This is a genomic window from Paenibacillus daejeonensis DSM 15491 (genome assembly GCF_000378385.1).
GTDB lineage: Bacteria > Bacillota > Bacilli > Paenibacillales > Paenibacillaceae > Paenibacillus_D > Paenibacillus_D daejeonensis.
This window is the reverse complement of the sequence record NZ_KB899676.1, coordinates 1-115343: the sequence shown is the minus strand read 5'-3', so window position 1 is coordinate 115343 and position 115343 is coordinate 1. Positions and strand designations below refer to the sequence as shown.

Annotated in this window: 86 protein-coding genes, 1 tRNA gene and 1 pseudogene (1 of these 88 running past the window's edge); 65 read left to right on the top strand and 23 right to left on the bottom strand. The window is 48.9% G+C overall.

Features of this window, described 5'->3' with window-relative positions:
* From F556_RS38175 to F556_RS0129480, 7 genes are all read left to right on the top strand, one after another.
* Positions 1-159, top strand: the 3' portion of a protein-coding gene (locus F556_RS38175) for a hypothetical protein (RefSeq protein ID WP_020620608.1). It extends 3 nt beyond the left edge of the window; the window shows 159 of its 162 coding nt (coding positions 4-162); its start codon lies off the left edge, out of view; its stop codon occupies positions 157-159.
* A gap of 79 nt (positions 160-238) precedes the next feature.
* On the top strand, positions 239-1432 hold the full coding sequence (locus tag F556_RS36755) for an EAL domain-containing protein (RefSeq protein ID WP_083938194.1): 1194 nt from the start codon (positions 239-241) through the stop codon (positions 1430-1432).
* A 140-nt stretch (positions 1433-1572) separates the two neighbouring features.
* Positions 1573-4233, top strand: coding sequence for a DNA polymerase I (gene polA, locus F556_RS0129500; protein ID WP_020620606.1), 2661 nt, complete (start codon positions 1573-1575; stop codon positions 4231-4233).
* A 39-nt stretch (positions 4234-4272) separates the two neighbouring features.
* Positions 4273-5184, top strand: coding sequence for a DNA-formamidopyrimidine glycosylase (mutM, locus tag F556_RS0129495; RefSeq protein ID WP_020620605.1), 912 nt, complete (start codon positions 4273-4275; stop codon positions 5182-5184).
* 88 nt (positions 5185-5272) lie between these two features.
* Positions 5273-5998: an MntP/YtaF family protein gene (locus F556_RS0129490; protein ID WP_020620604.1), complete on the top strand. Its 726-nt coding sequence runs from the start codon at positions 5273-5275 to the stop codon at positions 5996-5998.
* 28 nt (positions 5999-6026) lie between these two features.
* Positions 6027-6626 (top strand): dephospho-CoA kinase, encoded by a 600-nt coding sequence (coaE, locus tag F556_RS0129485; protein ID WP_020620603.1) that lies wholly within the window; start codon positions 6027-6029, stop codon positions 6624-6626.
* A complete protein-coding gene (locus tag F556_RS0129480; RefSeq protein ID WP_020620602.1) occupies positions 6623-7186 on the top strand; it encodes a lytic transglycosylase domain-containing protein in 564 nt (187 codons plus the stop codon). The genes coaE and F556_RS0129480 overlap by 4 nt, the downstream gene beginning before the upstream one ends.
* Positions 7187-7287: 101 nt before the next feature.
* On the opposite strand, the gene F556_RS0129475 is transcribed toward F556_RS0129480, so the two are convergent.
* On the bottom strand, positions 7288-7506 hold the full coding sequence (locus F556_RS0129475; RefSeq protein ID WP_020620601.1) for an alpha/beta-type small acid-soluble spore protein: 219 nt from the start codon (positions 7504-7506) through the stop codon (positions 7288-7290).
* 126 nt (positions 7507-7632) lie between these two features.
* Between F556_RS0129475 and nrdR the strand changes: the two genes are divergently transcribed.
* The 5 genes from nrdR (at position 7633) to F556_RS36750 (ending at position 13805) form a co-directional block, all read left to right on the top strand.
* Positions 7633-8112, top strand: a complete 480-nt coding sequence (nrdR, locus tag F556_RS0129470; protein ID WP_020620600.1) for a transcriptional regulator NrdR — start codon at positions 7633-7635, stop codon at positions 8110-8112.
* A 707-nt stretch (positions 8113-8819) separates the two neighbouring features.
* A complete protein-coding gene (locus tag F556_RS0129465; protein WP_020620599.1) occupies positions 8820-9971 on the top strand; it encodes an S-layer homology domain-containing protein in 1152 nt (383 codons plus the stop codon).
* Positions 9972-10309: 338 nt separating this feature from the next.
* On the top strand, positions 10310-10723 hold the full coding sequence (locus tag F556_RS0129460) for a hypothetical protein (RefSeq protein WP_211222654.1): 414 nt from the start codon (positions 10310-10312) through the stop codon (positions 10721-10723).
* Positions 10724-10829: 106 nt separating this feature from the next.
* Entirely contained in the window at positions 10830-11033 is a 204-nt protein-coding gene (locus tag F556_RS0129455) for a hypothetical protein (RefSeq protein ID WP_020620597.1), read from the top strand.
* 27 nt (positions 11034-11060) lie between these two features.
* Positions 11061-13805, top strand: coding sequence for an S-layer homology domain-containing protein (locus tag F556_RS36750; protein ID WP_020620596.1), 2745 nt, complete (start codon positions 11061-11063; stop codon positions 13803-13805).
* On the opposite strand, the gene F556_RS0129445 is transcribed toward F556_RS36750, so the two are convergent.
* From F556_RS0129445 to F556_RS0129435, 3 genes are all read right to left on the bottom strand, one after another.
* A complete protein-coding gene (locus F556_RS0129445; protein ID WP_020620595.1) occupies positions 13806-14342 on the bottom strand; it encodes a hypothetical protein in 537 nt (178 codons plus the stop codon). It abuts the gene before it with no gap.
* A 157-nt stretch (positions 14343-14499) separates the two neighbouring features.
* Positions 14500-15921 carry a M56 family metallopeptidase gene (locus tag F556_RS35585; RefSeq protein WP_020620594.1) on the bottom strand — a complete coding sequence of 474 codons (1422 nt, stop codon included), beginning with the start codon at positions 15919-15921 and terminating at the stop codon, positions 14500-14502.
* Positions 15922-15924: 3 nt separating this feature from the next.
* Positions 15925-16299 carry a BlaI/MecI/CopY family transcriptional regulator gene (locus F556_RS0129435; protein WP_020620593.1) on the bottom strand — a complete coding sequence of 125 codons (375 nt, stop codon included), beginning with the start codon at positions 16297-16299 and terminating at the stop codon, positions 15925-15927.
* A gap of 254 nt (positions 16300-16553) precedes the next feature.
* Between F556_RS0129435 and F556_RS0129425 the strand changes: the two genes are divergently transcribed.
* Positions 16554-16626: transfer RNA gene (locus F556_RS0129425), tRNA-Ala, on the top strand.
* 580 nt (positions 16627-17206) lie between these two features.
* On the opposite strand, the gene F556_RS0129420 is transcribed toward F556_RS0129425, so the two are convergent.
* Positions 17207-18031, bottom strand: coding sequence for an Rpn family recombination-promoting nuclease/putative transposase (locus tag F556_RS0129420; protein WP_020620591.1), 825 nt, complete (start codon positions 18029-18031; stop codon positions 17207-17209).
* A gap of 276 nt (positions 18032-18307) precedes the next feature.
* On the opposite strand from F556_RS0129420, the gene hsdR reads away from it, so the two are divergent.
* The 3 genes from hsdR to F556_RS0129405 are packed head-to-tail and all read left to right on the top strand — an operon-like array spanning position 18308 to position 24338.
* On the top strand, positions 18308-21571 hold the full coding sequence (hsdR, locus tag F556_RS0129415) for a type I restriction-modification system endonuclease (protein ID WP_020620590.1): 3264 nt from the start codon (positions 18308-18310) through the stop codon (positions 21569-21571).
* The gene (locus F556_RS0129410; RefSeq protein WP_020620589.1) at positions 21568-22986 is read left to right on the top strand and encodes a type I restriction-modification system subunit M; all 1419 of its coding nucleotides are present in this window, start codon (positions 21568-21570) and stop codon (positions 22984-22986) included. Before hsdR ends, F556_RS0129410 begins: the two co-directional genes overlap by 4 nt.
* Entirely contained in the window at positions 22986-24338 is a 1353-nt protein-coding gene (locus F556_RS0129405; protein WP_020620588.1) for a restriction endonuclease subunit S, read from the top strand. Before F556_RS0129410 ends, F556_RS0129405 begins: the two co-directional genes overlap by 1 nt.
* Positions 24339-26360: 2022 nt before the next feature.
* Here F556_RS0129405 and F556_RS37440 read toward each other — a convergent pair.
* From F556_RS37440 to F556_RS0129385, 3 genes are all read right to left on the bottom strand, one after another.
* Complete coding sequence (locus tag F556_RS37440; RefSeq protein ID WP_083938198.1) at positions 26361-26624, bottom strand: site-specific integrase; 264 nt, start codon at positions 26622-26624, stop codon at positions 26361-26363.
* 190 nt (positions 26625-26814) lie between these two features.
* Entirely contained in the window at positions 26815-27699 is an 885-nt protein-coding gene (locus tag F556_RS0129395) for a hypothetical protein (RefSeq protein WP_020620586.1), read from the bottom strand.
* 693 nt (positions 27700-28392) lie between these two features.
* On the bottom strand, positions 28393-28710 hold the full coding sequence (locus F556_RS0129385; protein ID WP_020620584.1) for a hypothetical protein: 318 nt from the start codon (positions 28708-28710) through the stop codon (positions 28393-28395).
* A gap of 361 nt (positions 28711-29071) precedes the next feature.
* Here F556_RS0129385 and F556_RS35580 point away from each other — a divergent pair, with 361 nt between their 5' ends.
* The 10 genes from F556_RS35580 (at position 29072) to F556_RS0129335 (ending at position 44073) form a co-directional block, all read left to right on the top strand.
* Complete coding sequence (locus tag F556_RS35580; protein WP_020620583.1) at positions 29072-30079, top strand: ParA family protein; 1008 nt, start codon at positions 29072-29074, stop codon at positions 30077-30079.
* A gap of 26 nt (positions 30080-30105) precedes the next feature.
* Positions 30106-30573, top strand: coding sequence for a hypothetical protein (locus tag F556_RS0129375; protein WP_020620582.1), 468 nt, complete (start codon positions 30106-30108; stop codon positions 30571-30573).
* Positions 30574-31281: 708 nt separating this feature from the next.
* Positions 31282-32595: an ABC transporter substrate-binding protein gene (locus tag F556_RS0129370; RefSeq protein ID WP_020620581.1), complete on the top strand. Its 1314-nt coding sequence runs from the start codon at positions 31282-31284 to the stop codon at positions 32593-32595.
* A gap of 74 nt (positions 32596-32669) precedes the next feature.
* Complete coding sequence (locus F556_RS0129365; protein ID WP_020620580.1) at positions 32670-33551, top strand: carbohydrate ABC transporter permease; 882 nt, start codon at positions 32670-32672, stop codon at positions 33549-33551.
* Between the two features lie 2 nt (positions 33552-33553).
* Positions 33554-34378, top strand: a complete 825-nt coding sequence (locus F556_RS0129360) for a carbohydrate ABC transporter permease (protein WP_157273010.1) — start codon at positions 33554-33556, stop codon at positions 34376-34378.
* A gap of 217 nt (positions 34379-34595) precedes the next feature.
* Positions 34596-36401, top strand: coding sequence for a cache domain-containing sensor histidine kinase (locus tag F556_RS0129355; RefSeq protein ID WP_020620578.1), 1806 nt, complete (start codon positions 34596-34598; stop codon positions 36399-36401).
* A gap of 22 nt (positions 36402-36423) precedes the next feature.
* On the top strand, positions 36424-37563 hold the full coding sequence (locus tag F556_RS0129350) for a helix-turn-helix domain-containing protein (protein ID WP_020620577.1): 1140 nt from the start codon (positions 36424-36426) through the stop codon (positions 37561-37563).
* A 139-nt stretch (positions 37564-37702) separates the two neighbouring features.
* A complete protein-coding gene (locus F556_RS0129345; protein WP_020620576.1) occupies positions 37703-40501 on the top strand; it encodes a cohesin domain-containing protein in 2799 nt (932 codons plus the stop codon).
* A 78-nt stretch (positions 40502-40579) separates the two neighbouring features.
* Complete coding sequence (locus tag F556_RS0129340; RefSeq protein ID WP_157273007.1) at positions 40580-41629, top strand: S-layer homology domain-containing protein; 1050 nt, start codon at positions 40580-40582, stop codon at positions 41627-41629.
* Between the two features lie 77 nt (positions 41630-41706).
* Entirely contained in the window at positions 41707-44073 is a 2367-nt protein-coding gene (locus F556_RS0129335; protein WP_245583157.1) for a dockerin type I domain-containing protein, read from the top strand.
* Between the two features lie 312 nt (positions 44074-44385).
* Here F556_RS0129335 and F556_RS0129330 read toward each other — a convergent pair whose 3' ends face one another.
* The 3 genes from F556_RS0129330 to F556_RS0129320 form a co-directional block, all read right to left on the bottom strand.
* Positions 44386-44988, bottom strand: coding sequence for a CPBP family intramembrane glutamic endopeptidase (locus tag F556_RS0129330; RefSeq protein WP_020620573.1), 603 nt, complete (start codon positions 44986-44988; stop codon positions 44386-44388).
* A 3-nt stretch (positions 44989-44991) separates the two neighbouring features.
* The gene (locus tag F556_RS0129325; protein ID WP_083938190.1) at positions 44992-45786 is read right to left on the bottom strand and encodes a MerR family transcriptional regulator; all 795 of its coding nucleotides are present in this window, start codon (positions 45784-45786) and stop codon (positions 44992-44994) included.
* 265 nt (positions 45787-46051) lie between these two features.
* Positions 46052-49633 (bottom strand): S-layer homology domain-containing protein, encoded by a 3582-nt coding sequence (locus tag F556_RS0129320; RefSeq protein WP_020620571.1) that lies wholly within the window; start codon positions 49631-49633, stop codon positions 46052-46054.
* 558 nt (positions 49634-50191) lie between these two features.
* Between F556_RS0129320 and F556_RS36745 the strand changes: the two genes are divergently transcribed.
* The 6 genes and pseudogenes from F556_RS36745 (at position 50192) to F556_RS39310 (ending at position 58419) form a co-directional block, all read left to right on the top strand.
* Positions 50192-53485 (top strand): endo-1,4-beta-xylanase, encoded by a 3294-nt coding sequence (locus F556_RS36745; RefSeq protein WP_020620570.1) that lies wholly within the window; start codon positions 50192-50194, stop codon positions 53483-53485.
* Between the two features lie 176 nt (positions 53486-53661).
* Complete coding sequence (locus tag F556_RS0129310; protein ID WP_020620569.1) at positions 53662-54468, top strand: alpha/beta fold hydrolase; 807 nt, start codon at positions 53662-53664, stop codon at positions 54466-54468.
* Positions 54469-54493: 25 nt separating this feature from the next.
* A complete protein-coding gene (locus F556_RS0129305; protein WP_020620568.1) occupies positions 54494-54829 on the top strand; it encodes a hypothetical protein in 336 nt (111 codons plus the stop codon).
* Between the two features lie 168 nt (positions 54830-54997).
* Positions 54998-56788 (top strand): sensor histidine kinase, encoded by a 1791-nt coding sequence (locus F556_RS0129300; protein WP_020620567.1) that lies wholly within the window; start codon positions 54998-55000, stop codon positions 56786-56788.
* A 17-nt stretch (positions 56789-56805) separates the two neighbouring features.
* Positions 56806-57669 (top strand): annotated as a pseudogene (locus F556_RS39315) (response regulator); the annotation flags it as partial.
* Positions 57670-57876: 207 nt separating this feature from the next.
* The gene (locus F556_RS39310) at positions 57877-58419 is read left to right on the top strand and encodes a helix-turn-helix transcriptional regulator (RefSeq protein WP_425414023.1); all 543 of its coding nucleotides are present in this window, start codon (positions 57877-57879) and stop codon (positions 58417-58419) included.
* Between the two features lie 189 nt (positions 58420-58608).
* Here F556_RS39310 and F556_RS38950 read toward each other — a convergent pair whose 3' ends face one another.
* Positions 58609-58830 carry a hypothetical protein gene (locus F556_RS38950; protein ID WP_020620565.1) on the bottom strand — a complete coding sequence of 74 codons (222 nt, stop codon included), beginning with the start codon at positions 58828-58830 and terminating at the stop codon, positions 58609-58611.
* Between F556_RS38950 and F556_RS0129290 the strand changes: the two genes are divergently transcribed.
* From F556_RS0129290 to F556_RS0129270, 5 genes are all read left to right on the top strand, one after another.
* Entirely contained in the window at positions 58829-60004 is a 1176-nt protein-coding gene (locus F556_RS0129290; protein ID WP_020620564.1) for an ABC transporter substrate-binding protein, read from the top strand. The two genes, F556_RS38950 and F556_RS0129290, sit on opposite strands and share 2 nt — an antisense overlap.
* Positions 60005-60103: 99 nt before the next feature.
* Positions 60104-60988 carry a carbohydrate ABC transporter permease gene (locus tag F556_RS0129285; protein ID WP_020620563.1) on the top strand — a complete coding sequence of 295 codons (885 nt, stop codon included), beginning with the start codon at positions 60104-60106 and terminating at the stop codon, positions 60986-60988.
* Between the two features lie 13 nt (positions 60989-61001).
* A complete protein-coding gene (locus F556_RS0129280) occupies positions 61002-61820 on the top strand; it encodes a carbohydrate ABC transporter permease (RefSeq protein ID WP_020620562.1) in 819 nt (272 codons plus the stop codon).
* Positions 61821-62142: 322 nt separating this feature from the next.
* A complete protein-coding gene (locus F556_RS0129275; protein ID WP_245583156.1) occupies positions 62143-67455 on the top strand; it encodes a cohesin domain-containing protein in 5313 nt (1770 codons plus the stop codon).
* Between the two features lie 71 nt (positions 67456-67526).
* The gene (locus F556_RS0129270) at positions 67527-68552 is read left to right on the top strand and encodes an S-layer homology domain-containing protein (RefSeq protein WP_020620560.1); all 1026 of its coding nucleotides are present in this window, start codon (positions 67527-67529) and stop codon (positions 68550-68552) included.
* A gap of 182 nt (positions 68553-68734) precedes the next feature.
* Here the strand turns inward: F556_RS0129270 and F556_RS0129265 are convergent, their stop codons facing one another.
* A complete protein-coding gene (locus F556_RS0129265; protein ID WP_020620559.1) occupies positions 68735-69961 on the bottom strand; it encodes an MFS transporter in 1227 nt (408 codons plus the stop codon).
* A 142-nt stretch (positions 69962-70103) separates the two neighbouring features.
* On the opposite strand from F556_RS0129265, the gene F556_RS0129260 reads away from it, so the two are divergent.
* From F556_RS0129260 to F556_RS0129245, 4 genes are all read left to right on the top strand, one after another.
* Positions 70104-70847, top strand: a complete 744-nt coding sequence (locus tag F556_RS0129260; protein ID WP_020620558.1) for a MerR family transcriptional regulator — start codon at positions 70104-70106, stop codon at positions 70845-70847.
* A 126-nt stretch (positions 70848-70973) separates the two neighbouring features.
* Complete coding sequence (locus F556_RS0129255; protein ID WP_020620557.1) at positions 70974-72137, top strand: DUF4317 domain-containing protein; 1164 nt, start codon at positions 70974-70976, stop codon at positions 72135-72137.
* A gap of 184 nt (positions 72138-72321) precedes the next feature.
* On the top strand, positions 72322-72948 hold the full coding sequence (locus F556_RS0129250) for a TetR/AcrR family transcriptional regulator (protein ID WP_020620556.1): 627 nt from the start codon (positions 72322-72324) through the stop codon (positions 72946-72948).
* Between the two features lie 82 nt (positions 72949-73030).
* Positions 73031-74251: a DUF418 domain-containing protein gene (locus F556_RS0129245; RefSeq protein WP_020620555.1), complete on the top strand. Its 1221-nt coding sequence runs from the start codon at positions 73031-73033 to the stop codon at positions 74249-74251.
* A gap of 11 nt (positions 74252-74262) precedes the next feature.
* Here the strand turns inward: F556_RS0129245 and F556_RS0129240 are convergent, their stop codons facing one another.
* Positions 74263-74742: a winged helix-turn-helix transcriptional regulator gene (locus F556_RS0129240; protein ID WP_020620554.1), complete on the bottom strand. Its 480-nt coding sequence runs from the start codon at positions 74740-74742 to the stop codon at positions 74263-74265.
* Positions 74743-74826: 84 nt separating this feature from the next.
* Here F556_RS0129240 and F556_RS35570 point away from each other — a divergent pair, with 84 nt between their 5' ends.
* Positions 74827-75126 carry a YciI family protein gene (locus F556_RS35570; protein ID WP_020620553.1) on the top strand — a complete coding sequence of 100 codons (300 nt, stop codon included), beginning with the start codon at positions 74827-74829 and terminating at the stop codon, positions 75124-75126.
* Between the two features lie 68 nt (positions 75127-75194).
* Here F556_RS35570 and F556_RS0129230 read toward each other — a convergent pair whose 3' ends face one another.
* Positions 75195-76043: an oxidoreductase gene (locus F556_RS0129230; RefSeq protein ID WP_026297565.1), complete on the bottom strand. Its 849-nt coding sequence runs from the start codon at positions 76041-76043 to the stop codon at positions 75195-75197.
* Between the two features lie 110 nt (positions 76044-76153).
* On the opposite strand from F556_RS0129230, the gene F556_RS0129225 reads away from it, so the two are divergent.
* Both F556_RS0129225 and F556_RS0129220 read left to right on the top strand, forming a co-directional pair.
* Positions 76154-76798 (top strand): TetR/AcrR family transcriptional regulator, encoded by a 645-nt coding sequence (locus tag F556_RS0129225; RefSeq protein ID WP_020620551.1) that lies wholly within the window; start codon positions 76154-76156, stop codon positions 76796-76798.
* Positions 76799-76996: 198 nt separating this feature from the next.
* Complete coding sequence (locus tag F556_RS0129220; protein WP_020620550.1) at positions 76997-79192, top strand: glycoside hydrolase family protein; 2196 nt, start codon at positions 76997-76999, stop codon at positions 79190-79192.
* Here the strand turns inward: F556_RS0129220 and F556_RS0129215 are convergent.
* Together F556_RS0129215 and F556_RS0129210 are read right to left on the bottom strand one after the other, a co-directional pair.
* Positions 79189-80175: an aldo/keto reductase gene (locus F556_RS0129215; protein WP_020620549.1), complete on the bottom strand. Its 987-nt coding sequence runs from the start codon at positions 80173-80175 to the stop codon at positions 79189-79191. The two genes, F556_RS0129220 and F556_RS0129215, sit on opposite strands and share 4 nt — an antisense overlap.
* Before the next feature lie 208 nt (positions 80176-80383).
* Positions 80384-81295 carry a helix-turn-helix transcriptional regulator gene (locus F556_RS0129210; protein WP_020620548.1) on the bottom strand — a complete coding sequence of 304 codons (912 nt, stop codon included), beginning with the start codon at positions 81293-81295 and terminating at the stop codon, positions 80384-80386.
* 120 nt (positions 81296-81415) lie between these two features.
* Here F556_RS0129210 and F556_RS0129205 point away from each other — a divergent pair, with 120 nt between their 5' ends.
* The 6 genes from F556_RS0129205 to F556_RS0129180 all read left to right on the top strand — a co-directional run bounded on the left by F556_RS0129205 (position 81416) and on the right by F556_RS0129180 (position 86281).
* Complete coding sequence (locus F556_RS0129205) at positions 81416-81883, top strand: VOC family protein (RefSeq protein WP_020620547.1); 468 nt, start codon at positions 81416-81418, stop codon at positions 81881-81883.
* A 263-nt stretch (positions 81884-82146) separates the two neighbouring features.
* A complete protein-coding gene (locus F556_RS0129200) occupies positions 82147-83703 on the top strand; it encodes an AAA family ATPase (RefSeq protein WP_020620546.1) in 1557 nt (518 codons plus the stop codon).
* A 17-nt stretch (positions 83704-83720) separates the two neighbouring features.
* The gene (locus F556_RS0129195) at positions 83721-83945 is read left to right on the top strand and encodes a DUF2997 domain-containing protein (RefSeq protein ID WP_020620545.1); all 225 of its coding nucleotides are present in this window, start codon (positions 83721-83723) and stop codon (positions 83943-83945) included.
* An 11-nt stretch (positions 83946-83956) separates the two neighbouring features.
* Positions 83957-84676, top strand: a complete 720-nt coding sequence (locus tag F556_RS0129190; RefSeq protein ID WP_020620544.1) for a hypothetical protein — start codon at positions 83957-83959, stop codon at positions 84674-84676.
* 7 nt (positions 84677-84683) lie between these two features.
* Complete coding sequence (locus F556_RS0129185) at positions 84684-85679, top strand: helix-hairpin-helix domain-containing protein (protein WP_020620543.1); 996 nt, start codon at positions 84684-84686, stop codon at positions 85677-85679.
* Entirely contained in the window at positions 85679-86281 is a 603-nt protein-coding gene (locus F556_RS0129180; protein ID WP_020620542.1) for a 4Fe-4S single cluster domain-containing protein, read from the top strand. The genes F556_RS0129185 and F556_RS0129180 overlap by 1 nt, the downstream gene beginning before the upstream one ends.
* 13 nt (positions 86282-86294) lie before the next feature.
* Here the strand turns inward: F556_RS0129180 and F556_RS0129175 are convergent, their stop codons facing one another.
* Complete coding sequence (locus tag F556_RS0129175) at positions 86295-87614, bottom strand: sensor histidine kinase (RefSeq protein ID WP_211222653.1); 1320 nt, start codon at positions 87612-87614, stop codon at positions 86295-86297.
* Between the two features lie 10 nt (positions 87615-87624).
* On the bottom strand, positions 87625-88317 hold the full coding sequence (locus tag F556_RS0129170) for a response regulator transcription factor (protein ID WP_020620540.1): 693 nt from the start codon (positions 88315-88317) through the stop codon (positions 87625-87627).
* A gap of 154 nt (positions 88318-88471) precedes the next feature.
* Here F556_RS0129170 and F556_RS0129165 point away from each other — a divergent pair, with 154 nt between their 5' ends.
* The 3 genes from F556_RS0129165 to F556_RS38945 all read left to right on the top strand — a co-directional run bounded on the left by F556_RS0129165 (position 88472) and on the right by F556_RS38945 (position 92087).
* Positions 88472-89224, top strand: coding sequence for an ABC transporter ATP-binding protein (locus tag F556_RS0129165; RefSeq protein ID WP_020620539.1), 753 nt, complete (start codon positions 88472-88474; stop codon positions 89222-89224).
* On the top strand, positions 89221-91782 hold the full coding sequence (locus tag F556_RS0129160) for an FtsX-like permease family protein (RefSeq protein ID WP_020620538.1): 2562 nt from the start codon (positions 89221-89223) through the stop codon (positions 91780-91782). Before F556_RS0129165 ends, F556_RS0129160 begins: the two co-directional genes overlap by 4 nt.
* An 89-nt stretch (positions 91783-91871) precedes the next feature.
* Complete coding sequence (locus tag F556_RS38945; protein WP_020620537.1) at positions 91872-92087, top strand: GyrI-like domain-containing protein; 216 nt, start codon at positions 91872-91874, stop codon at positions 92085-92087.
* Positions 92088-92558: 471 nt separating this feature from the next.
* Here F556_RS38945 and F556_RS0129150 read toward each other — a convergent pair whose 3' ends face one another.
* Positions 92559-93977 carry a family 43 glycosylhydrolase gene (locus F556_RS0129150; protein ID WP_020620536.1) on the bottom strand — a complete coding sequence of 473 codons (1419 nt, stop codon included), beginning with the start codon at positions 93975-93977 and terminating at the stop codon, positions 92559-92561.
* 111 nt (positions 93978-94088) lie between these two features.
* Positions 94089-95792, bottom strand: coding sequence for a sugar-binding protein (locus F556_RS0129145; RefSeq protein ID WP_020620535.1), 1704 nt, complete (start codon positions 95790-95792; stop codon positions 94089-94091).
* Between the two features lie 317 nt (positions 95793-96109).
* Here F556_RS0129145 and F556_RS0129140 point away from each other — a divergent pair, with 317 nt between their 5' ends.
* The 12 genes from F556_RS0129140 (at position 96110) to F556_RS0129085 (ending at position 112464) form a co-directional block, all read left to right on the top strand.
* A complete protein-coding gene (locus tag F556_RS0129140; RefSeq protein WP_020620534.1) occupies positions 96110-97852 on the top strand; it encodes an extracellular solute-binding protein in 1743 nt (580 codons plus the stop codon).
* An 85-nt stretch (positions 97853-97937) separates the two neighbouring features.
* Positions 97938-98837, top strand: coding sequence for an ABC transporter permease (locus F556_RS0129135; protein WP_026297562.1), 900 nt, complete (start codon positions 97938-97940; stop codon positions 98835-98837).
* A 12-nt stretch (positions 98838-98849) separates the two neighbouring features.
* Complete coding sequence (locus F556_RS0129130; RefSeq protein WP_020620532.1) at positions 98850-99755, top strand: carbohydrate ABC transporter permease; 906 nt, start codon at positions 98850-98852, stop codon at positions 99753-99755.
* A gap of 66 nt (positions 99756-99821) precedes the next feature.
* A complete protein-coding gene (locus tag F556_RS0129125; RefSeq protein ID WP_020620531.1) occupies positions 99822-101585 on the top strand; it encodes a sensor histidine kinase in 1764 nt (587 codons plus the stop codon).
* Positions 101563-103200, top strand: coding sequence for a response regulator (locus F556_RS0129120; protein ID WP_020620530.1), 1638 nt, complete (start codon positions 101563-101565; stop codon positions 103198-103200). Before F556_RS0129125 ends, F556_RS0129120 begins: the two co-directional genes overlap by 23 nt.
* Before the next feature lie 170 nt (positions 103201-103370).
* Positions 103371-104402 (top strand): LacI family DNA-binding transcriptional regulator, encoded by a 1032-nt coding sequence (locus tag F556_RS0129115; RefSeq protein ID WP_040718842.1) that lies wholly within the window; start codon positions 103371-103373, stop codon positions 104400-104402.
* Between the two features lie 303 nt (positions 104403-104705).
* A complete protein-coding gene (locus F556_RS0129110; protein ID WP_020620528.1) occupies positions 104706-106343 on the top strand; it encodes a response regulator transcription factor in 1638 nt (545 codons plus the stop codon).
* Positions 106343-106969 carry an SGNH/GDSL hydrolase family protein gene (locus tag F556_RS35565; RefSeq protein ID WP_020620527.1) on the top strand — a complete coding sequence of 209 codons (627 nt, stop codon included), beginning with the start codon at positions 106343-106345 and terminating at the stop codon, positions 106967-106969. The genes F556_RS0129110 and F556_RS35565 overlap by 1 nt, the downstream gene beginning before the upstream one ends.
* Before the next feature lie 24 nt (positions 106970-106993).
* Positions 106994-108799 (top strand): cache domain-containing sensor histidine kinase, encoded by a 1806-nt coding sequence (locus F556_RS0129100; RefSeq protein ID WP_020620526.1) that lies wholly within the window; start codon positions 106994-106996, stop codon positions 108797-108799.
* 207 nt (positions 108800-109006) lie between these two features.
* Positions 109007-109921: an ABC transporter permease gene (locus F556_RS0129095; RefSeq protein ID WP_020620525.1), complete on the top strand. Its 915-nt coding sequence runs from the start codon at positions 109007-109009 to the stop codon at positions 109919-109921.
* A gap of 29 nt (positions 109922-109950) precedes the next feature.
* On the top strand, positions 109951-110829 hold the full coding sequence (locus F556_RS0129090; protein WP_245583155.1) for a carbohydrate ABC transporter permease: 879 nt from the start codon (positions 109951-109953) through the stop codon (positions 110827-110829).
* A gap of 105 nt (positions 110830-110934) precedes the next feature.
* Positions 110935-112464, top strand: a complete 1530-nt coding sequence (locus tag F556_RS0129085; RefSeq protein ID WP_040718829.1) for an extracellular solute-binding protein — start codon at positions 110935-110937, stop codon at positions 112462-112464.
* Positions 112465-112803: 339 nt separating this feature from the next.
* Here the strand turns inward: F556_RS0129085 and F556_RS0129080 are convergent, their stop codons facing one another.
* Together F556_RS0129080 and F556_RS0129075 are read right to left on the bottom strand one after the other, a co-directional pair.
* Complete coding sequence (locus tag F556_RS0129080; protein ID WP_020620522.1) at positions 112804-114198, bottom strand: HAMP domain-containing sensor histidine kinase; 1395 nt, start codon at positions 114196-114198, stop codon at positions 112804-112806.
* Entirely contained in the window at positions 114199-114909 is a 711-nt protein-coding gene (locus F556_RS0129075) for a response regulator transcription factor (RefSeq protein ID WP_020620521.1), read from the bottom strand.
* Positions 114910-115343: the final 434 nt, after the last annotated feature.

Below are 115343 nucleotides of genomic sequence, written 5' to 3'. Positions count from 1 at the left end.
GAAGAGACAAAAACCGGACTTATCAATCGGATGCTGATCGATATGATCACTGGATGTCTAACGCAACGCGGGCAGCTTGTCTTGCTGTATGTGCAGCTGGACGAAGCAGGCGATGTCGCCACCCGGCTACAGAAGTCTCAGCCCTTGACGCTCGACTGAAGAAGCAAGCGAAGAAGCTGCCGGGAAGCATATGTGTCGCAGAGACGATCACAACTCCGCAGCTTAGAGAGGAAGTCAGATGATGCATCGTCAAGCGACAACATCTAGGTCCGCTAATGACGGAAGGGCCCCTTCCCATTATGGCATTGTCTATTTGTCCTGGCATGGAACGGACAGTGCGGCCAGCAAGCCCGAGCCTTCCTTTATCGCAGGGTGGCAGTCGTATATCGAACGCAGGCTGCATGAGGACCCACTGGGCGCTGAAGTGAAGGACAGACGTTGGGTGGTGGACGACCTGTACTTGTCTATACCGATCAAAGGAACTGTCGAGCCGGAAGAATGGTTTCAGGAAATACGCGGGCTGCAGCTCACGTTGGAGGCTGGTTACCTCGCAGAAGTGCCCACTGCCATAACTGCCAACTGGACGCTCCATGCAGGCATATCTCCACCCTACGACATGGAGACACTTGGGGACAATGAGCATTGGTACCGGGCAGCCAAACAAGCGGTCATTGAAGGCCAGGCCCGGGACAGTGTGGAACGGAGTATGCGACGGCGAGCCCTCCAGCGCATCCTGCATGACGGCCTTTTGTATCCCGTCTACCAGCCGATTTACAAGATGGGCGGCGACATCTTCGGCTTTGAGGCCTTATCCCGGTGCGAAGATGATCGGTGGTTTGCCGGCCCCTTGGCGTTATTTTCTTTTGCGGAGCGCGAAGGCGCCGTCTACAGTCTGGACCGATTGGCACGCGAAAAAGCCATCTCGGGCAGCAGCGGGCTGGGAGCACATCAGAAAATGTTCATTAATATCTCCGCAAATATTATGCATGACCCCCATTTTACACCCGGTCAGACGTTAAGCCTGCTGCACCAGCAGGGTCTTACCCCAAGACAGATCGTGTTCGAGGTGACAGAACGCAGCTCCATCGAGGATTTTGAGACGGCCAAGAAGGTGTTGTCCCATTATCGCTCCCAAGGCTATCAGATTGCGATTGATGATGCAGGGGCCGGCTACTCGTCACTGCAATCGATCGTAGAGCTGCAGCCGGACTACATCAAGGTCGACCGTTCGTTAATTAGCCAAATTCACCGGGACGAAATCAAAGAGCATATCCTCGAGACGTTTTTGACCTTTGCCCGCAAGATGGGAATACAGGTCATTGCCGAAGGCATTGAACTGCCAGAGGAGCTGTCCAAGCTCCAAGCCATGGGGGTGGATTATGGACAAGGCTACCTGCTCGGCAGACCGGCACGCGGAATCATCGGAGGTTGATTCCCCGGAATTTCCTCCGAACATGATGGAGTGGGTGCCAGCACAAGTTTTCCCAACAGGAGCCAGGGGCTGCGGAGTGGGAAAGCTTGTTTTTTTTGTGATATGATAGATGTAGATACGTTGATGAGTGAGGTGCCTTGATGGATAAATGGATGTTGATAGATGGCAACAGCATCGCCTACCGGGCGTTTTATGCGCTGCCCCCTCTAACGAATGCGGCGGGACAGCATACGAATGCGGTATTTGGCTTTACGACCATTCTGCTGAAGCTGCTTGAGGAAGAAAAGCCGACCCATATTATGGTGGCCTTCGACGCGGGAAAAATGACGTTCCGCCATGAAGGCTTTGCGGAATACAAAGCGGGTCGCGAGAAAACCCCATCCGAGCTATCGAGCCAATTCCCGCTGCTCAAGGATTTGCTCACTGCCTTTGGCGTGGCGCGCTTCGAGCTTGACGGCTTTGAGGCCGATGATATCATCGGCACCCTGACCCGGATGGCGGATGAGCAAGGCATTGAAACGCTTGTTGTGAGCGGAGACAAGGATATGCTGCAGCTGGCCTCCGACCAAGTAACCGTCGCCTTGACCCGCAAGGGTGTGAGCGAGGTGGAGCGCTATGATCCCGCAGCAATCAAGGAGCGCTATGGTCTGGAGCCGCTGCAGATCATTGATCTGAAAGGTCTGATGGGTGATACGTCAGATAATATTCCCGGCATCCCGGGCGTTGGCGAGAAGACCGCGCTTAAGCTGCTGCATGAGCATGGCTCCGTGGAAGCGGTACTGGAGGCAAGTGATTCCCTCAAGGGCAAGCTGAAGGAGCGGGTGGAGAACCACCAGGACGATGCGCGCAAGAGCAAGGAGCTGGCAACAATTTATCGCGAGGTTCCGCTGGAGCACGGACCCGAAGGAATGAAATATGACGGGTATGATGGGGCTGTGCTAGCGGGAGCGTTTCGTAAACTTGAGTTCCGTTCGCTATTGGAGCGTCTGGATCTTCCTTCTGGCGCAGCGACGGTCGATGAGGCTGCAGGCGAGCAGCCCGAGCTGGACGTGGTAACTGTCTCAGGTGCCGAAGAGCTGGAAGCACTGGCTGACAAACTAAGCGAGGTGCAGAGCTTGCTCGTAGAGGCGGTCGGCGAGAATCCGCATCACGCGGAGCTGCTGGCTCTGGCTTTTGCAATGGGAGAGCAAGTGCATGTGGTCTCCGCCGAGGTGTTGGCGAGCGAAGCGGCAGGGCCAATCCGGGATTGGCTGGCAGACCCCAAGCAGGAGAAGCGGGGATATGATATGCACAAATCCCAGCTCGCACTGAGCTGGCAAGGGCTTGAACTGCGCGGCATCAGCTTCGATGTGCAGCTGGCAGCGTACCTCCTGGATCCAACCGATCCCAACCACACGCTAAATGGCCTGACCCATCGGCATCAGCTGCCAATTGTGGCAGCAGACGAAGATGTGTACGGCAAGGGAGCCAAGTTCAAGGTGCCAGGGCAAGAAGTCTTGTATCCGCATCTTGCCAGCAAGGCGTACGCCCTCCAGGCGCTGCATGCCATTCAGCAGGAAGAGCTGGAGAAGAGTGGTATGCACAAGCTGTACTATGAGCTGGAGCTGCCGCTGTCGTCCATTCTGGCGGGAATGGAGAAGCAGGGCATTACGGTGCAATCAGAAGAGCTGAACAAGCTGGGCTCAGAGATCGAGAGCCGGATTGCCACCGCTATGCAAGACGTCTATGCGCATGCGGGCACAGAGTTCAATATCGGCTCCACCCGCCAGCTCGGAGAGATCCTCTTCGAGAAGCTGGGACTGCCCGTTGTGAAGAAGACCAAGACGGGGTACTCGACCGATGCGGACGTACTGGAAAAGCTGGAGCCGTATCATGGGATCATCCCATCGATTCTGCATTATCGCCAGCTGACCAAGCTGCAATCGACGTATATCGAAGGCTTGCTGAAGGAGATCCGCCAGGACACCGGCAAGGTGCATACGTATTTCCGGCAGACGATTGCGGCGACAGGCCGTCTGAGCAGTCAGTTTCCTAACCTTCAGAACATTCCAATCCGTCTGGAGGAAGGCCGCAAAATCCGCAAGGCCTTCGTGCCCTCGGAAGCGGGCTGGTCGATTCTGGCGGCGGACTACTCGCAGATTGAGCTGCGGGTATTGGCCCATATTTCAGGAGATCCAGGACTGAAGGAAGCGTTCATTCACAATATGGATATTCATACGAAGACGGCGATGGATGTGTTCGGCGTTAGTGAAGATCAGGTGGACGGCAATATGCGTCGCCAAGCCAAGGCCGTCAATTTCGGCATTGTCTATGGTATCAGTGATTTTGGACTGTCCCAGAACCTGAACATTACGCGTAAGGATGCAGCGCGGTTCATCGACCAGTATTTCGATGCCTTCCAGGGCGTTAGAGCTTATATGGATAACATCGTGAAGCAAGCCCGTGATGACGGATACGTGACTACATTGTTGGAACGGCGGCGCTACCTCCCGGAGATCAAAGCGTCCAACTTCAATGTCCGTTCGTTCGCGGAGCGCACAGCGATGAATACGCCGATTCAAGGAACAGCGGCGGATATTATCAAGCTGGCCATGGTCCGAATGGATGAAGAGCTGAGCGCACGCAAGCTGCGCAGCCGGATGCTGCTGCAGGTGCATGATGAATTGGTTTTTGAAGTGCCGCAGGACGAGCTGGAGACGATGCAAACGCTGGTGCCTGAGGTGATGGAATCGGCGATCGAGCTGGATGTTCCGCTTCGTGCGGATGTGAGCTACGGTGCCAATTGGTATGAGACGAAATAAGGTCGTCTCGGTTATAATGGGAATAGAGGAGTTGAGGATATGCCGGAGTTGCCGGAAGTAGAAACTGTGCGGCGCACACTGAGTGAGCTGGTCGCAGGCAAGACTATCGAGCGAGTGACGGTACATCTGCCGCGTATTATCCAGCGTCCTGCAGAGCCAGAAGCTTTTGCAGCTGCGCTGGCCGGACGGACTATCGAGAGCGTAGAGCGCAGGGGCAAGTTTTTGCGGTTGCTGCTCGACGGTCTGGTTCTGGTATCTCACCTTCGGATGGAAGGCCGTTATGGGCTGTTCCGTGAGGAGGAGCCGGTTGAGAAGCACACGCACGTGTTGTTTCATTTTACGGATGGAACGACGTTACGATACAAGGATGTTCGTCAGTTCGGAACCATGCATTTGTTTGAACCGGGTCAGGAATTCGCTCTGCCGCCTCTAAACCGGCTTGGCGTTGAACCGTTTTCTGAAGCTTTCACCTCAAGCGAGCTGCGCCGAATGCTCTCTCACAAGAGCACCAGGATCAAGCCGCTTCTGCTCAATCAGGAATATGTGGTTGGATTGGGGAATATTTATGTGGATGAGGCGTTGTTTCTGGCACGGATTCATCCGGAGCGGACAGCCGACAGCCTGACTCGGCCGGAGTGGCAGCGACTGCATGAAGCGATCCTGCTCACACTGGGCCAAGCTGTCGAAGCAGGCGGGTCGTCCATTAAATCGTATGTCAATGGTCAAGGCGAGATGGGCATGTTCCAGCATCAGCTCTCGGTCTATGGGAGACAGGATCAGCCTTGTCCGAGCTGCGGCGGGAATATTGTGAAATTCGCTGTTACCGGACGCGGTACGCATATCTGCGTTCGCTGTCAACGGGCCCCGCGCGGTACAGTTGCGCCCAGCAAGCGGCGTTCCGTCAAGCTGTCTCAGGACGGCTCGGCTCCAGGCAAAACAGCGGAGCGGTAGAAAAGCGATGCACCCAGATTAGCTCCTTGCATATGATGTGTAACAGATATGGGCGCGCCTAGATGCGCCTGTAAGGAGGGACACATCGATGCTGGCTCACATGGTTTCGCTCGTGATGCTTGCTTGCGCAGTCAGCCTGGACGGCTTCGGCGTGGGCGTCACGTACGGGCTGCGCAGAATTCGGATTCCACTGTTGTCGATTTTGATTATTGCCTGCTGCTCGGGATTTGTCATCGGGGTATCCATGGTCGCCGGCCAGTGGCTATCGAATTATCTGTCACCGGTAGCGGGACAGTGGATCGGGGCAATTATTCTGATTGGGATCGGATTGTTCGCGATTATTCAGTTTGTACGACGAGCGGGCAATGAGACGGAGGAACGCCAAGAGAACGGACAGCACAAGACAGACGAACCGGGCATAGGTTCATCAGACGGAGGCTTATCGCTCGAGGAACAGCAGACTTTATCGCCTACGATGGTGATGATTGTGGAGCTCAAGCGGCTTGGTATCGTCATCCATATTCTGCGCAAGCCGCAGGCGGCGGATATGGACCGCTCCGGAACCATCTCGGCTTCGGAGGCGCTCTTGCTTGGCTGCGCGTTATCGCTGGACGCTTTTGGCGCGGGGCTGGGCGCGGCTTTGCTCGGTTTTTCACCATTATGGACATCGCTGTTAATTGCGGTCGCCAGCGGCAGTTTCCTGCTGATCGGATTGCGCGTTGGGTTCCGGTTTGCCACGTCGAACCGCATGCGGGCTTTGTCGCTGCTGCCAGGACTGATTCTGGTCATGATGGGTATTCTAAAATTGATGTAGTCTGTGCCAGGAAGAAGAGGTGAGACCCATGAAAATCGGATTGACTGGCGGGATCGCCTGCGGCAAAAGTACCGTCGCGGCGATGCTCGTCGCCCGCGGCGCCGCCTTGGTGGATGCAGACCAGGTGGCCAGAGAAGTCGTGATGCCGGGCGAGCCAGCGCTGGCCGCCGTCATCCGGCAGTTCGGACAAGGCGTACGGGCTCCGGACGACACGCTGGACCGGCAAGCGCTGGGGAAGCTGGTTTTTGGCGACCGGGACAAGCTGAAGCAACTGGAAGCCATCTTGCATCCAGCCATCCGGGAACGGATGCAGGCGAGGCTTCAACACTACGAGGAAGAGAACCCCGCCAGGCTGGCCGTGGCTGATATTCCCCTGCTGTATGAGACGGGACAAGCCGGGCTGTACGAGGGCGTATTGGTCGTATACATACCCCAGAAGCTCCAGGTGGAGCGGCTGCTTGCCCGCACGCCAGGGATGACGGAGGAAGAGGCGCTCTCCCGAATCGGGCTGCAGATGGATATTGAGGAAAAACGCAAACGGGCCGATTGGTTAATTGACAACAGCGGATCGCTTGAAGAGACGGAGCGGCAAGTGGAAGCTTTTATGCGCGAGGCGGTGATACGATGAAACGGCTGGCACGCAGACTGTTGGTGTTGACGCTCGCCGTCGTTGCAGTTGTCCTGTTTATCAAATCAGATTGGATCGAGAAGCTGATGTATCCGATTCATTACCGGGAAGATATTCGCGCAAGCGCGAGCAACTATGAAGTGGATCCCCATTTGCTTGCTGCGATCATTCGGTCGGAGACCAATTTTCAGACGGGCCGCGAATCCTCCAAGGGGGCGCTCGGAATTATGCAGATCATGCCGGATACGGCAGATTGGATTATTGACCAAGCCAAGTTTACAGCGGTGTCGATGGACGATATTCATCATCGTGCGGATGTGAGCATAGAGATGGGGTCCTGGTACATGCAATCGCTGAACAAGCAATTTGATCAGAATCAGATCGCGGCGGTTGCTGCGTACAATGCCGGTCCAGGCAATGTGAAGCGCTGGATGACAGAGCATGTGTGGGATGGTACGCTGGAGCAATTAAGCGATGTGCCCTTTGGTGAGACCAGGCACTATGTCAAACGGGTCTTTTATTACTACGACAAATACAAGTCCTTGTATCCGCAGCTGTGAGCCTCCATCAGGGACGTTCCTATATAGCCATACAATTGAAAAAGAAAGCTTTGACCAACTGACTCTCGTCAGGGTCAAAGCTTCCGTATTAAGCCTCAGTATTATTTGTATTGACCGGCAAGAGATTCCTCAGCGATTTGTACCAGGCGGCGAGTAATATAACCCCCCAGGGAACCCGCATCGCGAGTAGCCATATTACCATAATATCCGTCTTGCGGAATTGCGATACCCAGCTCTTGCGCTACCTCGTATTTCATTTGGTCCAGCGCTGCTGTAGCTTGTGGTACGACCAGTTGGTTGCTGCTGCGGTTTTGGCTCATGTGTGTCACCTCCTTGCGGTTGGTAAAAGTATTATGTGCGTTTTTCGTCCAATCATAACTCTGAATACATGGTAAATTGTTCCGACCCCAAAAAAACGAAGCGAGAGAACGGAGGGAATAACGAATATGAAATGTCCCTATTGCGATTATGCGGGCACGAAGGTACTGGACTCCAGGCCTGCCAACGAGAATAAATCGATTCGCAGACGACGCGAGTGTGAACAGTGCAGCCGTCGCTTCACTACCTTCGAAATGATCGAAGAGACGCCGCTGATTGTCATTAAAAAAGGCGGCAGCCGCGAAGAATTCAGCCGGGACAAAATTTTGCGCGGTCTCATCCGGGCCTGCGAGAAACGACCGGTCTCCATCGACCAGCTGGAGGTTATCGTCTCCGAGGTGGAGAAGGAAATCCGGACCACGGCACAGGCCGAGGTCGAGAGCTTCCAGATCGGCGAGCTGGTGATGGAGCAGCTGTACCCGATTGATGAAGTCGCTTACGTGCGCTTCGCCTCGGTGTACCGACAGTTCAAGGATATCAACATGTTCATGAAAGAGCTGACCGGATTGCTGTCCAAGCACCCGATGTCTGACAAGGACGGGCGGTAGCACGGCGCGTTAATTCGTGTTGGTTTGTAGACGTCCGAAACGAACATAAGGATGGTCGTAAAAACAGTGGCAGCGATGCCGCTGTTTTTTTTCTCCCAAACCGGCCGTTCGTCGGCTGTAATACATGCTACAAAGAGAAGGGGGCCGGCCGCCGACCTACTGCTAGGCATCGCCTACCCCTGCGCGTCCTCGCTGCTGCCCTTCCGGCTAACGGCCATATATACGCTTATTTGCCCTGAAAAGGTAGCTCATCATCTCTAACGGCCATATATGCGCCTATTGTGGCCAAACAGACCGCTGGAGCCTCGAAAACCCTCCAATAACTGCGCTGGTGGCCGTTAGAATTCAAAGTGACTTGATTTTTGGCGAAATAGCGGCTGTGGTGGCCGTTACAACAAAAATATAAGCTGAGTGATAAGCGATAACCGATACCGCATGAATCGACACTCTCGCAGGAAGCACTTAGCGGCCTATTTTGGCCTACTCGTGGCTGTAATGCTTGACACGATTCCTTACAAGGCAAAAAACGGCCCATATCATCAAAGCTTGCCGCCAAGGTGAGCTGGCAAGCGTTAGAGCAGGGAAGGCTCGGAGGGATTAGCCAGTGTATGTAAAAAACAATTTGACAGCTGCTGGAAGGATGCGGTATGCTTTTATCAATTGAGTTAATGAGAATGATAATCAATTGAGAGTGGGAGGCTTTTATTTTGAATACGTACATAAAAACAACGGCTGCATCTGTAGCGCTCGTGGCTGTGCTGCTAACACCGGTGTCACCTGGGGCCGTGATTTCCGGTACAAATCAACAAGGACCTTCTATCGCATACGCGGCAGAGACAGGGCAGCAGCTGGCTGATGGTGTGTACAGCCTGGACTACACCTTCCTGAAGCACAATACGGACCAGGTCTCCGTCATGCAGGATTATGTCGTGACGCCGGCCAAGCTCATTGTGGAGAACGGTAAGCTGACGGTAGAAGTGACTCTCAAGCAGAGCAAGGAAATTATTGGGTTCAAAATCGACACTGGCAACGGGCTTGCGACACCGGAGACGGTAGTGGAGAACGAGCAAGCCAATACCCGAGTCGTCTCATTTGAGGTTGACGATCTGAGTGAGAAGCTGGAGGGCTGGGTGAAGATCTACTGGCAGGTCAGTCCGACCTTCCTGTATGATCACGAGTATGAGGTAGAGCTGCAGCTGGATAGCGACTCGATCGAGGAATGGCAAGGGGAGCAGGAGCCTACAGAACCAGTGGACCCTGAGCCTGAGCACCCCACCCAGCCGGAGCAGCCAGAGCCAGCACCTGAAGTACCGCCTGTCGCACCTTCTCCTGAATTTACAGATTTGACGAATCATTGGGCAAAATCCGCGATTGAACAAGCTGTGAGCAAGGGGATCGTCAATGGCTATGAGGATAACACCTTCCGTCCTAATGGTCAGGTGAGCAGGGCGGAATTCGTGGCCATGCTGGGACGTGCGCTGCCAGTAACTGAGGAGACGACTGCTCAAGCCAGCTTCTCGGACGAGCAGGACATTCCGGCTTGGGTAGAGCCTTATCTAGCGCCAATTGCAGGAGCGGGCATTATCGGCGGTTACGAGGATGGCACGTTCAGACCGGCGCAGCGCATTACCCGTGCTGAACTGGCAGTCATTATTGTCCGCGCGCACCAGCTCCAGACCACGCCTGACGCGACATTGACGTTTGCAGACGCGGCGGAGATTCCTGCCTGGGCCAGAGCCGAAGTAGCCGCAGCTCATGCTGCTGGACTGATGAATGGACGAGAGGGTAATGTGTTTGCGCCGCATGTCTTTGCCACGCGTGCGGAGGCTGTGAGTTTAATTCTATCCTTGTCTAATTAATTATTAATTGTAAACCATGCTACAGGTGTGAATGCTGCATTTACACCTGTTTGTCATGCGTTTTTTGTGGAATATTATAGAAAAATAAATTGAAAATAAGGTGTTGACAAACATAATACTGGAAATATATGATGGAGTCGTCGCTGAATGGTGCACACATTCACGATAGCTCATCTGTACTGCATGCATGTCAGACGTTGTCGATGCCGCAGATTTTTTTTCAGCCTAGATTGATAATGATTATCATTATCTTGTCATACATACTGTGGCCAAGTTCAAGCCAAATAACAAAACCAAGGAGTGTGTTAACGATGAGAATCCCTGCGAAAAGAACGGTTATGATGATGTTGATGGTGTGTGTATTTGCCCTGGCTCTGGCGGTCCCTGCTTCTGCTGCGGATCAGGATTATGTCCTGTGGAACCCGGCGACTAATGCGGTCTCCCATGCTAACGCTTCGGTTGATGGACCGGCTGTTGTAACTGGCACACCTGGCAATTATACGATCGTCATCACACTCAAAAACGAAGGTACCTACATGGGCATCACGCTTCCTGCAAGCTACGCCTATCTCAACGCTAATGACGACAGCAACCCAGATTATGAAATCAGCGCAGTCCGCTCGGTAGCCGGCGGCAAAACGACCTTCACAATCAGCGGGGTGACAAGCAATACGGCTGATCTGCCGATCCAACTGCAAACGACAGTTGCGGGCTTCCATAACGCCGTGCATGAGCTGGTCATCAAGTGGTAAGTAGCAGCTAATACAGGGGACGCGGAATACCCGTTCAGGGGATACCGCGTTCCTTCTCTCATGCCTGAGAGAAGCCATACATAACGATTCAAGGAGCGAATAGTCCATGAAAAGAAGTTCCCGATTCCGCCAGTTCTCCCTCTTGTGGCTGGCATTCCTCATTGCTGCGGCAGGTTTGCCGGCAGGACAGACCGCCGGTGCGGCAACAACGGTACCTGATGGTGTCTACACGGTCGACTACTTTTATTTGATCGACGGGCAAAACTCCGTTTCGGTGGCCAATAATTACTTAAAAGAGCAAGGTCAGTAAGGAAAGCTGACGATTACGGAAGGCCGGGTGTTATTTTCCCATGAGGCTTCGGCACTGACATATAGCTACTTTCCTTATCTGGGCTTCCGACTGGAGGGCAGTGAGAAGGCACGGATTACAACGGACCCTGTTACATCGGAGGAGGTTGCCGTCGGCATTGAAGGGTATCAGGTCGTCGAAGCCGTACCCCTCAACGAGCAGGCCAGCCGCTATGAATTACAGTATGAAATTGCCGATCTGACCGAGAAACAAGATATCCTGATGCATGTCAACATGCGGGATATTGGCTACAACCACTGGTACAATGTTCAGCTAAGGATCGATGTATCGGGACTGCCAGGTCAACCGGGCGGGGGAGACCCTGGAGAAGAACCGGGGGAAGGTCCGGTCACTAGCGCAACCTATGAGCAAGTCGCCGGGCTGATTGCGGATAGCCGTACGGCGTATGAAGCGGCAGTGGAAGGGACAGGATACGGGGAGTATACCGAGGGCAGCAAGTCCGTCATGCTGGCTGCAATCGAAGCTTCGGATGAAGCGCTGAACGAGGGAGATGACGAGGCAGCATACGCAGTCATCTATAATACGCTGCTTGAGGCGAGAGAAGCCTTTGCTGGGGCACAACGTCTGGCTGATCGGACGGAGCTGACAGCTGTGATGTCTGCCGTTCGTTCGTTTCTCAGCAAGGCCAAGCGGCATGGCGAAACAGAAGGCGCACCGGGCTCGGCGATCGCAGCTATCCACCCTGGCGAGTACTATGCCTCCAATGTAGATATGCTCGACAACGCGATGGCACAAGCACAGCGGGCATTGGATAACCCGGCGAGTACGCCCGAGATCATAAACCAGCGTATTAACGGGCTGAATAGCAACTACCAGCAGACATTGGAAACTCAGTATGTAGCGGGTCCAACACTGCGGATTTACCCGCTGGATAGTCTGGATGCTCCAGAGTCCTTGTCTGTACATGCAGCAGATTTCGACGAGACCGTGACGACTGTGATGCAGAGGGTGCATGCGGCGGATTTTATGGATTTCAACGTGAATTTGACCCTGCGTACGATTCCGGATGGCAAGCTCAATCAGTCCATTGCCATTCCAAACGGCATGCCCTTTACCGCCTTCATGCCAGAGGCCGGAGTCGTATCTACGCTATCCAATGATACACAGCTTGTGTTCCAGCTCCAGCCGGTAGGAGGTGGATTGACCTCTGCGAACGATGGCTGGCTCGGTCTGAGCGTGGTCAGATATGAGGTGGGGGGCGAGACGCGGACGGTTTATATTAGCTATAATGTGGACCTATTGGAGGCGCTTGGTGAATGGTTAGACGATGCCGAGGAGCTTAAACATCTTATAGCCAATGTGGATGTGGACGATGGGGAGTGGGAAGCGGTTAAGACGGAGTTGGAAGAGGCAATAGATGAGGCATCTGCCATCACTTCAAACCTAGCTTCACAACGTCCGGTCATTCGAGCAAGTACGACGAGACTAGCAGAGGCTTATGAAAATGTCTTGGACGTGATCGGTTATATGGTCTACTACTCGGTTGTTAAATCCGACGCTGCAGGTTTCTCGGAGCTTAGTCCGGCCTTATTAAATGTAGCGCATATTAAATCGGCTGCCGAAGGCTACGAGCTTACTTTATTAGTGGAAGAACACCAGAACGTAAGAAACCTTCAGCTGTCACAGAAGGGCGAGTATGTTGACCCGATTTTGTCGGAAGAGCTGCCAGAGGATGAAGGACGTCTAGATACATTCCTTGTTGAAGATTTGAGCGGACTGGTGGATGCCAGAGCTCACGTGTATAGTAAAGCAAATCCAAGTGGGAGCGTGCAGACCTTCCGTCTGAACTTCAACGATGTGGACAATGCAGCTCTTGCTGAAGCCGTCCATTCGGCGCATCTCTTGCTGCAAGGCGCATCGATTGGTGGAAGCCCTGGTCAATATCCGGTATCAGCAGCGGAGGCACTGACAGCAGCTATCGAGGCAGCCGACGCTGAGGCGGTTAATCTGGAGGGAACGGCTGAGCTATCGGCTGCTGCAGCGGATCAACTGAGTACGGGTGTTACTGCTTTCCGGAATGCTCAAGTACCATCCCAATCAGGTGGTAACGGCAATACGCCAATCACTCCAGTTGTGCCGACACTGCCGGAGACGCCGAAGCCGAACGAGCCAGAGGAGCCGGTCGTAGAAGAGAATGAACCAGAAACCGGAGAGCCTGGTGAGGAGGAACCGCCTACGGTGCCAGAGGTGTCGTTCACCGATGTGGAGCGTCACTGGGCATTCGGGGACATTCAGCGTGCGGTATCCTTGGGGCTCGTAAACGGCTATGAGGATGGTACCTTCCGTCCTGATCAACGCATCAGCCGCGCTGAGTTCGCTGTTCTGGTGAGCCGTGCCCTGCAGCTGGAGGAGGCCGCTGATATCCCGAGCTTCAAGGATTGGGGCAATGTCCCGGCATGGGCTCGCGCCGCAATCGCGAGTGCAGCGAGCACGGGCATCATTGGGGGCTATGAGGATGGCACCTTCCGCTCGGATCGCTTGATTACGCGTTCTGAACTGGTCGTCATGATCAGCCGAGTCTTGCAGCTGGAGACAGTTAATCTAAGCTCGACTGCTTTTGCAGATGATACGGAGATTCCACAATGGGCCAAGGCACATGTCGCAGCAGCCCATCAGCAAGGTCTGATCAGCGGCCGTGGCGATGGCCGATTTGATCCTCTTGCGCCTGCCACACGTGCTGAAGCAGTGAAGCTTATTCTGGCACTGATTTAATCAAGGAAAGTCCAGTTCCGAATCGACTACGCGAAATACTTTGCCTACTTGCTCACCGTACTCTGTCTCTAAACGGTCCCATACATAACGGGGAAGAATCAGAAATTCATGGGTATCTGAGAAGTAGGAGTGCTCAAACAAGCGTATTTCGTACTTGGCGCCTACAATCTGCTGGAAGCCGCGAATCGTAAGGTAACGATCATTAGGTGACATGCTGAGGGCAATGACATGCTCCACCCCGTTATAAGTGACCAGCAGTCCGTTGTCGCTTTCTTTGACATCAATTGTTTCTTCAGGAAGACGGGCTGCAAAGAGACGGACAATCTCATCATCATATTCCCGCCAGTCGACAACGACACTATGAACGGCAGCGAGCAAGAGCTGGATTTTCTCTTGAACCGTGCTGTTGGGATCCTCTGCTACATCGTCCATGCCGTAGGTTTTTAGCAATTCTTGATTCGCTAATGCATAGGCTTTCAGATCCGTCTCATTCCCGGTGAATAGTAACTGCCATTCCAGTTCTGTGGGGGGTTGCATCCAGCGTCACTCCTTCGTATCATTTTTTTCCAGTATAGCGAATGGGTTGTGGACAGGCATCGGGCTATTGACCCAGGACGAGCACTTTCTGCGGGGAGAGCGAAAAAACACTGCCCAAGGGCAGTGTTTGAAGGACGGGTATGGAATGGTTAGCTGCTTATTTCTCACTTGCGGGGACAGTTCTGACCTCATCGGTAGGTGGCGCCGCAGCAGGGATATTATCGGACTCCGAGACAAGTGGTTCAGAGATGGACACGTCTGGGACATCATCCATGCCTGTCTCTTCAGCAGGGACAAGTAACGGCTTCTCCTCCGCTGGGACAGTTTCCGATACATCTGGTGCAATCTCATATTGGTCCTGCGGCACGGGGCGGGCTTCCGTTACCTGAGCTTCTGGAGCAATTTGCTCATCCGGAACTGCGTAAAGTTCACTTGCGTTGTCACCAGCAACGGAGGACTCTGCAGGGTAGAGCTCGATTGGAATCGTATAGGCCTCAGGCTCATCCGAAGGTGCGGGAAGAGGCTCCACCTTGGAGGGCGCCGGTTCAGTTACAGGTGACAGTTCAGCTGGAGCGGGTTCGATCGCAGGGGCATTGTCGGATGCCCAAACCGCAGCAGATGTGCCCAAGGCAGCGACGAGCAGGCCGGATCCGGCCAATAGAATGAGTGTTTTCTTTTTCATTTGTTTCACAGTCAGCATAAGGGTTAATCTCCTTTTTAGATGTTGGCCTTCAGAGGACAAGGAAGCACAAAATTGCGTGGGAACGGATCGGGTATCTGTCATCACACTCAGAATCGTCTGACCGTAGCGTTTGCGCTCCTGATGGGACATGGTTTTGACCACTTGTTCATCGCACGCCAACTCGCTCCAGGTCTGGATTTCGCGGCGGAGCAGGTAGACCAGCGGGTTAAACCACTGCAGTGCAGTGACACACATTATCGATGCCTTGATCCATAGATCCTTGTGCTTCAAATGAATGAGTTCGTGATGGAGGACCATCCCCAGATCCATCTCCGCAGCCGCTTGTCGGGGGAGGTAGATCGTTGGACGCCATAATCCTACCAGCAAAGGCGTGCGAATCAACTCGCTATAGGCGAGTCTGACCGGGCGTTTGAGCGATAGATATCTTTTGTACTGGGCTAGTTCTAATGAAGCGTCGCTGCTAGGCGGCACGTCAGTATGCGAACGTTCGAGCAATTGGACGAATCTCCGATAGTGGTAGATCTGCCAACTGATAAAACTTAGCGCACCTACTGCCCACACGGTCAAAATAAGGGCAGCAGCCGATACGGGAATCGTAGTCGCGGACGAGCCCTCGGGTAGCAAAACCGCTCCAGGGTCACGAGCGTCCGATGTGCTCGGAGCCGCAGCGAACCAGGATGTCATAAAGGGAGACAACCACTGTACAACGACGGCTAGCGGCACAAGATAAAAGACGACAGCCAACTGATTGAGTTTGTAGCGCCATAAAGCAGGCATATCCTGAACAGGAAGCAAACGCAGCAGCAAGCTACAAGCCACGATGACGCTCCCGGCGACGGTTAGCGACACGAGCCATTCAAGAAGAAGAGTCATCATAGCCTACTTCTCCGAAAACCATTGCTTCAGCTCATTAATATCTTGCTTGGAAAGCTTGTCGCCGTCGTAGAGCGCTGAAATCAGGTTCTTCACAGAACCTTGGTATAAATCGTCCAGCACATTCTGGGTTTCCGCCAGTTTGTAAGCTTCTCTAGTGACGCGTGGGACGTACTTATTGGTACGTCCTTCTTTGGTCGTAGCCAGTGCACCTTTCTCCACTAACCGTGACAGGAACGTGGACATCGTCTGGGCTTTCCAGGCGCGGCCTTTCTCTGCAAATTGGGTTAGCAGCTCGGTAGACGTCACCGGCGGATCGCTCGCCCATATCGCCTCCATGAGCTCCATTTCTGTATCTGACAACTTATGAACCTGGTTCATTGCAGCACACCTCTTCATCACGTTATGCGTCCATAACGATGTTATTACTACACTACGTAGTATTAACAATCTACTACATCATGTAGTAATAAGTCAAGCGATGAAAAAGGAGATTAAGAGGGGCCAGGAAATGGCTGAAAAAGTTTATGAAAAGTGTTGACACGCAAATCGAATTCATGATATTATCTATTCTGTTGCCACATAAACTTATGAACACGGAACGTAAGCTCCAGTTACATAAGATGTAGGAATACGGGGCCTTAGCTCAGCTGGGAGAGCGCATCGCTGGCAGCGATGAGGTCAGGGGTTCGATCCCCCTAGGCTCCATACGAACAAGAACGCCATCACACAATGTGATGGCGTTTTTCGTATGGTATGCCTAGGGGGTGATGAACCCCGAAACGGGGGTTCGCCCGCGCGCAGGAAGTGGAAGAAAAGGCTACAGAGAAATAACCTCAAACGAACGAGCACGGCGTCTGAATCTACCGCTAAAAGTCCCCGTCGAATAGGCTTCGTCAGTCATATAATCAAAGATTCATACATCCCCCTAGGCTCCATACGAACAAGAACGCCATCACATTACGTGATGGCGTTTTTTCGTGTGGATTGCCTAGGGGGTGATGAACCCCGAGAAGGGGGTTCGCCCGCACGGACGGAGCGCAGCGGAGGAGTACGGCGTCTGAATCTACCGCTAAAAGTCCTCGTCGAATAGGCTTTGTCAGCCATATAATCAAAGATTCATACATCCCCCTAGGCTCCACCTTAAAACACCTGAGAAATAAGTTGTTTTCTTATTGCTCGTTAGAGCACAGACATCCGTTGCGGCTTCCATATGCTAGATAACGGCTCAATGAATAATAAATGAGATTTCATAACAGAGAAAGTGAAGTCTTATGAACTTCACTTTTTAATGTTCCCTTCTTAGCGTTTCCAAATGGTCGGCAGAAAGTCCAGTCAGCTCAGCTATGTCTCTTATTTCCATCCCTTTTGCCAACATGTTTTGAGCGACTTCTAATTTCCCTTCTTCTCTGGCTCCATCAAGCATAGAAGCTTCGTCATGAAGCGCCTTCTGCCTCATCTCATACAGTCGCCTTGCTTCCGCATCTTGACTTAAATATTCTAAAGCGGTCATTGCTTTGCCCAAAGCGGGTTCATTCACTTTCAACACCTCCCAGTTTGTTGTATCCTCGCTTTTCAGAAAGAGCAACCAGTTAAGTAAGCCGCCTTCATTCGGTATGTTTTGGGAGCCCAGCTTGGAAAGTTCCATAATGTGAATTTCGATATCGTCGATAAGTGTAATACTGCTATGATCTTCCCGCAGATGAAAAACACTGTGATAACGGTCGTTAGAAAGTATAGAAAAATTAAGAATGTTAATCGTGACGCACTTCCGAAGCCGTTTGTAAGACTGTCCTTCTGCAAGCTGCCCCGCATACTGCTTGCTCCAATAATAAAGGGTACGCTTTTCATTATCGTATTTGTTAAACAATTGCATTTCCACGTTAATAAGTTTTCCTTCTGTCGTTTTGGCCTGAATGTCGAAGATGGATTGCTTATCACGCGGAGAATCCTTATCCGTATATGGATTCATGAGAAGGATCTCAGTCAAAGGAGGCTCCCCAGCTTCCATAAAGGTTCTATTGAGGAAAGCAAGCAGGATATCCTTATTCTCTTCACTGCCAAAGATACGTTTAAAGACAAAATCGTTCTTGGGGTCCAGCAGGTCATGCATCCGAATCAACTCCAATCCTTATCAATATTATTATACCATGGTTTCCAATTAGGTTGCATAATGATGCGCCGCGCCTTACATGATATCGTTCTCTCGGCCGGTGGAGCCTTCCCCTAGATTAACGATGAGATTCCTGATTTCTCAAAAGGGGGAATTTCCGCATTCTAGGAGGTATTTGTACCTTGTTTGTCGAAATAGTAGGTCAAAAGTTTCAGTACACGATTGCGAAATTGACACCTAGGTCAGTCAGGCAAGATTACACAAGGAGAATTAAAAATGGAATCTAATTTTATATTCTTAGACAATACCTTTCCTGTACTGGCTCAAATCGGAGCAACCGCAGAGCAATATCTTTATTCAGATCCTAATTCTTGTTTAATCAAGTTAGGCCTGCTGGGCGAGACGATCGTCAATCTCATGATGCAGTACGATAGGATTGAACCGCCAAGCTATGACAATACGCATGCCAATCGAATCAAGCTCTTGAAGGGGCAAGGGTTACTGCCGCGTGAAATCGACGATATTCTATATAGCTTGCGCATGGCTCGAAATAAAGCGGTTCATGCCAACTACGATTCGCTTGAACAATGCAAAGTTCTGATGGGCATGGCGCATGAGCTAGGCATTTGGTTTATGCAAACGTACGGAGACTGGCAGTATCAGCCTGAAAGGTTTATATTGCCTCTCGAACAGTCTCAAGCCACTGTGGACTACGAAACAATTATTCGGGAACAAGAAGCCAAGATTGCAGAGCTGCAGAAGCTGGCTGCACAAGTCCAAGTAGGCCAAACGATGACGATAGAGGAACGCACGTCAAGAGGAAGTCGTGCCGTTCAACAGCTTCAGCTATCTGAGGAGCAAACGAGATATATTATCGATGAGCAGTTGCGGAAGGTTGGGTGGGAAGCGGATACGGTCAACTTGCGCCATTCGAAAGGGACACGTCCTCAAAAAGGTCTTAACCTTGCGATTGCGGAATGGCCGACTCGTAACGCTGTCGGAAGAACAGGTCATGCCGATTATGCTTTATTCGTTGGGCTTCAGATGGTCGGTATTATTGAAGCGAAACGGAAGTACACCGATATTCCATCTGTCATCGATAATCAGTGCAAAGAATATGCACAATCCGTAAGCGAGGCGCATGCTGAGTATCAGGTGGGTCAATGGAGTCGCTACAAGGTGCCGTTTGTATTTGCAACGAATGGTCGGAAGTATTTGAAACAACTCGAAACGAAGTCTGGGATATGGTTTCTCGATGTACGCAAGCAATCGAATATTTCCAAGGCGCTTCAAGGTTGGATGAGTCCCGAGGGTATGATGGAGTTATTGAGCAAAGATACAGAGGCAGCCGATCAAGCATTGGAGGCAACGCCTTATGATTTGCTGCGTGATCCTGATGCGTTAAATCTTCGCGAATACCAGATTGAAGCAATTGAAGAGGCAGAGAAGGTGATTATGGGTGGGCAGGACAAAGTACTGTTATCCATGGCTACGGGAACAGGTAAGACACGAACCATTCTGGGCATGTTGTATCGTTTCTTGAAATCTGGTCGTTTCCAGCGCATCTTGTTCCTTGTTGATCGTACGTCGCTCGGCGAGCAAGCGCAGGATGTGTTTGAAGAAGTCAAAATCGAAGAGCTCATGACATTGGACAATATCTATAACATCAAGAAGCTTGGTGACAAAGAATTCGATAAAGAGACCAAGCTGCATGTCGCCACCGTACAGAGCCTGGTAAAGCGTGTACTCTATAATGAAGGGGACACCATCCCTGCTGTTTCAGACTATGACCTCATTATTATCGATGAAGCACATCGCGGGTATATCCTGGACAAAGATCTGAGCGATGATGAGCTGTTGTACCGTAATCAGGAAGATTACATGAGTAAATACAACGCCGTCATTGACTACTTCCATGCGGTTAAAATTGGCTTAACGGCAACGCCAGCCATCCAAACGACCCAGATTTTCGGTCAGCCCGTGTTTAATTACACCTACCGTCGAGCAGTGGTCGAAGGATACCTCGTCGATCATGATGCACCGCATACGATTGTCACCAAGCTGAGCAAAGAAGGCATCACCTATCAGAAAGGTGAAGTCGTCCCGATCTACGATCCTGTTACGGGAGAAATTACAAATAGTGGCGAACTGGACGATGAGTTGAAATTCGATGTGGAGAAGTTTAATCGTCAAGTCATGACAGAGAACTTCAACCGTACCGTATTGACTGAGATAGCTCAGGACATTAATCCAGAAGGGGACGCGAAGACGCTAATTTTTGCCGTTGATGATAGTCATGCCGATGTCATCGTGAACCTGCTCAAAGAGATCTACGAGCCATACGGCGTAGACAACGATGCGGTCATGAAGATCACAGGCAGCATTGGCGGTGGTAATCCTAAGAAGGTTCAGGCGGCAATCAAACGCTTCAAGAATGAGCGTTTCCCAAACATAGTGGTCACGGTAGATCTGTTAACGACAGGGATTGATGTTCCTAAAATAACTACCCTTGTCTTTATGCGCAGGGTCAAGTCTCGTATCCTCTTTGAACAGATGATGGGACGTGCTACCCGTCTCTGTCCTGAGATCGGCAAGACGCATTTTGAAATCTACGACCCTGTTGGCGTATATGAATCGCTTGAGGATGTTAGTACGATGAAACAAGTAGTGGTTCAGCCTTCTGCATCGTTTGGGGATTTGCTGGATGGACTTGATGCGCTGCCGACCGAGAAGCAGCTGCAAAACCAAATTGATCTTATTGTGGCCAAGATGCAGCGCAAGAAGCGGAACATGACGACAGATGCTATGACTCATTTCCGTGACATCGCAGAAGGCGACACACCCGATCAATTTATCGAGAAGCTCCAACACATGCCTACTGAGCTAGCGAAAGCCTATATTCTTGACCATCGCAGGATATTTGATATTATGAATGAACGCGGCATGGGTAAGCCGAGGGCTGTAGTGATCTCAGATAAAGAGGATGAGCTTGTCTCTCATGAGCGTGGTTATGGTAAAGGCTTAAAGCCTAAGGACTACCTGGATGAGTTCAAGATCTTCATTACAAACAACATGAATAAAATCGCCGCGCTTCAAGTGGTATGTACCAGACCAAGCGATCTTACGCGTGACAGCTTGAAAAGCTTGCGCTTGGAGCTGGACCGCGAGGGGTTCACAGAACAGCAGCTGAACACCGCTTGGAAGCAGCTATCCAATGAAGACATCACAGCGGACATCATTGGCTTCATACGCAAGGAAGCGCTAGGATCAGCACTCGTCAGCCGTGAAGAACGTATGAAACGTGCGATCACCAAACTGAAGGAAAAGCATTCCTTTACCAAAATGGAGCAGGACTGGCTTGGGCGCATTGAAACGGTTCTGTTGCACGAGCCGATATTGGATAGGGATCTATTTAATACAGGCGCATTCAGGAACCAAGGCGGCTATAACCGCATCAACAAGATATTCCGCGAGCAGCTCGATACCATTATTACAGATTTGAATCAGTATCTATTTGAAGACGGGGGACAATCAGCGTGAACAACCAAGAGATCGTATCAAAACTATGGAACCTATGTAATGTTCTCCGAGATGACGGGATTACGTATCATCAGTATGTAACGGAGCTCACCTATATCCTGTTCTTGAAGATGGCCAAAGAAACCGACACTGAAAAAGAAATCCCTGAGCAGTATCGATGGGATCAATTGCTTAAGCCTAAAGGTACTGATCTTAAGAAGTTCTATAAGGATCTACTTGATCACCTAGGTGAAAATAGCACAGGGCGTGTTCGTGAAATCTACGCCAGGGCTTCTTCCAATATCGATGAACCGAAGAACCTGGAGAAGCTCATTACTTCGATAGATGCCCTCGATTGGTATTCTGCAAAAGAAGAAGGGCTCGGCAATCTCTACGAGGGCTTGCTTCAGAAGAATGCAAATGAGAAGAAATCAGGAGCGGGCCAGTACTTCACGCCTCGCGTCTTGATCGACGTGATGACGAAGCTTATGTCGCCGCAGCCAGGCGAGCGCTGCAATGACCCTGCATGCGGTACATTCGGTTTCATGATTGCAGCAGATCGCTATGTGAAGGACCAGACCGATGAGCTATTCGATCTATCGCCTGAGCTGCAGGAGTTCCAGCGCAAGCATGCCTTCTCAGGCTCTGAGCTCGTCCATGAAACCCATCGATTGGCCTTGATGAATGCGATGCTGCATGATATCGAAGGGCCGATTAAGCTGGGTGATACCTTGTCGAGTCAAGGGAAATCGATGAAGGACTATGACGTCGTCCTTACGAATCCGCCATTTGGAACGAAAAAGGGCGGCGAGCGTGCGACTCGTGATGACTTCACTTATCCTACGTCGAATAAGCAGTTGAACTTCTTGCAGCATATTTACCGCAGCCTGAAAGCGAACGATAAGGCACGTGCGGCGGTTGTCCTCCCCGACAACGTATTATTTGCAGACGGCGATGGTGCGTCTATCCGTAACGATTTGATGGACAAGTGCAACTTGCATACGATCCTGCGTCTGCCTACAGGAATCTTCTACGCACAAGGCGTTAAGACCAATGTGCTCTTCTTTACGCGCGGCGAGTCCGATAAGGACAATACAAAGGAAGTCTGGATTTATGATCTGCGCACCAACATGTCGTCGTTCGGCAAAACCAAACCGCTCAAGGAAGAGCATTTTGATGCTTTTGTCTCGGCTTATACGGTGGAAGATCGTCACACAGTACAGGATGAGCGATGGAATGTGTTTACTCGTGAGCAAATCAAAGTCAAGAACAATAGTCTTGATCTAGGGCTTATTCGAGATGATAGTGTAATGGACTATAATGATCTACCAGATCCAATTGAGAGCGGTGAGCAAGTCGTTGCGCAGCTTGAAGAAGCCGTTGACTTGATCCTGAGCGTTGTTAAGGAACTGAAGTCATTGGAGGTCCAGCGCTAATGGCAAGAGGAAAGAAGCAGAGTTTATCGGCAGAAGAAATGTTGGAACAGGCGCTGGTGCCTGAGGATGAGCAGCCGTATGAGGTGCCTGGGAATTGGGTGTGGACTAGACTAGGGAAACTAGGTCGAGTAAAAGGTGGAAAACGACTACCTCCTGGACATGTATTACAAGAGGAGGTAACTAGTCGCCCTTATATTCGTGTTACAGATATTGAACACAACTCAGTAAATTACGAAAAAGTAAAGTATGTATCGGAAGATACCTTTAATAAAATTAGGAACTATACAATATCCAAGAACGATCTATTTATTTCGATTGCTGGTACTATAGGTAGGGTAGGGATGATTCCTGAATCTCTGAATGGAGCTAACTTAACCGAGAATGCTGCAAAGATTACGGAGTTTAATTCTTTAGAACAAAAATATTTAATGTATCTATTGTTATCCAATGACTTGCAAAATCAAATAAAACAGTCAACTATCGCAACTACTCAAGCGAAACTAGCTCTGAATCGTATTGAGAATTTAGTACTGCCTCTCCCACCAATTGCCGAACAACAACGTATCGTTGACCGTATTGAAAGCCTGTTTGCTAAGCTTGATCAGGCAAAGGAACTGGCTCAGAATGCTTTAGATAGCTTTGATACACGTAAAGCTGCTATCCTGCACAAGGCTTTTACAGGGGAGCTCACCGCGAAGTGGCGTGAAGAGCATGGTGTGGGGATGGATAGTTGGGTAAAGAAGACATTCAATCAAGTAGCAGATATTAAAAGCAACTTAGTTGATCCAAGTTCATACATGGATAATCCGCATATTGCACCAGATAATATCGAGCGTCGAACAGGTAGACTTTTAGAGTACCGAACCATAAGGGAAGATGGAGTAACTAGTGGTAAGCATAAATTCTCTAAAGGCCAGATTCTTTATTCAAAGATACGGCCGTATTTATCGAAGGTAGTCCTTGTAGATTTTAATGGATTGTGTAGTGCGGATATGTACCCGATAGAAGCAAAAGAGGATACCAAATATTTATGGTACTATATGTTATCGGATGAGTTTCTAGAGCAAGCGTCATCAGCTGGTTCACGGTCAGTCTTGCCTAAGATAAATCAAAAAGAGCTTTCAGCAGTAAAGGTAATGATTCCTTCGTGGAATGAACAACGAGAAGTAGTTCGTATTCTTGATAATTTGCTTGCAAGAGAAATAGAAACAAAAGATCTTGCTAACGTTATCGATCATATCGAAGTAATGAAAAAATCAATTCTCGCTCGCGCTTTCCGTGGCGTGTTAGGAACGAACGATACAAGTGAGGAAAGTGCATTGGAACTGCTAAAAGAAACAGTCCTGCAGTAACTGATGTTTCGATGCTGTTACAGATCCCTGTGATCACATCCATGATCACGAACTCTAGATTATCATCGGAAATCCAAGGATACAGCAAAGAAGACCGAAGTCCGAAAACCCGCACTACAGCAGGCTTTCGGAGATATCGGTATATAACAGGACACTATGCTAACCACACTGGCAGCGATGAGGTCAGGGGTTCGATCCCCCTAGGCTCCATACGAACGAAACGCCATCACATAAATGTGATGGCGTTTTTCGTGTGGATTGCCTAGGGGTGATGAACCCAGAGAAGGGGGTTCGCCCGCGCGCAGGAAGTGGAAGAAAAGACTACAGAGAAATAACTTCAAACGTACGAGCACGGCGTCTGAATCTACCGCTAAAAGTCCCCGTTGAGTAAGCTTCGTCAGCCATATAATCAAAGATTCATACATCCCCCTGGGCTCCACCAAACTTAAAATGATGAAAACCCTTATGTAGCAAAGTTTTTTTATATTCATTTATCAATATAAATTCGTGCATCTGACTGATTTGTCGATCTTGGGGACGAGAATGGGGACGAAATTACTGACAATTATGTTACAGTCAAATGCTTATATTATTAGCAAGATTCCATCAGAGGATATAGGGCTTTGCTAAATCTTGATTTTTTCAATCAATAATTTAATCTAGAAAAGCTAAAATGGCAGACCTACAGTAAGAAGGTTAATATGAGCTATGACTCAAAAGCTTGTCGTGTCGTGATAAGTCACGCTTATTGCGAATTTGTCGTATTACAGGCTCACCTGTATGACAACCTCGACCCTTAAACTGGCCATGTAACGGTGCAAAAATTCGGAAAAAACTATACGGAGAAATGAATGCCCATTCTGTTACTTAGGATTGGATTCAGACATACGATCATCACCTACACCATGAAAATGGCCGTCCTTCAAATTTCGAGATAGGGGTGTTCGAATCTGTAATGGTGAACCGTATGGCATCAGGTGTTTTTTAATTTCTAAGTGTAGTTTTAGAAGTCCTATCCGTAAGGTGAAATTGTGATGCTCATGGATAACGGCCTGATTCATAGTGCGAACTCTTCTACATTTGTTTTCCTGATGAAGTACTCTCCAGATCTCAACTAAGTTGAAGGACTATTGAAATGGCTTAAGAAGTTTTATTGCTGTCAAAAACACTTGAATTCTCCTCATTGTCAACAATTGTGCTTAGTTGACGCTTACTGCGGGCACTCGCTCGTCGATGCCAAGTGTGAGAGGCTCGAACGGTGCCAATAGTTTGACTTTCCTTTCCCGCACCTCGGACGGACCATAGAAATCCGAGCAGAGAAGGGGGGAGATCGCAGTGGGCGAAAGTAGTTCGCTACTTTTCGTCACACCTGCAAGCTCCTGCACAATAAGTGAGACCTCCGCATGATTAAGGTGAAGCAAAAGGATTCAGGTGCATTTCGGCACAGAATCTGCTGCGAAGTCTTTGCTGACTGCGCAGCGTGAGATACACACTTATTAAACAACGCCTTCCTGTCCTTTCCTCGATAACCCACGCTTTTCGCGATACTCACATTATTCCTGGTACTAAAATAGTAACTAATTTTCGTTCTAATCTGAATGAAGCAGCTCCATTTCCTACGCAAGAAACCTGTCTAATAAGGCGTATACGCAATATTTAGCGTATTTGGGTCAAAGTACTTACGGATCTTTTTCAATCTCTCTTGTATTATCATGACGTCAACGACGGACGGAATCATGGATGGTATAAAAGGCCAAGGGGAATTGAGTACTGTTGTGAACTCCTTGGCTACGAGGTACTGGGGAAAAAGGTAGCTGACTAATGTTTCTTTTCATCAGCTAGGCATACTGACAGAAATACATGAATATAGCCAGAGTTCTTGTCGCCAGGAGAGGAATACACACCGTGTATATGTTTTACTACGAGTTACAAACTAGTGTTGGACAGATATGCGTGATGAAACGGCAATTTAATAGCCATAAATTACTGAGAAATATTGGTTTTATTTAATTTTAAGTTTTGTTAAGCAACTGTATCCGCAGCAGCTTGATCAGCACTTTTTAGAGCATGACCATAGATATCCATGGTCGTACGAATGTCAGCATGCCCTAGCCGGCTTGCAATGATCTTAGCGTGTACGCCTTGGTTAATTAGTAAAGTAGCTAAAGTATGGCGTAAATCGTGAAATCTAATGGGTTTTAGTTCATGTCGTTTTATAAAGCGTGTTAACCACTTGCCTGGTGCAGTATAATAGAATGGTTTACCTGACTCAGAAAAAAGACAAATAGTTTATCGCTCCCTTTCCACATATCTCCAAGTGATTTATTATGCCTCACACATCTTTCATGATAATAATCCATACAAGAACTCCATATTATACGGTCGATGAGCTAAAAAGTTTAATACTGTATAACAGTTAACACTTTTGTCCACTCATCTAGGTTTGCATCAAGTGCCTGCTTGATGAGATATTCTATTATATAGTGTCCCCAGGATTTTTTTGTGCAAGGTAATAAAACTCATTTAATAAGGCAATCTCATCTTCAGCAAAAATACTAATATCTATATGAAAAAGTTTTACATAGTCATTGACCAAGATTGCGGTAAATTCGTACAACTGAATAAGCATTGATTCTCTATTGAACTCATCCAAATTCTGATAGTGTTTATCTAATAAAATCAAACTTGTGTAAGCATTATGACTATGTTGTGAAAGTCTATTATACATATTTTTAGAATTCCATGTACTTAACTCTGTCTTGTCGGCTATCCTATTCCAAGAGGGTTTCCAGGCATTTAAAATATCTTTTTTTTGTGCATCGTTAAAGTTATTAAAAATATCATTATCCAGTATTTTTACTCTACATTCTTCAGAACGCTTCTTGTTTTTCTCTGTCTCTTCCGGTATTGCCGAAAAGCCTGAAATAGATTGTTTATATCCCTCAAATTTGTATAATAATATTTTCAACTGCAAACTTTCGAAATATGAGCCCTTACTCAACTTAAACTCATTAATTTTGTGATTACCGATTTCTTCGGGTTGCATATAGATGTATTGATATGTTAAAAAGGTTTCATAACATGTTCTGGTTATTGAATAGATAGAAGCTATATCTAGATATTCAAACTGATTTAACGGATTTTGAGTACATCTATAAGTCAAAGAAATCACACTATAAAATTGAATTTTAAACTTATCAAACATTGCTAATGATATATACATCCCCTCTTGTCCTAAAATTAGATAGTCACCAGAGTTATATTTGTTTCTGATGTTTACAGAAACTTTTTGCAACACCTTATCATAATAGTATGGAACTTTATCATTATCAATTTGCTCCGTAGAGACTACTTTAGCCATAGATAATTCCACCTCAATAAGAAAATTCAATATATTTATACATTTACTTATAACATGACCGTTAACATTTTACCCTAATCCTATATGGAACAGTGGAGTTACTCACTCATATCTAAGAAATCCGACGAGCTTAGTTATTCCATATGATTTTAACATGGTTTGTTTTGATATTAAGTCTGCATTCGAACTTTCGATAGAAGTGAGCCGACCGATCAAACTGACCCCAGTCTACCCCTGCCTGTGATACATTGGATTTGCAATTGATAAACAAGTTTTATGATTGCAGACATTAAGATTGAGCCGCACCCGCGGTTCACTCGTTCAATAATAATTTTGATGTCCGAAATTTGCATGTGCTTGGTCTTATGGTTAACGAACAGGAAAGCTTTTGAGTCGGACGTTTTCAACTCTTTAGGGTTAATGATCTTGATTTGTAAGTGAATAAATTGAATATCTTCATTGTTCTGATCCCGATCGAGTTGTCATAGATCATGACAGTTTTATTATGCCGAGTTTGATCAATATGAATGATTTGGCTACCAACCTTTTCGATTTTAACGATGTACCGTTGAACTATGTAATTAATGTCACCTTTACGCTTTAACGGTAGTGGTTTATGCTCACGTTTAGGATCGGCAAAGGGATCTCCAATTCTAAATAAGTTCTTGAAAACTACCAAAACTCTCCTTTGGCTTATAATGCATTTACTGTAACCTCTACTCGAAATGCTGAATAAGTCAAAACATCAGAGGTCTGCAATTGAATAGGACGACCTGATCTTACATCTATCAATTCAATGAGAGAGCCATTCGCCGTAGCATTAATATCGTCACAAATTGCCTCAATATTCCCCATAAAAGAGTTAATATCCATCGTGCTCGTCAGTGGAGCTTTAAACAAGCGCGGCGTTCTTTGAAAGTCTTTCAATTCATAGATCTCAATTGTCCACTTTAGACTCGAACCCCCGTAGATGTTCGAAAAATGAGCAAGTGTTTCGTTTATAGGCAACATTGTAAATCTCCTCTCTTAGAGTGAAAATGAAGTTCCACGTCTCACAAAGTTATCATTTTGAGCCTAGTTATTTGTCGACTGAGATTACCTAAATCTTATATGCGTGTTAATTTATGCATGACTTTGGTCTCATCTATTGTAGCATATTCTGGAAGTGTGACACATGAAAAACTGCTTGGAAGAAACTTATGGGGAAGAAGTTTCGCTTCTTACATGAGTGGGATATGTGGGAAGACTAGATACGTGGAATAACTTACTAATACTTCTTGTTGGAAATTTAAGTTGTTACAAAGGAGTTTTCCTTCCTTTGTCGAAATAACAATATATGTAGATAATTTTATTGAGTTGAGGGGATGCTTTGGTGGCAGCTTTAAAAATCTTTTTTGGAAATTACAAGGGTGGGGTAGGAAAGACCACCAGCACCTTTCAAATCGGAGCTTGGTTGGCTAAAAAGGGTAAAAAAATTCTAATGATAGATCTTGATCCACAGAGTTCTCTCAGTCACATATGTGCAAATAATGTAGGCGGTTATCAAAAGTTAGGTGAATATCCATACAATGCTACACTAAATTATGCTCTTGAACTCTATATGAGATATATTAAAAACAAGGCAAACGACTATCAACTTTTGACAGGAGAAATTGATGATCTTGGTCAGTATATAGAAGATAATATCATCTTTTCAATTAAAGAAAGTGAGTATCAGGGGAACTTGAACTTTATACCTTCGAGTATGGTGTTTAAGAATGCGAGATTAAACGATTTAGCTCAAAGAATGTCCCAGAATGTGCTTAACGTGTTTATTATGCCATTGATTCTTAAACAGCTTAATTGTGATGAGAAATTTGATTATATATTTTTCGACTGCCCTCCAACAAGTAATATCCTAACCCAAAGTGTATTTATGGTTTCTGACTATTACATTATTCCGACAATTGGCGATGAAGTGAGTATGCAGGGAGTTCCAGATTACATTTCTGAAATTGAGAGTGTTTATGTAAAGTATGCAATGCACGATGATATAGGCGGAATCTTATTAAATGCACACTTCGGTGATAAGCCGAGCTTGATAGGGGTGTTTGAAACTATTTATAAGAGCAACGCTAGCAACCTTGATTTTATTGGTGTACTTGATAGTAACATTGATCAACTCAGTGTCGATTCTGTATTAAGTAAGGAAAAGTATAGCCACTTCCGGTACAATAATGATTTTAAAACGCGACATGTATTTAGAGATTTTATTCCACATCGATCTGGGATAGTTTCTGAAACTAGCATGTCTCTACATTTACAAAATGCTAAAAGGCATGAGGCGTATAAGGTAATATCGAACAAAATTTTGGAAATACTTGAAACAGAAACAGTTTAAATAACCATGAAATTGGTGATATACATATGAAAGAGCAAAGAAAAAATTACGATCAGATAATTGTTGATGTATTTCGCTACTGTAAAGAGCTTTTACAAGCTAGAAATACTCAAAATCAACATTTCCCAGTATTTAATTATTCTGTGGAACAGTTGGATGAAGTTATAAATAAACACTCTAAGAAAATTCGTAAGCCAGTTGGAGAACGTAAAAAGGACGAGGTATCTAAAATCAGTGAGGCAATCGAACTCATTAAAGACCAGGATGCTTTAAGGGATTATTATAATAACTCTCTGAGACTTTACTTTGATGCAAACTCAACAGCCGAGACTCAAAACGAGATTCTTAAATCCATATCATTAACTGACTTAAGGTATATGTATTCACTTATCTCGCCCTTACCGCTGCCAGCAAGTCGGAAGAAGGCTGAGATTCTCCAATTGTTGCGGATGTATTTTGAAAATGAGTCTCGAACCAGATCACTGAAGATTTAGTCAGCTCAATTTATCAGATTATGTATTGACTTATGCAAAGGAACCTGACGACTATGCTGTCACAGGTTGCCTCAACGCACGTGTTTAACTTGCAGGCTTTTGTTTCTCATCTGCCATCAATTCCTCAATGACCTCTGTAGTTGTTAACCCATAGTTCCTAATGGTAAAGTCAGTTACTAACATGACTGGACTGGTTTTATTTCTAGTAAACTGTCCAACACACAGTACTCAACACATATGGTATGCGGAGACATGAACATTATTTTATGGGGACGAATTGGGGACGAACTTCGTCCCCAACCATCCTAAGCTGTCTTAACAGATCGGAAAGCAATCGGCAAAAACCTAGTCAAGACAAGGCTTCCGCTGTTTTAATCGGACTGCAGCGGACAGCCATTCCATCGCTGGCAGCGATGAGGTCAGGGGGGGCGATCTGCCCCAGGCTCCAAAAGAACAAGAAAGGCTATCCCCAAAGTCATCGTCAGATGACTTTGGGGATAGCCTTTTCGCTGATTATTGGCCGCATCAGCTTCGGAATGCTTCTGCAACGGATTAGAATTTATTCGAACATAAGCCCGTGCAAGATTTGACAACAAATGATGCAATGATATGAATTCAAATTTGAGCGAGCAAGCAGTATACTCAACGTGTAAGTGCTTTCAGCCAGTGCTTATTACAAACACAATGATGCTATAGGGGGTTTACGAAATGAAGAAAACGTCTTCGCTGCTATTAACCACTGTTCTTTGTTTTTCCGTCGTGCTCGGTGCCTGCAGTAGTAATACTAATACCAATACGACTAATACGGGCACTCCGGGCAATCAAAATACGAGCAGCACCAATACGACAGGTGAAGAAGCACAGACACCGGTCAAGCTGAGTATCCTTGCTTGGAACAATGAAAAAGAGATGAAGCCCGTCCTGGACGGTTTCCAAGCGAAATATCCACATATCTCCTTCGATTTTCAATTTGCCCCACCGGTAACAGATTACATAGCCAAACTGCAGACGATGCTGTTGTCTGACACGGCCCCTGACCTATTCATCATCGCTGCGGAAAATCGCAATGAGATTATCGATGGCGACTTCGCGCTAGATTTGACCGATGAGCCGTTCATGTCCGTGATGTTGGACAGCAACAAACCTATGGTGAGCAAAGATGGAAGAATCTACGCGTTTTCACAAGCAGGTTGGGCAGGGGGCTTGTTTTATAATAAGAAATTATTTGAACAGGCTGGCATAACTGAACTGCCGCAAACATGGGATGAATTCGTTCAAATGTCCTTGCAATTAAAGGAGGCTGGCATTCTTCCGCTGTATGACAGAATGCATGATATTACAATTATTCACTCCGCAATGTTTGGTGCGAATGTACTGTCGAATGACCCAACGTTTGACGAAAAGCTCTTTAATGGAGAGGCGACATTCTCCGAGGGCTGGACCGAAGTGTTGACGATGTGGAAAGAAGGGTTGATTGACAATGGCATTCTGTCACCTGACATGATCGGTCTGACGAGTGAGCAAGTCATGAATGAGTTCGCTCTTGAGAACGTAGCCATGGTCCCTGGCGGCCCTTGGAATATCCCGACGATTGAGGAAATTAACCCAGATATCGATTTCGAAATTATGGGGATTCCGGGTAAGGAGCCTGGCAACACGTATTACAACGGAGCTCCTGGTGTAGGCTTTGCCGTCAATAAGAAGACGCAACACAAAGAAGAGGCTTTGCTATTCCTTGACTACTTGACAACGACTGAAGGGTTAAAGGAGTTCGAAGAAGGTACGGGCGGCATCATAACGGTTCATGGCTATGATACTGAAGTACATCCAGCGTACGAACCAGCTTATAGAGATGGACTCATGGAAGGGCGAATTTACTTGCCGATGGTATCGTGGAATCGACACCAAGAAGCCCTGCGACTTCAGTTTCTAGTATCGTTCCAGGATCTCGCGACCAACAAAATAACGCCGGAAGAAGCTACCGCATCCCTTGACAATAAATTAAAGGAAATGGATGAATAATCAGCAATAGAGGCTTGAGGGGGAGGGGGCAGCCTGCTCCCTCTCTTTCACTATCCGAACTTGGAGGCAAAACCATGATCAAATTTAAACGACAGCTACAGTTCCAGTCCTTTTTGCTTCCCATTCTCATTGTATATACCTTGTTTACCATCTATCCATTATTGCAATCTCTCTTTTTAAGCTTTACCAATTTCGGTGGCTATTCGAATGTCTATGATTTTGTAGGTTTTAGAAACTATGAACGATTGTTTGTTGATGATGCTATCCGTGCTTCCATATCCTATACGCTGTTATTCACGTTTGGCAAGGCTTTGCTGGTTACTGTTTTTGCCATACCGCTTGCTATGATATTGGATCAAAATTTTTTAACAAGGAATTTGCATCGCGCCATTTTTTTCTTCCCTTCCATTCCAAGTGGATTGCTAATTGCCTACATATGGGGATTTATTCTGGCACCAATTGGGTCTGGCGTATTAAATAAGATCCTCAATCAGCTGTTTAACATCGGAGCACAGCCTTGGCTGTCAGACCCGCTTCTTGCGAAGCTGTCTACCATTTTCGTTGCGACTTGGGCCATCACAGGCTGGCATGCCGTGTTGTACTTAGCCTTCTTGCAATCGATTCCTAAGGATTATTACGAGGCAGCCTCCATCGATGGGGCGAATCGCTTTCAGCAATTCCGATATGTTACCTTGCCATTACTCGCTCCTGCGATGACCGTTAGCGTGATGTTACTCCTTACAGGTGGACTAAAAGTGTTCGAAATTCCATTTGCCTTGACGAAGGGCGGGCCTGGTTTCGAGACGTTGACCGTCACCCAGGTTATCGTGCAAAAGGGAATCACGGAGGCACAATACGGTCTTGCATCGGCGATGTCGGTCGTATTTTTCCTCATTGTATTAGTGATCGCAATCTTCCAGGTTACAATGATGCAACGAAGGGAGCAGGACTTGTAATGATGATGACTTCTCAAAAGCGCAATTGGATTCTCGATCTAGTCATGCTCCCTATAGGATTAGCTGTTTTCTTTCCGTTTTATTTAATTATTATTAATACCTTCAAAACGTTGCAAGATGCTACGAGGAACCCGATAGGTCTCCCTAAAGAGTGGATCCTAACGAATTACGTGCAAGTTTTCGAAGAAACGGCACTCTTGCGCAGCTTTGGAAATAGCTTGACCATCACCTTCTTCTCAGTCACCCTGGTTGTGATCATCGGCGCGATGGGGGCCTATCCGGTCGTGTTCAATGCGAATCGTGTAACTAAATTTGCTATGCTCTATTTGTTAGCAGGATTCATGATTCCATTCCAGGCGACACTGATTCCATTGTTCCAACTGATGACTGGTTTGAATCTAATCGATAAGCTCTACGGTCTCATTGCGCTATACTTGAATGGCTCCGTTTTTGTATTCTTCCTCATGATGGGGTATATGCGAACGATTCCGCGGGAGCTATCGGAAGCGGCTGTTATCGACGGTTGCACCGTGTGGGGCATCTTTTGGAGAATTATATTCCCACTCCTGAAACCAATCTCGACAACGGCTGTTATTTTTCAGACGATGTGGATATGGAACGACTTTTTGGCACCCATGCTGTTTCTTAACTCGTCCTCGAACTCCACGCTTGTTCTGCAAATCTATCGCGCCAAAGGTGAGTTTACCGTTCATTGGCCGATGTTTATGACACTTACGGTCGTTACCTTGGTGCCGATATTCCTTTTCTTTATTTTCATGCAAAAGCACATCGTGAAGGGAATCGCTGCGGGGGCTGTTAAAGGCTGAGCCAAACAAAACAAAAAAACATGTTAACCGCCCAACTCCTTGTACGCTTGAGGTTGAGGCGGTTTCTGTCACATTAAACGGTCAATGCCGAAATCAACGATCCATAAAAATTTACATAGACATCTGTAGTCTCATTTGCTATTATGTGGCCATACATAATAAGAAACGATGTATTACATTATAAAACTAATTTGAAAGCGCTTAAAGGAAGTGCAGAATGAAGAACACGGGAATCAAATTTTTAATTCGTTCTTTACTCGGAAAAACGATCATTCGAACGATCTTATTCTCCTATTTGGTTGTAAATATCCTGCTGTTATTATTGCTCGGATTGTTATCGGTTCGCGATTCAACAGAAAGTCTGATCCGGGAAGTGACGCAGTCCAGCTATAAAGTGATGGAGCAAGCGGCACGTGGTCTGAGCTTTAATCTAGAAGAGGCTACTCGCTCACTTGTCCTTCTGGCTGGCGATCATTCCGTTCGCAGGATGATGATACCAGGCAGGGGAATAGATATTGGAGGACGAATCCAGCATGAAAGGAATATCGCTGACGTAGCTTTCGGTGTTTCTTCTTTGCAGTCTATGGTTAGCGATATTTTAATCTTAGGCAAGAATGATTATATAAACAATCTGGATGGAAGAAAATCTCTGCAATGGGACTATTCATTCACTAATCAGCCTTGGTTTAGGCAGGCCATTTCGGAAACAGGAAGCAAAGGCTTCATAGCGCTTGGACTTCATATGCAGGACTACTATTTCAGAACTAATATATCAAAATATAATCTGCCTACGTTATCTATCGCGCTTCCCGTAAAGGATTATACGCTCAAGACGATCGGTGCTGTTGTCGCTAACTTGGATATTGCCAAAATCAATGCGCTGTTTGAATTAAGCTCCTATAACAATGAAAGCATTTTTATGATCGATAATGAGCATAACATCATCGCACACCGAGAGATTGCTGCAATCGGCACCAAGCTGAGCTTTACAGGCATCGAACGTATTTATCCCGGATTTTCTGGAAGTTTCATGGCAGAGCTTGATGGAGATCAAACACTTGTTATTTTTCACCCTACGGCTGTAGAAGGCTGGAGTATCATCTCAACGATTCCCAAGTCGGTCATTAACGAACAAGCAGACTCGTTAAAATCTAATTTGATCGACTTTATTTGGTTGTGTTTGTTGCTTAACATTTTGATTTCAGTCTTGATCACCGCAAAAATCTCTCTCCCATTCGGAAGCTTGCTTTCCAATTTAGATAAGATAGGAAAAGATGATATTTACATTATCAAAAATAAGTACAAATATCGCGAACTGGACGTCATAGGCAATAAGTTTAGAGAGTTGGTCGTGCGAATCGAATCTCTGGTCAAGCAAAACTATCAAGCAGATATTGCCTTAAAAGAAGTCGAGCTTAAAACGCTGCAGTCTCAAATCAATCCGCATTTTCTTTTTAATACGCTGCAACTGCTGCAAACCGAAATTGTTTGCGGGAATACGGAAGATTCCAACCATTTGGTGCTGTCCTTGAGCGGGCTGCTGCGATACTCTATGAAACAATCAGAAGAGATGGTGGAGCTAAAACAGGAGATTCAAAACGTCAAAGATTATTTGTATATCGTGAACAAAAAATATGACAATCGAATTGATATAAAGTTTCACATCCCAGATGAGGACGTTTTGAAAAATAGAGTGCTTAAATTGCTCCTCCAGCCACTTGTGGAAAATGTAGTGCTTCACGGATTTGGGGAAAATCCGCAATCAGCAAAAATGAAGATTCGTGTGGTGACCGTCAAAACGGGGATTCTAATCGTGATTCATGATAACGGAAGAGGAATAGAGAAGAATCGATACCGTCAACTTGCAAGCCAATTGAACAATCAGGACATGAAGCCGGATAGCATAGGTCTATTCAACGTCAATCAACGGATTCGTTTAAAATTCGGACCTCAGTATGGATTGAAGCTCCGAAGTAAGGAAGGCGTATTCACAACGGTGTACATTGTGTTGCCTAGAAATTAATATCTTCAAGGGGGGGATCGAGTTGAAGCTGCTTATAGTAGACGATCAACTATCATTGCATCGATATTTAGACAAAGTGATGGATTGGGAGGAGCTTGGACTAACGAATGTTGAGCATGCTTATGATGGGGAGGAAGCGGCAACCATGGTCGAACAATTTCTCCCGGATCTCATGATCATGGACATTCATATGCCGCTATTAAACGGTATTCAATCGTTGGAGCGAATGCAAGGGTTAAAAAAAATACCACAGACCATTATCTTAAGCGCTTATGATGAATTCGAATACGCGAGGGATGCGCTTCGACTCAAAGCTTCCCAGTATTTGTTGAAACCAGTGGATGCACAATTGCTTAAAAAATCGTTAAGCGATTTAATTGAAACGTCCATATTGGCTGCCCGACAAGCGATTCTCAGCGAAATGAATCAAACGGTGTACTCCGGACAGATTGATGCAGAGTCAATCCTGAACGTGCAGAAGGCATTCGAAATTCTGGACATCGATCGTTATGCGATTGTGACATTCGAGGACAGTCTGCACTCGGAGATTGATTATTCATGCTTAATGCAGGGACAAACAGAGATCAACAACCACTGTATCATGTGCACGAGACACCGCAACGGGCAAATCGTCTTCGTGGGTGGGGGTGAAGATTTAACTGATGATCGATTGCGTCAAATCAGTGAAACGGTGATGGACAATATCGCGACATCAACAGACACCTTGTCCGTCGGAATTAGCTCGATTGCCCAAGATACCGCATACCTGCCACAATTAATTACGGAGAGTACGCAAGCCCTTCGCTCGCTCGCTTCGGGAACCAGATTCAAGCTGAGAGATGCTGTCCGCCGAATTAAAACGTATGTAGAAAACGAATATCAAGAGGATTTAACTTTACAAACGGTTGCAGACCGATTCGATATTGATAAGTACCAATTAAGTCGTGCATTTAAACAGGAATTCGGTATTAATTATTGGGCGTATGTCACGCAAGTAAGGATGAATAAAGCCGCGGAGCTACTCATTGGCACGAGTTTGAGGAACATACAGATCGCAGAGCATACCGGGTTTTTGGGCGAAAGTCACTTTAGCCGCGTGTTCAAAAAATACTATGGAGCTACGCCTAAGGAGTATCGCGAAGCGTATGCTCGTCCGATCTAATCGGATTGAGACTTGTGCAAGATTTGGCAACAACTGATGCAATGATATGAATTTAAATTTGAGTGAGCACAGACTATACTTTCCTTGTAAGCACTTACAAAAGGGCTTATCACAAAAAAGGAAAAGGAGTTGTGGCTCAATGCGCAGAATGATGGCTCTCTTGGTTTGCTTTGCAATGCTAGCCGGTTTAGTCGTTACCAACCATGCGGAGGCAGCGCAAGAACCTAATGACACGTGGAGGCAGGTCGACCCTGCGAATGTCCAGGTTGGCAAAAGCTACCTCGTCGTGTCCGAGCACGGCGCGCTATCTAACGCTCAAGCGACAATCAAGACACCTGGCGACGTCACCGGCGATACTCAGGTTGGCATGGCTTCCAAGCCTGTCACCATCGAAGGGGACCTCATTACATCCGAAGTAACCGACGACATGATCTGGCAGTTTGGCCGCGGCGCCAACACGGCGGCGACATCCGGCGGTCTGGGTGAAGGCCCGGGTTACTATCTACTAAATAACGCCCCTGGCGCAGGCGCAGGCAAGGAACCGCTGAGAAGGGAATCGAGCTTCAACGCTCAGCATGCGCCGCTCAACACGACTGGCGCAGCCATCAATGGCAACCAGCAGAGCATGCTGCTGCATGTGCTGGATGAACAAGAAGGCACAGTGTCCCTGTACATATGGGGTGGGAATAACCAGTGGAACTTTGCTCTGACGAGTACGGAAGACGGCTTTACCTCGAAGAGCAGGACAGCGAACACGACGAGTGCTGCGCAGCTGCTGGAGCAGATTAATGAGACACCGGCCTTGCGACTGTATGAACCAAACGTGACCGCTGGCGTTCAGCACTACGTCATGGCATCCACTGGCGCGAATGGCAGTATCAGCCCATCCTCCCTGGCCGGCCATGTCTGGGTCAACGATGGGGAAGACGTGACCTTCACCTTCAACCCTGCGTTCGGGTTCGAAGTGGATACCGTGACAGTGAACGACGAAGAAGTGACGGTGACAGACAACACGTACACCATTGAGAAGGTTGCCGCCAGCGGCACCACGATCCACGCGACCTTCAAGGCGGCTGCAAACGCAGGAGAGCTGCCGTTCACGGTGTATAATGACATCTTCTCCGTCGGCAACGTGACGACAGCAGCGATCATCGATCTTGGGGAAGGCAACGCGGCCAACCTGGCTGACCTGAGCGCCGACATGTTTACGGCAGCTGGCAAAAGCACAAGACTCGACGGTACGACCAACATTTTCGACGGCTTCCGTAATATTACCAGAGTCTATGTCAACGACGCTCCCGAGCCGCTCGGCTACATCTCGCCCGCACCGGGCTCGGATAACCTCGTCAAGGATACGCCTGCAAGCGGACGCTACATTATCGTAGAGTTTGAGTTCTGGAATGCCAACGGCTACACCTCCGGCGCGATGGTGTCGGGCAACCTGCAAAACGCCTTCTCGGCGATCCTTAATTATCGCATCAACGTGGATCGTGAGATCAAGCTGACAGACGGCTCGACGATCACACCAAGATTCACGCAGGCAGCGGTCGTCAACCCGGCACTCGACAAGTTTGTTCCTGACAAGACGAACCCGGGCGGAACTGGGAGCATGGACATCCTGATATCGGTCGACGAGTCTTGGGAAGAGCAAGGTCCGCTTCCATTGTTCATCTACAACCATGGCGGCGGCCGTGGCGGCCCTTCGGGGGACTTCTTCGCACCGATGCAAACGGCAAATGGCGCAGCTGTACTTTCCAAACGCCAACTGGAGAACCCTGGCAAGTACAACGCGCACATTATAGCTACGCAGAACCACGCGAACAATCAGGACAATAACGCGGCTCTTATCGCTTACGTGGAGAAACTGGCTGCTGAGGGCAAGGTGGATCTGAACCGCGTCTACATGTCCGGCTTCTCGATGGGCAGCATGTACACCCTTGGTTTCTATAGCCGCAATCCAGAGTTCCTCTCTGCCATCGTTCCACTTGCAGGAGGCAGCTTGCCAACCGAGGCACAGCTTAAGGAGAACCCCGAGCTTGCAAATACGGCCATATGGGCGCATACGCACAAAAATGACGGGGCTGGTAATAGCTGGACACAATATTTCTCAACAGGCGCTGGCGTCAGCGGTTTGTATGCAAATGCCAACGTGAACGTTCTGGAAACCAACCAAGCTTTTAATTTCCCGTATTTTGGATATGACTGGACACCGCATGAAACCGAAGCTCAAGTCTACAGCAACCTTCTTGGCCAATCCAACGCCAGCTTCCGATATGGCCCAAGCCAAGAAGCGTTCGCAGAAAAGAACATTTTTGATTGGATGTTCGCGCAGTCCAGAAACCAGGCGACTAGCTCAGCCGAATTGTCAGGTCCAGCTCAAGTGCAGTCTGGCGCTACATTCGAGGTGACCTACAGTCTTGAAGGCTTGGAAGAGGAAGTATATGCCCAAGACATTACAATCGAATATGACGCTGATAAGCTAGAGCTTGTTGGCCAGCCCGTAACCGTGGATGCCGATAAGTTCGTCATTGTAGGCACAGACCACAGCCAAGTAGGCAGCATTCGAATTCTGGGCATTCATTTGGATGACAGCGTACAAAATCCAAACCAGAATCTCTTTAAGCTCAGCTTCAAGGCCAAGAACACAGCGGGAATTGCAGATATCGCAGTAACGCTTGTCATGCTGGCAGATGGCGAGGGAATCGAGGCGGAAATTAATGGCGGTACGCATTCCGTTGAGATTGTGAAACCTGTCATCCCAGGCGACGTGAACAATGACGACAGAGTAAGCGTGGGTGACCTGGCGCTCGTTGCCAAAGCGTATGGCAAAACGTCAAGCAGCCCAGATTGGGATGAAGTGAAGATCTACGACATGAATAAGGATGGAAAAATCGACATTGAAGACCTTGTCGCATTGGCTCGTTTCATTCTGCAGTAAGCTCTATACCACGGGGGCCGGCGGGATGCCGACCTCCGTTTCTCCACTCCTTTAAATTCACAGAAAAGGATCGATCCCATGATGAGACGTAAAGTACTATGCCTATATTTAGCTCTGATGCTATCGATAGCTGTTATTCCTTTCACCGCTTTTGCCCAGGATGCTTCCTTTACCTTGACCGTAGACAATGAACGCCCAGCAGTCGGTCAGACGATCCAGGTTACTGTAACTGGAGACCACTTGACCGATGTGTACGGCTATGAGATAAACCTTACCTTCGATCCAAGTCGCTTGCGTTATGTAAAAGCGGAAAGCTCCTTGCAGGGCTTCTCCGTTCCACTGGCCCCTAAGGGTGGGGAGCTTGTATTTGCCCATACGAAGGTTGGCAGGGTTGCTGGTGAAAACGGAACGGTGGTTCTGGCTACGCTTTCGTTTGAGACCATCGGTACGAGCAATGACCCGACAGCGATCGAGCTTAAGCAGGTGAAGCTTGTGAAGAGCGACCTGTCCGCTGCGACTCAAGTAGCCAATGTAAATCTGAGCGTGATACCTGCCGATGCCGATATTACTCCACCGCCAGCGGTAAGCTTCACGGACCTTGATAATCACTGGGCTAAACAGGAGATTGAGAGAGCAGCGGGACTTGGTTTCGTGAACGGTTATCCCGACGGCACGTTCCGTCCGCAGAATCATGTAACCCGAGCAGAGTTTATCGTGATGATCGCCCGGGCGATGGAGCTTACATCCAAAGGCGGGGAAGCCTTTGATTTTACCGATCTGGACGCGATTCCGGGTTGGGCCAGGCCGTCTGTTACGGAGGCCCAATTGGCGGGTGTGATTACGGGGTACGAAGACGGAACCTTCCGTCCCAACCAGCTGATCAACCGCACCGAAATGGCCGCCATGGTGATGCGGGCATTGAATGTTGTGCCTGACCAAGGATTGAAGCCGACATTTACGGATACCGACCGCATTGCAGCGTGGGCTCATCCTGTCGTTGCTGCGGCAGCCGATGCGGGACTGATCAATGGTAGAGGCAATAATCAATTTGTGCCTGCGGCTAATGCGACCCGCGCGGAGGCAGTGGTCTTGATCTTGAGAATGATGGACTTCGAATCGACGGATTAATACGGAGGCCACAAAAAAGGGGAAAAAGGAGTTGTAGCTACATGCGCAGAATGGTGGCTCTCTTAGTTTGCTTTGCAATGTTAGCAGTTTTAGTTGTTTCCAATCATGCGGAGGCAGCGCAAGAACCAAACGACACGTGGAGGCAGGTTGACCCTGCGAATGTCCAGGTTGGCAAAAGCTATCTCGTCGTGTCCGAGCACGGCGCGCTATCTAACGCTCAAGCGACAATTAAAACACCCGGCGACGTGACCGGTGACACGCAGGTTGGCATGGCTTCCAAGCCTGTGACCATCGAAGGTGACCTCATTACCTCCGAAGTGACCGACGACATGATCTGGCAGTTTGGACTCGGCGCCAACACGGCGGCGGCATCCGGCGGTCTGGGTGAAGGCCCGGGCTACTATTTATTAAACAACGCTCCCGAACCAGGCGCGGGCAAGGAACCGCTGAGAAGAGAATCGAGCTTCAACGCCCAGCATGCGCCGCTCAACACCACGGGCGCAGCCATCAGTGGTAACCAGCAGAGTCTATTGCTGCATGTTCTGGATGAACAAGAAGGCACGGTGTCCCTGTACCTTTGGAGTGGGAATAACCAGTGGAACTTTGCTCTGACGAGCACGGAAGACGGCTTCACCTCGAAGAGCAGAGGGGCGAACACGACGAGCGCCGCTCAACTGCTGGAGCAGATCAATCAGACACCGGCACTACGGCTCTATGAACCGAATGTGACTGCCGGCGTTCAGCATTACGTCATGGCTTCATCCGGCGCGAATGGCAGTATCAGTCCATCCTCCCTGGCTGGCCATGTCTGGGTGAACGATGGTGAAGATGTGACCTTCACGTTCAACCCGGCGTTCGGGTTCGAAGTGGATACCGTTACAGTGAACGGCGATGAAGTGACTGTGACAGACAACACGTACACCATTACGAATGTTACCGCCAGCGGCACCACGATCCACGCGACATTCAAGGCGGCTGCAAATGCAGGGGAGTTACCGTTCAGCGTGTATAACGACATCTTCTCCGTCGGCAACGTGACGACAGCGGTTGTCATTGATCTTGGGGAAGGCAACGCGGCCAACCTGGCTGACCTAAGCACAGACATGTTCACGGCAGCCGCCCGGAACACCAGGCTGGATGGCTCGACACTCATTTTCGATGGCTATCGTAATATTACGAGAGTGTATGTCAACAACGATCCTGAGCCGCTTGGCTACCTGTCACCCGCACCTGGATCCGATGATCTCGTAACCGAAACACCCGCTAGCGGACGCTACATTATCCTCGAATTGGAGTTTTGGGATGCTTACGGCTATACATCGGGGGCCATGGTGTCGGGCAACCTGCAAAACGCCTTCTCGGCGATCCTCAATTACCGCATCAACGTGGATCGTGAGATTAAGCTGACAGACGGCACGACCGTAACCCCGAGATTCACGCAGCAAGCGGTAGTCAACCCGGCGCTCGACAAGTTTGTTCCTGACCAGACGAACCCGGGCGGAACAGGGAGTATGGACATCCTGATTGCGATCGACGAGTCTTGGGAAGAGCAAGGTCCGCTTCCATTGTTCATCTACAACCATGGCGGCGGCCGCGGCGGCCCTGCGGGAGACGCCTATGCACCCATGGCAACCGCGAATGGCGCAGCGGTGCTCTCCAAACGCCAACTGGAGAACCCTGGCAAGTATGACGCGCACATTATAGCTGCGCAGAACCATGCGAACAATCAGGACAATAACGAGGCTCTTATTGCTTACGTGGAGAAACTGGCTGCTGAGGGCAAAGTGGATCTGAACCGTGTCTATATGTCCGGCTTCTCAGCGGGTAGCGGGTATACAGTGGGCTTTTATAAGCGCAATCCTGAGTTCCTCGCAGCAATCATTCCGATTACAGGACAAACGGTTGTTTGGCCGACTTCAGCAGAGGTTAACGCGAACCCGGAGCTTACAAAAACGGCGATATGGGCGCATGCTCATATCAATGACACCACGACCGGTAATCTCTGGAGAGAATACTTCACAACAGGCGCTGGTTTGGATTTAAATGCGAATGCGAATATTTTGGAAACCAACAAGGCCTTTAATTTCCCATACTACGGTTATGACTGGACGCCACATGAATCTGAAGCTCAAGTGTTCAGTAACCTGCTTGGCCAATCCGATACCATCTTCAGGTATGGCGCAAGCCAGGAGGCGTTTGCAGAAAAGAACATTTTTGATTGGATGTTTGCACAGTCCAGAAACCAGGGAACTGGCCCTGTACTACCAGGTGACGTGAACAATGACAATAGAGTAAGCGTGGGTGACCTGGCGCTCGTTTCGAAAGCGTATGGCAAAACCTCAGACAGCCCAGACTGGGATGAAGTGAAGATCTACGACATCAATAAGGATGAAAAAATCGACATTGAAGACCTTATCGCATTGGCTCGTCTGATACTGCAATAGTGTATAGCACGGAGGCCGGCATCATGCCGGCCTCCGTTTCTATGTTCGAGGCGAACGAAGAGTACGGCTTCTGAAGCCACCACTAAAGCTCCCCGTCGTATATGCTTCGTCAGCCATATTTTCAAACCAATTTATATGAAATTTCAACCTTATTCCAACGTAAATCGAGTAAATCTCTAAATAAGCTTGATATTTCAAGCTTATCTGGACTCTATGCTTCCTATGTGGTCAAATAAGTATGAAATATCAAGCTAAATGGCATGGCTCAATCCAATCGTTGGCGCTAGGCTGAGTATGACTATTTCGTGCAACCTACTTTCTCCTAAAGTAAATCCCTATACCTAGATTATAAATAGCATGCGCAAGGATGGAAGGAATCAGTGATTCCGTGAAATAGAACAATAAAGCAAAGATTAATCCGTTGAAAAATACTAGTCCGTAGGCTAAATAGATTCCCTTATACTGCGGAATATGAATCAGCCAAAATAACAGAGTGCTTAGGATAACTACAATTCCATCTACAACAGGGGTATAACCAACAAATAATCCGATGAGTACGCCCCGAAAGAAGAACTCTTCAAAAAATCCGCCCCCCAGTGAACTTACGGCAATCCCGCTGGGCGTCTTCATTAGGTGAAGGATCATTTCCCCACCCTCTGATTGAGGAAGTTCGATCTTTGTTTTTACGATAAGAGCCACAGAAACAGCGACCACAATTGTACCCACGATTAAACCTAGTAAGGTAACCTCAAGAAAAGACATGTCGTTTGGAACAAACAATGAGAGGATATAGGGTATGATCGAACCCCATTGAAAAATGGCGATAAGAACGACTCCTAAAATTAGAAACGGCATTAAGCCTAACATAATTTGAATCAACAATTTATTATGCTGTCGAGCGCTTAATTCACTCATATTTTAGTCCTCCTTCTCTTCGTACGGGGAGTTATACAACACCTGAAGCGCTTCAGCGAAAAATTCTACCATATCCGTAGGCAACAAAGCTTTGAACATCTCCGATTGTTTTTCCGAGCCCATTTCTGAATTGAAAAGCTCATTTATAGATGCTGGAACCATGGCTAACAGTTCCTTTAATTCTCGTTGTACTTCTTGACTATCAGGGCCTAGTTCATTGTGGATTGCTTCTTGAAAAAATAACAATAACCTTCTGTTTAATCGGTCGAATGCAATTTGTTGTTGTTTGGTTTTGGGCATGATTTGTTCTACTGTGTTTGAAGAGAAGTAATGCTTTAATATCGTTCTTTGATCTTCCTCTAAACGAATGGCATTCATGAGCAGCATCATATCTTCGTTCGTTAAATCACCCGTTTCATGGATGACCTTCTTTATTCGAGTCATCATCGCCAAGGACGAGTTAATTTTATTTCTTTGATCGAGTAGTACAGCCTCTTGCATGTCTACCATTTCTCTAAAAGAATAAGCAGTCTCTTCAAGCATTTGTTTAATTTCGTTTAATGGCCAGCCCATACTCTTGAGCAATTGGATGTTATAAAATTTCTTTAACTCATCTCTAGCATAGATTTTCTGATTGGAATCGTTTTTCTTTTCAGGAACAAGCAGCCCAATTTTCTCATAATATCTTAATGTCCTTATCGTCGTATTGACAGCTGTGGCGAATTTCCCCACTGTAAGTTCCATATCGTCACTCCACATCCAGTTCCAATTTTGTTTTACAAGTACCGTGTTTTTCATTATAAACGGTGACGTAACGTTCTACTCAATACCTATATTTAATTAGCGAAAAAGAAAGGGATGATCTTGATTTTGTTGAATATCAAAACTAAGAATAAAGGGGGATGGGCGGGGACAGAGTGGTGGGATGAATATTTTTACGCGATTTTAGCAGAAGAGTGGAGTTAGTCTCAAAATAAAAGGCTGGGCGCGAAAACGCAAGGTTTTCCGTCCAGCCTTTTGTAGGCAATGAACGTCTTACTTTTGAGAATACTCTGTCCAGCTATTATTTAGCCAGATATTCGACGAACCTTACAAAGATTGTGGCTACTTCGGCGCGGGTAGCTGTGGCTTTGGGAGCAAAAAGATTGTCCGGGTTGCCTACTACAATGCCGCTGCCATGTAGCGCCTGAACGGCCTCCGTCGCCCATAAGCTGATCTTACGCTCATCTGCGAAGGGGATAGCGTCGCGTTCAGAGAGCTCATAGCCCTTGTACTTCATGTAGTTGTACAGGATCACCAGCATCTGCTCGCGTGTCATCGGTGAGTTCGGGTCAAACTTGTCGGTGCTGGTACCCTTGACGATGCCTTTTTCGGCCGCCCACTCGACTGCCGCTGTGTACCACTGTCCATCTGCCACGTCGCTAAAGCGGGAACTCGTGTAGTCGGAGTGGTCTGTGTTTTCAAGATTAGCCAATACTTGCACGAACATGGCGCGCGTCATTGCGGTGCCTGGTGAGAAGGTCGTGGACGTCGTGCCGTTGAACAGATCGTAGATGTAGGCGGAATTCACATAGCCATAGAACCAGTCGTTCCTGTTGACATCCCCTAAAGGATTACTCGATATCACGATGAAACCCAGTGGATTGGCGCCATCGAACGCAAGCTCGGTAGCTTCACGGATGTTCAGCACCAGGCCGTTTTCTAAGCCGAAGCTCGCGCCGGCCGGTCCTGCCACAACCGTGCCGCCGCTCCGTATCTTCGATCCTTCATGGATATTCATCTGATGACCGTTTGGCAGCTTCGCCTGCGCGTTTCCGCCGAGGACTGTGACTGTACCGTCGTCAGCTATCGTCGATCCGCCAGGAAGTGTCACGGTAATATTGCCGCCGGGCAGTGTCGCTTCAGCGCTCTTATCCGTTGGGATGGTCACCTTGCCGCTCACGTCGATCGTTGTCCCTTCGGGTACCTTGATTGTTGTCCCGCCCTCGGTCGCAAGCTCTCCACCGCCGGGCAACGTGGTGTTACCGTCCTTGTCTGTGAGCGCGGGCTTATCCTGCGGTGTATTCAAGGTGTAGGTCGCCTTCGACGGACCGCTGTCTGTTCCGCTGCCCGTATTGCCGCTGCTGTCGACAGGAGGGTAGTAAATAGGATACGTCGGCGTTGGTCGCGTCGGCGTAGCTGTCGCAATAATCTCCGCGCTCTCGCCCTTTTCGTTCACTGCGACGATCTTGAAGGTATAGGCTTGGCTGTTGGTCAGGCCTGTGAAGGTATGCTGGGTCGCCTCCGCGCCCAGTGCGACCGGCGTCATCTCGCCATGCCAGACCTTGTAGCCCGTGATCGCGCTGCCGCCGTCGTCAGCCGGAGCTGTCCAGCTCAATACGACCTGTCCGTCACCAGCCGTCGCCTTGAAGCTGCGCGGCGCATCTGGCGAACCTGGTTTTCTCTGTGCGAACATCCAGTCAAAGACGTCGGTGTAATCATTGTTCCAGGCTGGCAGGTTAGCGGACTGCGCCGTTGGAGCCATGCTCCAGGTTCCCATCGTGAACTGGTTGTACAGCACTGCCGCTTCAACCTCGTGCGCGATATAATCCGGCAGAACAGGATCGTTCGCAGGATTCGGCCTCAGATTCGGTTGGTCGAATTGGTTGTACGGCCAGGTCAGCGCCTCGTTGCTCTCGAAGAGCGAAGCACGTGCATTGGTCATTTTCGGCATATTGGTCGTGATGTAGGTATTCAGGTTCGTCTGGTACGTTCCCGTGTTATGGGCATTTAAAAACATCCAATAGGCCAGGTTGGCATGAAGCTCGTTGGTGCTTGCCGCTGGCGAGCCGCTGACCGGTGCCATAGGCGCGGCAGCCGCGAAGAAGCCAGGGAAGCTGTTGACCAAGTTGTTCGTATACTGGCCGCCCCACGAGAAGCCCGCCGCATAGATACGATTTGGGTTTACTTCGCCGCTGGCAACAAGCGCATCTATAACCTTTTTGACGTTTTCTGTGGAGGGGGTGGAGATGCCGTTATAGGAAATATTGAGAATATGACTGGCGTATTTGCCCGGGTTTTGTTCGATTTTTTTCATCAGAGCGACCGAGCCGTTAGCGGATTTCATGGCCGCTTTTTGGTCTGTCGCCGAGTTGGTGCCGCCGCGCGACATGCCGTGGGTATAGACATACAGCGGCAATCCTTTGACCACTTGACCGTCTGCATCCTTGTGCAGGTAGAGTGAGTGATTGACGGAGTTGTCCGTGTGTGTCGTAAACTTGTCGAGAATCGGATTGACCACCTTCTCCTGCTCAAATACGACGTTGCGAAGCGGACTTCCTTCGGTCAGTACGATCTCGCCGGTTTGAACGATGGTGTACACCTGCTTGGTCGAGTTGCTGCTGCCATCGAGCGTGGTCTTCCCGCCGGTCGACGTATAGAACTCCGCCTCGACGACGATGTAACGGCCGCTCGCCAGTCCCTCCCGATAGTCGGGCGAGTTGCTGATCGGGCCTTTATAACCGCGAACCTTCGGCTCGTCGTTGGCGTATACCCTTGTAATCTTGCGCGGGCCTTGGGTAATCACCGCATCGCCGTTTAAGGTCGTGTCCTTGCCGTACAGAGTAAACAAGTCCGGGTTAAGCGCGGAGCCTAACGCTGCTTTTCCCTCGCCTAAGTCAATAATGACAGCCGTCGTATATTCGCCGCTGGCAAAATTGTCATTCCACACAATAAAGGGCAATACCCTTGCGTCCGGATCGTTTTTGAAGGTTGCGTGAATGGTATGGTTAGCCTGAATATTCGTCAACGTATACTTGCCTTCCGATATTGCGACGGTTTGGTCGTCGACCGTAACGGTATCGACAACTTTGCCGTAATCGGGGGTGAAGGTAAAGGTTTTGTCTGAGCCCTTGGCTACTCTCAGTACATCGCCGGGTGGGACCCAATCCAGCTTGCCGCCCGGTCCCGCCGTGGCGAGAATCGAGAATCTGGCGTCCTCTTCAATGGCTGGAACGAGCTGCAGGCTGTCTGTAAAAGAGGCTGAGCTGGAGTACCCCGCATCCGGAGTTCCGAAAGCAGAGACGACTTCATAGCGATCGCCGCCCTGTGCCGTCGAGTTGTTGATATACACATCGAAGGTCAGGTTGCCCTCCTGCAGGACCAAGGTTCGCTTCGGTATCCTCATCTCCACGATATATCCGGTTTCCGTGATCTGGGTCCATGCAGCTCTGCCTGCAGCGGACTGTCCCGAGAACACGCCGGTCGAGCTGACGCGCCATTGGTTGGAGCCGTTGGAGCCGCTGCCTACATAAAACTCGAGACTGTCGTACGTATGATCTCCGCCAGCGCCTTGATAGAGATTGCTGTCATTCACCACTACGCGGGCATACAGGTAGTCGTGATCCCACAGAATCTTGGCTGTGCCCGTAGCATGGGGTCTAGGGTCGGCGGGTACTGTGCTTTTGTCAATAGGGTGCTCCATGGTTTGGTCCCAGAGCGGATCGCCTGCTCCGAGTTCGGGAGTTCCAAAGATGGCGGTAGGTGTTTCATTCGTTGCTGCGTTCTCAAGGTTGTTAATCTCGGAGGCATAGCTGGTAGGCATTAGCGACGCCAACATTACCAAGCTACAGAGGAACGCAATAATTCGGCTATAACGTTTTAGCATAAATCAAAAAACCTCCTTATTTTTTTTAGATCCTGTACGCCCAGGGCATACCAGCATCCTGTTCAGATCCGTTATGCAAACGGTTCCATTATTATGATATATTAGATCATATTGGTTTTCAATACTCCCGTTTAAAGTGGCCTATTGATTAAGGAACATATGCACCATCATTAATTGAACAGGAATCTCGATATAGCACGATTCTTAAAGCATTGGTATCCGCTGGATACTAGGCTTTTTTTGTGCTGCGGAGAAAGTGTAAAGCGCCGGAAAGATGTTAATTGACGCGAATCCAGGACGAAAATTGCATGTTTTGCGGCCGGATTATTGATCGTTTTTTTCCTGGTCCGGTGATGTTAAGCTAACGGTGTCATAGAGCGCAGCCAGCTAATGGAACCCAATATTAACGCATAGGAGGGATGTATCCAAGCTTCTGACCACCATTAATGGAAGCGCAAACAATTTCTTCATCCAAGAGAATTCCAACACACGAAAGTGGCTTACTTTGTCTTGCGAGTTCACTCATCACAAAAACGCAAAAGAAAAGGAGCAAAACTAGTGCTAAAAGGTAAAACGCTATTCATCACCATTTCCCGTATCCTCGTTGTCATCATGCTGCTCTCCTCATTCGCGTTTGCCCCGGGCCCGGCTGCTGCCGCGGAGGGTGAACAGACACTGGAACGGAACAAGCTCATTGCACAAGCCGAAGCTTTAAAAGCCGGCAACAAGGAATTCCCGCTCCAGACTAGCCGTACTAATGACGGATCCGATGTGAACAAGGCCTTTCCTTGGGTGTACGCTGACGAGCTCCAAGCGTTCGATAACGCGCTAGCCTTCGCACGTCATGCATCCACTCCCGCCGGCGAGGCCATCACCAGCTTGAAGGACGCCATTGCGACTTTCACTGGAAAGATCAAGGCTGACGGTTCAGATCCGTACTTCCGTCTGGATCCTGGCCCGGGTAAAGTTCCTGTAAAAGTGACTGCGCCCACCCATGCCTGGACGACCAGAGCGCCGCTTGATAACCGTGTGCCGGCTGACTTTGCGGGCAGTACCCACAAGGTGATTCCGTATCCTTTTGCAGATTCCCAAGGCAAATCGGATGTGCTTCAAATCAATTACGTCCATAACGGATTAAGTACGTTCGGCGGCATCAGCCTGGCCGCTCCGTTGTCCCCGGCTGTCAATGTCCCTGCAGGCGCAACGATTGAGTTTGATGTGTACTATCCGAAGAGTGCACAGGGCAAGTTCATGCGATGGAGAGTCCGCAATACCAACGCTGACCTGGATTCCTACCTCAGAGGTTACGAGTACAATAACCTCAACCCTGACTGGGTTGGCAGCTACAACGGTGAAACGTGGTTGAAGGCTCACCACAGCATCAACGCCTCCACAGGGAATTCATCGAATTTCATTCTTGAGCTCCATGGCGAGAACGGCCGCACAGCAGAAACCGGCATGCTGCTGGTCGCCAACATTATCATAACGGAGCCTGATCCCAACGGTGTTGCGCTTCCGTCCGTAGTCAACAAGGAGAATCAGAGTGTCGTTGCGCCCCTTAAGAGTATTTATAACAGGGAAAATGACCTCTTCATGGTCGGAGCGATCGGAACCGGAGCTGTTACCGGAACGAGAGCCCGGCATTATGAAATCTTTGTTAACGGCAACAATCTCAAGGCGGATGCTACACATCCCCGGGGCCCGAGCTGGCTGAAAAGTGTGACGGGTGATACCCTGAGTGGCGCAACAACTACTCCTGGCCTGGGGGAATACAATTTCCCAACTAGCTCTTATCAAGCGATCAGGGATTCCGGTAATCCTGGAGAGTACAAATCTCACGGCCATGTCTTGGCATGGTACAACCAGGCCCCTACCTGGATGAGACAGATTATTCCTGCAAACCTGCCTTCCGGATATACCGGGACAGCCCAGTTCTACGGATTAGGTAATGGCGTTACGAGCACGGTGAAGGTTGACAAAGAAAATGCCAGACGAGTGCAGTTCAACCACACCATGTATGTGATGCGGCACTTCCTGACCACAGATACGAAGTATGGCTCAAGCGAATCCCGCGGCATCATCCCCTTCAATTCATGGGATGTCCTGAACGAGGAGGTCCACGAGAGCCGTCACAGTGAGAATATCCCGGCCGATCCGAACAGCTGGAGAGCGAGCCTCAAGCACACCAACTGGCTGGTTGCACTAACGGACGATCTCATTGATGGCGATATCCGCGAGCATTATGTGTACCAGCTCTTCAAATACGCGCACATCGCGGCTCCCAACGCTAAGATGGCGGCGGCATACAAGGCCAACTATGCTGACCTGCCGGAGTTCATGAAGCTTGACGGACACGACACAGGTGGCAGCATTGACGCCTACATCACGGACAGTCCTCCGAAACTGACGTACAACGACTACGACATTGCTAGCCGGACCAAGGCGAGAACAGCATACAACATGATTCGGGCACTGAACACGGCATGGCTCACCGATCCGCTGTATGACGGCAGACCTCTTATTGAAGACATGGGAATTCAGGGCCATGATGCGGTAAAAGAGACCCTGGCCAGCGATAATCAATATGCCATGGCACTCTATGCTTCTCTTGTAGATGAGGGTCTGCTCTCTGGGATTGCTTTCTCCGAGTTTGATCTTAAGCTGCCAACTAGCTCCCCTGGTGGCGGCGCGATTGCTCCGGCAGAGCTCAATGTCAGACAGTCGGATGCTCTGGGCTATCAATACGCACTAATGTATAAACTGTTCACGCAATTCGCCCCATACATCGATCACATTATCAGCTGGGGTGTATCCGGATCTGGATGGCAGGGCAGTTATGTGCTGTTTGACGGGCAGAGCAATGCCAATGCCGGCTACTATGGTGCCATGAATCCGGACCGATTCATTCTCGGCCATTCTTACCTGGATGATTTCTTTGCTGGCGAATATGAGAAACTCCAGGATGGTTATGTAGTTGACCTTGGCGATCTTGGAACCTATACGGTCGGTGGACCCAAATCACCTGCACCTGTAACGTTAACCGGTTCAGATCGTGTATCGGCTGGAGGTTCGTTCGACCTGGTCTACGGTTTGAGCAAGATACAGGGCAGCGTATTGGCACAAGATGTGACGGTCACGTACGATACCGATAAACTGGAACTTGCCGCACCGCCAGTATCGACTGACGAATCGAAATTCATTGTAGTCGATTACAAGACAGAACCTGCTGGAACCCTCCGTATTCTGGGCGTCCATCTTGGTGAGGGACAAAGCAATCCGAATACGAACCTGATCAAATTGTCGTTCCGGGCGAAAGAGCATGCACCAGCGGGCCCCACTCATGTTGAGGTCACCCAATTGGTGACGGCAGATAGCACAGGCACGGAAACGAGTCATGCCGGCACAGTACACACCGTTCAGATCGGTGTAGTGGATAGAGCGGCATTGATCGACATGATTGCAACGGCCCAAGCTGATTATAATGCAGCAGTAGAAGGTCATCTGCCAGGCCAATACACGGCCAGCGCCAAACAAGCGTTGCTGGCAGCCATTCAATTGGCGCAGCAAGTCGCTGACAATACGGAAGCTACTGCAACACAAATTTCCGAGGCGACAGCTAAGTTGAGTCAAGCCTTGCAAGTCTTCAAAGCAGCGGTCAACGTCACAGATCGGGGCGACCTGAACAACGACGGCCGTTATACGGTCGGCGATCTTGCCTTGATTGCGAAACACTATGGCAAGACAAATACAGATCCAGCGTGGGATAGCTTCAAAGCGGTGGACGTGAACGGGGATGGCACCATAGATCTGCTTGACCTCGTTACGGTCGCTAAACTCATTCTGAACAGCTGAAACTTTCGGGATAGGATGAGTGCGGGCTTTTAATCGTAGGACGCAATATGCGAGCCTCCTATCCGTTAACCGGAAAGGGAGGCTTTTTTTGTTCCCCCATGCGCTTCGGAAAACAAGTCATGTTGTGTTAGAATAATACAATACATGAACGTTGACTGACCTATAAGGAGGCTGCCATGAACGGGAGTATTATGGCCCGCAATAACGTCAAGATATCGGGTAACGGGAAGAAGACCATTATTTTTGCCCATGGTTTCGGCTGTGATCAACTGATGTGGCGTTATGTAATACCGGCCTTTGAAGAGAACTATCGCGTAGTAGTATTCGATTATGTCGGTTCGGGGAAATCTGACATTCAAGCCTACGACGCCAATCGATACGGAAATTTAAACGGTTATGCGCAAGACATCATCGACATCTGCCATGAGCTTGAATTGAAAAACGCAATCTTTGTCGGTCATTCCGTCAGTGCCATGATTGGTATTCTTGCTTCAATTAGAGAAGTGGACTTGTTCGAGAAGTTGGTGCTGATTGGACCTTCCCCTCGCTATCTGAACGATTTTCCTGACTATATCGGAGGATTCGATGAGGAAGTGATGGAGGAATTACTGACTTTGATGGAAACCAACTATGCGGGCTGGGCGAATTACCTTGCCCCCGCAATTATGGGGAATTCGGATCAACCCCAGCTCGCCCATGAATTGGAACAAAGCTTCTGCGCGATGAACCCGCAGATCGCTCGGCAGTTTGCCAGGACGACGTTTTTGGCAGATAACCGACAAGACTTGACAGAGGTCTCAATCCCAGCCCTTATTCTACAATGCTCTCAGGACATTATTGCCCCGCTCGAAGTAGGCACCTTTGTCCATTACCAGATTCCTCATAGCACCCTGCGATTTATGGAGGCTACAGGGCATTGCCCACATATCAGTCATCCAGAGGAAACGATACAACTAATCAAAGAATACCTAGATACGGCGTGAATTCTGGCACCGGAAGGAATGTTACATGACAAATAATGAACAAATGGACGTTGAGTTCAACGCCTTATTGTATCTTACAGAAGACCATATCATTTTGGATGCCGATGACACGCTTCTAAGCTTGCTGGGCTATGATCATAAAGGCTTGTGTGGTTGTCAGTTTGAATCGATTCTGACCCCTGCCAGCTCGCTTTTTATTGTTTTGCATTTTCAACCTTTAATGAAGATGCAAGGCAGCGTTAGACAGATGAGTCTGATTTTAAAAACGGCAAACGGGCAAGATATTCCTGTTTTTCTGCACGCAGATCGCCAGGTGCGGGAGGGGCAGGTCATGTATTTGTGCCGAATTAAACGTAGGTAGTTTATCATTGGAGAGTATTAAAGCGCGATACAGCGCTTTTTTTATTTGCCTATAGAAGCAACTTCAGAAGGAATAATAGCCTATCATGTCGAATGTTCATTTTAAAAAAATGAAAGCGGTTTAATTTTTGGTGAACTTTTTGCAATAAGGGGAGGAGAGGGCTCGGAATTGAGATATTCATTTGATCTCAAAAGCATCTCAATTAAAAATAAAATCTTTGCGACCATCATTATTATTGTGGGGATTCTCATCACCGTCATTGCTTACGTCTCGAATAGCTTTTCTCAAAAAGCAATCATTGATAAAGCGATGAATAATTCGTTGCGAGAGCTCGTTCTCATTAACAATAACATCGAAACCTTAATTACGTATGTCGAGGATTACTCCAAAATGCTGGCGACAGATTTTCGGTTACAGGAGGTGTTATACAATGACATGGCCATGGAGAAGTCGGAGGGTGGACTGGAGAGCTTAATGATGAGCAAGAGAATCTCGGAGATCATCAGCAACTTTGTGGAGCCGAATACGATTGTTAAAGCTGCCAGTGTCTTATCCTCCCGGATGCAGTGGGCAGATGTCGGATACGGGGATAATCAGTATGCGACACAATTATTCGGCCCTCAACCGACGGCCATGGAACTCGCAAATAACAATCAAACGATCTGGACGGGACTGGTTCCCTTCAGATTTCGGTATGATACAACAGAGAGCAATGTCTTTGCAGTGTCAAAAGCAGTGGTGCACAAAGAATTGGGTCAAACCATTGGGATGGTCGCACTGTATATTAAAGAATCGGTCATTGCAGCCATTTATGAAAACAGCTTAAACTACCAGGGAGGGGAATTCTATGTCTTGGATGATACAAATCGTATCATTTCATCCCGAAACAAGTCGCTACTGTATCAAAATTTCACGAAGATGACCTCGATTTCGCTTCCCAATCCGGATGAGGGGGAATTGGGATTCATCCTCGGCAAGGGGCAGAACAAGCTGCTTGTATCTACGCAGCGGTTTGAACCGCTCAGTTGGACGATCATCAGTGTGATCCCACTTGAAGTCATCACGGCAGAGAACAAGGAAATTAATCGCTTTATTATCCGTACCGGGATTTTGTGTCTCATTGTTGCACTGGGGATTTCGTTCTTTCTGTCCCGTTCGATTACGAAGCCGTTGCTCATCCTGGCCAGCACCATGAGAAAAATAAGAAACGGTCAAATGAATGTGCGAAGCGCATATAAATCTACGGATGAAATCGGACATTTAAGTGACGGCTTCAATAGCTTGATGGATCGCATCGAAGCGCTTGTGGCCAAGATTGCCGAGGAGGAACGCACAAAGGGCGAAATCGAGTTCAAGCTCCTTCAATCGCAGGTCAAACCTCATTTTTTATACAACACGGTCGAAACCATCATATCGTTAATTAAGCTGAATATGAAAACAGAAGCTATTGCAGTAGCAAAGTATATGGCCGATTTTTACAATATTTCATTAAGCAGAGGAAATGATGTGATTTCCATACGGGAGGAAATTAAATTAACCGAAAGCTATCTGGAAATTCAGAAGCTTCGCTATGTGGAGTATATGGACTATAGCATGACTATCGATGAAGAGATTATGCGCTATGCTACTCCGAAGCTGATGCTCCAGCCACTGGTCGAGAACGCCATTTATCACGGACTCAAGTGGAAAAAGGAAAAAGGCTTTTTGCAAATCGTTGGTTACCTGCAGAACAATCAGATCATCATTGAGGTGCTGGATAACGGGGTAGGGATGAACAGCCAGCAAATTGAGCAACTACTGGAACCTACGGTTGAAGATAAGAAAAATGCAAGCTTCGGTGCCCGGAGTGTGAACCGTCGCATTAAGATGCTGTATGGGGACCTCTATGGACTGGAGGTCGAGAGCGTCTCCGGTTCCTACACCAAAGTCATCATTCGTCTTCCGCTCATCGAGCTATAGAAGAAAGGGGCAGGGTCATGTATACCGTGTTGATTGTCGATGATGAATATTACTTCAGACAGGCTCTCAAAGTTTCATTGCCTTGGGCGGAGTTGGGGCTTCAACTCATCGGGGAAGCGAAAAATGGCGAGGATGCCTTGGAGCTCATGAGAAATCTGCATCCGGATATTATCATGGTCGACATTAATATGCCGATCATGGACGGGTTAACGTTTATTGCGAAGGCAAGGTCAGAGGGCTTTCATAGCAAATTTATTGTGCTGACGGGTCATAGCGAGTTCACTTATGCGAAGCATGCGATTCAACTTGGTGTCTCCAATTATGTGTTGAAGCCGATTGATGCAGAAGAAATTCAAAGCTCTTTAAATGAAATGAAGCAGCTCATCAACCATGAGAGACATGCAAAATTAGAGCTCGATGATTTAAAAAAGCAGGCGGTGGAAAAAGCATCCTTGCAGAGAACGCAGGCCTTGAATGATTGGCTGCTGGGTAACCTGGACCCTGAGCATCAGGATGAGCTTCTGCTCAGCTTGGGAATTGATACGCAATCCACGAGCTATCGGACAGCGGTTATTGAATTAGCGGGGAGTGAAAGAGACTCGCCATCGGGCTTACAGGATAAAGCAGCGATGAGGAGAAGTCTTCCTTCTCTAGTACACCAGCTCATAGATCCTACACTTGCGTACGAAGGCTTCTTTAATGAAAAGGGCCAATTTGCCCTCATCTTTGGTGTGAAGGACAAGAACATGGACGACATTGGCGGGCTATGTCAATCCATTGGTGCAAGGATGGCAGAAGACAATGGATGGGCTTATACGATTGGACTGGGGAATGGACATGATGGCATGGAAGCCGTCTCAGACTCATACAAGGAGGCGCTCTATGCCCTGAAGCATCGCTATCTGCTGGGGGGCAATCGCGTGATTGAGTATTCCCATATTACGCGTTCCGTCATGAGGGTGAATTTGTATTCTATGGATAAGCGAAGCAGCTTGTTGAAGAGTATGCGGACAGGTAATGCCCTGGAGGTAGAGGCATGGCTGAGTGAGTTTTTTGATCATGCCCGTTTACAGCATGCCTCTTTAGACATGCTGCTTGTGGCCGGCTTTGAAATTTATTCTACTTGTTTGGAATTCTTGGAGGAGACCTCTCAGGATATCCATGAGATCGTCCAGAGTCAGTCAGAGCCTGATCTGTTCGGGCTTATCGAACGAATGGATTCCTTGGGTGAGTTTGAAGATTGGATACGGAGTCTGATCAGCAAAATGATAGTCCATGTTCATGCAAAAAAAACCAGTCGTTCCGCGGTCATTGTGGAGGAGGTCAAGTCCTACATTACCACCCATTATCGCAATGAAGAATTGAAGATTGAGGACATTGCCAGAGGCGTCCATATGAACTATACCCATCTGTGCTATGTGTTCAAGAAAGAAACCTCCACCACCATCAACGATTATCTAACGCAAATTAGAATGCAAAAGGCGAAGGAGCTTTTCGATCAGGGCTATATTATCGTTCAGGACGTCGCGAGCAGGGTGGGGTATTCCGATGCCAATTATTTTGGGAAGTGTTATAAAAAGTACTCGGGGATTACGCCCAGTAAGTATATCAGCAACATCAATAAAGGATGAGATTCTTCAATCATAGTGGACGGAAGCCATCCTCTTCGTCTGTTAGAGCTGGCCGTGTTGGAGCCTCTAGCAGACGTTTTTTGTTGCTCGTACCTAACTGCCGACAATATTCCTTCTCCCCCTAGAATCGTCTCTGTTAAAGGCCATGGCGGCTCGCTACAATAAATCTTGTAGATGGTAACGCTTTCTTCAGATGGCAATCATCCTACAAAAATAACGGGAGGTCAGAACCTTGAAATCAAACACGAGACTGTTTTTAACGGCTTTTCTTGCCTGCACCATGATGACAGCAGCAGCTTGTTCATCGACCAATGCACCTTCACCTTCACCATCGCCGTCTCCTTCGACAGGCACGACAGAGCAGACGAATAGCGGGAACACGAAGGAAGAGAAAATTAAACTTCGTGTCATGACCCTCACGACAGATGAAAACCGCAATAACATTATGGATCAGTTTATTAAGCCCAATCTGGCCGAGGCGTTTCCTAACCTGGAGGTTGAATTCGAGCCAGGCGGCGGTGGCGAGGATATGGCCAATAAGATCAAAACCTATAATGCCTCCGGCGATATGCCCGATGTCTTCTGGAATGATGCAGGCTTTTTTACTTCCTTGAATCAGGCAGGCAATATTATGGATTTGAAGCCTCATATTACCGAAAGCGGTTTTCTCAATAAATACAAAGTACCTGAAGCCTTGGAACATTTCGACGGAAAGATTTATAGCATTGCCTCTGGCGCGGATACGTATTTCACACCGGTTATTTTCTATCACAAAGATCTGTTCGAGCAAGCAGGCGCGGAAGTGCCCCAGACCTTCGATGAGCTGATCGAGGTGTCGAAGAAACTGAAGGACAATGGAATTGTTCCGGTCGCTACCCCGGGCAAGGATGGTTGGGCACCGAAGCTGTTCATGCTTCAGCAGATGGTTCAGATCGAAGATCCCGAGGCCATGAGCAAGCTGGTCACCAATGAGACAGACTTTAATGATCCAGCTGTTGTGGCAGGGGTTGAACGGATGGAACGACTGGTCAAGGAAGGCGTCTTCGCAGACGGCATTGCCAATCTGGATTATGGCCCGGCGATGGAAATGTTTACGTCCAAGCGTTCCGCCATGCTGTGGATGTTCACCTGGGAATTGCCGAATATGGCAAAAATCGAAGGGGTGGATTTCTTCCCATTCCCTAGTGCAGGTCCAGCCTATGATCAGAACAAAGTCGTACAATTCTGGGGTTCGCCATTGAACGGCTATGCCGTCAGTGCCAAGACAGCTCATCCGGATGAGGCGGTCCAACTGGCCGAGTTCCTGGCGATGCAGGATGCGTTATATTTTGAATCGGTAGGTTCGGCCATTGCGTTGGAGACTGGCAACACGGCATCGGATCTGGATCCGTTAATGGAGAAGTTCTTGACATGGTACAACGGGGCGGAAGTGATGATTCCTTCGATGGCTCTCAATTCTCTCGATGCCCGGATGTCCTCCGAGATGTCCACGCAAGGTGCTAGATTGCTGACAGGCGAATATCCGGCTGCTGATTTCATCAAAGTGATGAATCAGGAGTGGGAAGCCAATACATGGTTTGATTAAGAAATCATTTGTTATGCAATAGAGAAAAGGTCATCCCGCCGGACGGACGTCTGGCGGGCCCATGGCTGCGATTGAACTACGGATAGTGGAGCGTGAATTATGAACAAGTATTTCAGCACCAGACTGTCGATAACCGTCTTTGCTGCTCCCGCTTTAATTTTATTTACCCTATTCTGTGTCTACCCGCTGCTGCCGCAATTATGGATGAGCTTCCACAACCATAATGGCTTTCAGAACCTGGGGTTTGTGGGTCTTAATAATTATTGGAGCGTGATGCAGCAATCCTCGTTCTGGGTTGCGCACAAGAATACGTACTTAATCGTCGGGATGTCTCTCTTGATCGGGCTGCCGCTTTCCATGATACTGGCCCTGTTCATCGATTCCCAGACCCCGAGATTACGGAGGTTTTTCAAGACGGCTGCGATGTTTCCGGCGATTCTCTCCGTCATTGTCATCTCCCAAATCTGGGTGGCCTTCTACGAGCCCAACTGGGGCTTGTTCAATACCATATTGAGGGCGGTAGGATTAGATAATCTGACCCGTTCCTGGCTCACCAACTCGAATACGGTCATGGTGAGCATCGGTTTAACCTTCCTGTGGCAGTACATCGGCTTGAACGCCATCTTGTTGTATACAGGCATCAAAACAATTCCCAAAAACTATTATGAAGCGGCTTTGATCGATGGCGCCACGCCCTTTCAAGTCAGTACACGCATAACGATTCCCTTGCTGCAGGACGTCATCAAATATGTCCTCATTCTCTCGACTTTAGGCTCAATGGCCTTCTACGCCCATGTGCGGGTTATGACGGCCGGGGGTCCGGGTGATTTATCAAGAACCGTGATTTATCAGATGTATTACACGGCTTTTGATACCTCGCAATTTGGTAAGGGAACAGCCATTGCGGTCATTTTTGTTGTGCAATGTCTGCTCATTTCCTTCCTGATTCAACGCTTCGTCGCCCGAGAAAAAGTAGAGTTTTAGGAGGCATGAGATCGTGAAAGCAAGCTATGTGTTACGCGTCTTTTGGATTGTCATGGGCTGCACCTTTCTTTTCCCGTTTTACTGGATGATCTCGACCTCCTTGAAGTCCAGGTCGGAAGCCTATGAGAACCAGTTCGGCTTGCCCAGCACCTGGGAATGGCAGAACTACTCCGAGGTGTTATCCAAATATGATTTTCTGCTGTATTTCAAGAACAGCCTAATCTATACAGGCGGGACCATCGCTATTACCCTGCTCGTGGGGACGATGCTTGCTTACTGCCTGAGCCGTATGTCCTGGAAATGGAACGGGATGATGCTGTTCTACGTCTCGTTGGGACTGATTGTACCGATTGAAGTCGTCGTTATTCCGTTGTTTCAATTGGTGAAGTCGCTCCACATCAATGACACGCACTTTGCGCTGATTCTGCCGTATACGGGCTTCTCTCTGGCAGCTTGCGTGCTTATGCTCTATGCCTTCCTACGTTCACTGCCCAAGGAGCTGGAGGAGGCGGCCTGTATCGATGGCACGAACGTGTATCAGGCGTTCTTCCGCATCATCTTGCCGATCGTCATGCCGGCGCTCATGACCCAGACCGTCCTCATCTTCATGCGGGTCTGGAACGAATTCCCGTTAGCGTTTATTCTCGGCGCGCGCGACCAATTCCGTCCGCTGACCGTAGGCTTGCACAGCTTCTTCGTCAGTGTCGGCGTGTCCCACTGGGGGCTGATCGGAGCCGCCATGCTCATGACAAGCCTGCCGACAATGATGATCTATATGATCGGCAACGAGAAGATCGAGAACGCCCTGACAGCCGGCGCCATTCTCAAATAACGCGAGATGACACTCGATTGTGGAGGTGATTGAGTATGTAAAGCAGCGCGCTTGTGAAAGCGCTTAAAATTTGAAATTTGATTCATTGAAGAAAAATGGCCGAAGAGGCACGGAATCGAATCTGGTCAACGCTTTCTGAAAGAAAGCGACTTCGGGAGCAAACGCTGCGGAGCGTTCGCCTTTGTCCTCGGATTTCATCCGCTAAAGCGGTTAGAAAATCAAGAAATCTGAGGACAACAGCGATCGTAAGATCGATCCGGGACTTTAGGCTACCTTTTCAACAGTTTAAGATTTTCACCTTATCTAGGGAGGTTATTAGAACGTGAGGAAAAGAGCATTTATCTGGATGATGAGTTTGATGCTGGTCTTCTCCATGCTACCCTTGTCCGCAGCAGCAGCTTCTGCAGATAGTTCGCCTAGTCATACGACGACCAGCAACACGGTAAGTAAAACCATTTATGTGGCGACAACGGGCAATGATGCCACAGGCGACGGAACACAAGCCAAGCCTTACAAAACAATAGCCAAAGCAAAAGAAGTTGTGAGAACGCTACCAAAAACGGGCGGAGATATCGTCGTGCAAATAGCGGACGGCTTTTATTCGCTTGATGAAACGCTGGTTTTCACCAAGGAGGATTCCGGCAGCGCCAGCAGCACGATTCGCTATGAAGCTGCTCCGGGAGCGAAGCCTGTCATCAGCGCCGGAGAGATGCTGGAAAAGGGCGTCTGGACCGAGGCGGAGGGACTTACCCAGACGGGTGGCTTAAAGGCGTATAAAACGACCCTGAACCGGAACGACAAGCTGCGCTCGATCTATGTGAACGACAAGATCGCCAACATGACGCTGAGTGCCCCGGTCGTTGCGGCCAACCGAACAGTCAATGGAACGCCTACCGTCAGCTTCACTGCTGCGGATAACGAGTGGGCCTGGCGGGACGGCAACAATATCCGGGCAGGAATCGTATTCGATGCCAGCGTAGGACTGAAGGCAGACACGAAGAACCCCCAGAATATCGAAGCCGAAAGCGTGGGCGGCTCTACCGCCAGATGGGCAAGGCCGTTTGTCACGTTTGCGTCGATTGAACAGGCGCCTGAAGCCAGCGGTAAGCCCGGTGGCGTCATGCTCCGCTTCCAAATGCCATATGGAGCCATCTCGCAATCGTTGAGCAATAATACGCAATACAATCCAGGCAACAACCAAGTCATCCGTAACGCATTCGAGTTCTTCAATAAACGCGGAGACTTCTATTTTGACCAGAAAGAGAGCACGCTGTACTACATTCCGCTGGAAGGCGAAGACATCAATAAAGCGGACGTCGTCATTCCGAAGCTGGAGACGGTTCTCGACCTGAGAGGAATTCCGGTAGGGGATCGCCTAGCCCCAATTGCTGGCTCGGACGATGGACGTGTGAAGCACATTACGTTCAAAGGGCTGAAGCTGGCTCATACCGATTACAAATTGTTCGAGCTGACAGGTACCTATACCCTCAGCGACGGATCAGGAAAAGTAACGACCAGCTCCCGTGGTTACGCGTCCGTTCAGGGCTCGATCGTGAACACGGTCTATTTTCCAAGCAGCATCAACTGGCATGAGACGTTCTACCGGGGCTATGATATCCCGCCAGCAGCGGTCATGATCAACGGGGCAAGGAACATCAAGGTGCTGGACGGCGAGATCATGCTGACCGGATTCAATGGGATTCATATCGAAAATGATGTCAAGGACATTGAAGTGACAGGCAACTATATCGCCGACACGCTCGCATCGGGTATTGTCATTGGTCATCCGCATCATATCTATGAGAATGATAAACCGGAGGTCCATGAATCCAGGGTTTCCTCAGGCGGCACGCCAATCCGGAACTGGGCAGGCGTGGACAAGGAGAAGTTCAAGTCGGGTACAGAAGCTGTGCCAGAGAACATCTATATTACAAACAACTTCTTGTTCAGGAACTGTTACGGATTCCCGGGTGCCAACTCGCTTGCATCATTCTACACCACGAATATGCAGGTGCTGCACAACTACTTCTATGACTCCACTTATGGTGCGATGAGCATCGGCTGGGGCTGGGATGAGTACGACGGGTTCGGCTTTACGGCCCAGGGCACCAACAAGACGGGTGGTCCTTACCATGGTACGCATGAGACGAGTCTGGCCAGATCCCCGGAGATTACAACCACGTCCCGGAATAACAAAATCAGCTACAATCGTGTAGAGGAAATCTGTACGGTCGTCAATGATTCCGGCGCCATTTATTCGCTGGGACGGCAGGGCGATCCCGGTACACTGCCGAATGGCGGCACCTGGGACACCATTAATACTCTGACCAACAATCCTGTTACCGACAAGAGCAGCAACTGGCATCCAGACAACTGGACGAACTACACCGAGATGAACTACAACTTTCTGGATCCGAATCCAACAGGCAAGCCGACAACCTCCAATAACTGGACCAACGGATTCCATCCGGACGAAGGCAGTACGTTCATTAAAATGATCGGAAATGTTGTGCAGTCCAAGCTGTCGCATGCGCCAGGACAAAGCCGTCTGTATGAGTTCAATAACTGGAAGCGCAAAAGTGATATGATTGCCACCCACGGCTACGTGGACGGCAACAACAACCAGAATGGCGCGCCAAGAATTACATTTGACAATTATAAGAGCGAAGCCCGCATCTGGCCTCTTAAAGGCAATGAAATTGTCTTGAATTCCGGTCTGAACAATGAATATACCCATATGATTCCAAGAACCCTGATTGCCGATACCGAGTTCGAGCTGGCGTCCAATGTCATCATGGGTACCGGTGAATTACTGCAGCGCAGAGGTCTGTTGAAAGCACAAGACACGGTTTGGCTCGCCCCGGCGAACACAACATCCTTTGCTGAAAGCAATCGTATGACGAAAGCAGCCGGCAATGCAAAAACCATCAAAGCTCCAACTGCCGCAGGGGAATACAAGCTCTATATCGTCTATGCCGACGGTAGAGCAACAGCAACATCCAAGCATACGGCATACGTCGACCAGAGCGCGTCTGCCATCAACGTAGAAGACGGGCAGAGCTACGAGGTTTCATCGGTGCGCCCTCTTGAACTGACCTTGAGCGGAGACTACACGTATACGCTTAATGGCAATCGCGTGGTGAGCGGGCACAAGATTGCCACCGAAGGCAACTGGACATTGGTCGTCAGCACACCAGCCAATTCGAACGAAATGACCATCAACTTCACCACTACTGTATCAGTAGCAAACAAGCTGCTTCCGGCTGATGTGAATGTAGCACCGGGCGGGAAAGTGAGATTTGCTATGGATCTGGATGATGCTACGAAAAAAATATGGATTTCCTCGTCGAGCGGTGGACATTTCGATGGCGGCGATGATGAGTCGGTGGCCTCGGGTGACGCAATCGGGATGAATGCGCCGATGGTGCCAGGTCCTTACGTTATCTATGTCCTGGCTGAGGACGGCGAAGTCTTGAGTCAATCGCATACTCGAGTTGTCGTAAGTGATACGAAACTTGCTGATATTCCTAGGAATGGTCTTGATTTATGGTTGAAGGCCGACGAGGGCGTGGAGCGAGACGGCGGTGGTAACGTGACCGGCTGGACCAATATGGGCAGCGTCCCAGCCAAGCTCGCCCCGGCCAACGTTCCGGGCAGCGGCGGAGATGGTCTGGGAACACCAACAGGCAACCCGACCGTGAAGAAGGATGGTTACGATTATGTGGAGTTTGCTGCAAACTCCAGACCGCTCAAAGCGGCAGACTTTAAAAACTATAACGGCAGTACACAGATGACAATCTACACGCTGGTTAGACCTACAACTACAGCCAACAACTCCAGTGACCAAAATGGTCTCGTGTATTTTGGCATGAATGAAGCTTACCAAACCTGGGCCGCCAACGACGGCTGGAGCGGGATCAACCTCGGGGTAGGTACAAACCGGGTGAACATCCGTTTTGGTAACGCGGATGGCAGTGTATCGGGCGGTGGGCAACAAATTACAACCACAGCCACGGACGGTCTGGTTAGCGTTCGCGCGCAGCTGGACGGAGCTAATCGGGCTGTTTACGTCAATAACAACGTGATCGGCACCCCTGGTACCAACGCCAAAGCGCTTGCGGGGAACCGATCTGATCTTGCGGTAGGTTATACGATGTCTTCAGGGACCCCCTTCCGTTTCCTTGGAAGAGTCTCGCAAATTCTTATCTACGACAGGGTTTTGTCAGCAGACGAAATTACAAAAGTAGAAGCTTACTTCAATGAGGTTAAAGCCGGCCGTGGCGGATCGGCAAACCCTGTTGGACCTGTGGCGACGGACAAAACACTTCTGAACGATTTGATCGAGGCCGTCAGTAACCTGGACAACACATTGTATACACCTGATTCCTGGAACACATTTGCAGGTGCCTTAAGTGATGCGAAGACGGCCGCCTCGAATGCGGAGATCGGTCAAGACGCAGCGGACCAATCCTATTATGCGCTGCGTGGCGCGTTCAGCGCGCTGCAACTCAAGCAAGACCAAGACCAAGAGAACGCAGAGCTGAGTGGACCGTCGACTGTTATCGCAGGACATCCTGTTCATCTGTCCGTTGGTATCGATAATCTGGTATCGGGCATCGATGCCTTCTCCGTCGAAGTCAATTACGATCCGGCAAAAATCATGTACCAGACCGTAACCGATGACAGTGGCATCATTAGTCTGGCGGAAGGCGCCATAACCAATGTTCAAAAAGATCTGAACATCCTTGCAACAGCTGTTAAGCCACAAGCAGGGAAGATCCTAATCATCGCTTCAACCAAAGGCAGTCTGTATCAAGACAGTGGCGAACTGTTCGTGCTGAACGGCAGCGCAGTGAGCAGTGCAGCAGGCAGTACGCGTGTGTCCCTGTCGGACTTCGTGGTAACTGCTCAAGCAGATGCCCGCAACCTGAATACGGAGTATGCGATTGTAGATATGCAGGTCAGATTGTCCGATGGCTCCGCGCTTAATGCCGTTATTGAACAGGCACAGGGATTGCTGAGTACATCGACAGAAGGAACGCAGCCTGGACAATATCCGGCGGGCTCCAAAGCCGTGTTGCAAGCTGCTGTTCAATCAGCAATCCATGTCCGCGATAACCTGAATGCTACAGAGGCTGACATCGCACAGGCGATTACAGCACTGAATCAAGCGATCTCGGTATTCCGGAGCGGTGTCATAGCTGATCCGTCTATCGATAAATCGGAATTGATCAAGGCCATTGAAGCCGCCAAATCGAAGCTGGACAGTGTAGTGGAGGGCAACAAAGTGGGGCAGTATTCCACCACTTCGGTTCAGGCGCTGAGAGCAGCAGTCCAGCGGGCCGAGGCTGTGAGGAATGATGGCTCTGCTTCACAGGCTACAGTAAATCAAGCGATTACGTCGCTCAATGAAGCCGTCAAAGCTTTTGCTTCCGGCATCATTACTCTGGTACCTGGTCAAACTGCTGTAACCATCCTTGACCTGTCGTACCTGGCCAAATACTATGGAACGAAATCAACGGATCCGAATTGGGTCCATGTGGAGAAGGCCGATCTCTTCGGCAGTGGAGAAATCACCATTCGTGAATTGTCAGCAGTTGCCCGAATGATTGTTGAAAACTGGTTGGCAGAGTAAGAGGGACCAGACGGAGGCCGGCGTGATGCCGACCTCCGTTTCTCCAACTATACTAAAAAAGGATGGATCCGATGATGAGACGCAACATTGTACTTCTATGTCTGGCTTTGATGTTATCGATAACTACCTTGCCTTATACGACGTTTGCTCAGGATGTCTCCTTTTCCTTGACCGTTGACAATGACCGCCCTGCCATTGGAGAGACGATCCAGGTTACCGTGACTGGCGATCACTTGACCGATGTGTACGGCTATGAGATAAATCTGGCGTTTGATACGAGCCGTCTGCGCTATGTGACAGCGGTAAGCTCCTTGCAGGGCTTCTCCGTGCCCCTTGCACCCAAAGGGGGATCACTCATCTTTGCCCATACCAAAGTTGGCAAGGTAGCCGGTGAAAACGGAAAGGTCATTCTGGCGACCCTTACGTTTGAAGCGATTGGGACGAGCAAGGAGCCGACAACCATCGGACTTACTAGTGTGAAGCTCGTGAAGAGCGATTTGACCGCAGCCAATCTTGTGACGAATGTGAACCTGAACGTGATGCTGGCCGGGGAGTCCCTGGTCACATTTAATGATCTGGAGGGGCACTGGGCACAACAAGACATCGAGCGGGCCACCGGACTTGGCTTCGTGAACGGCTATCCCGACGGTTCCTTCCGCCCGCAAAGTAATGTAACGAGAGCGGAGTTTGCCGTCATGATTGCCCGGGCAATGGAGCTTACACCCAACGGCGGTGCAGCGGTTGAATTTGCGGATCGGGATGTCATTCCAGATTGGGCCAGTCCGTCGATTGCGGAAGCTCAATTGGTAGGTGTCATTACGGGGTACGAGGACGGCACCTTCCGTCCGCACAGTCTGATTAACCGGACGGAAATGGTCGCCATGGTGATGCGGGCACTTGGCCATACGCCGGACGCTGGATTGAAGCCAGCATTTGCCGATACGGACAGCATTCCAGCCTGGGCTCAGCCATACGTGGCGCTAGCAGCCGAAGCAGGTCTGGTCAACGGAAGAGGCAACAATCAATTCGTGCCTGCGGCGAACACGACCCGCGCAGAAGCGGTTGTGTTGATTTTGAGAATGGTTGAATCGCAATAAATATGTTGCCGGTCAGTCACTGAAGTAGGAGTGGAGGGAAGAGGGAGGCTGGAGAAGCAGAGCGTTCGCCTTTGCACCCGGATTTCATCCGCTAAAAGCGGTATGAACAAGAAATCTGGGTACAACAGCGATCGGAAGCCCCCTTTTCCCGCAGCGGCCACGCCATAGTTGACTGTAGCTACTCAATAATTGGACGTATAATTCCGATACGTTTTTCCTCTCCACAAAGTCACTAGAGCAATGAGCAAGCCAATAATTGAGAAGTACAAAATGATCGACTGAATATCGAAGCCTCGGGATACGAGCAACGTGACACCGGCGTAGGCCAGCGGATCGAAGCCGTTCATGGCCAAGAAGACAATACTCATGACTCTGCCCATAATGCGCGGGTCTGTATCTTCCTGGGCGGAGGTGAAGAACGGGATGGAGACAAAGGTCATGGTAAATCCAATTAGGAACGCCAACGAGGTCAGAATATACAGATTCGGAATCTGACTGAAGGCTATCGCTACCAGTAAGGTAGCAATTAAGCCTACAATCGAGGTTAATCCCCTGCGGCGTATTTTGACGATCCCGATAATTGCCGTGCTCACTAGCATTCCAACTCCTAAGGCTGCATCAATGTAGCTGAGGTTAATCGGGGTTCCTCCGTAGGTTTCCACCAGAATCGGGATGGCTATGGAAATCGCCCCGAAGGCAAAGAAGTTTAAGGTGATGAGAATGAGAATGCCTGTCATTAAGAATTTGCTTGCCTTTACATAAGAGAAGCCTTCCACGAAATCTCTAAGCGGGGTTTGTTTGATGGTATTGTCCACGGGACCTTCTTTTAAGAAGGGCGGGAACATGAAAAAAGCAGATAATAGCACAATAATGGCTGCGATCATGTAACCTGACGTAACGCCACCGAATTCCATCACACTGCCTGCGATCATGGGTCCAATCACAAAACCAATCTGTCCCAGGCCCTGAATGACGGCATTGGCTTGTTTGATTTGTTCTTTGGGTACCATCTTAGGGATGAGCGAGGTCCCGGCAGGTCCTGAGAAAGCATCCAATGTCCCGAAACAAAATCCCAAGACGATCAGATAACCAAAGGTGAGTTGGTCATTGCTGTTCAACAAAAAAATGATGACGAGCAAGATGCCTTGAATGGAGCTTGTACTAAACATAATGGTTGTTTTTTTGAATTTATCTGCAAGCACGCCGCCAAATGCCATCATGAGAATACGGGGAACAGTGATAGCAATGAGGATGATCCCCAGTGAACGAGCAGAGCCCAGATCCGAAATGACAAACCAGGTCGTAGTCATAAAAAACATGGTGAACCCGATAATGGCCAGGAAACTACCTAGAAATAGAAAGAGAAACGGGCGATTTTTAAATAAGGATACGTGTGTTGGTTGATCCATATACAGCTTCCTCCCAGATGTAGTATAGAACTCATGATAGATTGTGACGTAACGTCGTAAGCAAGCCGTTTTTTATCTTCCGTCAATCACTTGCTTGTGACGTTACGTCACAGGTTATAATCAGAGCGGGGAGGTCTTAACGATGGAAATCACAATTGGTCAGTTTGCCAAATTAGTCGGCTCAACGGTCAGAACCGTACGATACTATGACAAAATCGGGTTGCTGACACCTACAAAGATCAACAAAAGTGGCCGCAAAGTGTATACAAGGTCAGATATAGACTTATTCCAGCAGATTATGATCTTAAAACATTTTGGTCTTTCTTTAGATGAGATAACAGAGCAGATGACGAACGAGGCATTAAAAAACCGGGAATTAATGCAAATCCAAAAGCAACTCATCGAAGAGAAGCAAGCGGAATTAAATGATATGTTAGAAGTAATTACAAGGATGGACAGGCTATATCGTGTAGAAGGAATTAATGAGGAAGAGTTGGATGAATATGCTTTTATCATGCTTGATCTATTCCGTCGGGAAAAAAAGCAAATTCAAGCCTTTAAAAAATACTTTCATGCGGACGAGCAGTTGATGGAGGAATTAGAGCGGCTGCATGATCCGGTCTACAAAGAAAAAATGGATCTTCACGTATGGCATCTGCTGCAAGCCATCAGACATGCGATACAGCATGACGATCCTGCCAGCCGAGATAAAGTGCGGCAAATTATTGATGACATGAATCAGATGTTTCCGGCGAGCCGAAACTTTTTAGAGCTTGTGGAGAATGAGCAGTTTTTAGAAACGTACACGGATGAATTCAACAATTATTTTCCGGAAGATATCGCAAGTTACCTATTGAAAGAAATCAAAATGTATTACCAGGATTAGGAATGACGGCTCTTCTTTGAGCTTTTCTTTTTCCTGATGGGGCGTTACAATTAAGTGGAACGCGTATTCGTATGTATTTATGGATATGAGACAACAGGAGTAAAGTTAGGAGATGGCTCTGCAACGATGATCAAAAAAGAAGTCGCTCATATTCGCAAGCAATTCAAGCTGGACCATGAAATGCTCACGATTCACGATATTTTAAATGCCTACATTATGAAAGATAGCGAAGAAATTTATCATTATGAGTGTCAGCCGTTCGCGATGGTTGAGCGGGAGAAGCAGGAGCTGTATATGCTCAATTTCAAAAAACTGCTGACTGGCGAGCTGGATCAAAAGCTGTACGAGCTCAAGTTCATGGAGGAAGCGGAGGATCCTACCCGTGTGCTGCTGCACCAGGGCATGGTGACAGGTGATACCGAAGAGTGGATGAACCTGATGCTGCATCTGGTCGAGAAGATGCTGAAGGATAACAGGTATGAACGCGACACGGTAGTCACGTTCGTCCGTGGGCAATACTACCGGCCTACCAAGGGCCGTAACGATGAAGCCGAAGAAACCGGCAAGGATGAGATGTTCTCGCATCTGTTCATTCTGTGCAGTGTGAACTCTACAGAGCAGCAGCGCAAGTCGCTTCTATTCGACTATACCGAGCGGGAGTTTAAATACAATGTGAATGTTGATCCGATCGTCAAGCTCAGTACGCCGGAACAGGGCTTTCTCTATCCTAGCGTGACGGACAATGTCTCGGATGTGAACCGGGTACTGTATTGTGCCGGGAAGAATCATGAGCCTAATCTGAAATTCATCGAGGACGTATTGAATGCTGAACGTACGGTGACTGCGCTGGAGGAGCGCAGCTTTTTCGAAGAGATCGTAAGAGAGGTAGCGGGCGATCAGCTAGATGCGTCCACGATTTCTCAGGTGTATGAAGAAATCCACCGGGTCATTGAGGACAATGAAGAGGAAGAACCGCCGAAGCTGGATTACCGGGACATGGAGCAGCTGCTGACGGTCAGCGGCGTGCCGGATGTAACGGCGGAGAAGATGGAGCAAGCGTTCCAGAACGTCGTAGATGACAGGAATTATGAGCTCAAAGCAAGCAGTGTGATTCCCAAGTTCAATTCCAAATCCATCAAGATTCAGACCAAGGTGGCCTCCATCTCGGTCAGTCCGCAAGACTTGAGATACGTGAAGCAGGTTAATTATCAAGGCAAACGGTGCATTCTCATCGAGGTGGATGAAGATGTCGTGATCGAAGGCTTTACGTTAAACACGGAGACGCTTTAAAGGAGTTTGCAAAGTGAAGTATCTCCCGCAAGAGGTAGAGTGGTGAGGTTTTAGAAGGACATGCAAGAGGACACCATGGCGTTGGTGTCCTTTTTCGCATGCCTTTTTTTATGAAAAAAATTAGTTGAACAATCGTTCAATTAATGGTATCTTTAATTCAAGCCTTTAGTGGAGGAGGAATCATATGGCTAGACCAGCTGGTCAAGGGAACAAAACCAAACTGAAAATCATTCAAAGTGCGACAGAGCTTTTTAGACAGAAAGGCTATGGTGCATCCATTGAGGATCTGCGTTTGAAAACAGGGATTAGCAAAGGATTAATGTATTATCACTTTAAAAATAAAGAAGAGCTCTTCATTGCCTGCTTGAAAAATGAAACCATGAACTTGATATCGAATTGGACACAGGATCAGTCAAATGCTCGCTTAACAGCAACTGAAAAACTTTATCTCGTCACAGATTATTTTATTGAAGGGAACCAAAACTCGTTGATCTACAACATTCCCCAGTTTGTGGCGCAAAGCGAGCTGGATGAAACAAATAAAAACCTGAATCTGGAACAATTGACGCATCAAATCATTGCACCAGAAATCAACTTGATCCATGAAATTCTGGAAGAAGGGGTTCAAAAGGGGGAATTCTCACCCGCCTTAAATAAATTCGAGGTGAGTATGATTATGTACAGCTGCATATCCAGTTTCTTGCTCATGAGGGAGGTTGGGTTATACTCGGATCTCACGGCTTCATTACACCGGTCTTTTTTGGATCTGATTTTACCAGGTCTCGCCAATAAACCACAAGGAGGGTCCTAATTTTTTTTATTCATTAATTGAACGATTGGTCAGTTAATTGATTGCAGGTTGCAAATGGGATGACAGAGAGGAGATGCAGGACATGAAAAACAAACAAGGCAGGGGATTAGCGTCTATCGGTGGTGAGCGGATTGCGGAGTTGGATATCATCCGGGGGGTCGCGCTGCTTGGTATATTACTGGCCAACATGCCGCTTTTTTCATCCCCCTATCCGTATCATCAAGTTTTGAATGTGTCCCTATGGAACGACGGCTTGAATCAATTCGTGATGTCGTTTCTGCAAATTGTTGTAGAATACAAATTCATTTCGATTTTTTCGTTTCTGTTCGGATTAGGGTTTATTATCTTCATGGAGCGGCTGCAGCAGCGAGGGGAAAAGCCTGTGGCTTTATATGTCAGGCGACTGCTGTTTCTCATGCTGCTAGGCTTTCTACACGGCCACTTTGTGTGGTACGGGGACATTTTGCTGATTTATAGCCTGTTTGGATTTATTTTGTTACTATTTCGGAATCTATCTCCCAAAGCGCTGCTTGTCACTGGAATGGGCACATTGCTCGTTATGGCTTCATTGCTTGCCTGGCAAACCTTTGGCTTCGACAATAAGTTATCTACCGCATTGGCTCCACCACCGGAGCAAATGGAACAATTAGCCGAGCAGTCGATTACGGTGTATCAAACGCGTAGTTTTTCGGAAATGAATAGCCAGCGTTCAGAGGATGCGAATATGATTCGAGTCGGCATGTTTTATAATGTGTTCCTATCGCTTGGGATGTTCTTCCTCGGCGCTTATGCAGGCAAGCGCGGCTTCTTCCGTGACCTTGATAAGCACCGGCTTACCGTCAAGCGGGTCTGGATCTGGAGCGCCGTAGTCGGCTTCCCGTTTCTCGCACTCCAGTTTGTGCTCAAGGAGGCATTCGATGTTAACCATCCCGGTCTGAATCTGGCCCAGGTTCCTGCCCTGCTCATCGCGAGTCCGGCATTGGCCATCTTCTATATTACTTCGCTGCTGCTGTTGCTGAGGACGGCCATAGGTCGGCAATGGATCGCCCCTCTGGCCGTAGTTGGCCGTACAGCCCTGACTAATTACTTGTTACAATCCATCATTTGCACAACGATATTTTACAGCTTCGGTTTTGGCTTGTTCGCTCAGGTAAGTCCTTGGTTAGGTGTACTCTTGTCGTTCGTTATCTATGCGATTCTTGCTGTCTTGAGTCACCTATGGCTACAACGCTATAAGTTCGGACCGATGGAATGGGTATGGCGCATGGTGACCTATGGCAAGATTGGGGCGATTCGAAAATAATCCATCCAGGTTCATTGGGGTTGCTCCTGATCTAATTGGCTAATTACACTCCCAGGCCCAGCAAAAACCGATCCGCCGCTTTTAACCGTGTCCCTTATGAGTTGAATTAAATGGTCTTTGTTCATTTGAACATCGGCCAACCATGCCAGGGTTTCAGCAGTTGCAGGCTCATGCTTCGCTCCCCAAGCTGATAATTCCCACAGGACTGGTAATAAATCTAACCCTCCCTCTGTCAATTGATAGAGGTCTTTTCTTCGATCATCGGGATGGGGGCTCTTCGTAATCACCCCCATCGATTCAAGACGGGACAAACGATTCGTTAGTATATTTCTAGCAATCCCTTCATCCGAGGCAAGGAATTCCCCAAACGTTTTCTTTCCTGCAAAAATAATATCCCTGATGATGAGTAGGGACCAGGAGTCGCCTAACAGCTCAAGAGAAAATGAAATCGGACAATTTGATCTTCTATTGTGGGGGTTGGAATGTTGCATAAAGCCTCCCTTGACTTCTTTGGTTAATTATTACTATAATCATATCAGTTTCAAATTGCAACTGAAAATGAGGAGGGAATAGTAATGAAATTTATGCTCACGTATAGGGGCGGTGTCGTTCCAGACGATCAGCTTGATCAGAATGTTCCAGAGCTTTGGAGATGGCTGGACAATCTCAGGGAGAATGGATATGAGAAGGTGCGCTTTGCCGGAAGTGGCCGAAAAACGATAACACAAGAATCAGTTGGCGAATATGCTGGAGACCTATTCGGGATTTCCATTATTGAAGCGGATTCTCTGGAGGAGGTCATTTCGTTAACTTCCGATTGGCCGGAATTGCAGTATGGAGGCAAGATTGAAATACTAGAGGCATTAGGTGATTAATATGTCCGTTGCAAATTAAGCAAGGGTAATGGAAATCAGGGGCCTGCTCAGGAGGCCCCCTGCAATAATCAAATTTGCTGAGGATTAACCTTGAACATACGATAAAGAATGCGGTCGAACATCCGGTCTGACATCAGCTTGCGCATGAGTAATACAGGCTTGGCGTTGCCGGCCACATATCTTGTTTTTGGTTTTTTGGCAAGAATGGCTTTGGAAACCAAGTGGGCAATTCGCTCAGGAGAATAAACGGAGCTCGATTTTTCAAACGTTTTAAAGGTTTCCGTAAACGCTTGGGCCAATTTGCTGTATGCAGTTTTCCCCGATGTCTTTCCTACATGCTCGATGACGACTTCTGCCCATTCACTTTCCGTTGCCCCGGGCTCAATGACAATCACATCTATACCAAAGGGTTTAACTTCTACCCTCAGGCAATCGGAATACCCTTCAAGCGCATGCTTGGCGGCATGATACCAGGCACCGAGCAGGGTATATACTTTGCCGCCTGCTGAGGAGGTATTAATAATCTTTCCTGAGCGTTGATGTCTCATATAGGGAAGAACGAGTTGCGTGAGACGGCTCAGTCCAAAAAGGTTCACTTCAAACTGACGTCTTGCTTCTGCGATAGGGACATCTTCGACAGCGCCGTAGGAGCCATATCCGGCATTATTGAATAAGACATCAATTCTGCCTTCCTGCTGGATGATTCGTGTAATTGCGTTAGTCATCGATTCATCATCGGTAAGATCCATTTCGATAATCCGGGCGCCCTTGGATTCAATATCTTTCATCTGTTCGATCCGTCTGGCAGCCCCGTACACAATATAGCCTTCTTGCAAGAGCTGGTTTGCTGTAGCTTTGCCAATCCCCGCCGATGCTCCGGTAATCAATACAACCTTTGGCTGATTCACAATGTTCATCTCCCCATTTATAATTAACGTGACGTAACGTTACTTAAGCTCATTATAGAGCTAACTTTAGGATACCGCAAGCGAATATGTTATAATTTTGCCGAAAGGAGACGTGCACCATGGAATTTGACCGCGTTCGAAACGAGGAGCAGCGCAAGATTCGCGTCGAGCAAATCAAGAATGCTGCGATTAAACTATTTGATACAGAGCAATTTCATGAGATTGATTTGGCTAAGATCGCCAAAGAAACGACCTTTACACGAGGGAACTTATATAAATACATCTCATCCAAAGAAGAGATCTATCTTCTGGTGGCACTGGATGAATTGCAGGGATGGGTCGCTGACCTCAAGCAGACATTTGATCAGGACCTGTCAGATGATATCGATGCGTTCTCACAGCAATGGGCGGAAGCAGCTGATCGACACCCCCGGTTTTTAAAGTTGATCTCCATGCTCTTTACCATAATCGAACGTAATGTCACGCTGGAGAAGCTGGTGGAATTTAAGAAGCAATATATTGTAGCGATTGCTGAGTTAGGCGAAGTCATGCAAGCTGTTTTCCCTGCCTGGGACGATAAAACCATCCAAAAATTTTTCGATTTGCAGTCCCATTACGTGATCGGACTCTTTCCCTATACTTCACCCGCACCCATTCAGAGAGAAGCTATGGAGCGAGCAGGATTTCATGTTGAGCCAATTCAATTTGTTGATAAAGTGGCTGAATTTGTGGCCTATACGGTGCGTTATTTGAACAAGTCATAGACGGAAGATCCAAAAAAAGCGGGGGCTCAACAGATAGAGCGCCTGCTTTTTTATGAACCATTGAAGCGATTTGGAAAAACAACAGGAATGGATGGGCGTGTGTCGAAGTGTTTCCATAGTGAAGAATACTCATTCATCAATGTAACCGCTAACATGTGGCGATGGCTCTATTCAATCTACCGTATAGGAGGATTTACATTGAAACTGGAAAACGATCAGTATACCCTTTCATTCACAGATGGAGGCGTAGAGGTACTTAAGGGCGGGAAGCCGCTGTATTATAACAAGCGTCCCATGTTTGTTACGGTGAAAACCGTATTCGCCTTAAACGAGTTTTACGACAAGCCCTATAGTGACGTGCGATTATCCGGTAACGGTAATCGCATCGTTGCCCAGGGCACGCTTGCTGTCCCGGCCGGATCCGAATTTGCATTTGTCGACACCTATGAAACCGCGGGTCCGGGATTTAAAGTTACTCGAAAAGTGAAGGTTTTGAAGGCAGGTGAAGATCTTGGATTTTCCACCAAGCTTTCTTTTGTGATGGCCGAGTCGCAAGAACCCCGGGATTACAACTATTTCGCTCCAGGGGTCTGGTACAAACAAAATGAGTTTGCCCGCGACACGGACTTTGGCAAAAACCTGGATGGGGAATACTTCTGGCGTATGGAGACCGGTTCCGCCTTGCCGTTGTTCGCCATGCACCATATTGCCTCTGGCGAGATGGCTGCGTTATCCCGTTGGACCTCTGACGTCACGATGCGATCACTCGACATCAAAATGGCCGGCAACTATGTGGATCCCAAGTTTACCATCGGCGCTCTTGGCATGAGTAAGCCACAGAGTCAAACGATGAATTACCTGTATTACGGTTTTCCTGTTCGAAAGGCATTCGAATCCTCGGTTGACGGCTTATCGATTGACTACGTATACCCAGGCTGTAATGGACAAATGGCGGCTGCAAGGCGATATGCCGGTTTGGATTACAAGGGGGAATCCATAAGCTTTAATCGCGTCAACCACCCGGTTGAAGTTGGATTCGAACAGCACTACTCCGTAGCGCTCCAATTCGGTCACTATCCGGACTATCAGCACATGATGCGCGAGATTTGGAGGAGCACCTACGACCGGATGCGGGATAAGCTGTTTGAGGTGGATAATGAACGTCATTTCCATGATTGTATGAACATGCTTACCCATTATACACAGCAATATGGTGACGCTTACGGTTTGCCGTTTTCGTGCCAGTTCCCTCATATGGATGTATCCAGTGTGTCGTTCCAATTTGGTTTTGTTGGGCAACAGCCTGGAATTGGCTATCAGCTGCTTCGCTATGGAGACAAGGAGAACCATGCCGAGGCTTATGAGAAAGGTGTGAACATCGTTGATTTTTGGGTGAGAACGGCGATGACGGAGTCTGGGTTGCCCCAGATGTGTTATCATCCGGGAATTGGCGCATTTGAGCCTTATCCGCACTATATTCGGATGCTGGCCGACGGCATCGAGAACATTCTGGATGCCTGGCTCTACATGCACAAGAAGGGGGAAGAGAAGCCGGAATGGTTGGCATTTTGCAGAAAAACAGCCGATTGGATTGTGAACATTCAGAATGATGACGGAAGCTTCTACCGTGCTTACAATACAGACAGCTCAATTCGTATGGACTCCAAAGCCAATACCCCAAGTGTCATTCGGTTCCTGGTCCAGTTTTATTTGGTGACCGGTGATGAGAGGTATAAAACCGCAGCCATCAAAGCAGGGGACTGGTCTTACGATAACGCTTATCTGAACCTGGAATACCGCGGCGGGACTTGTGACAATGTGGACGTACAGGATAATGAAGCCGGCATTTATGCGATGTGGGGATTCTTGGCGCTCTATGATCTGACGGGTGAGGACAAGTGGCTGGAGGGCACAATCGGAGCGGCAGATTACACGGAAACGTGGACCTATGCCTGGACCTTCCCGGTGACGACACCATGGCCCATTCATCCCTTCAATGACTATTCCATCAGCGGACAAAGTATTATTACCATTGGCGGGGGAGCGGATGTCTATATGGCGGCTTGTTCCTATACGTATTACCGCCTGTATATCATCACGGGGGATGAGCATTATCTGGATTTTGCCGAGTTTATTCATCAGAACACAAGGCAGTCCAATGACGTGGAGGGCCGAACAGGCTATGCCATGCCCGGCCTGGGACACGAAGCGGGCAATTTCATTAACCAAGTGTTAGAGAGCCACTATCATTGGCTGCCTTGGTGCACCTATGTGGAAGTCGACCCCTCATCCAGGCTGTATGATACCTTTGGTGCCTATGAGATTGCAGACGCGCAGAAGCTCAGCCCGCAAGAGCAGGCTGAGCGCAACCGGATTTATGATGATTATATCTAGGCGTTCGGCAGAGGCGCATCCGAAGAGATAAGGTTCTCTTCGAGCAGCTCCTCCCAAAACGCAGCAGGGATCGGTTCGCGAAGTGCCTGCAAATAAGCTGCTATACGCTCGGGGCGGCTAGCCCCGGGAATGACTGCAGCCACTGCCGGATGAGCAGAGGAGAATTGCAGAGCCGCCGCTTGCAGGCTGACCTGATGACGTTGGGCGATCCCCTTCAACTGTTCCACACGGGAATTGATCTGTGCAGGTGCCTCTTCATAATCATAATGAGCGCCCCCAACTGTGACACCAGAATTATAAGGGGCACCTACCACAATCTGAACCTTGTTGTCCAGAGCGTCGGGCATTAAGCGCTGTAAGGCATGCTCATGGTCCAACAGCGTATACTTGGTTGCTTGGAGTACGATGTCCGGCTTTGTTTCTTCCAGGGCTATGGCTAGTTCAATCGGCTCTGTCGTATTCACGCCAAGTCCCCACGAGGCAATAACTCCCTCTTTGCGAAGCTTCGTTAACTCCCGAAAAGCTCCGGTTCTAGCTTCCTCAAATTTGGCAAGCCACTCATCTCCGTGAAAGTCCGGCGAGACGTCATGCACATAAACAATATCGAGTCGGTCGGTTTGCAGGCGTTCCAGGCTCTGCCGGATGGATGTCCGCGTGCCTTCAGCGGTGTAATCATCGATTACCTTATTCTTCCGTCCGTATTCGAATATCCCTCCCTGATTCTCGGTCTCCTCATCGGAGATGACCCGCCCTACCTTGGTACTGAGCACATATTCATCACGATTATACGAAGACAAGACTTGTCCAAGGCGGATCTCGGCAAGGCCTGCACCATAGAACGGAGCCGTATCAAAATAGCGTATGCCTTGGTCCCAGGCAGCTTTAATAGTGGCAAGGGCTTCCTCCTCCGGAATGTCCCGGAACATATTGCCCAGTGGGGCAGTGCCCAAGCCGATTTTGTGCGTTTCTTTCAAAATGGTCATGTTCTCCTACCTCCTTTTCCCCTCATTAACCGCCCCGTTCCGGCTCAAACAGGGTAACCTACAAACCAAGCTTACTCGTCGCCAAGAATTATGGGAAGACGCATGCCGATTCGAACAGGAATGCCATTCAATCGACTTAGTCCCTACCATCCCTTTTTCTATAAATTAACATAAAAGTAAATTTATAAAAACCTGTTAAAGTATTGGTCTAGCCATAGACCTCCACCATTCCCATTAAAAACGCTTTGAACTGTTCTTGATAAGACAGAGGGGTTATGATTTTTAGGTCCTTGCCAAAACCGGCTAAAAAGCGAAAGCCGTCCTCGTTTTGAGGAACATGAATCGTGGCGATCAAGCTTTCTGGATTCGAGTCATCAATGCATTTTCGACCGTAGCGTTCAATAAATTGTTCTTTTATGCGAGGAGTGATCCTCGCTTTGACTTCAACGAGCCTGCTGCTGTAATCGGCTTCTGCCATCTGCTCAGAGCTATCCTCCCGAGGAACAAAGCGAGTCACCTCAAGCTTGCAATGGTCTGTCCTGGACAACTTGAACGTACGATAGGCTTTGCGTTCCAGGCAGAATCCTCTTAGATACCAGCTTCTCTCGCTAAAATGCAGACGATAAGGCTCCACCTTTCTGTTCGTAGCAACACCATTGCGATCCAGATAGTCAAAGGAGACCAGTCGGCTTTGCATAATAGCCTCCTGACATAGGCTCAGGGTGGGGAGCATGTCCGAGCGTCCTTCCCACTCATAGAAGGAAAGTTGAATGACACCTTTGTGAGATACGGAATTGACCATGGCTTCAATTTTTTTAAGGGTGCTTTCCACGTCCTCGCTAACGAGCAGTTGTTCAAGTCCGCTTAAGGCAATCAACACATTTTGCAGATCCGTATGGTTCAGCAGGCGTTTATCCAATTTATAGCTATTCATAATACCATACCCACCATTCACGCCATGAACGGCATAGATCGGAATGTTGGATAGGCCAAGTGTTTCCATGTCGCGAAGAATGGTTCGTTTGCTAACGCCAAAAATGCTGGCCAATGATGCTGCCGACATGACGTCTTGCTGCAACAAAATCATGACAATAGAGATTAACCGCTCTAACTTGCTCATCCTCTGCCCCCTGGGTACCCTGTGTGAAATTAATATTTGAAAGCTGCTATAATAGATGACATCTAAGCTGTCACCTATTATAGCTTATCCTTTAGATATAACAAGAAGGAGGTTTTATTAATGGCGGTTATCACTTATTTGAATTTTGATGGTAATGCAGAGCAGGCGATCGAATTTTATACGGAGGCGTTTCAGGCCACCCATGTGAAGAAGGTCCGCTTTGGGGATATCCCCCAGAATCCCAACTATCCGATGCCGGAACAGGAGCGGGCGATGATTATGGAATCATCCCTGGAATTTGCAGGCGGACGGTTGATGATGTCCGATGTGCCGCCTTCCATGAAAAACGTAACAGGAGACATTGTGAGGGGAACACAGTTACTTATCAGTATTGTTATTGACGATAAAGCCGCTCTGGCAGACTATTTCAGCAATTTGTCAGTGGGAGGACATGTCATTATGCCTCTGTCGGACGTGCCTTGGTCATCTTGCTTCGGGATGCTGGTTGATCGATTCGGAATCGTGTGGAAATTCAACAGCGATGCTGACAAATTCCTGGACCGTGTACTTTCTGAAAAGAATAACTAAATCGAATAAGAATGTAAGGGGGCTATGAAGCCTCCTTTTTTAATTTTTTCTACAGTATTCAGACGTAGATACGTGAACTGTACAGGAAATGACAATCTATTTGTCGAAGATGGTCTAGATGGTTTAGTTTTTATGGCTTGGAGGTATGGAATATAGTGGAAACATCAGCGAATATTGCATTTAAAACACATGTATCAAACCTAATGAGGGCAAGGTTTTCTATCTTATATCTGCCAACATGGGAAGAGGAGCGTGCGCTTTCCTTGATTTGTGCTGCTGCAGGCAATGAACGGTTGATTAAGACCGTCCGCAAAGTGTTTACCTGGAGCATTACGAACGGTATTGCCGAAGTGGGCCAACAAGGAAGCGAGGCCTCGAAGGCCCCGTTGAAGAGCCTCGAGTTCATTGAATCCTACGATCAGCCGGCCATTTTCGTGCTGAAGGATTTTCATGTGTATTTTGGCACGGGCGGAAAAACACCCGATCCCCAGATCATTCGCAAGCTGCGCGAGCTGAGTCAGCGCTTGAAGAAAAGCCCGTTCCCGAAAAACATCATTCTGATCAGTCCTTCCCTGCATCTGCCCCTGGAGCTTCAGAAGGACATTACGATTGTAGATTTCGAACTCCCCACCTTCGAAGAAATTAAAAACATGCTGGAAGGCATGATTCAGGCGAATCAATCCGGTGGACGCATCACGTTCGATCTGCAGCCGGAGGACAAAGAACGTCTGGCCAAGGCCGCACTCGGACTCACCCTCCATGAAGCGGAAAATGCGTTTGCCCGGGCCATGGTGGAGAATGGACGCTTGAACAAAGAAGACGTCGACATCGTGCTGGAAGAAAAACGCCAGATTATTAAGAAGTCCGAAATCCTGGAGTTTATCAAACCGGATCTCAACATTGACGACGTAGGCGGGCTGGAGAACTTGAAGCGATGGTTGTCCAAACGCAACAACTCCTGGCTTGATTCAGCAGCACAATACGGTTTGCCTGCGCCCAAAGGGGTTCTCATTACCGGGGTGCCAGGCTGTGGTAAAAGCTTGATCGCCAAAGCAATCAGTGCCATGTGGCATCTGCCGCTGCTGCGGCTCGATCTGGGTCAGATCTTCAGCGGCATTGTCGGCAGCAGTGAAGAGAATATGCGCAAAGCAATCCAAACTGCCGAAGCCATCTCGCCGTCTGTGCTCTGGATCGATGAGATCGAGAAGGGCTTCAGTGGCATCTCAGGCGGAGGCGACAGCGGCACATCCAGCCGGATCTTCGGTACGTTCCTGACCTGGATGCAGGAGAAAACGAACCCTGTGTTTGTCATCGCCACCGCCAACAATATTCACGCGCTGCCTCCGGAGCTGCTCCGGAAAGGGCGCTTCGATGAAATTTTCTTCGTCGATCTGCCGACCAAGAACGAGCGCAAAGATATTTTCCGTCTCCATATTAACAAACGGCTGCGGGACCCCCAGGTGATTGGCGACTTCCAGCTGACGGACGACACGCTGGAGCTGTTGGCCGAATCGACAGAAGGGTATGTCGGCGCGGAGGTGGAGCAAGCGGTGATCACGGCTTTATTCGAGGCATTCTCAGAGAATCGCTCCATCCGGCTTGATGATTTCAAGAAGGCGTTTGCGACGACTGTTCCTCTCGCCGTCACCCAAGCCGAGCAGATCCACGCGATCCGGGAATGGGCCAATGTGAGGGCCGTTGCTGCGACGCCCCGTGAAGATCGGATGGCGTACAAACAAGAGCTATTGGATGAAAATCCGCCCAGTGCAGAGCGTGAGGATATTCGTTCTGCCCGGGGCGGCCGCGCGGTCGATTTTTAAGGAGGGAGAACTAGCTCATGTCCCAAAAACAAATTCGTGTGCACATCTTCCCGAACGGTGAAATTCAAGCGGAAGTAATTGGTGTGAAGGGCAAAGCCTGCATGGATTACATCGAGGTGCTGGAGCAGCTGCTGGATGCCGAAACGGTGGACTCTGCTTATACGTCGGAGTACTACGAAACCGAACAAGCCCATATTCAACAACAAGAATTAAACCTAGCGAAGAACAACGCAAAGCGATAGGAGGGGAAGACATGTCTGTGTCGCTGGCAATGGTTCCTGTGGCATTAACGATGCGGCTAGTGATGGGCAAGGACAATTTTGACAACTGGGTATCTTCTATGCAAGTCAAGGAGCCCACGACGTTCAAAACAGAATTGGAGCTTGCGCGAACAGTCCGTAAAGCAGGCTACGATGCGGAGAAGTGGGGCGGCAGTATCAAAACCCATCTCGAAGGAGAAAGACATTATTTCTTCTGGGAATGCATCGATGGCATATGGACCGCAATCTTCAGCACCTCCGAATCCAGGGAGCGAATTGAGCGGCTCATGGCGGATGTGAATGAAGCGGCCGGGCGGCAAGTCTTCGAGCAGCAAGAGTTCCAGCCGGCAACGAACCTGTCCTCCTCGTTCCCTACTAATTTCCGGGATGGAGAGCTGCTCTTCAAGACGCTGAAGGAATTCGGCATCAATCCCGTCCGTCAAGGGTCGGGAATGACCTGCAAAGTAGAACAGTCCGTGCTCACATTTCATCAAAACGGCGACAGTCCTTTTCAAGTCACGGTTCAAAATGCCCCGGAGCTGCGCAGCGTGTTCGAATACTTGTCCGATGTAGATGAGGAATACAAGCGTTGTGTACAAGAGGTGGTCTACAGAAAGTTAAAGGCGCGCGCGGCTGCGCAGAACATGACGGTGGAGAGCGAGGAAGTGATGGAGGACCAGTCGATTGTGCTGACTTTGAACATTAGGAGTTGAATGAATTATGGTATCTATTTCTCTAGAACGGATCTCTGACATCTGTGCGGGTTATACCGGTCAGGGCTACTTTGTAGAGGAGCTTATTCCCGATCGCAAGCTGCGCAACGCCACACAGTCCCTTCGGCTGCCCCGAGATGAGAGGATCATTGCCTTTGTGGATGGGACGGTCTTCGGAAGCGGCAAGAACGGCTTGGCCATCTGTACCAACGGACTGTACTGGAAAAATGATTGGACCACCGAATCGAGAAAAACAAATCTCAGCTGGGAAGCCTTCGCCAAGTGCGAAGTTGGAAACAAAGGCAAATTTAATATTGAGTTGGGCTACGGTAATCTGTTTAATACATCTGGCTGCTCCTTCCCAAACCATCAGCTCATTAAGCTGCTTCAGGAGCTGCAGCACTATGTATCGGAGACGCTTGCCACAACATCAGGAAATGCCGGGCCTTCACTGTCTGGTGGTTCGAGCGACGCGTGGATGCTTGCCATTGACGGAGAGCAACACGGACCCTATAACTTGAATGTTATTCAAGACATGGTGCGCAGCAAACAGATTCCATCTGAACGCACCCACGTCTGGAAAGCCGGGATGCCAGCTTGGGTACCCTTTGTCGATCAACCGGACATGGCTGCACTGCTCTCGCCGGATGCTTCGGCAGCTCCCCCTGTGCCGCCGCCGCTGCCCGGGTCGAGTCCGGTAGCCGAGCGAGGCGTGCTGGAATTGTTCGATCAAGAAGCGGGGGAAGAGGAAGACGGCTCCATGGATAACCCTGTGGATGTAAATTGGGCGGATGAAGAAGAGCTGGCGGATCTACCCGGCGTCGGAGCCATCGGGGCCAAGCGGATCGTGGAGGAGCGGCGAACGAACGGAGGCTTCACCTCGGCTGAACAGCTCGGAGAATGGCTGGACTTAAAACCGCACCATGTCGTGAGACTTCAGAAGCAAGCCGCATTCCGCCCGCGCCAAGTCAAGTCTGGCGGTGCCCGTATGGTAGATTTCTGATGGTCACTACGCTGCGGATTCATAAATTTCTGCCTTCCACCAAGGTCGAAGGACCGGGCACGCGGGCTTGTCTGCAAGTCCAAGGCTGTCCTATTCATTGCAAAGGCTGTGCGGTGCCATTCACATGGGCGGAGAACGGAGGTATATCGGTCGAGGTAGAGGCCTTGGCGGAGAGGGTCATGAAGGGGCCTCAAGTCGAAGGGATCACATTTCTTGGCGGTGAACCCTTCGCTCAGGCTGCCGCGCTCGCCGAGCTGGGCCGCCTGCTGAAGCAGGAAGGACTCTCGATCATGACATTCACAGGCTATCAGTATGAGGAGCTGCAGCAGGGCGGGGACCCGGATGTTCTCGCGCTGCTGGCGGTTACGGATCTGCTCATCGACGGGCCGTTCCAGCAGGAGCTTCTCGATACGAGTCGTCCATGGATCGGGTCCCGCAATCAGCGGTATCACTTCCTCACGGAGCGGTACCGTCATCTGGAAGAACGCCTGCAGCATATTCCCAACCGGCTCGAGGTCCGCTTAGCTCCAGATGGCCGGGTTGCGGTGAACGGGCTGGCTGAGGTGGAGCAACTGGAGGCTTTGCTTCGTGATTTACTTTAATTTCATTCCCACATCACTTTAATTCAATGATCAAGCATGCCCCTTGATGTCGGTTGTTGTATGCACGGATGGTTCCACCGTGATGCTCGATAATCGTCTTGCTGATCGCTAGTCCCAGACCAATGCCCGGATGCTCGGAACCTCTTGATTTGTCCGCTTGATACAGAGGTTTGAACACCTTACTCAGGTCGTCCTTCGAGAATCCCGGACCTTCGTCACGAATCGCAAGGCGGATGCTCCCACTAGCTTGTTGCGTGATCTCCACTTCAATTTTCCCGTGTTCGGGGCTAAACCGGATGGCATTAATGAATACATTTTCAATTGCGCGGTACAGCAGCTCGTAATCGGCCTCCACGGCTTGTTTGATCTCATACTTTTGAATGGTGGTAATATGTTTTTGGTCGAATTGAAATTGAAGTCCTTGCATCACTCGATCTGTGAGCTCCGCCAAATCTACAGGCTCCACCTTTCGTTGCGTGGCTATTAAATGCGATTCATTGTACTTCGATAGCATGGAAATGAGATGATCCAAACGGCGAGCCAATTCAAGGGAGCGATTCAAATACTGGACTTTCCGCTCCTCCGTTTTTGCGATGCCATGAGCAATCCCCTCCAAATAACCCTTCATAGAAAACAGAGGCGTGCGCAAATCATGGACGATAGAGGAGAGGAGAAAGCTTCGATCGGCTTCATGCTCTTCTCTCTGCTTCTCTAGGACTGCCAAACTTCTACTCATATGGAGGTAAGCGTCCGATACCTCGCGAAGCTCTTTTATACGCGAAGAGCCGAGTTGGATATGATAGTCGCCTGCTGCGACCTTACTCGAGGCTTGAATTAGAGATTGAATCGGACGCACGATGTGACGGCGAATACAATACAACCCTGCAAGCAACAGCAAGCCAATAATGACAAACACATATCTCAGCATTATTGTATCCGTATCAGCCGACGAGATCACACGTGGCTGTGAGGGAGACAAATAGACATATCCTGCAACTGACCCCTCGTGATATACCGTCGTTTTGTACATGGGCTCGGTAATGGTTGTGCTGGCATCATCGTCCTTTTGTTCCATGTTGTATTGATAGAGGGGAAGATGGTCAGGTGCTGTAATCAACATTTGTACCTCAGTGGCAGCCAGATGCTCATTTAAATGATGCTCCCACTCGTCTGACCCCCACTCCCCGGCATCGGCCAACAGCATCTCCACCCATTCCGTTGGATGATCCCAAACATTCACCTCGGTAGGATGGAGGTAACGGTCAATCCATTGTGCGGAAACGACAGGAATAATCCATATCAAACTGGCTGCCCCGATGAAAAAAAGGTACAAAGGAATGGTTTTATTTCGCATCGTTCGTTGCCTCGGATAATTTGTAGCCGACTGAGCGAATATTGTGCAGCTGTACGATGTGGGAATACGGTGATAATTTTTCCCGCAGCCTAGCGACATAGACGCGGATATTTTGATAATCGTACAGATCATGGCCCCAGACGCGATTCAAGATTTGTTCATAGGTCAGAACTTGAGCCAGATGCTCATAGAAATACATAAACAGCTTATATTCTATGAATGTCAGATCGAGTAGATGACCTTCCATTTTAATTTCCATTGCCCGCTCATCCACTTTGACTCCAGGTATAACGCTTCTTTCGATGTCGTCAATGGACGACATTCTTCTCCCAATTGCTTTTACGCGGGCCACAATTTCCGCAGGACTAGCCGATTTGACAATATAGTCATCCGCTCCGATGGTCAAACCTCTGATTTTATCCGCATCACTTTCTTTGGCACTCAAAAAAAGAATCGGCATCGTATGTCTTTCCCGAACGCGTTTACAGAAGCTGAAGCCATCCTCGCCCGGCATCATAATGTCTAGCAATATAAGGTCTATTCTTTCTTGAGCTATCCATTGACTCGCTTCAGTTGCATTCGAAGCCGTGAAAATGGTATAGCCGCTTGCTTCCAAATAGTCGGTCATTAATTCAATAATTTCGGGCTGGTCATCGACCAGTAAGAGTTGTTGAAGTTTCATCCTAGCCCCCTGCATCAGACATCTTATGATTATAGAGGAATGATTTTTTTCGCACAAATAAACAAAAATTTATAAACCGATATACCGTGTTTATTCAAGGCATAACGACGATTGATAAAGGGGGTGTAAACTGTTTCGCAGGGAGGGAAAGGATATGACCATTTTATCGGTTCAACAGGTGACGAAACGGTTCGGCAGTGATACTGACCACAAGATTACCGCATTAAGCGGGATCGATTTAACGATTGAAGAAGGGACCTTTACGGCCATTATGGGAACGAGCGGCTCTGGTAAATCAACCTTGCTCCATTTATTGTCTGGCCTGGACAACCCGTCGGAGGGTGAAATTTATTTAAGAGGAGAGCGGATCTCCGGTTTGGAGGATCAGGCATTAACTGAACTTCGAAATCGGCAGTTTGGATTTATCTTTCAGTTTTTTCATCTGATTCCTGTTCTGAATGTGCTTGAAAATGTGACGTTGCCCCTGATGTTCGGCAAAGGGACTAGTGAAGCAGGGGATGCCAAGGCGATGGAGCTGCTGTCGCGATTAGATATTGGCCACTTGGCCCATGCCTTTCCGTCCAAGCTGTCGGGCGGTCAGCAGCAGAGAGTGGCGATCGCCAGGGCGCTGATTAACGATCCTACGATCCTGCTTGCCGATGAGCCTACGGGAAGTCTTGATTCACATACTTCCAAGCTGGTGATGAGCCATTTGCGGCAGCTAAGCGATACGTATAACCAAACACTCATTGTGGTTACTCATGATGCTCACGTCGCCGCGTATGCACACCGGGTGCTCTTCATGCACGACGGTCATGTGGTTGCGGATCTCTCACTGAGTGAATCGGACGCTCACAACCACCGGGTGCAAAAGCTAAGTGCTCTCGCACAGGAGATAAACGTATGAAGCTCATGAAGTGGATGGTTGGCATGATTATGTCTCAAAAGCTTCGGAATGTGTTTATTCTGATCGGGATCAGCTTGGGTGCCATTATCATCGCTTCATCCCAGATCTTAATGGCTTCAATTGAGCAATCCAATGAAGCGTCCGTGAAAGAACTATTCGGGGATATGGATATGTATGTCGGCCATCAATTATCAATGGAACACGATACAGACGAACCCCTCTCCGAAGAGGAAGTACAGCAGATTTCATCTCTTGAACATGTCGCAGCGATTACACCTATGTTGTATCCCTATCTAGGCAAAGAGGCGGAATACAACATGTGGGATACGGTATATGTCGGATTCAAAGATGAACCGTTAGCCTACGAAAGCACAATGGTCGAAATCGGAGATCAAAAGCTGCCGGATAACGGAGAGGTTATTATCTCTTCTCAATATGCCCACCTTCACAATATCGAGATAGGTGACAGCATGGAATTGCCATTCCCGCCGGGTCCCGACCGCATGGTTAGAGTAGCTGGCTTTCACGAAAATTTTGAATACCTGAATCGAATTATGATTTTTAATTATGATTGGCTGGAGTCTGAAACACGCAGCGGACCGACGATGTTAATGGTCAAATTGGATACGCACCAAGCAAAAGCAAACGTGGCGTCTGACATTCACCAGCAAGTAAATGCTTCGTTGAAGATTGACTTATTGAAGGAAGCCGATGAGCAGCGAGAAAATATTGGCGGATTTTACCCGATCCTAAGTGGACTCAACATGGCAGTGCTGATCGTAAGCAGCTTGCTTCTAATCAGTGTCATGCAAATTTCAGTGCAGGAAAAACAGCAAGAGCTGGCCGTCTATCGCATTGTTGGGGCATCCAAACGATTCATCTTCCGAATGAATTTGCTCGAGTCCTTAATCATCGGGGGAATCGCAGTATTGGTAGGGTCAGGCATTGGAATCGTGCTGCCTATTGTCATCCTTACACAGATAGACACTCTTATCCATGTGCCGATTACCGAGATCGCTATTCCATGGTTCAATCTTTGCATGCAGGGGCTTTTGTACGCCATACTCCTATGTGCTGCGGCGACTATTCCTGCTTATCAAGCGAGTAAAGTGCCGCCCATGGAGGCCTACCGAGCCGCCACTCTGCAGCCAATCTCGGAACAGCCGAAATATCTCCGTGGGACAATGCTACTCCTATTTAGTTTCATTGTATCCGCCGTCAGTCTAATCATTAACAATTCCATTTTACATGTGGTTTCCATTGTGATTCTCGTCGCCTTATTCATTTATGGACTTCCATTGTACTTACGGCTTGGGATTCTAGGCTTCCTGTGGTTCATGCGCAGATGGACTAACCATCGTTTTTTTCGAATCGCGCCATTGAATGCCCTGAGACAATTTAAGCGAAACTTGCAGATTGCTTCCATTGTGACAACGAGCTTCTCATTAGCTGCTCTGGGCTTTGCAACATTGGAGACCATGAGACACGAAACCGTGGCTGCTATGTTTAGTCAGAATCCTGCCGATCTCCGCATCGTTCAAGCCGCCTATGGCAACCATGGATTGGAGGCCGAGGGATTTTCAGAAGCATTATATGAACGGGTGATGACCCTTGAAGGCGTTACGGAGGACAGTCTTTTTTTTACAACATCACGCTATCTGAGAACCAATAATCTGCCCAACAAACAAGTTGCTCACACGACTGATGGTTCGCTAGAGGTCAATGTACGGTTGACCGGGACACATGTAGGCAAGCTGCTTGAGCTGGGGAAGGTTGTGGAAGGGCTGACGGACCCCGCTCATCTAACCGAAGATCAAGTGGTGATTACGAGAGAAGCTGCGACCTATCTCGGTTACAAGCTTGGCGATATAATAGAATTGACAGCATATGAGGAAGACTCCAATCGAATCATTCAGCTGGAAGTGGCAACCATTATTGAAGCTGTCGATATCTTGGGAGAGGATAATCCATTCCTTCTGTTAACCAGCGCGGAGCATATGGCGTCCTGGTTCAACGTTACCAATCATGAAGAATTGAGAGTCAATCTGGATGACGCTTCGCTGAATCTTGTGTTGTCCGATATCGAGCAATTCATTGATGATTTGGGAATCACAAGAGAGATTGCTATATTCGATCGCTACGCAGCGATGAGTGAATTTATTGAACAATACAACCAGCGCATTTTCATTCTAATCATCGCCGTAGTCATTATGCTTGCATTGTCACTGATGGGGATGATGAACAACGCTATCAGCAGCATCAAAGAAAGGCTGCCTGAATTTTCAGTGCTGCGCGTACTGGGGATGAGCAAGCATACGCTAAGGCTCAGCTTGCTTGTGGAAGGGGCTATGATCACGACAATTTGTGGGGCTGTATCGCTGCTACTGTCACTCTGGATATCCATGCATATCGGTTTATTCTTAGGAGCCTCCAGTATGCCAATGCCGCTAGCTCTGGTTGTTACACTGTTACTATTGGCACCTCTTCTCGGATTAGCTGCTCTTTTCATCCCGGCGATTTGGGCATCGAACAGGAACATTTTAAGTCATATTAAATAAATGCCAACCGATCGGATAGAGCACGGATAGTCGGGTGAGCGCGATCGACGCCTGTTATAGTACTGGTGAGAGGGAGGTCGAATGCGGACATGATACAGGGAATGAATGCGGCGTTGCGTTATGTGGAAGAGCATCTGGACCGTGAACTTGATCTCAAAGTAGTGGCACGGGTAGAAGAGACTTGGCAGCGGATCTACTCTGAGTGGTTGCCATCCTCGAACTATGAGCTTGTAGAGGGGGCCGAGCTTCTGGCCAGTAGAGATCACAAGAGTGAGATATGGATTTCGGTTCAAGAGAAGCAATAAATCCAATTTAGGGGCTGTCCAACAAGTCAGTGAAAGCTGACCGATGGAAGGCCCCTTACTTTCTATAGAACTTATCGACAGCAGACGAACATCACTTCTGCTCTAACGGCCACCACAGCCGCTATTTCGCCCAAATCGAGTCCCTTTGAATTCTAACGGCCACCAGCGCAGCTATTGGAAGGTTTTCGAGGCTCTAGCGGTCTGTTTGGCCACAATAGGCGCATATATGGCCGTTAGCCGGGAGGGCAGTGAGGACGCGTAGGGTAGGCGAGGCCTAGCAGTAGGTCGGCTGCTGGACAACCACCCTCCTCTGATCTAACGGACACCATGTGTCCATTAGAATTCCAGCGCGCTTCGTTCCGTTGATTTTCAAATCAAAAAAGGTTGGGCGGAATACCTAACGGTTTCTCGTCCAACCTTTTTGTTTGGGGACGTATAGGACAGCCCCTTTGTCTTGGCTGGCGCGGCGGATTATTCCAGTGTAAACGAAGCCAAGCTGGCACTACCCATGCCGTTATACTGGAAATACAGGGCGTGCACACCGTCGGGAATGTCAATGGACGCCTCATAGGTCGTCCACACATTGGTGAATTTCACGGGAATCGAGCCTAGTGCCGGCCCATCCCAGGCGGTCTTCACCTCGAAGCTTCCGTTGGCGTAGCCACGTGCTTTGATTTTGACACGCTTCACACCGGTGCACTGAAAATATTTGAAGCCGGCAACCGCTGAATGCTGCATATTGGCGATATACCCAATCTCCTCGTCGCCATCCTTGCCGTCTTGCGTAATCTTCGGAAACCGGCCGTCCATCCAGGCGCCGTGTGTACCGGTATATGCTTCATCTACATCGGTAAACAGGTGGCAGGCCAGATAAGCCGGATACTCGCCTTGACCGATCAGAGGCCCGCCGTTCGGTCCGCTGGTGGTGATCTCAACTTGGGGGATTGATCCATCCTCCAGGATACCAATCGGTTCGATGCAGCCCTGACGGCTGAAGCTCGTCCCGTTCGTGTGCCGGTGATAGAAGATGTACCATTGCCCATTGATTTCTACCATGCCGCCATGATTATTACCGCCGTAATACGCCGGTTTCTCTGCTGGCTTGTAAGTATTAATGTGCGTGTCATTGTTACTCACGATGACGCCGCGGTAGGTAAAATCCTTGGTTGGATGCTTGCTGGTTGCATAACACAGCTCATGCATGGCAACGGAGGAGTACACGAAGTAGTACGTATCGCCAACCTTGCGAATCGAGGGTGCTTCAAAAAACTCATACCCTTCAAAACCGCTGCCTGCGCTGTAGGGCTCGCTGGGCGCGACAAACACGGGCTCCTCCTCAATGGAGATCATATCGGCACCCAGCACGGTCGCCATTGCGCCTTTGCGTGAGCGGTCGCCTTTGGCACAGAACCCGGTGTAGAGGTAGGTAAGCTCTCCCTCAGTCAACACACCAGGATCAAATTGCGGTTGGTCTCCCTCACGCTCACCTAATCTTGTTCCGTCCGCGTAATGCACATAGCCGTAGAACTCATATTTTCCAGCAGGGGTGTCACAGACCGCTACCGAAACGACAGGCACTTTATCCAAGACGTAATAGATATAATAGCGTCCGTCCGGGCCGCGGGTAACGTCGGGCGCATAGAGACACATGCGGCCATCTGGATTTAGCGGGTCATCCGTTTTTTCATAGATTACGCCTTCATAACGCCAATCACCCAAATCGTTCAGAGGCGCGGAATAGCATACATAGTCGTTCAAACAAAAGACATGTCCATTGAACCGGTCATGGGAGCCGTACACATACACACGGTCTCCGAATACGTGCGGTTCGCCATCCGGGACGTATTCCCATGAGGGCATGTAAGGGTTTACAGCTTGTTTTCTGGTCATTCATTTCACATTCCTTTCAATACAAATGATACAAGACCAATAGCATACCAATACGTTCGATTTGATTATAGCACAAAAGCCCAAGCCGTGGCCTGAGCTTTTGGAAAATAATTAATGATTGAACAAATCCGGGAGGATTCCGTAAATGTATTGATTCTGCCAGTTCCAGGCATGAGTGCCGCCCTCTACTGTCATGAAGTAGAAGTTGCCCTTCTTCGCATCGGAGGAATAAATGAAGACGTCGGTCAATTGCTTCATTGCATCAATCTGTGGGTTTAAGTTCGGGTAAGCAATGTCCAAGTCCCCGGTTGCACTGAAGATATAGTAATCCTGCGGCTTGTAACCGGACTTCCTGGCTACATCCGCCAAGTATTCGGCTGTTTCTGCGGGCTTGAGACCGCCTCCGCGTTGTTCAATGACCCAGCTGTCGCCGCTAAGCGGCACAAAATATTTGAAATAATCTAGGGCATTCACAAACGTGTACCAGGTGGTAACCGAGCCCATGGAGAAGCCACCGAATGCCCGGTGCTCCCGGGAAGCCTTCAAGTCTGCCAGGCTACCCGATTCCGCATAAGTGCTGTATTCTTGCTCGACCAGCGGAACAATGGAGGTCATCAGCTCCTCATGGAAGAGGGCCACATCATTTTTACCGTCATTGAAGGTAGGGGTAACAACGATTAACGGTTCAATGTCTCCTGCAGCAATCATGTTGTCCAGGATCTTCTTCAGCTCTCTGTCCTGGCCGGGTCCGCCGAAGAGGAGATCCTCATTTTCACCACCGCCATGCATGAGGTAGAACACATTATATTGCTTGCTGGCAGAGGCATCGTACCCGTGTGGAAGATAGACGTGCAGCTTTTTATCATCGCTGCCATTTTCTTTATTAGGTGTTGTATAGCACAAGGTCTCGATGGTGCCTTGTTTCTTGCTCGTCATCCGGTATTCATCGGGAACGGGCTTGAAATACTTTTCATTCGCTGCCTCCTCGGTCATCTCCAGCTTGCCGATAGCTTCCTGCAGGGCTATATAATGCCGATCAATGTGCTGCTGGTTCACTTCCTCTCCATGGAGAAGGTTGGCTGCCACAAGATTTGTAATAACTTCCGAGACAAGATGGGCGTTGGTGTATAAGGTGAAATCCATCTTCAAGGTGCGCTCAATCAGATTCAGGAGATCGTATGGATTTTGTCCGCTGACCGCATCCTCTGTTTTTCCGGCAAACCGTACTTCACCGAATACAGAAGGATTATTCCAGGCATTGCCCGAGTTATCAAAGACGTTGATGCTGCCGAGCCGCTCCGGACCTTTGGCGTCATTCACTTGCAGTTCAATACCCATGATGGTTCCGTTCTCGGGCTTCGCCTTCAAGGCAATTCTCACCTCGACCACGTAGCCGCCGTCCACTTGTCGAGCCGCTGTATAATACAATTCGGGTTTCCCGTTATCGACACTCAAGGCATTCTCGTAATTAATGCGGATATGTAAGTCGTCCATCCCATATTCCGTTGCTTTGTCATTGTTCTCATCGAGGAAGATTTCAACGGAATCCTGCATGTATGGGGTGCCGGACTGGACAGAGAGGTCTTGGTCTTGGACTTCTGCCAGAATGTAGAGTGCCTTGTCATCCCATAAGGTCTTGAACGTGGCCGAAGTTTCGAGATTACTGGCTACATGCTTGGGAATCACGGGCTGGACGGTATCCCAGATCGGATCAATATGCCCGTCAATAACAGGGGAACCGAAGTGAGCAATGATTTTTCCATCGGCCGTAAAGCCATTTTTATCCGTGGTTAGTTCGGAAGATAACGGTTTCATAGGAGCCTCCTTGACGACGATTTTGCGGCAAGTACTTCCACTCAACACAAAAGGCAATTTGGTTTTAGCTCTCGCGTGAATATTAACGTCAGTTCCTATAAATGTCAAGGAAAAATGATGGCTTAAACGTGACCCCATTAAAATAGGAAATGCGGATTTTGTCGAATTTTGAAGCGCTTACAAAAAAGTAGCATCCAGTTAAAGAAGTAAAGAGAAGACCATTGTTCAGGCAGCAGACATTTTCTTATAATGAAAGCGCAGACACTCGCATGCGCTGCTTTGTCTCATACCTAATAGATGGGGGAGTGAAGAGGAGAATGACAAGCAAAAAGAAAGCGATCAAGGTGATGGCCATTCTGATGGCTGCGATTATGGTACTGGTTGCCTGCAGTAATAATGGGCCTGCGAACAATCCGGGAACGACGAATAATGGACCCAAGCAGGAGAACACCGGAGGAAATAATGGACCGGATGAGGGTAATTCCCCTCCGGCGGAAGATGGCCCGCTCAGTAAATATGATCCCCCAATTGAAGTGTCAACGGTTCGTAACTTAAGTGATGTCGTCGAGAACAATGTACTGGGCGTTCTGGATGGAGAGACCTTCGAGGATAACCGCTGGACGCGTGTGTATGAAGAACAATTGGGGATCAAGATCCGCAATGAATGGGTAGTAAAGGGAAATCCGGAATCCGACCAGTATGTTCAGAAGATGAACGTCACGCTGGCCTCCGGCAATCTGCCTGACTTCTTGGCAGTTAATGCGGTTCAACTGAAGCAGCTGGCAGAATCCGATCTGATTGAAGACATGACGGATTTATATGAACAATATGCCAGTCCGTTGACCAAGGATATTTTGTCCCAGGAGGGCAGCGGTCCCTTCGATGCGGCGACATTTGATGGCAAGCTGATGGCGATCCCGCAAGTGGAGCCGTCCATTGAACGGTCCATGTTTATCTGGATCCGTACCGATTGGCTGGATAAATTAGGCCTGCAACCACCGAAAACGATGGACGATGTATTGGCGATTTCCAAAGCATTCACTGAAAACGATCCGGACGGCAATAATAAGGCCGACACGTTCGGGCTTGGCGTGACGAAGGATGTGTGGGGCGGCGCTAACGGGCTGCAGGGCTTTATGGCAGGCTACAAGGCCTATCCGAACATCTGGATCGAGGATGCTTCTGGACAGCTGGTATTCGGTAGTATTCAGCCGGAGGTCAAGCAAGGGCTGCAGGTGCTGCAAGACATGTTCAAAAATGGTCAAATCGACAAGGAGTTCGGCATCAAGGATGGCGGCAAGGTAGCAGAAGATATTACGGCCGGTAGAATAGGTATGGGCTATGGCGAGCAATGGAATTCAATCTGGCCGCTTCAGCTCAACAAAAATAATGAACCTGATGCACAATGGCAGGCGTTCCCGATTGTAACCGATTCTGGAGATAAGGCCTTGGTACCTCAGCGCTTCAGTACAACAAAATTCTTCGTTGTCCGCAAGGGCGCCGAGCATCCGGAAGCTGTAATCAAGCTGTTTAACCTGCATCTGGAGAAAAACTGGGGCGAAACGGCTGAATTCGATTATTATTATGCGCCGAAAGAGGCGGAAAGCGTATGGCAGCTTTCCCCGGTTCAACCGGCTCCGCCAAAGAAAAATGTAACCGCATTCCGCGAGATCGATGCGGCGCGTCAGGCCAACGACTTCTCGCAGCTGGTTGGCGAAGCCAAGACCATTCAGGAAAAACTGGAGCTGTATGAATCCGGTTCCGAGGAAGGCTTTGCGGTATGGGGCTGGGAGCGGATCTATGGTCCGGACGGTTCGATGGGAATCACCGACCAATATGACAAGAACGATCAATTCCTGATTGACAAGTTCGTTGCGGCACCGACTCCGACGATGGTTGAACGGAAATCTACGCTGGAGAAGCTGCAAAATGAAACCTTTGTCAAAATCATTCTTGGCGAGCCGATCGATTCCTTTGATAAATTCGTTGAAGATTGGAAGAAGCTCGGCGGCGACCAGATGACACAGGAAGTAAACGAGTGGTACGCAACAACGCAATAATAGCAGCGGCAGGGGAGACGAGGCCTTGGGCATCTGCCTCCCCTGTTGGTTTTCTCAATCAGGAGATGGAGAGGTGGTCCGCATCATGATCCGAAAGTGGCGAAGGGAGCTCCCGCTGCACATCATGATTTTGCCAGGATTAGTATTTATCTTAATCTTTTCTTATGTGCCGATGGCCGGAGTAGTGATTGCCTTTCAAAAATTCATTCCGGCGAGAGGGCTGTTTGGAGAGCAGACATGGATCGGTTTGGACAACTTTAGATATGTCATGGACTTGCCCAGCTTCACCAAGGTCTTCTGGAATACACTCTATATTGCCAGCATGAAATTAGTGCTTGGGCTTTTGATCCCCATTATTTTCTCCATTCTGTTAAATGAATTGAGAAATGAACTGGTCAAGCGTTCAGTGCAGACGGCCATTTACTTGCCTTACTTCTTATCATGGGTTGTATTGGGTGGTATTCTGATCGATTTACTCTCACCATCAGGCGGCATCATTAATGGCTTATTAACTTCCCTTGGCATGGAGCCGATCTTCTTCCTCGGTGATAATAAATGGTTCCCCACCACCTTGATCACCTCGGATATCTGGAAGAACTTCGGTTATGGGACGATCGTCTATCTGGCAGCCATAACCGGGATTGATCCGGGCTTGTATGAGGCGGCGACGATTGACGGCGCAAATCGCTGGCACAAGGCATGGCACATTACGCTGCCAGGTATGCGTATGGTGATCGTGCTGCTGTCGGTTCTTAGTCTGGGCCAGCTGCTGAATGCCGGTTTTGATCAAGTGTTCAACCTGTATAGTCCGCAGGTGTATGAGAGCGGAGATATTCTGGATACCTTTGTGTACCGCATTGGTTTGCTGGATGCGCAGTATGGGGTCGCGACGGCAGTCGGGCTATTCAAATCGGTGATTTCGTTTATCCTCATCGCGGGTTCATACTTCTTTGCTTACCGGTTTGCCCGTTACAGAATTTTTTAGGAGGAACCCTACATGTCATTAAAGCCTGCAAAGCAAGCTGCAAATCCCGGCAAGCGGTTCGACTGGTTCGCTGCTATCAATACAGTATTTCTAATTTCGGTCGGCCTGTTGTGCATTCTGCCGCTCATTCATATTATCGCTGTATCCTTCAGCTCCAGCACAGCGGCGGCTGCCGGCTATGTCAAGCTGTGGCCAGTTGACTTCACCTTGGCCTCCTATGAGTTTACAGCGGGCCGGCAGGGCTTCTGGGTGTCGATGGGTACCTCGCTGCAGCGGCTGGCTCTGGGAACGCCGCTTAACCTGCTACTGACCATCATGGTGGCCTATCCGTTATCCAAGGACACTGGACAGCTGCGCCTCCGTCCAGTCTATGCCTGGATCTTCTTCCTGACCATGCTGTTTAACGGAGGTCTGATCCCCTGGTATGTGACGATTAAGGAATTGGGACTGCTGAATTCCATCTGGGCGCTGGTCCTGCCAGGCGCTGTTCCGGTCTTCAGTATTGTCCTGCTGCTCAATTTTTTCCGTGCAGTTCCAAGGGAGCTGGAAGAGTCGGCGGTCATTGATGGTGCGAGCCAATGGACGACGCTGTGGCGCATTTATGTGCCGATCTCCAAGCCTGCAATTGCCACCCTGGCCTTGTTCTCCATGGTCGAGCATTGGAACAGCTGGTTTGACGGGTTAATCTTGATGGGGGATCCCTCCAATTACCCTTTGCAGAGCTACATTCAGACCATTGTAATTCAACAGAATTTCATGGCCGTATCGCGTGAGGAGCTGTTAAGCTTAGCACAAATTTCAGACCGGACCCTGCGTTCGTCCCAGATTTTTCTTGCTTCGCTTCCCATTCTCTTGGCGTATCCGTTCCTACAGAAGTATTTTGTCAAAGGTATCGTGCTTGGCAGTGTGAAAGGCTAAATTAGGATGGTCGCGGCGCATGCTTGTTGTGTATAGTAGAGAGAAAAAGGCCGGGGGAATGGAACAATGATCATGCGCCGCGATTATTCCTTGCGAAACTCGATTTTTCTGCGTTTGGTCATCACCTTCACCTTAATTATGCTGCCAATTATTACGGCCGGCGTGTACATCTATCAGTGGACCATCCGCACAGCAAGCGAGGATATTTCGAAGACGGCGGTGTCGCAGCTCTCCTTCTATCTGAATGACCTGGAGAATGAGTTGGAGCGTATGAAGCTGCTGCAGTATGGCTTGCTGGAGGATGCCGATCTCAACAAGCTCGCCATCACGTGGGAGTCGATGAGCGATATTCAGCGCACGCAAAGTATTACAGCGGTCATTAACCGCCTGTATGCCGTTCAGAACAGCAGTGACTACATCCACAATGTCAGTGTGCATATCCGGACCATCACCAAGACGTTGTCTTCTCTCAATGGGGCAAGTGCTTTTGAAAGCAAGCGGTATCGGGAGATTCGTTCGGCCTTTGGCAGCCGCGGTACCAAGCTGATTGTCTGGGAGGGAAATCTGTACCTGAGTGCGTCCAAGCCGAACGGAGGGAAGGACAAAGATCCGTTATTTATTATCGAGATTGAAATGGATAATAACAAGCTGCTCCGGGCGCTGCGGCAATTCAATATCTACACGGGCAGCGGTACGATTATGAAATCGGGTGGTGCTGAGTTTTCTATCGGAAGCGGTTCCATCATAATGTCGCAAGCGAACATGCTGCCGGGGTTGGATAAGATCGTCAGCGGCAGTTCAGAAGCCATGATGTGGGAAGGCGAGTCTTATTTTGTTTCCCACGCTTATTCAGAGGAACTGGATATGTCCCTGTACCGTTTTATCCCGGAGCAGATTGTCCGCAAGCCGCTCGGAAAATTATACACGATAGCCTGGCTGTTCGCGGCAGGCGCGCTGGTCATTATGGCCGTCTATGCCTTATCCACATACAAGTTCATTCATAAACCGCTCCTCAAGCTGGTGAAGGGCTTTCGTCGTCTGGAGAGCGGCGACTTGGAGCAGACCATTGCCCATGATGCGAACGACGAATTTCGTTATATCTATGCCAGGTTTAATCAGATGGTCATGAATCTGCGTACCTTGATCGATCAGGTCTGGAAGCAGAAGGTGCTGGCGCAGCGGGCCGAGCTCAAGCAGCTGCAATCGCAGATCAATCCCCATTTTTTGTACAACAGCTTTTTCATTATGAATACGATGGCCAAGACGGGTGATACGCAGCGCATTGAGATGTTTACAACACTGCTGGGTGAATATTTTCAGTTTGTTACCCGCAACGCCGCCGATGAGGTGACGCTGAAGCAGGAAATTCACCATGCCCGGACCTATGCAGATATTCAGGAGCTGCGGTTCTACAAGCGGATTGAGGTTCAGTTTGAAGAGCTGCCCGAGTCCTGCCAACGCATCCGGGTTCCACGACTCATTGTCCAGCCGATTATCGAAAATGCCTTTGAGCATAGCCTGGAGAAGAAAGCAAGACATGGCCTTGTGGATATCCGTTTTGAACAAAAGCAGGCATGGCTGCGTATCATTATCGAGGACAACGGTAACAGCTTGACCGATGAGGTGTTAGACAGTCTCCAAAGAAAATTAGTGCAGCAAGAGGAAACAGCGGAAACCACCGGTATTCTCAACATTCACCGCAGGCTGGTCATTGCCTGTGGCGAGGGCAGCGGCATTTCCGTTGCCCGCGGAGAATGGGGAGGCTTGCGAGTTACGTTGAGTATTCCGCTAAAGGAGGACATGGCACATGCGCCGATTACTGATCGTTGATGACGAAGCCATCATTACAGATGGCCTTGCCGAAATTCTGGGCGGCTTGGGTCTGGAAGGGCTTGAGATCTGTACCGCCTATTCGGGAAGTGAAGCGTTGGAATGGTTGAACAGTACACGGATCGATGTCGTCCTGTCCGACATCCGGATGCCGGAGCTTGACGGGCTGGAGCTGCTGGAGATGATTCGCCGGGACTGGCCGCGCTGCCGGGTTATCTTTTTGACCGGTTATAACGATTTTGATCCGGTTTATCAAGCCATTCAGACCTGGGGGGTCCGATATCTGCTGAAAACAGAGGGCTATGCCAAACTCATTGCGGCCGTGGAGGAGACGCTTCATGAGCTGGACGAGGGCTTGCGCACGGATACCCTGCTGCAGCAGGCCCGGGAGCAGCGCACGACACTGGAATTTCTGGCGCATGGGGAATATTTCCGACATTTGCTGATGGGGACGGGCAGTTTGAAAACGAGCGATTTACTGGAGGATTTCGACAAGCTGCATGTACCTCTGGATCCGGCGAGGCCGTATCTCCTGGTCTTGGGAAGCTTGGCCCACGGGTGTGCCACCACCTCTTATGCGGGAAGACAGGAAGCTGCGCTTGCCGCCAAACTGCTTGCCGATGACAGCTTCCAGGATAAGCAAAGTGTCGGCATCATTGACAGATATGGTGATCTGCTCTGGCTCATACAGCCATTGGGCAGCATGGAAGATGACGCGACGGCCTACGACAGCTTGACCCGTTTTCTTGAAGGTACGCTGGAATGGATCCAGGCCGCGTGTGTATCGAAGCTTGGTATGGAAGCGACCTTCACGATCTGCCGGACGCCATTTAGTTGGGAGGCGCTGCCCCATGCTTACGAACGGCTGCGACAGCTGCAGCATCTGAGAGTGGGCGATGGCAGCAGCATGGTGACCACCGTACAGGTGGAGCCGCTTGAGCTGGGGGGCATGATGCGGGACGGGCTGCGCACGGAGCGAATCGAACCGCTGGCGGGGTTGTTGGAGGCAGGACGCAGCGAAGCCTTCATGGCCACATTCCGGGAATTATCGGATATGCTGCTAGGTGAGCCTTCGGTAGATTCTATGCAGGTGACGGAGCTCTATTATTCGGTGGCGCTGATGCTGTTGGCCTACATGAACCGCAGACAGCTCACAGGCCGCATGTCCACTACCGAGCTGATGCGCTTCGATGCGCACGGCTCATGGCAAGAAGCCTTCACCTATCTGGCGGATACAGCGGAGCAATTATTTGCTCTCCGGCGGAATGGAGAGAAGAAACGGGCGGAGAGCGTGATTGAGAGAATCTGCTCTTATGTCGAACAGCATCTCGCCGAGGAGCTATCGATGGTCCGGCTCGCCAGTGAATTTCACTTCAATCCCGCGTATCTCTCCCGGTTGTTCAAGCAGGGCCGCGGACAGAACCTGTCGGATTACATTGAGGAGGCACGAATTCGTCAGGCCAAAGCCTTGCTCGTTGCTGAAGAGCTGCGTGTCCACGAGGTCGGTCAGCGTGTCGGTTATGAGTCGCCCCATTCGTTCACACGCTTCTTCAAGAAGGGGGCAGGGATGACACCGCAGGAGTATCGGGAATTTGCAAGAACATCGGTCCCCTGAACGCATCGCTTCAAAAAAACGAGAGGATGGCGTCATGGATGAAGAGATGTCAATTCCTTGCCTACTACACATCCTATGAATATAAACGAACAAATCTCATAAGTTCCTTGACATTCCCCGCTTCATTCCGTATTAATAAAGTAATACGAATGGGAATGGGACGGATGCCGATGTCAACGATCAAGGAGATAGCCGAACGAACCAAGCTCTCTGCCGGTACGGTCTCTATCGTGCTGAATGGGCGCGGCGACGAAATGCGAATAGCCAAAAAAACGCAGCAACGGATCCTTGAAGCGGCCCAAGGCGTGGGTTATTTGCCGAACGTTTCCGCAAGAAGGCTAAGGCAGTCCAATGCACGGAATATTCCGTCCATTGCGATTTTCTGGCCTTCGGATTTGTCGTCGGATCTGTTGGGACGTTTCTTCATGGGGGCGCAGAACCCGATTCTGGAACAAGAGTTTGAGTTCGAGATGACGATCCAGCCTTATGCGCGCAAGCATATGCACCGAATTAAGGAGATCTGTGACCAAGGCAACTTTCATGGTGCCATCTTGACGGGCATCTCTGCCGAGGAACAGCGATACCTGGAGGAGAATCCCATTCAGGTACCGGCTGTGTTCTTCAACCGGGAGAGCAGCAGTTATAGCTGTGCCCATGTAGATACCTATGAAATTGGACGGAAATCGGCAGAGTTGTTTGCAGCCCGTGGTCATAAGAAGGTGGGTACGATTGTGCCGGACCACCTCGTCAATACGGAGAACAATCTCAGGTTCCGGGGATTTGTGGAGGCGTGCGCCACGTATGGACTGGAGTTGAAGGACCGTCATATTCAGACAGCTCCCATGACGATGGAGGGCGGAAATGCAGCGGCCAAGAAGATTATCGAAGGGGGAGGTGACCTGCCAACCGCGATGTTTTTCCCGATGGGAATTATGGCTGTCGCTGCGTTGCCTGAGTTTCACCGAGCGGGGATCATTGTACCCGACCATATGGAAATCTTGACTTATGGTGACCATGATGCCGAGAAATATAGTGTGCCGTCGCTCACTACCGTTAAGCTGCCCGTTGAAGAAATGGCTGCCGCATGCATCCGCTTGGTCATGAGCCGTATTCACGATCCTTCAGGCAAGCCCAAATCACTCGAGTTCGAGACCCCGATTATTTTTCGGGAGTCCTGCGGCGGTTTCGGGTATGAGATGTAACCCGCGTGGAAGTGGTAGTTCTGTTCTAGGGCCAAGTAACATTTAGTAATACAAAGGAGTTGTCCGCTCAGGCGTTAATTTGAGAGGACAGCTCCTTTGTCCTGTTTGTGATGCTGCTAACGAATATCAAAACGGCCGAGGGCAGGCCCAAATTCAACAAGTAATAGATCTTTGCTGGAAGACAATCAAGGTGTAGCGAGAGCCAAGAAATTCATGAAGATTTGACTATAATTCCTTAAGCCTGGCCTAGTCCGAACAGGATATAATGAAATGAATATCTCTTCAGTATCGGAGGGAAGACGCATGTATAAGCTGATCATTGTCGATGATGAATATTCGACAAGGAACGGCCTGAAGTTATGTATTAACTGGTTCGAATACGGCATCGAAGTTGTAGGCGAGGCAGAGAACGGGAACAAAGGCACGGAGCTGGCAAATCGTATTCGACCGGATATCGTGCTGACCGATGTGAAAATGCCCAGCATGGACGGGATTGAGATGGTCAATCGGTTGAAGAATGAGCTTCCCGATACCAAATTCGTATTTATCAGTGGGTATGATGATATCGGGTTTTTGAAGTCGGCCATGAAGATGGATGCGGTGGATTATATTTTGAAGCCGGTCAATCTGGAGGAATTGAAGGCGGTAATCCAGAAGATCATGGCGATGACTAAGCAAGAAGAAAGTCGTAGGGACATGTTGCAGCAAATGAATGCCAGACTAAACCAAAGCATCCCGCTGTTGCGGGAAAAGTTCTTGATACAATTAATTCGCGACAGGCATGCGGACAGAATATCAATGGAGAAGCGCATAGATTTTCTAGACTTAATGCTTCCCTACGAATCCCCTTACTGTGCGCTGATCATCCGCATCAACAATCCCAGAACCGTGTTCGCTGCGATGACCGAGCAGAATACACAATTAATTTCATTCGCCATTCAGAACATCTGTCAGGAAATTGTAGAAGAGCGCATCTCAGGCAGTGTATTCGAGCATCAACGAGGCGAATATGTCCTTCTGCTCGCCCTGCCAGAGCGGGAAGGCGAAGATATAATCTTTCCCTTGGTAACTGAATTGATGGATAGCCTCAACAGCTTCCTGAGCCGCATGGCGGAGTCCATTAGCTTAACAATCGGGGTTGGCGGCACAGTCCAGCATTTGGGATTGTTGACCGACAGCTACATGATGGCGGCAGAGGCGATCGAGCGCAAGTTGTTCCTCGGCAAAAACCAAGTGATTACCTTTGACGTCATGGCCGCACAGCAGGATGTCGATTACCGACTGATTAATGAGCGCATAACGGTGTTCGCATCTGTCCTGAAGACAGGCGATGCAACTCAGGTATCGTTGCAACTGGATAAGCTGTTCGAGGAATTGCGTACCAGTTTGGGGATTGGATTTGTCGATTGCCAGCGGATCTGTTTGCAGCTTTTGCTGGCCACTTCCCAATTCCTGTCCGAATTCGGCATGCGTATGGGCGACCTCGGAGAGCGGGAGTCCGAAGCCTGGTCGCAGTTGATGAAGTTGGAAACGATTGACGATATGAGTCTCCATATCAAAAAACACCTAATGATGGTTTGTGAACAGATCGAGAGTCGGCGGGAGAAGCCGATTCCAGAAGTCATTACCTCCATCATACGCATCATTCATGAAAGATTCTCGGACAACCTGACCATTGCAGACATTGCATCGCAGGTGTATTTGGCCAAAACTTATATTTGTCTCTTGTTCAAGCAGGAGACAGGGGAGACAATCAATGAATATTTAACAAAAGTCCGCATGGAGAAAGCCAAAGAACGTCTCAAGGACAGCGATCAGAAGCTGGCGGAAATCTGCGCGTCGATAGGGTATTCCGAACCCAGCTATTTCACCAAACAATTCCGGAAATATACAGGTATGAATCCAAGCGATTACCGGGACTTACACAGGAGGACGATGTAATGGCCAATACGAAATGGCAGGGAGCAAGCTGGGCCACGTTGGGGGATAGCATCACAGCAGCCAGTGGGTACCAGCCGCTAGTTCAAGTGGCGCTCGGTTTTGAAAAAGTGGACAATTTTGGCCGCAGCGGCTGCCCGATGACGGCTGGCAGTGATCGTGACGACGGGGCAACTGTCTTTATGAGCAGGTACCTGGAAGAGGCGTACGACTGTTTAACCATCTTTGCCGGCACCAACGATTATCGGCTTCATATGCCACTCGGCGAATGGAAGCCGCTCGGCTCGGCCTTCGATGAGCACACGTTTTTTGGCGCTTACCAGCGTCTGATCGAAGAGTTGCTTACTCGCAATCCGGCCTGCAGGGTGAATCTGTGGACGCCGCTGCAACGGGACAAAGACGGATATAACAGCGAGCAGCCCAACGACCAAGGCTGTTTATTAGTGGATTATGCGGCGGCTGTGCAAACGATTGGACATCTGTATGCTTTGCCGGTACTCGACTTGTATGCAGTCAGCGGGTTCAACAAGCTAACACTGGCGCACTTCACGGATGACCGACTTCATCCGAATCAAGCAGGATACCATCGAATCGCTGAGGTGGCGTCCTCGTTTCTGGTAGCAATCTAGTTGACGACATAGGGGGGCGGCTTTATGAGCATGCTGCTGCGCAGATTTCTTCTTATGTGGATGACATACAGGCGGATGCTGCTGCTCTATCTACTTGTATTGCTGCTACCTGCTGGTTGCCTTCTGTATTATTACATCGAGACCTCGGCAGAGATTCTGGAGGATCAGGTGACCCAGTCGATGCTTAAGTCCGTGCAGCAGGTGAAGATTAATCTGGATTATCGGCTCGATAAGGTAAAGGAGATTTCCGATGCACTGATTCTCAATACTGAATTATACGAAATCTTGGCTCGTGATCCGCATAAAGGTACTCTTTTCAGCCAAGTGGAGGAAGAGAAGAAGCTTGGCAACATGATCCGCAGCCTGCAGGGCAGCGATATACTGAAGATTAAGCTGTATGTCAATGCCGAGAAGATGTATGCGGGCGAACATGTCAATTTCTTCAGTCTGGACCAAGCCGCTTTGATGCCTTGGTATGATGCAGTAGTCGGAGGCAATGGTGCTCTGCAATGGATTCCGACGCGTATGGAATCTTATATCAGTAACCCAGGTGAAGCCCTTGTCTTCTCTACCGCTCGCATCATCCGTGATCCGAAGGCATATAGCCGGATAATTGGCATTCTTATGCTGGATGTTGCAGAAGTCAATACAGCCTCCATCCTGAACCAGGCGGAACTTGATGCGAATAACCCTACTATGTATATCGTAGATCAAGCTGGGATGATCGTCTCGCATGGGGAGCCAGAGAAGATTAGTAGCCTTCTACTGCCGCCTGTTACCTTCAAGATTATCGATGATCAGCCACTCGGCATTGAGAGAATTACGATCGATGCACAGTCGTATTTTCTTATTTTCGATACGCTTTACGAAGGCGGCTGGAAGGTGGTTTCCCTGTTGCCGGCCAGCCAAATCAGCCGTATGAGCAATCAATTTAATGTCGGGTTTTCCCTGGTATTGGCACTGTCACTGGCCTTGCTATTTATCCTAGGAGCCTTCTTCATATTCGCTCATATTACGCGCGGCACGATCAACCGCGTCCGCGATATTACCGAACAATTGAGGGAGCGTGGGGCTGCAGTGATTGAGGAAGGTATTCCTCACCGCAGCGGTGTCGTCATCCGCCTTGAGAAGAGTGTGACACACATGCTCTCAACGTTCCAGCACTTGATGGAAGACAATTATCGTACCAAAGAGCGGGAGAAGGAGGCGAGGCTGCGGGCGCTGCAGGCGCAGATCAATCCCCATTTTTTGTATAATGCGCTAGATACGATTAATTGGATGGCCTTAACTAGAGGAGCCCATGATATCAGTAGGATGCTGAACATGCTGGCGCAATATTTCCGTTTGACGTTAAATAAAGGTAAGGACATCGTACCTCTGGAAGATGAGATGAATTTATCAAAGGCGTATTTGGAGATCCAGAGGCAGCGTTTTCATAATTTTGATTATTCAGTGGCATTCCCCGGTGTATTGTCTGACCGTCCGATCCCGAAGCTGTCAATTCAACCGATTATCGAAAATGCCATTATGCATGGCATACACAATAAGGAAGGGCATCACGAACACATTAGCATCGAGGTGGAAGCGGATGGCAGAGCATGTATCATTCGTGTGACTGATGACGGCGTTGGTATAACGGAAGAACGAGTCTCAGAATTGTATGACAGTCTTAACGCGCCTTCATCATCGTCGAGTTACGGGTTGTATAACGTATGGGAGCGAGTGCACCTGTTCACCGGCGGTGAAGGTCGCTTAACCATCGAGTCGCAGCCGGGAAGAGGTACCACTGTCAGCATGTGGTTTCCTGCTGGGGATAATCAAGAGATATAATAAGAAACAAGCTGTCTGGTAAGGGTCTCATGTGACCTTCGCCAGACAGCTTTTTGTATTTCGCCGACAATGCTCTTAAGCGAATATGTTTCACCATGGCTGACAAATGTACTATTCCAGCTTACATCTGTACCTCACGCCTACGATCGCCCGGCATGTATCCTTGATCTAAGATCAAGAACGAGCAATGCCGATTGGAGGGGCAACATGAACAAAGGTAATTATTGGATCTCAATAGTAAAACGCAATTACGATTTATATCTGCTGCTAATTCCTGGACTTGTTTTTTTGGCCATATTCAAATACACGCCGATCTACGGCCTGGTCATCGCGTTTCAGGATTTCAACATCTTCAGAGGCATTGGTGAGAGCCCTTGGGTAGGGTTCAAGCAATTCGAGAGGTTATTCGCCTCGGATGACTTTGGAAACATCATGACGAACACGCTGCTTATTAGCTTATATAAGATCGTCATCTTGTTTCCGATTCCGATTGTTATTGCCATCTTACTCAACGAGGTCGGCCGCATGTGGTTTAAACGCACGATCCAGACGATTATTTATTTGCCTCATTTTCTATCGTGGGTGATCATTGCCGGATTGTTCGTCAACATTATGTCCCCGCAAACCGGCATCGTGAATGGACTGATCTCCTACTTCGGTGGAGAAACGATTAACTTTTTTATGGATAACCACTATTTCCGAAGTATCATCGTAGCCACGGCCGGCTGGAAGGAAGCGGGATGGAACGCAATCATCTTCATCGCGGCGATCGCAGGGCTCGATCCGGAATTGTACGAGGCGTCCAAACTTGATGGCGCAAGCCGAATTCAGCAAGTGATCACAATCACGCTGCCCGGAATTGCTTCAACAATTATACTCATGCTTATTTTGCGGATTGGAAATGTCCTGGAAGCGGGAACCGAACAGATCCTGCTCTTGTACAACCCGACTGTCTATGAGACAGGCGATGTCATTGGAACCTACATATACCGCATGGGGTTAACCTCAATGGAATACAGCTTCTCCACAGCAGTCGGATTGTTCGAGTCGGTGATCGGATTTATCCTCGTCATAGGTGGCAACACGCTAGCCAAGCGGGTTACGGGCAAGAGTATATGGTAGGGAAGGGGCGGACGAAATTGGCAAAAACGATGAAGATAAAGCAGTCCTTATCTGAACGGTTGTACATCTGGTTTGCATACATCATCCTGATCGGCTTGGGCATTCTCTGCCTATCCCCGTTCCTGAACGTGTTCGCCAAGTCGCTCAGTTCCAATTGGGCAATCATATCCGGCAAAGTCGGGCTGTTGCCCGTAGCCTTCACGATGGAGAATATCATGTTCGTCCTGCGGGACCATCTATTCCAACAAGCGTTCCTCGTTTCGGTTTTCGTGACCGTCGTCGGCACGCTCGGATCGGTCATATTCACAGCGGTTACCGCGTATCCGCTCTCAAAAAAGCATCTGCCCGGCATCAAGTTCATCCTGTTGCTCTATATTTTCACAATGCTGTTCAACGGCGGATTGGTGCCTTCCTATTTGCTGATTAAAAACCTCAATCTGATGGATAACCTAGGCTCGCTTATATTCCCCGCGTTGATCAATGTATTCAACCTGCTGCTGATGAAAAATTATTATGAGAGTCTGCCGGAGAGCCTGGAGGAATCGGCCAAGCTCGATGGCGCCAGTAATCTAAGAATTGTGCTTCGGATCATCATCCCGATCTCGGCACCTGTGTTTGCTACGATTAGCTTGTTTTATGCGGTCGCCTATTGGAGCAACTGGTTCCATCCGATGCTGTACTTGAATGATCCGGCACTCAAGCCGCTGCAACTGTATTTGCGGGACATCGTGCTGCAAGCTTCGGATGAAAATCTGCTCAACCAAGATATCGATTCGCTGCTTAACCTGTCTCCCGAAGGCATACGTAATGCGACGATTATCGTCTCAACCATTCCGATCCTCTGTGTCTATCCCTTGTTGCAGAAGTACTTTATCAAAGGAATTCTGATTGGATCCGTGAAAGGTTGATCGCTTTAGATACCAATGCCGATTCAAGTGAAATAACCCCTAGCGTTTTCTTTAGAGTAAATCGTCAAGGGATTATTTATAATGAAACTTATGGAGGGGTTCAACATGTTAAGGAGAAAATGGCAGGCGGCAATGATTACACTGATATTAACTACTACTTCTGTATTGGCAGCTTGCAGTGGACAAAACGATCCTGCCGCAACTAAATCAGTCGCCGAGAGCAGCGCGCCTGCTGGCTCGGAAGAAACTTCGGAAAAAAAGCCAACGCTCAAAGCGTTGCGCAACTACATGCAGGACGATTATAACCAGTATCCGGTTAATCGTTACGTGGAAGAGAAGACGGGTTACAAGGTCAACAACGATATGCTACCGCAGGAGAAACCAAGTGATAAGCTGAATTTGATTATGGCTTCCGGAACGGATTACGACTTCATAGATGCGATGAATAAACAGGATTTCTTTAACTTCGCACAGAATGGAGCCTTGACGGATCTCACGCCGCTGATCGAAGAATATGGGCTGAATATTAAACAAGCAATCTCCGAAGAATCTCTCTCTGGTGCTACTGTGGATGGAAAAATATATGGCATCCCTACACTTAATGTTAGCTATGTAAGCAGCGGATTACTTATCCGCACCGATTGGCTGGAGAAGGTTGGCAAGGAAATGCCAACCACGCTGGACGAGTTTATGGATGTCCTGCAGGCTTTTAAAGATCAGGATCCTGGCGGCAACGGCAAAAATAATATTCCCTTTACGATGGACAGCTCAGGCCTGATCGATAACATTATGGGGGCATTCGGGATTTATGGACATTGGAATGTGAGGGATGGGAAAATTGAAAACGTAACCAGCCATCCCAACCTTAAGAATTATACAACGTTTATACGATCATTATACGAGCAAGGTTTGCTCGATAAAGAATTTGCGACGAATAAATCTGCCACTTCAGCCGAGAAATTCACCAGCGGACGTGCGGGCGTACTGTGGACGCGCTGGTCATCCATCCCTGGCTACGACGAAGCGTTGAAAAAAAATGTGCCTGATGCAGCATACCAGTTCATCCCTCCAATGACAGGTCCTAACGGACTTAGCGGATTTGCGGAAGTAGGAGGATTCAACAAAATCACCTTCGTGCCGAAGTCTTCCAAGCATGCAGAAGACGTGGTGAAAATGATCAATGCCTTGCTGGAACCCGAAGTATTCAAGGGACTTTTCATTGGCGAAGAAGGCGTAGATTATCAAGTAGATCATGGAAATTATATTCCGATTGAGCCGTCCTTTACCAATACGAGAGGACAAGCGAACAACTTCGTCATCGGCATGGATGAAGCGAACTTCGTCACCTACTGGCAAGCGCGTCTGCAAAAGAGCAAACCCATGTTCGACAATTTTAAGATCGTCAACAATATTCCGAAGGAACAGGTCCATCAGGATCCGCTAGCGTTCTCGCCATTTCTGCCGAAGTATTCGGCGTCCAGCGACAAACTGGGCACCGCGGTGAACGACAATCTGATCAAGATGATCGTCGATGGAGTATCGGATGAAGGGATCGCAAGCATGCAGAGGGCATGGGTGGGCGCTGGCGGTGAAGAAGTCTTGCAAGAAATTAACGACTGGTACGTGAACAAGTAAGGAAAGGTTCGGGGCTCCGGCGCTACCGGAGCCCTGACCTTCGTTACACGATAACATAAGAAATGAATCGTCAACCATCAAGCGAATCTCAGATCGGACAACTTACGTCTGCTCCGGTCATCCATCGGCATGCCCTTAATACTCTCCTGTCACGGCAATGAGGAGACTGACGAGGTGTACCCTGGCCGGACGACGAATCTGGGCTTAGCAACTAGCGACGATGTTGTTCACTGGCATGTGCAGCCTGTACCAATCTGGCAATTGTCCGATGAGGAAGTATTTCGGGTCAGCACGGAACGACCTTTAAACGCAGTAATCGATGACAATTGGATGGCCGCTCTATTCCTGCTCTCCCCATCGCACGGTGACTGTAGTACCCTGGCCGACTTCGCTGGAGAGCTCCACGGTCATGCCATGGGCGGCGACAATATCGCGGCCAATCGCCATGCCGAGTCCGGTGCCACGCGTATTGGTGGTGTGCGAGCCCCGATAGTAGCGCTCAAAAATCTGTTCCTGCTCCTCGGCTGGAATGCCTTGGCCATTATCGGTAATCGTCAGATGCGTCGCATGCACTGTCACCGTAACGGCCGCGGCTTCACCGCTGTGGATAAGCGCATTGTGAACAAAATTTAGCAGGGCCCGCTTCATCAGATGCTGGTCGACCGGAAGCACAAGCGCTTCGGCATCACTCAAGAATTCAAGATCTCGGCTGCCGAATTGGGGATCATTCAATACATCAATGACGAGCTCCCGCACAAACGGTTCCATGCGCGTGTCCTGCAGCTGTAGTGGAAGATCCTGGTTACGCAAACGCATCGTCAGGTTCAGGTCCTGCAGCAGTTCCTTCATGTAGATCGATTGCCGCTCAATCACGCCAGCATATTCGAGACGCTCCCGAGGATTGATCTCCCCCTCGCGCAGCAGCTCGGCATAGCCCTGAATGGAGGCCAGCGGGGTTTTCAGGTCATGCGACACATTGCTGATCCATTCGTTGCGCAGCTTTTCCAGCTTGACCCGCTCCTCCTCATGCTGCTGAAGCGTGTCCGACACGTCGTTCAGATTGGCGAAGACGGAGGTATAAATGCCCGGCCTCTTGGGATGGGAAACCTCAAAGTTCCGCTGCTTCAACTGGGTGATGCGTTCAATCATGGAATGAATCGGTCTGGAGAGGATCGAGCTGAACAGCAGTCCAATCACAGCTGCAATGAGCACATCCACGATGAGTATAGCCAGCAGGGCCTGTGAGGCTGTGGACAGGAACGAGCCAAAATTCATGCTGAATACGAAGCGACGCTCTTGTGAATATTGAATGCCGACGATATAACTGAAATCTTCATAGTTTCCGAGAAAATACGTGTTGAATTCATCATCCATGTACTTGTATTTATGCACAATTTCCATCGCGCTGTAATGCTCTGATGCGGTATCGGGTGCCAGATAAGAGCTGATCACATACCCATGTTGGTCCAAAATCTGAATCCAGGCGCCATAGGCTTCCAGAGCTTGTCTGCCTTCAGCCGATAGCACGGGGGTATCCTGCTCCAGACTAAGGTATTGGCTGAATTCTCGCACAAACCGTTCCGCCGAATCGCTTGAGACGTCCTCGTTCACGGTTTGATGCTGAAAAAAAATCATCCCGAACACCATCAGCGTGTTGACGACGATAACGATGAAAACGATGCTGAGAATGGAGAAGAGGTAACGTCCGGTTAATTTCCATTTCAATCGTATCACCTATTTCTCTTGGAATCGGTAACCCAGCCCTTTGACAGTTGTCAGATAACGGGGGCTGGAAGGGTTGTCCTCGATTTTTTCCCGCAGTCTCCGGATATGAACCATGAGCGTGTTGTCCGCCCCGTAGAAGTCTTCGCCCCACACGGTTTGATATAGCGTTTCCTTACTCACAATTCGATTGGGATTGCGCATGAAGCAAGCCATCAGGCCGACTTCCTTGGCCGTCAGCTCCATATCTTGGCCGTCCTTGGTCACCTCGGTTTCCTCGCTGTTGATGGAGAAGGGGCCGATCGTCGTGCTGGTTTTTGGCTTGGCTGGTGCTTCCGTCTCCATGGCATAGACGCCGGAGCGTCGGAGCTGGGCTTTTACCCGGTACGCCACCTCTTTGGGACTGAAGGGCTTGGTGACATAATCGTCGCCGCCAATGGCGAGGCCCAGAATTTTGTCGACCTCATCGTCTTTGGCGGACAGAAACAGGATCGGAATGCGGGATACCTCGCGAATCCGGCGGCACAGGTCGTAACCCTCTCCGTCTGGCAGCATGATGTCCAGAATCGCCAGATCAGGCGAGAACCGCTCGAACAGCTCCCAGCCCTCCCGCACACTGCCCGCTGTTTGCACTTGGGACAAGCCCTCTCTATGTAACGCCGCCTGCATGAGCCGGCACAAGTCTGCTTCGTCATCCACCATCATGATGCGTGGTTGCTCCATTCTCATCATCCTTTCCGTTATTCGTTGAAAAAAAAAGCCGAGCGTATCTTCCCAGAAAATTCTAACGGCCACCTACGCACTTATTCTACGAAAAAAAGACCCTTTGTCAGGCTAACGGCCACCAGCGCTCCTATTTGCTCCAAAACGATGTGAAAACGCAGTAATCTTGCAAAGAAGTTCACATGTTAGCCCGAAGGGAAATTTTACAAAAGAGAGAGGTTCCTTTACCGTAATGTTAGGAAGACAAGACGGAAAGGAACCTCTATGGTTAGCATAACGAAGCGAAACGTGTTGAGTCAAGTGCTGGGCATTATGGATCGATCCGCAAAAGCTTGGTTGTCGGATCGGTATGGGAAAAAGTTGTTTCTTGGGAAGACAGCGGTGTTATTTCTTGAAGCGATCTTAGCTAAACGTAAGAGTGTAGACGAAATTGC

What these genes read in the sequence shown, in the direction of transcription:
- F556_RS0129115 (WP_040718842.1), top strand. Translation starts at nt 103,371, where the DNA reads ATGTCAACGATCAAGGAGATAGCCGAACGAACCAAGCTCTCTGCCGGT.
- F556_RS0129290 (WP_020620564.1), top strand. Translation starts at nt 58,829, where the DNA reads ATGACCCTCACGACAGATGAAAACCGCAATAACATTATGGATCAGTTT.
- mutM (WP_020620605.1), top strand. Translation starts at nt 4,273, where the DNA reads ATGCCGGAGTTGCCGGAAGTAGAAACTGTGCGGCGCACACTGAGTGAG.
- F556_RS0129110 (WP_020620528.1), top strand. Translation starts at nt 104,706, where the DNA reads ATGTATAAGCTGATCATTGTCGATGATGAATATTCGACAAGGAACGGC.
- F556_RS0129100 (WP_020620526.1), top strand. Translation starts at nt 106,994, where the DNA reads ATGAGCATGCTGCTGCGCAGATTTCTTCTTATGTGGATGACATACAGG.
- F556_RS0129385 (WP_020620584.1), bottom strand. Translation starts at nt 28,710, where the DNA reads ATGTTGCCTATAAACGAAACACTTGCTCATTTTTCGAACATCTACGGG.
- F556_RS0129320 (WP_020620571.1), bottom strand. Translation starts at nt 49,633, where the DNA reads ATGCTAAAACGTTATAGCCGAATTATTGCGTTCCTCTGTAGCTTGGTA.
- F556_RS0129150 (WP_020620536.1), bottom strand. Translation starts at nt 93,977, where the DNA reads ATGACCAGAAAACAAGCTGTAAACCCTTACATGCCCTCATGGGAATAC.
- F556_RS0129240 (WP_020620554.1), bottom strand. Translation starts at nt 74,742, where the DNA reads ATGCAACATTCCAACCCCCACAATAGAAGATCAAATTGTCCGATTTCA.
- F556_RS0129365 (WP_020620580.1), top strand. Translation starts at nt 32,670, where the DNA reads ATGATCAAATTTAAACGACAGCTACAGTTCCAGTCCTTTTTGCTTCCC.
- F556_RS0129260 (WP_020620558.1), top strand. Translation starts at nt 70,104, where the DNA reads ATGGAAATCACAATTGGTCAGTTTGCCAAATTAGTCGGCTCAACGGTC.
- F556_RS0129340 (WP_157273007.1), top strand. Translation starts at nt 40,580, where the DNA reads ATGATGAGACGTAAAGTACTATGCCTATATTTAGCTCTGATGCTATCG.
- coaE (WP_020620603.1), top strand. Translation starts at nt 6,027, where the DNA reads ATGAAAATCGGATTGACTGGCGGGATCGCCTGCGGCAAAAGTACCGTC.
- F556_RS0129180 (WP_020620542.1), top strand. Translation starts at nt 85,679, where the DNA reads ATGGTCACTACGCTGCGGATTCATAAATTTCTGCCTTCCACCAAGGTC.
- hsdR (WP_020620590.1), top strand. Translation starts at nt 18,308, where the DNA reads ATGGAATCTAATTTTATATTCTTAGACAATACCTTTCCTGTACTGGCT.
- F556_RS0129225 (WP_020620551.1), top strand. Translation starts at nt 76,154, where the DNA reads ATGGAATTTGACCGCGTTCGAAACGAGGAGCAGCGCAAGATTCGCGTC.
- F556_RS0129075 (WP_020620521.1), bottom strand. Translation starts at nt 114,909, where the DNA reads ATGGAGCAACCACGCATCATGATGGTGGATGACGAAGCAGACTTGTGC.
- F556_RS0129140 (WP_020620534.1), top strand. Translation starts at nt 96,110, where the DNA reads ATGACAAGCAAAAAGAAAGCGATCAAGGTGATGGCCATTCTGATGGCT.
- F556_RS0129310 (WP_020620569.1), top strand. Translation starts at nt 53,662, where the DNA reads ATGAACGGGAGTATTATGGCCCGCAATAACGTCAAGATATCGGGTAAC.
- F556_RS0129375 (WP_020620582.1), top strand. Translation starts at nt 30,106, where the DNA reads ATGAAAGAGCAAAGAAAAAATTACGATCAGATAATTGTTGATGTATTT.
- F556_RS0129345 (WP_020620576.1), top strand. Translation starts at nt 37,703, where the DNA reads ATGCGCAGAATGATGGCTCTCTTGGTTTGCTTTGCAATGCTAGCCGGT.
- F556_RS0129475 (WP_020620601.1), bottom strand. Translation starts at nt 7,506, where the DNA reads ATGAGCCAAAACCGCAGCAGCAACCAACTGGTCGTACCACAAGCTACA.
- F556_RS0129230 (WP_026297565.1), bottom strand. Translation starts at nt 76,043, where the DNA reads ATGAACATTGTGAATCAGCCAAAGGTTGTATTGATTACCGGAGCATCG.
- F556_RS35585 (WP_020620594.1), bottom strand. Translation starts at nt 15,921, where the DNA reads ATGATGACTCTTCTTCTTGAATGGCTCGTGTCGCTAACCGTCGCCGGG.
- F556_RS0129210 (WP_020620548.1), bottom strand. Translation starts at nt 81,295, where the DNA reads ATGAGCAAGTTAGAGCGGTTAATCTCTATTGTCATGATTTTGTTGCAG.
- F556_RS35565 (WP_020620527.1), top strand. Translation starts at nt 106,343, where the DNA reads ATGGCCAATACGAAATGGCAGGGAGCAAGCTGGGCCACGTTGGGGGAT.
- F556_RS0129265 (WP_020620559.1), bottom strand. Translation starts at nt 69,961, where the DNA reads ATGGATCAACCAACACACGTATCCTTATTTAAAAATCGCCCGTTTCTC.
- F556_RS0129085 (WP_040718829.1), top strand. Translation starts at nt 110,935, where the DNA reads ATGTTAAGGAGAAAATGGCAGGCGGCAATGATTACACTGATATTAACT.
- F556_RS0129490 (WP_020620604.1), top strand. Translation starts at nt 5,273, where the DNA reads ATGCTGGCTCACATGGTTTCGCTCGTGATGCTTGCTTGCGCAGTCAGC.
- F556_RS0129460 (WP_211222654.1), top strand. Translation starts at nt 10,310, where the DNA reads ATGATGATGTTGATGGTGTGTGTATTTGCCCTGGCTCTGGCGGTCCCT.
- F556_RS36755 (WP_083938194.1), top strand. Translation starts at nt 239, where the DNA reads ATGATGCATCGTCAAGCGACAACATCTAGGTCCGCTAATGACGGAAGG.
- F556_RS0129090 (WP_245583155.1), top strand. Translation starts at nt 109,951, where the DNA reads ATGAAGATAAAGCAGTCCTTATCTGAACGGTTGTACATCTGGTTTGCA.
- F556_RS0129355 (WP_020620578.1), top strand. Translation starts at nt 34,596, where the DNA reads ATGAAGAACACGGGAATCAAATTTTTAATTCGTTCTTTACTCGGAAAA.
- F556_RS0129130 (WP_020620532.1), top strand. Translation starts at nt 98,850, where the DNA reads ATGTCATTAAAGCCTGCAAAGCAAGCTGCAAATCCCGGCAAGCGGTTC.
- F556_RS38950 (WP_020620565.1), bottom strand. Translation starts at nt 58,830, where the DNA reads ATGACACGAAGTTTAATTTTCTCTTCCTTCGTGTTCCCGCTATTCGTC.
- F556_RS0129160 (WP_020620538.1), top strand. Translation starts at nt 89,221, where the DNA reads ATGAAGCTCATGAAGTGGATGGTTGGCATGATTATGTCTCAAAAGCTT.
- F556_RS0129125 (WP_020620531.1), top strand. Translation starts at nt 99,822, where the DNA reads ATGATCATGCGCCGCGATTATTCCTTGCGAAACTCGATTTTTCTGCGT.
- F556_RS0129135 (WP_026297562.1), top strand. Translation starts at nt 97,938, where the DNA reads ATGATCCGAAAGTGGCGAAGGGAGCTCCCGCTGCACATCATGATTTTG.
- F556_RS0129145 (WP_020620535.1), bottom strand. Translation starts at nt 95,792, where the DNA reads ATGAAACCGTTATCTTCCGAACTAACCACGGATAAAAATGGCTTTACG.
- F556_RS0129420 (WP_020620591.1), bottom strand. Translation starts at nt 18,031, where the DNA reads ATGCATGACCTGCTGGACCCCAAGAACGATTTTGTCTTTAAACGTATC.
- F556_RS0129255 (WP_020620557.1), top strand. Translation starts at nt 70,974, where the DNA reads ATGATCAAAAAAGAAGTCGCTCATATTCGCAAGCAATTCAAGCTGGAC.
- F556_RS0129325 (WP_083938190.1), bottom strand. Translation starts at nt 45,786, where the DNA reads ATGAAAAACACGGTACTTGTAAAACAAAATTGGAACTGGATGTGGAGT.
- F556_RS0129445 (WP_020620595.1), bottom strand. Translation starts at nt 14,342, where the DNA reads ATGCAACCCCCCACAGAACTGGAATGGCAGTTACTATTCACCGGGAAT.
- F556_RS0129455 (WP_020620597.1), top strand. Translation starts at nt 10,830, where the DNA reads ATGAAAAGAAGTTCCCGATTCCGCCAGTTCTCCCTCTTGTGGCTGGCA.
- F556_RS0129395 (WP_020620586.1), bottom strand. Translation starts at nt 27,699, where the DNA reads ATGGCTAAAGTAGTCTCTACGGAGCAAATTGATAATGATAAAGTTCCA.
- F556_RS38945 (WP_020620537.1), top strand. Translation starts at nt 91,872, where the DNA reads ATGATACAGGGAATGAATGCGGCGTTGCGTTATGTGGAAGAGCATCTG.
- F556_RS0129305 (WP_020620568.1), top strand. Translation starts at nt 54,494, where the DNA reads ATGACAAATAATGAACAAATGGACGTTGAGTTCAACGCCTTATTGTAT.
- F556_RS0129195 (WP_020620545.1), top strand. Translation starts at nt 83,721, where the DNA reads ATGTCCCAAAAACAAATTCGTGTGCACATCTTCCCGAACGGTGAAATT.
- polA (WP_020620606.1), top strand. Translation starts at nt 1,573, where the DNA reads ATGGATAAATGGATGTTGATAGATGGCAACAGCATCGCCTACCGGGCG.
- F556_RS0129330 (WP_020620573.1), bottom strand. Translation starts at nt 44,988, where the DNA reads ATGAGTGAATTAAGCGCTCGACAGCATAATAAATTGTTGATTCAAATT.
- F556_RS0129095 (WP_020620525.1), top strand. Translation starts at nt 109,007, where the DNA reads ATGAACAAAGGTAATTATTGGATCTCAATAGTAAAACGCAATTACGAT.
- F556_RS0129335 (WP_245583157.1), top strand. Translation starts at nt 41,707, where the DNA reads ATGTTAGCAGTTTTAGTTGTTTCCAATCATGCGGAGGCAGCGCAAGAA.
- F556_RS0129245 (WP_020620555.1), top strand. Translation starts at nt 73,031, where the DNA reads ATGAAAAACAAACAAGGCAGGGGATTAGCGTCTATCGGTGGTGAGCGG.
- F556_RS35570 (WP_020620553.1), top strand. Translation starts at nt 74,827, where the DNA reads ATGAAATTTATGCTCACGTATAGGGGCGGTGTCGTTCCAGACGATCAG.
- F556_RS0129480 (WP_020620602.1), top strand. Translation starts at nt 6,623, where the DNA reads ATGAAACGGCTGGCACGCAGACTGTTGGTGTTGACGCTCGCCGTCGTT.
- F556_RS0129285 (WP_020620563.1), top strand. Translation starts at nt 60,104, where the DNA reads ATGAACAAGTATTTCAGCACCAGACTGTCGATAACCGTCTTTGCTGCT.
- nrdR (WP_020620600.1), top strand. Translation starts at nt 7,633, where the DNA reads ATGAAATGTCCCTATTGCGATTATGCGGGCACGAAGGTACTGGACTCC.
- F556_RS0129370 (WP_020620581.1), top strand. Translation starts at nt 31,282, where the DNA reads ATGAAGAAAACGTCTTCGCTGCTATTAACCACTGTTCTTTGTTTTTCC.
- F556_RS0129120 (WP_020620530.1), top strand. Translation starts at nt 101,563, where the DNA reads ATGCGCCGATTACTGATCGTTGATGACGAAGCCATCATTACAGATGGC.
- F556_RS0129360 (WP_157273010.1), top strand. Translation starts at nt 33,554, where the DNA reads ATGATGACTTCTCAAAAGCGCAATTGGATTCTCGATCTAGTCATGCTC.
- F556_RS0129165 (WP_020620539.1), top strand. Translation starts at nt 88,472, where the DNA reads ATGACCATTTTATCGGTTCAACAGGTGACGAAACGGTTCGGCAGTGAT.
- F556_RS0129170 (WP_020620540.1), bottom strand. Translation starts at nt 88,317, where the DNA reads ATGAAACTTCAACAACTCTTACTGGTCGATGACCAGCCCGAAATTATT.
- F556_RS0129250 (WP_020620556.1), top strand. Translation starts at nt 72,322, where the DNA reads ATGGCTAGACCAGCTGGTCAAGGGAACAAAACCAAACTGAAAATCATT.
- F556_RS0129185 (WP_020620543.1), top strand. Translation starts at nt 84,684, where the DNA reads ATGGTATCTATTTCTCTAGAACGGATCTCTGACATCTGTGCGGGTTAT.
- F556_RS0129270 (WP_020620560.1), top strand. Translation starts at nt 67,527, where the DNA reads ATGATGAGACGCAACATTGTACTTCTATGTCTGGCTTTGATGTTATCG.
- F556_RS0129215 (WP_020620549.1), bottom strand. Translation starts at nt 80,175, where the DNA reads ATGACCATTTTGAAAGAAACGCACAAAATCGGCTTGGGCACTGCCCCA.
- F556_RS0129405 (WP_020620588.1), top strand. Translation starts at nt 22,986, where the DNA reads ATGGCAAGAGGAAAGAAGCAGAGTTTATCGGCAGAAGAAATGTTGGAA.
- F556_RS39310 (WP_425414023.1), top strand. Translation starts at nt 57,877, where the DNA reads ATGCTGCTTGTGGCCGGCTTTGAAATTTATTCTACTTGTTTGGAATTC.
- F556_RS0129435 (WP_020620593.1), bottom strand. Translation starts at nt 16,299, where the DNA reads ATGAACCAGGTTCATAAGTTGTCAGATACAGAAATGGAGCTCATGGAG.
- F556_RS0129190 (WP_020620544.1), top strand. Translation starts at nt 83,957, where the DNA reads ATGTCTGTGTCGCTGGCAATGGTTCCTGTGGCATTAACGATGCGGCTA.
- F556_RS0129205 (WP_020620547.1), top strand. Translation starts at nt 81,416, where the DNA reads ATGGCGGTTATCACTTATTTGAATTTTGATGGTAATGCAGAGCAGGCG.